Origin of the sequence: Psychrobacter sp. 28M-43, from assembly GCF_014770435.1 — a bacterium.
Classification (GTDB): Bacteria; Pseudomonadota; Gammaproteobacteria; order Pseudomonadales; family Moraxellaceae; genus Psychrobacter.
In genome coordinates, this window is sequence record NZ_CP061739.1 from 1,844,263 (window position 1) to 1,959,605 (window position 115,343).

Below are 115,343 nucleotides of genomic sequence, written 5' to 3' on the forward strand. Positions count from 1 at the left end.
TGTCTGCATCTTTTAGTGCCAACTCTAACCCCATATTGCTCATGAGCGTGCCAACAACACCTTCAGCTTTAGTTTTACCTTGGGTAGCAAGTACATATAAGATACCATCGCCGTCGACTAGCTTACCCGTCTCATCAACCATTACGATACGATCGCCATCACCATCTAGTGCAATACCGACATCTGCGTCATGCTCAAGCACAGCCTTTTGTAAGCTCTCAGGATGGGTAGAACCACATTCAGCATTGATATTGATACCGTCTGGCGTATTATTGATGGCAATCACGTTGGCCCCCAACTCGCGCATTACTCTAGGTGCTACGCTATAGCCTGCACCATTGGCACAATCAACTACTACCGTCAGATGACTAAGGTCGTATTGATAAGGGAAGCTGCCTTTGCAAAATTCAATATAGCGACCTTTAGCATCATCAATACGATTGTTCTTACCTAAATTTGCAGGATCAAGAATAGGCATCATAGCAACGTCACTACTAACGTCGTTCATAATTGCCGTCAATTTATCATTGATTGCAGTTTGCATCTCATCAGTAAGTTTTTTGCCGTCACCTGAGAAAAACTTGATGCCATTATCGTAGTAAGGGTTGTGCGAGGCTGAAATAACCACACCAGCATCTGCATTAAAACTACGGGTTAAATGCGCAATCGCTGGAGTCGGCAATGGACCAAGCATATAAACATCAACACCAGCCGCATTAAAACCTGCTTGTAATGCTCCCTCTATCACATAGCCTGACAGACGCGTATCTTTACCAATCACCACACTTGGCTTACGCGTAGGATTTTCATTTTTTTCTATGAGTACAAGCCCAGTGACATAGCCTAATTTTAAGATAAAGTCCGGTGTAATTGGTAATTCACCAAATTTTCCGCGAATTCCATCAGTGCCAAAATAGCTCATTATGTGTTCCTCAAGTCAAAAAAATAAAAGGCCAAACGTATACGCAGGCAATACTATTGTTGTAATAATCTGTTTCTGTATTTTACAAAAAAAACAGCCAACAATAACAGAGCATTGTTGGCTGTTTGTATCTTAAGCTCGCTGCAGCCTTACGTCTCAGCTAACATTAATACGATTTAAAACTATAAAAGAGAAGCATTTTACGGAACGATCTAGTTTACTCGGTAGTTCGGTGCTTCTTTAGTGATTTGCACATCATGCACATGCGACTCTTTCATACCCGCTGAGGTTACTTTGATAAACTGCGGATTGGTGCGCATATCTTCGATAGTGGCAGAACCAGTATAACCCATTGATGAACGTAAGCCACCAACCAACTGGTTAACGATACCCGCAACTGGTCCTTTATAAGGAACACGGCCTTCGATACCTTCTGGTACTAGCTTCTCTACGCCGTCTTTTGCATCTTGGAAGTAGCGATCTGAAGAACCATTTGATCCTGACATCGCACCCAAACTACCCATACCGCGATAAGCTTTATAGTAGCGACCTTGGAACAGCTCAACTTCACCTGGTGCTTCTTCGGTACCAGCCATGAGTGAACCAACCATGATGCATGATGCACCAGCAGCGATTGCTTTTGCCATGTCACCTGAGTAGCGAATACCACCGTCAGCAATCAATGGAATGCTGTCTTTTAGGGCGCTAGCAACGTTATCAATGGCTGAAATTTGTGGTACACCGATACCTGCAATAATACGTGTGGTACAGATAGAACCAGGGCCGATACCTACTTTTACTGCATCAGCACCTGCGTCACGTAAAGCGATTGCAGCTTCACCTGTTGCGATGTTGCCACCGATTACTTGTACATGCGGGTAGTTTTTCTTGATCCAAGATACTTTATCGATCACGCCTTTTGAGTGACCGTGCGCAGTATCAACGACGATAACGTCAACGTCAGCAGCGATTAATGCTTCAACGCGTGCTTGCGTGTCTGCGCCTGTACCAACAGCTGCGCCAACACGTAGGCGACCTTGTTCGTCTTTACACGCATTTGGATTGTTTTCAGCTTTGGCAAAGTCATTAACAGTAATCAAACCACGCAAGCGGAAGTTATCGTCAATAACGATGACTTTTTCGATGCGGTGCTCATGCAACAATCTTTTGATATTTTCGTTGCTTTCACCTTCATGTACAGTTACTAGCTGCTCTTTAGGCGTCATGATCTGGCTAACTGGCAACGATAAATTGGTCTCAAAACGCCAATCTCTATGAGTCACAATACCCACAACGTTATCCGTGCCTTTCTCGACCACAGGCACACCTGAGATATTGTTATCTTGAGTCAAACGCAGCAATTCACCGATCGTCATCTCTGGATGTACAGTGATAGGATCAACGACGGTACCCGCTTCAAATTTTTTGACACGGCGTACTTGGGTGGCCTGCTTTTCGATGTCCATGCTCTTATGCAAAATACCCATGCCACCAAGCTGTGCCATAGTGATGGCCATTTCAGACTCAGTCACAGTATCCATCGCCGCAGAGATTAGCGGAAGATTAAGTGTGATGTTTTTGGTCAAACGAGTAGACAGATCAGCAGTTTTTGGCAGAACTTCAGAATAGGCTGGTAATAATAAAACGTCATCAAAGGTTAAGGCTTCATCGACAATTCGCAACATACAGACCCCTAGTAGTGGTTATTTTGATGGGTAGGAGCTCAGGGTTAAGCGTATCAATCATTGCAGCTGCAAGCACAGTGCCGACTCATCGCCAACCACTCAGTTATCCTATAAAAATAACGCCACATTATAACAAATAAGCGCCTCGCTGACACACTATATTTGTCAGATTATTTTACACAAGTGCATCTTTATCGATGACAATCATGCTTCAAACCATTAATAACTTGCTTTTAAAGCTAATTGAACTCACAAAGCCCATTATTACTCCTGAATCCTATTCGCCTTTTGTTAACGTAAAACGCTCTGTAGGTAGATATTTGTTTTGCTGCGCATGCAAATAACCAAGCATTTGCTCCCGTATTTCACAGGCCAGCGTCCATGCTTCTATAGGCCCTACCGATGAAACAGCGCCGCGCAGCTGAATGGTATTTTCGGTCACATCAACCACATACATTTCGGGTTCCGTTTTATTATCCCAAAGCTTATTGTCCTTGACCATCGATATAAACGCCTCTCGGATAGCGTCGATATCTGCGCCATAATCGATATATAAAAACACAGGACAGGTCTGATGAACCTCTGTATGTGACCAGTTTTCTACCCGTTCAGTGATTAGCTCACGCATCGGCACGATCAAGCGACGCTCATCCCATGTTTTTAACACGGCATACGTGTAACGCAGGTCTTCGACTGTACTAAAATTGCCATCCATGATCACACTATCGCCAATCCGTACTGGCTGCGTCACTGCTACCTGTACACCAGCGATGATATTTCCCAATATTGGCTGGGCCGCAATACCGATAACCACACCTGCAATACCCGCTGAGGTCAATAAAGTCTTACCAAGGCCTTCCATATTGGCAAATTCACTAAGACCTATCCAGAAACTTCCCAAAATCATCGCGAAAATAAACACACGGCGAAATATCGATACATAAGTACGGCGGCGACGTTCTTTATCAAAATGCTCTGCAGCCAAATTTTCAATCTGCATGTCTTGATAGCGATTGGCAAAAAAGTTAATGATACGAATACCCAACCACATGGTACTAAATACCAGACCAATCCAAATGAGTGGACGAGTAGATGAAGCGACTGCATCTAAATAAGGAAAACCACCTGAAACCAAGGTAAAAACCAGTGAAAAACTGATGGTAAAGGTTAATGGTACTGTCAGCTTGCTAACCAAATCTGCGACGCCGTTGGTACTGCCAACATACATGCTGTATTTTTCTTCATCGATATAATGATTGATGATTTTTGCAGTACCTTTACTCAGTAGCCAACCCATACCCATGGTTAATAAAAAGAATAATATCAGCGCTGAGAATTCCCATAGCGCAATTCCAAAAAACTTTAACTTTAACCAAGTGGGCAAATAACGCTCGAACTCAGCTGGGTGATACTGCTCATAGAGATTATCAATATTGCCTACTGTCTGCGCCGAAAATACCCAAACAGGGGCTTCATCCCCTACTCGAACTCGCTGCAAATAGATAGGAACACGGCGCTCGCGATAATCAACATAGCCAAGCTGAATAGAACGTCTGGCAATACCCATGACACTGCTATTATTACCAAGTGGTGGTTCAATTAAGCCATCGGGGCGATCCGGCATATCGTCAAATACATAGAGCTCTTTTTCAGATAATAAGAAATCCAGTCGCTTTGTGAGATCAAGCGCACGGCTACGTTGACTTTTCTCATCAATCAAATTCATGTTTAGCGCGTAAGCGGCCAAATCATACTGCTGCTTCATTAATGCTGATTGAAAAAACTCTAAGGCTGCAAGCGGTGTTTCTAAATTAGGTGGCTCAGATAACGGCGGCAACCCAGCATTTAGTTTATCGAGTATATAGTAGCTCTCACTGTATTCTCCGGTCAGTGCCGTATCCCCTTGTAACCTGCCTGCCTGCTCCACTGCGTTACGCTCAGTAGGATCGAAGATCTCTTCAGTGATACCAGAAATACTGACACTCTCATCTTTAAGCGCATTGACTTGCTGAGCCGCATATTCAGAAAAACTATCAGGTTTACTAGGCGTTTGTTTTTCCGGCTCGCTCGCACTCTGTGCATTTTCACTATTTGCTGCGTAAACAGGTGTATAGATGACACTTATAGCAATGATAAAAAAGCCCAACAATACTTGCAGCACATGGCTTTTAAAACGATGTTTCTCTACATCTGCTTGATGATTATCATCTGAGCGCAAAACGGCACAATGATGGTCCATAGGATTGTCTTTAAGAGTATTCATGTTTTCAAAGCCATCAGTCTACAAAAGGAAAGTATAAAAAATATATCGCTGCTGCTTTAACCTAATTCAGTAAGCAAAAAAAAGCCAGCCTAAAGCTGACTTAATTTATTACGAGATTTGTAGCTATTTACCCTATAAACGGCAAGAGTTGTTTTAAGCGCGGCGCCATGTCGTGCCAGCACGGCTATCTTCGAGCTCAATACCAGCCTCTTTTAGTTGCTCACGTATCTCGTCAGCACGAGCAAAGTTTTTGTTGGCTTTAGACTCTGCACGTTCGATAATTAAACCATCAATAACCGCATCCGTTAGACTATCTTCTGCCTGATCACCGACCACTGCTTGCAAAAACTGCTGCACTGGCTGCTGTAAAATATTTAATACCTGAGCCAATGCTTTTAGTTGCTGGGCTAATTGCCATGCGGTATCGACGTCTTCCGCTTTAATGGCTTTATTGATATCGCGAGCCAATCCAAATAAGACGCTAATGGCCGTCGAGCTATTGAAGTCGTCATTCATCGCCTTTATGAAGTCTTGTCCAACCGCGCTATTGTAAGCTTCGGCCACTAAGTCTTCATTGATTACGATTGACTGTCCTTTTTGTTGCTCAGCCAATTTTAGTGCATTGTATAGTCTGCTTAGGCTATTATGCGCTTCATCTAAGGCACTATCAGAGAAGTTAACTTGGCTACGATAATGGCTCGATAATAAGAAAAAACGCACCGTTTCGGGCAAGTACTTTGCCATGACATCGCGAATGGTAAAAAAGTTGCCCAATGATTTAGACATTTTTTCGCCATCGACATTGATAAAACCAACATGCATCCAGTTACGTGCATACTCACAACCAGTCGCTGCCTCAGACTGCGCGATTTCGTTTTCATGATGCGGGAACTGTAAGTCATGACCACCGCCGTGAATATCAAAGGTGCTACCTAAGCACTTAGTCGACATCGCTGAGCATTCAATATGCCAACCTGGACGCCCTTGACCCCATGGCGATGCCCACTGCGGCTCTTCAGGCTTTGCAGATTTCCATAGTACAAAGTCAAATGGATTGCGTTTATCATTCTCAACTTCGACTCGCGAACCTGCCTGCATATCGTCCAGATTGCGCTTAGATAATTTGCCATAACCGTCAAAGCTATCAACAGCATAGTAGACATCACCGTTGTCGCCTGCATACGCGTAGTTACCAGTGACTAACGTCTCAATCATATTCTGCATATCATCGATATGATCGGTCGCACGTGGCTCAGCATTTGGCATCTCACAACCAAGGGCTGTCGCGTCTTCATGCATCGCTTCAATGAAATGCTGCGTCAATGTACCAATCTCTTCACCGTTTTCAGCAGCACGAGCAATGATTTTATCATCGATATCAGTGATATTGCGTACATAATTCACGTCGTAACCCAAATGTGCCAACCAACGAATGGCCATATCAAAACCGACCATCACTCGCGCATGACCAATATGACAATAGTCATAAACAGTCATGCCGCACACATACATACCAACCTGCCCTGCTTTGAGTGGTACAAACTGACGTTTGCTGCCAGTCAATGAATCGTAAATGGCAAGTTGGGACATCGCATCTGCAAGTGGTGTGGTCATAGTAAAAAAGCCTTGTAACGTAAATAAAATAGAGAAATGGGAAATCTCAGCCGCCGTGTATGAATAAGCCATACCAACGACTGTAACTATAAATCCAGAAAATAAAAAATTCAGACCAAAAACGTCGTGATATAAAACGTAACCCATTATCTTAGCGAAAACAGGCGTAAAATACTACAATGAGCGTGCAACTAACGCTATTCAATCATAAAAACCGTTAAGGATGTAAAGATGGGCAATCGCTTAAGCAAAATATACACACGTACTGGAGATGACGGCAGCACTGGTATGGCTGATGGCAGCCGCCTTAGTAAAGCGGACGATCTATTTAGCGTCATGGGTGACATCGACGAGCTCAACTCGCATATTGGCTTGGTACGTGCGCAACTAAAGCACAATAAAGGGCAATCTATAGAGAAAGAGTTCTCTGAAGCCTTGGTCATCATTCAGCACTTGTTATTCAATATAGGCGGCGAGCTTGCCATGCCAGAATATAAAGGGGTTAATGCCACTCATATTGAATGGTTAGAGCAACAAATAGATATGATGAATGCAACATTGCCGCCGCTGAAAGATTTTATTTTGCCGACGGGTTCTATATTGGTGAGTCAATTACACGTGGCGCGTAGTGTATGTCGCCGTGCTGAACGTCAAGCTGTAATATTGCAGCAGCAGCGTCCACAAGCGATTCGTCGTACTGCCGTCAGCTTTATCAATCGCTTATCTGATTGGTTATTTGTCGCTGCACGCTTTTGTACAGACCCAGAAAAAGTCTCTGAGGTGTTGTGGGACAGTCAAGCATTGAAGACGTTCACTGACAGTCAATAATACAAACTAAGTATTTGATAATAAATACTTAAACGCAAAAAACCCCGCCACATGATTGTTACGGGGTTTTTATTATTCAGCGATAACAATTCGCTCTACTGGAAATCACTATCTCTTATTACAATGACCAATTAATAAGTCGCGCTGTTATCTTCAATGATGATCATATCGATGGTTTCATCTTTAGGTACGGCTTTTGGCGTGGCGGGCTTGCTAGGCTCGGCAGCTGCTGCTTGAGTGTTTGCAGTCGAACTGCTCTGACTTTCAGCAGGCTTATTGATGGTTGGCGGCGGCGTAGGTTCAGTTGGACGAATTGGCTCAACTGGCGTTACGGTTCTTGGCTGACGGATTGGCGCTGTTTGAGTCGTATCGTTGTTCTGCGTTGCGCGGCGCTCAGCAGCACGTTGGGCGCGTTGCTCATCCATTGCAGTTTTAAATACAGAACCTGCCATTACATCTGCAACAACAGTAATCAAAGCAGGCTGACCTGCAATACGCGTACGCACTTGACCGCCTTGAGTACCGACGATGTAAGTGAAAGCGTCATCAACGAGCATATTGTTATTGATACGGATATTGTCTTGCGCTAAACGCGATTGTAGACTTGGCTGATTATTGGCCGCTTGTACCTGACTGGCTTGATACAAGTCTTCACTTGGTAGCGTCATGCTGACACTTGCTTGGCAGGTGGTCATGCCGTTCTCATTGGCTTGTTGCAAGATCGCAGCGTTTTGGACGTCAATGACAACACCATTGGTTTTTTCGCTAACCACACCATTTGCTAAACTGATTTCAGCATCATTTGCATAATTGGCAGCCAATGACTGTGCTTGTTGATTGAGCGTATTCTTTAGAGCTGACTTAAGGCGATCTTGCACCATAGGATCATCACAACTGATCGCAGGCGCAACACTATTTTCAACATCGACCGTCTCTTGTTCTGTTAGCTCTGCCTGCTCAGTAGTGTCTTCTTTATCTGAGCGATCACAGCCTGCAAGCGCCAAACCACATACCAATCCAATCCCAGCAACTTTATGCCACTTGCTCAAACTTATATTTGCTACGCTCATACTAACTCTACTCCCAATTTACAGGTTCGTACCGCCACTGACTGACAGTGTTCAACATTCAAATCGCAACGCTAGCTGCTACAGATATGAAAACCACATCATTATACGGTGTTTAAATCAAATGGTCATTAGTGTAGCCCATGGATATACAAATAGTGCCCCTCATTGTGGAAAAAACCTGCGTTTGGTTGCAAAAACATAACAAACATTCGCAGATTTGGACTTTAAAAAGTCATATTTAAAAAAGTACGGATTGCATCGCAGTTTTTGTTAGACGTCATTGATATGACGCTATATGATTGGGCATAAAAATCATCGATAATTGGTGCATATGATAAATTTTAGAGATACGTTATTATTAGGTCATCGAGGCGCACGCGGTGAAGCGTTAGAAAATACCTTTTCAGGCTTTCAATACTCTCAAAACCTCAAGTCAAGAGGCTTAGCAGGCGTAGAGTTTGATATACAACTAAACGCTGACGGTCACTTAATCGTATTCCATGATGACGATCTAGAGCGTATGTGCGGGCGACAATCACGCATTGATCAGTTAAAGCTCACAGAGATTCAATGCCAGTTGCAGTTTGGCCAACCTATTATGACATTGGCAAGCATAGCGCCTGCGCTCAGTGGGTTTAACGTTGTTGAACTTGAGATTAAGACGCATAGCCGTACCAACTATACAGTATTGATTGCAGCGCTTCGGCAGGCATTTATTAATACATCCCTTGCCAACTTACCAGTTGTATTGACGAGCTTCGATGTCGAGTTACACAACCGTTTGCAACGTCACAGACTATTATCTCATATGCCTCGCGGCTTGCTTATTCGTACGCCAGAAGCGTTGGCAAGCGCGACCAATACCGCATTGCAACTCGGCTGTATTCAACTGGGCATTCATTATCCGCTTTTGACCCAAGCTGTCATCAAGCATAGCCACCGTTATGGATTACCAGTAAGTGCTTGGACGGTTAATGATATTCCCACCATTGAGCAGCTCATCAAATGGCAGACCGATGTCATCATTACGGATTTTCCAAGTCATTTGCTGTTACCTTAACCAAGTTATCCGTACTTTTTTGATATTTAATCATTTTTTCAATAAACGTATTCTTTCCTACATATCTACCCTCCTTGTTACACTTCTCCTTCATGTCTGATAAGTCATTCGTATTTTTGACCAATACATTCTATAATCCATACAAGTTATTGTTATTTAGCAATATTTTTATAGTGTATAAGTGTTCACTTTACACGCTTTTTAAGGTACTATGGTGGCTTAAATTAATACCGTTAGGGATATTATATGATTGCAAAAAAAGCACTTGGCTTACCGCTTAAAGGCTTACGTTTCGCTATCAAATCTGGTGACACGCTTGTAAAGACCGCCAGCACTCAAGTAACGCGTTTTAAAACTCGTTTTGATGAGAAAAAAGCGCAAATGGCGCTTGATGAGCAGCCTGTTGCAAAACGCAATTATGCTAAAGCTTCTGAGCAAGCGGATCTTTCTGCGCAAGAGCAAAGCATTGATATGCGCGAGTTTGAATTTACCAAAGCACCGATCAACTGGATTCCGGCGACTATTTTGGTGGCGACGCCGATTGCTGCTGCTATCATTACGCCATGGTACTTGTTCACTCATCAAGTGAGCGCACCTGTTTGGGGTGTATTTGGTGCCTTTATGGTATGGACTGGTATCAGTATTACGGCAGGTTACCATCGTCTAATGGCGCATCGTGCTTATAAAGCGCATCCAATTGTCAGAAACTTTTTATTGCTTGGTTCTACCCTAGCGGTACAGGGTTCTGCGTTTGATTGGGTTTCTGGTCACCGTACTCACCATCGTCATGTAGATGATCGCTTGGATGATCCGTATTCAGCACAGCGTGGATTTTGGTTCAGTCATATTGGCTGGATGCTACGTAACTACCCTAGCGGCAAGTTCGACTACAAAAACATTCCTGATTTGACTAAAGATAGAGTCTTACAGATTCAGCATAAATATTACGGTCTATGGGTGGTTGCCATGAACGTCGGTATGGTTGCCGCTATCGGTTGGTTGCTTGGTGATGTTTGGGGTACGTTGGTTATCGCAGGCCTATTACGTTTGGTATTGACGCATCACTTTACGTTCTTTATCAACTCGTTCTGCCATATGTTTGGTACACGTCCTTATACAGATACCAACAGTGCTCGTGATAACTTCTTCTTGGCTATCTTTACGTGGGGTGAGGGTTATCATAACTACCATCACTTCTTCCAATACGACTATCGTAATGGCGTGAAATGGTGGCAATATGATCCAACCAAATGGTTAATTGCTGGTTTATCAAAACTTGGTTTAACCTCTGAGCTGCGTACTGTTGATGATACGACTATCAAACATGCAGAAGTACAAATGCAGTTTAAGAAAGCTCAGCAGCAAATCGATACAGCAGCAGTGAGCGGCATTGATCTTCCTCATGCGATGAAGAGTTTCCAAGACCGTATTAAGTTTGAATATGATGCCTTTACGCAGACTGTTGAAGAATGGCAAGCGCTAAAAGCAAAAACTATCGAGCTTAAGAAAACAGAGTTTGCTGATCGTTTGCATGAAGTTGATGATAAGTTAAAGCACGATTATGCCAAAATTGAACAAAAAATCCTTGAGCATAATAGCAATCTAAAAACCGCTTTCCGCTCTATTGGCGCGAACGAAAAAGCTGCTTAATTAATCTCTGATTAGTTTTATAATTTTGAAGCTTCTCCATCCCCCTATCCGTCCTAGATAGGGGGATTTTTTTGCTTATAATTTATCGCTTATGTCATTTTAGCTACTTCTAATGACCTTATTATCATAATAGATGGTCAAATACATCGGCTAAACCGTTGCGACCTCTAATCTAAAAACAATAACAATCACATTCATCACATTCAGTTAATTAAAGACCGAGGAATTTATTTTTTGGTCAGATATTACAAGAGACGGACAGAGTGCAACGATGCCATATGAGAGCTATGCTATAGTGACATTCTCACTTTTATATTTTAATGGAAACGGCCTGTATGCGTTATCAAAACACTTACGTCAACCTAGACACGCGCCTTTATCATGAGCAGCCACCGACGCCACTAGACAATCCTCGTGTCGGTCACTTCAACACTCAAGTTGCTCAGCAGTTAGGCTGGGCAAACGATGAGGAATTGATAACTAATTGGGTTGAGATATTGGGCGGTCAATACGTGCCAGCTGATTTCAAACCACTATCGATGGCATATGCTGGTCACCAGTTTGGACAATGGGCTGGGCAATTGGGCGACGGACGCGGTTTGCTCATGGCGCAGGTACTCGATAATGATGGACAGCCACAAGACTTGCATCTTAAAGGTGCTGGCTTGACGCCCTACTCACGCATGGGTGATGGACGAGCAGTCTTACGTAGTACTATTCGCGAATACCTGTGCGGTCATGCATTGACCCAGCTTGGCATCCCCTCATCTAACGCATTGGGGTTTGTAGTATCTGATACGAGAGTGCGCCGTGAGCGTATCGAAGCTGGGGCGGCGTTGATGCGTGTGGCGGACAGTCATATTCGTTTAGGTCATGTCGAATGGATTGCTAGCTTCGCCCCTGATGTACTGGGTGAGTTCACCGACTATATGATTGACACTTATTATCCAGAATGCCGCGATAGCGAAACGCCTGTCTTGGCTTTCTTGACCGCAGTGGTCGAGCGTACGGCGCGTATGATTGCTGATTGGCAATTGATTGGCTTTGCTCACGGTGTCATGAATACAGATAACTTATCTATAACAGGCAGTACTTTGGACTTCGGGCCGTTTGGCTTTATGGAGCGCTTCAATCCTGCATGGATTAATAATCACTCTGATCACACGGGTCGCTATGCTTATCAGAATCAGCCTGCTATCGGGCATTGGAACCTAAACGTTTGGCTGCCACACTTTATGCGCCTAGAAGGCGTCACTCGTGAGACCCTCTCTGAGTGTTTAACGCCTTACGAAGCAACCTTTATGCAGCACTATCAGCAAGGTCTGTGCCGTAAGCTTGGCCTACCGCATCAAAGAGAAAGCCTCAGCTTGGCCTTTGAATGGTTGACGCTATTAGAAGACAACTTGCTCGACTATACCAATAGCTTCCGCGCCCTACTCGGTTTGGTCGCACCAAAAGATCATCCTTATGAGCAAAAGCTACTGGCTACCATGACCACCGAATTAAGCAGTGATGCGCAGCAAGTATGGCAAGACTGGTCAGCACGTTATCTGGCACAGATCGAGCAGCTGCCACTTGAGCAGGTAGTTGATGACATGACAACCAACAATCCTGTCTATGTCCTTCGTAATAGCATGGCGCAGCGTGCGATTACTGCCGCAGAGCAAGGCCAGTTTGAAGAAGTTGATCGAGTGTTTCGCTTATTAGCCAATCCTTATAGCGTGCAAGATATAGCTAATGATCTAGATAGCAGTGCGCCTGCGCCGGATACACCGCAGATGCCTATTAGCTGCTCTTCTTAGTAGTTGCTTGTCCTAGTAGTTGCTTGTCTTAGCACCTTTTAATTCTGTAATATTTTGAAACATTATGAAATTAAGGTTGATATCTAGACGCATTTTTTGGCATTATCAATGAGATAAATAACGAATATCATTTTATTATATTATTCGCATAATTCATTGTTGTTGACTAGGCAGTGAATTGGCAATAATGCTAGAATGAATATTTCAGCTAGTTTGCTTTTTTGACCTGATCTTTGATCGTCGACCATGATTCTGATGGTCGTGAGTCGTTTAACGTTTTTATACCTTTCAATGATTATCATTCAATGATCTTTGGAGGGTTAGACGTTGTTTTTTATCACCATTTAATTTATTCCAATTTATTCCAACCATGGCAATTATTATGAATGACGATACCACTTCGAATACGGATAACCTCAGTACAGAAAAAGAGCAGTTTGAACAAGCTGCCTTACATTACCATGAGTTTCCACGCCCAGGTAAAATTTCGGTAACCCCTACTAAGCAGCTAGCCAACCAACGTGATTTAGCACTCGCCTACTCTCCAGGTGTTGCTGTACCTTGTCTTGAGATCCAAAGAGATCCAAAACTTGCGTCTAAATACACGGCACGTAATAACCTAGTTGGTGTTATCACTAACGGTACTGCTGTATTGGGTCTGGGTAATATTGGTCCATTGGCATCGAAGCCAGTTATGGAAGGTAAAGGCGTTCTATTTAAGAAGTTCGCAGGTATCGACGTTTTTGATATTGAAATTGCTCAAAATGATCCAGATAAGTTCATCGAAGCGGTTGCCTCACTTGAGCCTACCTTTGGTGGTATCAACTTAGAAGACATCAAAGCACCAGAATGTTTCAAAATTGAGCGCGTACTACGTGAGCGCATGAACATTCCTGTGTTCCATGATGACCAACATGGTACGTCAATCATCGTTGCCGCAGCCATGCTAAATGCTTTGTTGATTACTGGCAAAAAAATCGAAGAGATTAAAATTGTTTGTTCAGGTGCAGGCGCAGCAGCCATTTCTTGCCTAGATATCATTTGCGCACTTGGCGTTAATAAGAATAACATCATTGTTTCAGACTCACGCGGTATCATCAGTACTAGCCGTGAAAACCTTGATGAAACCAAACAGCGTTATGCTCGTGATATCACGGCTACTTCTATCGAAGAAGTCATGGACGATGTCGATATGTTCCTAGGCTTATCAATGCCAGGCACACTATCAGAAGATATGGTTCGCCGTATGGCAAAAGACCCTATCGTCTTTGCACTTGCCAACCCAACACCTGAAATCATGCCAGAATTGGCACATGCGGTACGTCCAGACGTCATCATGGCAACTGGTCGTTCAGACTATCCAAACCAAGTAAACAACGCGCTATGCTTCCCATATATCTTCCGCGGTGCATTAGATGTTGGTGCGACCACTGTTAACGAAGAGATGAAAGTTGCTTGCGTAAAAGCAATCGCTGCGATGGCACACGTTGAAGCCACTCCAACTACCAGCGCTAGAAACATTGAAAAGATGCAAAGTTTTGGCCGTGATTACTTAATCCCAGGCCCTCTAGAGCCAAATCTAATCATTGAGATCGCATCTGCTGTTGCTAAAGCAGCGATGGATTCAGGCGTTGCCACGCTACCGATCGATGACATGCAAGCCTATCGTCAGCGTCTGTCTGAGTTTGTTTATAACTCAGCGTTTGTCATGAAGCCAATCTTTGCTCGTGCTAAAGCCGATCCAAAACGTATCGTGTACTGTGAAGGTGAAGACAACAACATCTTGCTTGCTGTACAAGTGGTCGTTGATGAGAAATTAGCGCAACCTATCTTGGTTGGTCGTCCTTCAGTTATCGAAGCCAACATCAAAAAACTGGGCCTACGTCTAAAAGCTGGTGAGAATATTACCATCGTTAACGTTGATGACGATCCTCGCTACAAAGACTACTGGCAGGGCTACTATGAGAAGAACAAACGCCGCGGTGTAAGCATTGAGCTTGCTCGTCGTGATGTTCGCCGTAAGACGACTTTGATTGGTTCTTTGCTGGTCGAAAATGGTGCAGCAGATGGCATGGTATGTGGCACATTTGGCCATTACCAATTGCATCTAAAGTACGTTGAAAGCGTCATTGGCAAAAAACAAGGTATGAACGACTTCTATGCGATGAATGCAGTACTCATGCAAGATCGTAATATCTTTATCGCCGATACCTATGTTCATGAAGATCCAACAGCTGAGCAATTGGCTGAAATGACTGTCTTGGCAACGGATCAGCTACGTCGCTTTGGTATTACGCCACGCGTCGCGCTAGTGTCTCATTCTAACTTTGGTGCTTCAGATCGTGCCAGCGCTGTCAAAATGCGTAAGGTTCATGAGCTATTGACCAATATGAATGTCGACTTTGAGTTTGAAGGCGAAATGCAAGGTGATGCCGCGCTTAACGAAAATATTCGTCTAAACGATATGCCATCAAGCCCGTTAAAAGGTGCAGCGAACCTGCTTATCTTGCCAACCCTTGATGCCTCAAACATCGCTTTCAACTTGCTTAAAACAGCGACTGGCAGTGCTTCTATTGGCCCTATCCTATTAGGCACCAATAAGCCAGTCCACATATTGACGCCATCAGCGACAGCACGTGGTATCGTCAATATGACTGCATTGACCGTCACTGAAGCGCAAGACCTAGAAAACGAAAAATAGTCATATATCATACCCAGTATGAATGCACTATATCGGTTTAATATAATTTGGATATGAGGAAGCCGAGTGAAAGTACTACAAATAGTAGACTGATCGAGGCTGACACCGGACCCAATTTATAGAGGATTGACTATATTAAGAAGGGCTCTGTCATCCATTGACAGGGCCCTTCTGCTATACTAAAACCAGTCAATGCAACTTATAGAGCATTGGCTGTTTTTTTGATTTATAAAAATTGGGCTAGCAATATAAAGCTCGATAATAACAAGAGGCTTCTATGCAAATTTACCTCGTAGGCGGTGCTGTACGCGATCGACTGCTCGAGCGCCCTATCAAGGATAAGGACTTTGTCGTCGTTGGCGCTACTGTGGCAGAGATGATTGATGCAGGGTTTCAACAAGTGGGCGCTGACTTTCCTGTGTTTTTGCATCCGACCAGTCATGAAGAGTATGCGTTGGCACGTACAGAGCGCAAGCAAGGCTCAGGCTACAAAGGTTTTAGCGTACATGCCAGTCCTGATGTTAGTCTAGAGGATGATTTGCGCCGTCGTGATTTAACCATCAACGCGATGGCAATCGAAGTTACCAGCTTAACTGACGACACCCCTATTGACGGACAGGTCATCGACTACTATGGCGGACTACAAGACTTAAAAAACAAAACATTACGCCATGTGTCTAATGCTTTTAGTGAAGACCCATTACGTGTACTTCGAACAGTGCGCTTCTATAGCCGTTACTACGATTTGGGGTTCACCATCGCGGATGACACTTTAACGCTAATGCGTCAATTGGTTGATACAGGAGAGCTGGCTCACTTGAGCGCCGAGCGTGTCTGGCAAGAATCAAGCCGTGCGACTATGCAACTATCACCGCAAGTCTATTGGCAAAAACTGTTTGAAATTGGTGCACTCACAGAGTATTTCACGCCTTTGCATCACGCTTGGGACAAAGTCCAAATAAGAGAAACAGTGCAGACAGCGTTATACTTTGCAGGACAGATGCATTTAAATTTATCACAGCGTTGGGCGCTACTAATGACTAGCCTGTCTTCATCATTATTTAATAGCGAAAACTCTGAGTCTCCGTCTAACGTATCAACCGCTATAAAAAATATTAACGCTATCGGTAATAAAGCCAAAGTCCCAAAAGCACATACTCAGTTCGCGACTTTATTCGCTCAGCAAGCTGACAAACTAAGCACAATAAACAGCCTAAATGCGGCTGAAAAAATTGATCTAATCCAAGCCTGCGGTGCGCATAAGGAGCCTGATAAGCTCTCTCAACTGCTAGTGTGCAGTCATGTGTTACAGCTAGCAACACAGCACCGTCAGATGATGCTGGCATTGAATAGCTTTCATGTAATCGGTATGACAGATATTGCATCAGATCTTAAAGGCCCCGCTATTGGTACAGCCTTACGCCAAAGTAGGATTGAACACTTGCAAGCGCAACAATGATATAGACACGCGCACTAGAGAAAAAAGTAATATTGCTATGGACCAAGAACTTAATGCCTACCAAGCAGAAAATATAAATAACCAAGCGCCAGTGATGCTTGTCACAGGTAGTGCTAGGCGCATTGGGGCGGCTATTGTTAAAGCGGCTCATAGGCAAGGTTACCGCGTCATTATTCATTGTCACCGTAGTGAACGAGACGCTAATGATTTAGCTGACCATCTGAACGACATCCGTGCTAATAGTGCAAAAGTTATCGTTGCTGACTTGACAATAGTTAATGATAAAACAGCTTTAGACAGCTTTGTTGGAAGTATTATAGAGGCGTTTGGACAGCTTGATGTACTGGTGCATAATGCCTCACGGTTTTATCCTAGCCCACTCGGTAGTATCAATCATGCACAGTGGGATGAGTTGCTTTTGACCAATGCCAAGGCCCCTTTATTACTAAGCCAAGCCCTATTACCTTATCTAAAGCAACAACAAGGCTGTATTGTCAGTTTATTGGACATACACGCGCATGATAGACCGTTTAACAACTATACTGTCTATAACATGGCAAAGGCTGCGCATCGAATGATGGTACAGTCGCTAGCGTTAGAGATGGCGCCAGAAGTACGGGTCAACGGGGTGGCACCTGGGGTCAACATTTTACCTGACCCTACTAGCGACCAAGCTATTGATAATGAGCAACAACAACGTATCATCGATGCTATCCCTATGCAGCGAATAGGCCAACCTGATGAGATTGCTCATAGTGTGCTGTATCTTATGCAGGCAAATTATGTCACAGGAGAGATCATCACCGTGGATGGAGGTCGTAGTCTAACCATAGCTGGTGGTCACCTGTAATACGGAAATACGGCTCAATAAAAAATATCTTGATTACTGCCTATCTTTTACTTGAAAAATTAAAAAAATCAGGTATCATTGTGCGTCTAACGTTAGGGCCCATAGCTCAGTTGGTTAGAGCAGAGGACTCATAATCCTTTGGTCGTAGGTTCAAGTCCTACTGGGCCCACCACATTTAAGTTTTAATAAAAAAGACCTTCAAGAGATTGGAGGTCTTTTTTATTGTCTACTGTTTTTTTAGTAAATAACAACCATGTTTATAAGCATAGATATAGGCACTTTATTCAAGCCTCTTCGCTGACAACGGATAATTATTGATAGTTTTGTAGTGCTGTGTTTTTCAGACCTCTTGCGAGCCGCTATAGCGTAATGTGCTAGTTTTGGACCCAAAAAGCCTAACTATTAATATAGATAGGCTTTTCTTAGATAAACAAGTGCCTTGCCTCTACAAGTCAGTAATAAATTTATACACGTAATGACCATCTGTTCGTAGTAGACAGTTTTTATATCATCATTGAAGATGGCTTAATAAAATCCATGCACCGATGGCAATTAGCATCACACCACCAAATATTTCAGCTCTATGACCGATTAATGAACCTAACACCTTGCCTAACATCACCCCTAGCGTGACCATTACTGTAGTGGCCAAGCCAATAAGACCTGCCGCCAGTAAAATATTGACCTTTACAAATGCTAGGCTCACACCGACAGCCATGGCATCGATGCTGGTACCAAATGCAGTCAAAGCAAGTTTGAAAAAAGAATGTCTCGACGGTGCTTCTGCCGTTTCATCACTTGGCTTCAGTCCCTCATATAGCATGTGCAGACCTAGCGCAAAAAGTATGACAAACGCGACCCAATGATCCCACGCCTCAATAAAAGACGCATCTATAAAGGATGTGGCAGAGTGACCAATTAACCAACCAATAATAGGCGTGATCGCTTCAATGGTGCCAAAAATAACACCCATTCTGAAAGCTTCGGTAAAACGAGGGTTTTTAAGACTTGCGCCTTTACTGACTGCCACAGAAAAGGCATCAGTAGACATAGAAAGCGCAAGTAATAGAAGTGCGATAGGATTCATGTGATTTTCTCTGGTCGAGTATAGAGTCCACGACATAGCCACACCCCCGACCTGCAGTGTAGATATATCGATGGTCTCGCCAACCGAGAGGTGTTCGCACCATGGCATGTGGCCAAGTATGTTGATACGAACGCTTTCGCAGTACGAAAGCAGGCTACTCCCCAAAGAGAGATTAGATTAGCATTGATACGCTATAAGTCAATCATAAAATGCCAAAAAATAATTTTTGCACCTGATAAAGCGTAAAGTTAGAAACGCTAGCAAATACTCTTGGAGCAGATGAATTTTTTAGAGAGTTATGAACATAAAAAAACCCTTCACGCTAAATTTTCATAGCCTGAAGGGTTTTTTATGTGTGGCGCCTTTTAGTAATCGACGGTATAGCTTAAGCCATAAGTCGTGCCTGATGCAGGTAAGCGGTTTAAATCACCAAATGTGGTTTGATGATAGACCGTTAGATAGTCTTTATTAAGCAAGTTATAAACGCCATAGTCTACTCGGCCGACTGGCATATTTACTTGGCCCAATATATCAAGGGTCATATAACCAGTGACAGGTAAGGCACTAGAGTCAGGGTCTTTTTGTTGGTCTTTAAAAGCCTTGTCATCACCGCCGATTGCCAATGCTTGCAGACGAATATTGCTGCCTTCATCGAAGTTATACTGAGCAAATGCCGTACCTTTTAGCGGTGTTAGACGTACTGCATCAAGCTCTAGCCAATCACCGTCTTTGTCATATTGACCACGGGTATAGGCCACACTACCGCCTACTTGCCATTGGTCACTGATATCATGACTAAGCGACCCTTCTACCCCATAGACACGCTCATCGGTATCGACGACTTCTACGGTATAGCTGTCAGTAAAGCGCACAACTTTATCTGATTCGTTGTAAAAACCACTCAAGCGTGCTGCTGTATCGCCATGTTTGCCTTGCCAACCAAACTCGTAGTTGTTGATCGCGATCGGTTGTACGTTGTCTGAGTTGACCACAAACCCTGCACGTACATCACGCAGCGCACGCTGGATATCCGCTGTGGTGAACCCTTGTGAAAAATTAGCAAAGATTTGGTCATTTGGTGTTATCTGATAGCTAGTACCGAGATTAAACAAGGTTTTGTCGTGGTCTGTACTGCCTTTTTCTACGTCGCCTGCTTGATAGTCAATGCCATAAGCTGCGCTTGTTCCACTGATAGCAGGGCTATTAAAATACTCTTCAAGCAGTTGCTCATAGATGGGCGTAAAGGTATCAGTCTCAGATTTTAGCTTTTGGTAACGCACACCAGCGCTAGTATGCCACTTGTCGGTTATATCTACGTCTGCATTGACAAAAGCACCCCATTTATCGATGGTGGTATCTGGTCCACCATTGTAGGTAAGCCCATTGGTTTGGGCGGTCAAGCCATTGCTAGCAAGGAACGTATTTAGGTCTTGACCATAGTAAGTTTGCTCACTGTTTTCGCGCTCGAAATCAGCGCCGTAGCTAAACAGCGTCTTTTTACCTACGATTTCAGTTTCGGTTTGCATGGCTGCTCGCAAGCCCATTACTTCAATGTCAGCTTCTGACTGGGTTACAAATACTGCGGCACTGGTAAGCTTATTCACGGTTTTTTCATCATTCAAACCATTGGCCTGCCATACTTCAGCCGCTTGGGTTGCTGCGCTCTTAGCAGAAGGATAAAAACGGCCTTTTTCATCTCTATAATAGCCCGTTACACTTAGGCTTGACCCTGCAATATCGTCATTATTGTAGTTCAAGTTCATTGAGGTCTTAGTGGTATAAGGCTCGTTCTCTACGTTGGCACCATCGATAGCTTTTAAGGAAGGTTTTGCGCCAAATAACACTGCCAAACCATCACCATAATCTGGGCCGTAGTCGGTGTCTTGTTCATCTTTGTAGTAAGTCACTGCAAGATCAAGACGTTGGCTGTCAGTGAGCTCTACACCCAAGCTACCATTTACACTTAGCGATTCGGTATCTTGCTGGTCAGTTTGGTTGACATCTGGGCTGATTCGATTGCCTTTGCTATCAAACTTGCCGCCTTTATTATCATAATCAACATCTAAGCGACCATACACTCGCTCGCCGCCATATCCTAAGGTTTGCCCCACATGATAGCCCAATGAGTCTGACTCAAAACCGCGACTGCTACTGACACCGACTCTAGTCTGTCTGATAGGGCCATAACCTACCAAAGATTTGGTCACAAGGTTAATCAGGCCACCTGCTGCACCAGCACCGTAGATACTGGTAGCACCTGAGAGTACCTCTACTCGCTCAAGCTGCGCAGGATCGATACTATTGAGCTCGCGTGAAAGACTACGTGAACTGCTTAAAGGCACACCATTCAATAAGAACTGTACAGGGCGACCGTGCATGGTCGTACCATAGTTACTGGTAGAACCACTACTAGCACCCAGACTCGGTATCAATTGTGCCAAGATATCACCAGTGGTACGGTCACCCGTTGCCTGCATCTGAATCTCGTTTTCAGTAATTACTTGGGTGACTGCCGGCATTTCACTAATTTTCTGTGCCAATGCCGTGCCCGTTCTGGCTTTGGCCGTGACATTGATAGTGTCTAAAGTCACATTAGGCGTCTCGTTAGACACTGTACTTGAAGCCAGTTCCGCTGAATCCTGCGCATTTAATGAAACGTCTACTGCATTGTCGGTTTGTGCATATAATTGCTGACTAATACAAAGGGTAAGAACAGATAGAGCAACTTGATGATGGCTTTTCATAATTTTTTCACTTAGGTTATTTCACTTAGTTGAATAAATAAACAGTGATATGAGTAATATTTAGCTAATAATACTGTGTGTACTAACTTTGTGAATAGTATTGTAAATGATAATCGTTTTTATTTCTATATGTATTTACATCTTGTTAGTAAACGCTTATTTGTACTGTTTTCAGATATCGTTGACTATTTAACCTCTGATATTTTTATTAGTTATTGAACAGTTTATCTAGCTCATTGTTACGATAGACCTCAAAAAATCGCTGAAATTTCATCTCATCTTCTTCATGCTTCTTTTGACAGCCTGATAATAGCTGCTGTGCTACATCAACAGATAATATAAATACGCCGTCATTATCCATAATGGCAATGTCGCCTGAACGAATCGTCGTTGCCTGCTCACCGAAGCGATAGGCAATATCGGACGCCAGCGTGCCTTGTGCTTGAGTGCTCTTGAATGTGGTCACAGCGCTGATACCCTGCGCAAACACAGGGAAACCTAACTGCTGAATCTGTAGCGAATCAGTCGCTTGCCCAATGATAATGACCGCCGATAGCTTCTCGTAGACAGCAGCACAAGTACGCAATGCTCCCCAACAGGCTTTGACACCCAATACCTGAGAATCAATACATAACACATCATTAGGCGCTGCTTGAATCAATGCTTGGTTGATCACATCCGTGTTGTCAGAGGTTAGTTGCACCGTCAACACTCGGCCGACTATAGTATTTGCGCAAGGATTAAGCGGTTTTATATCTGGTAAATACCCTTTCCCAGTCAGATGACCAATGGTAGAGGTACCTATCTCTTTATAACTGTCTATAAGGTCGCGAATATCAATATCATTCATTATGTTCTCATTATGGTATTTCATAATTTTACCCACTGTTCTTGACACGCTTGAATGGGTTGATCGTTTTACTTTCTCCAGCGGGCATACTGCCATGAGGGTCAGAGCCACGTGCAATCACAGGCAATAGCAATGTTTTATGCGGGTAATGTGAACTTTTTAATAACTCGTCACGAATAATCTGACGTTGATCGTCATCAAAATCGATAGTCACCAAGGATTCCTCGATACTTATCATTGCCTCGTGCCACAGCGCATCTTCATTAATATGATAGTGCTCAACCAATGACTCGATAATCGCTCGGATATTAACTAATAACCCTAGCGACTGTAGATAGAATATCAGTGCTTGCGGCGTCTCGCGATATAGACGGTTTTTAAAATCTGGTGGGCTTAAATACTCAGGATCTGCTATTTGATGACGTGCCAGCCATGGTAGATGGATACGTACGGAGTCATGGTCACGCAATAATAGACTGGTAAAACGATTATCCTTTAATACGATAACAATATTTTGCCCGTGCATCTCAGGCGCAAACCCTAGGCGTAGACAGCGCAGCATCGTCCCCAAAAATACATCACAAAAATTCTTAAAGCACGCTATGACAGCAAGTTTTTTATTCTGTAGCGCGCCTTCGATGCTATCTCGAGCACTGTTTTGGCTACTATTCTGGGTAGTACTATGAATACCCTCCTGAACAATGTCGTCAAAAACATGATGGCGGACACCTTGCTTGTAGACCAACATGCCTAAGCTTGCCATTGGTAACAGTCGAATCGAATCGTCACACATATCTGCTGGTAGTTGGCGTAGCATCGCGCCTAGATGCGTGGGTTTTTCTTGATAAAAATAGGGATTGATAGCGCTTTTATCATGCAAATGAGACGGAGACATATAACCCCACCATAGGCGCTCATCCCATAACCGTAGCTGCGAGGATAGATCGGAGTCTAACGTTCTTGCCTGCATCAATATGGTTTGATTTTTTTCACCATTGATCAGCTTGAGGGCTGGTAAGTAACGCTTTGAGTTCAGTGCATATACACCTATAGGCAGCTTAATGCTATTTGGCGTATCCGTATCAATCAGCATACTGCGCATAGATGAGCTGGCATAAGTGATGAGTGCATTAAACTTTAGGGCGACAACTGTGCCATTGGCAAGATCGTCGGCATATATGTCATCAACCACATGAGTCATTTGCCAGGGATGTACGGGCATCGCAATGTGCGTGTCTGCAATACCTTTATCGTCTAGCTCTCGCATCAACTTCTGCTGCTGCGTTGTGTCCAAAAGATAAGTCGCTGGATTTTGCGTTGCTGTGTTTTTAACATGCTCTGCCACCATGATATGGCTATTGGCAATGGCGACCCATACCAGATTGATAGGCTGATTAAACTCTGCCATATAACGTTTGTATTCTGTTGCTGTGAATCCTAACTTGCCCTTTGCCAGTGGATGAAATGGACGATCCATGAGCGATGCCCACTGCTCCGCTGCAATCAATGTTTGATGCCAATGCGGATACTGACAAACTGTAGTCGTGATGTTTGCCGTTGCCGACTGTTGCTGAGCTATAAAAGAAGCCTCTAAGCTTTCTTTTAGCTTTAAGACACCGATATCAGACAACGCTGTACTATCCATCATTGATAAAAATATATCTAACAATTGCTGTGCTGAACTTACTGGCTCTAGCAAAGCGCTATCTACATGATGGCTATTATTAAGGATGCTATTAAGATTGCTGTTAAGACTGATATTAACGTTATATATGACAGGCAGACAGAATTTAGATAGTCGCCACGGTGACGCGTAAGCAGGCTCGACCAATAGTAATAACTGTCTCTCTTGGTCAATCTTCATTACCATTAATTGGTTATCTTGGTCAAAGAAGTCTTGATACTGCTGTGGTAGCGACGCTAAAAATTGATGCGCATCTTGCGCTTGAGTCCTCTGATGATTCGCTAAATACTCAGCGGTGGTTGTCACTTGAATAAGGTGCTCATCCACCCACTGCTCTAATAGAAAGCACTCTACTAAATGGCTAATCAACGACCATTGGATGGCCTCGATATCTGGTTCAGGATTTACATCAAGGTGGTTTTTTTTCACAGAATTTTGTACAGGAAATAAGGTATGCATCGTCTTACCCCTGACTTTTAAACAATGGGTTGTTAATATATTTAATCGGGAATGCTTTATCTCCGAATAATCGACGCTTAGCTAATGACTCAATGCGCGTTTGTTCAGCGAATATATCAAACAAGTCAAACCGTATTTGATGCTCTGGATGGGAGGTTTGATAGTCTGTCACGCAGTCAGCAACCTGTTGCCAAAATGCCATTTCAGAATAGTTATAATGCGTCTGCATAAAAATTGCGATATCTGACAACGCCACAAAAAACAAGCAAGCAACCGTCATATCCCGAATGCCATCGGTATCTTCGGTCTCGATGAATGAGCCTCTATTCAAGGCAGCATGAGCAGGTGGCAAACTATAAAAGTCTGGACGCAAGTGTTGTTGGGTTAAATGCGCGGGTGAATAACGAACCCCATCATGCAAGTCTTTTAATAATATCTTGATGGGATAGCCATCTTCATGTACCAAGACGATGTTTTGCGCATGGCACTCTAATGCCACACCATAACCAAATAGGATATGTAATAAAGGGGTGACAGTGACATTAATTAACTGCGCAATCCATGTCTCTACACCATATTTGTCAAGCCAAGGGGCTATAAGATGCGAGCCATCAGCATTGACATAACTGACACCATTGAGCGGAAATGCTGTTTGATCTTTAGATAGATACTGGTTAACGTTTTCTCGCCAAATCGCAGCTAGCCCGCCATACATATTTGGATGCTGATAGCCACGTGTGCGTAACGCCTCATGATCTAAACTAACGCCAACGGTCTCACCTAAAAATGCAATGGGTAATGCTTTGGCAGTCTTGTCATCTGCAATCAGTTGATTCAACCAAGTGGCAACAACAGCCGCATTCATCACGGTATGCTTTGCCAGTATTCGCGTGCTAGAGGTATTAATCAGATGCATACTCAGCTTTAGGTAGGCTTTATCATTAATAGTGTCATTATTACCATCGTCATCGCTATTACCAAGCATCGTCAATGAGCGAATAGACTGCTGAGCGCGGTACTGATGACCTGCACTACCTAAGTAGATAACTTCTTGCGTGGCAAGCAATGGTTGTAATGCTTGAATTAAGGTATTTTGCCATTGCCAAGGATGCGCAGGTATTAGGTAATAATTATTAGCCGTACCTTCGTCTTGCTTATTTGCGATTGCAAGTACTTCTATGAATTTAGCATTAAGTGCATAAAATTCATCAGCACCCACATAATTTTTCACCCATTCATTGATATCGATACCAGTAGTGGTATTGCTCACCAGTAGCTGTTTTTTGACCGCCAACCACACTACGTCGATGTTTTGATCAAACTCTGGGCCATAGTTATAGTTGTCTTGTAAATCAAAACCAATACGAGACTTAAAACACGGATGATAAGGATGCCCTGCCGTCAAATAGCCTTCGAGTTGCTCATAAGTGAGCATATCAATAGGCACGGGTATATTAGAAGCTAGTATCTGAGATTGTGTTTCATTCACTAAGGTATGACGCAGCTCTTTGATAAAGCTGCCTTTGAGTTCTGCACCTTCAATATTGAGCAAGATATCACTAATCACATGCTCAAGAATGGCGTCTTGGGCAACACCGTTAACCACTCGCTGTACATTCAGCTCATTCAAACGAATGATGTCAAAACTATAATGAATATGGCCTTGCGCGGTATAATGGACATCATTACCTGCTTTACCTACTTTTATAACAAAATTCAGCAGCGTCTCATTATCAGTACTGTCATGAGCGTTGTTCGCACTTTCAAATTCAAAATCAATAATATTTTCATATAGTAATGCTTGTAGCAATTGCTTAATCACTCGTTGCTCAGCGCGTGCGATAATTGGAGAATTAACAGGTGCTTGCCACGGTTTAGTTGCATAAGTGACATTTGCACTATTATTATTTTTGGTATAGTTTGCTAGATGATTGGACATAGATATAAGCTTCCTGTCTGAAAATTGAATCAAATAAAAGTATGAATTTAGATGCATATAAAGCGAATGATAATTACTTACGTTAATAAGTTAAAGTAAACCCCGATATGGGGTATTTGTTTATGGGGATCGTGGTAATTTGCACGCTGAAGGGATTGTGAATAATAAAATCACCGCGATGACCACCAGTATTTCTTGGATCGCGCTTGCCATGCCGTCACTACTACCTGCTGCTAATAACTGCGCACTTCGACTGCCTATATAAAGGGTCGACAGCGTGATAAATATAGTAGAGATGATGCGGCGACTGATGTTATTAAGGGCAGCTCCCTCAGTGACAGAGTCTTTGGGTAAGCTGCTAAACCCTACCGTTGTGGTTGGTAGATACGCCAAACCTACCCCAATACCTCGTACACTCATAATTAGCATTAATAGCCAAAGCGTGGGCTGATACAAGCACCATGCCAACATCAGGGTAGATAGCGCACTAATCGCAATTCCTACGATGCCAATCCCTCTGGCACCTTGCTTATCTACCATCTTGCCAGCGTAATGCGTGGTGATACTGGCCACGAGCGTCGCGACCATCAGGACAACACCTGTCCATAAAGCACTCTCGCCCATCACGTCTTGTATCAATACGGGCAATAGTAAGAGACACAGCATCAAACCAACTGTTTGGCTAATACTAATGATATTACTGTGCAAATAGGTTTTATTACGGAACAAGCGCACGTTTAATAATGGATATTTCTGACGCCGCTCATAGGCCCACCAAACCATTGCGGACAGTAAAAATCCGACAGACAATAAACCCAACGTGGCTATCTTTAATAAGCCGTCACTACTTAGTAGCCCGCCAGTGAAGTCTACCTTCAGCGTGCTCAGCCAAACCATCATCGCAAGCAGCCAAGTGAGTAAGCTGATAAACCCGATGGTATCGAAAGGGCTTTTTTCATCATGTGAGCGCATGTCCGGTATTAACCACAACACCATCGCCATGACCGCCACACTGAGTGGCAGGGTAATGGCAAACAATGTCCACCACGCAAATTGCTCAACCAAATAAGCACCGACCAAAGGGCCAAACGCCAACGACATCATAATAACAATGCCCCATAGCGCCATTACTCTACCGTGCTGCTTCTGCGGATAAATCTGATATAGCATACCAATAGACAGCGGGATAATCAGACCGCCACTCAGTCCTTGTATGGCTCTGGCAATGATGACAAAGCTCATGCTAGACGCCAGCATGCCAATGACTGAGCCCAGCATAAATCCAAAAATTGCCGCCAAATAAACATGCTTAAACGGAAACTTTTTGTTTAAGTAGCCACTCAGCATCAGCCCTACACTCATGGCCAAGACATAAGCATTTAACACCCAGCCACCCATCACGATATCGACATCAAACACCGACATAAAGACAGGAATCGCTGGATTGAGCGCGCTATTGCTAAAGCTGACCACCGTACCGCCAAGCAGTAGTGTCAGGAATACCTGCTGTACTTGTTTATCGGTAAAGCCATTACTACTACTATTCGAGGCTTCGTTTATAGGAGACTCATTTGTAGATGCCTTATTTATAGGAGCTTTATTTATAGGGGCGTTGCTCATTAAGCAGTGGCACCATAGAAATTGAGATAACCTCTAGATTCTAAAAACTCATCGCGATTGCAAAAATATAATGAGGCGGTTTTTTCTGGCATCTCAATCAGACGTTGTACTCTATAAGCGAAGCTATCAGCAATCCATTGATACACCTCAACCTTACTATCCGGCTCGACTACGATTTTTTTGGCCTCAGTATGCTCAAATATAAACTTGCTGATCATCATACCTGTTGGCTTTAGATAGCCTTTGCCAACCACCGCTGGATCACCAAGCAAAATATGCCAGCCCATGTCCGTCTCTTTGGCTTTGTAATAATGAGATAACCGGTCACGAGCCGTCTCATAAATCTCTGTATAACCAATCGGCTTATCATCACAAATTATAAGGTAGAGACGCTGATGGTCATCGGCCAGCATTTTTTCAAAATGGGTTTTTAGCTGCGGCATCGGGAGATGTAGCTGCCACTGATCGACCACATGCTCAGCATGCATCCATTTATACAGCAATGGCATATCATCTGGGTATTTGACAGGTCTCAACGCAAACGTCTTTTGATAAGCTTCAATGCTAAACGTATCGGGTAGGTTTTGGGTGATAGTCGGCATGACTTGCTCCTAATTATTATTTTGTTAGATGATTAATATTCTCTAATATCGTTTCTGTTAAATATGAGTCTTATAAAACACTACGCGCCAAAATTTTGAAAAACTTTTAAGGCCTCGGTATCGTAAGTCTGCTCACCTGTTAACTGATTGACGATACACCCTGCTCGATAAGCACCCAGCCCCAAGTCTGGTGCGCCAACGCCATGAGTATGGACCTCTTGGTTTTGTACAAAAATATTGCCATCAGTCGCGATGTCTTTTTGATCCGTCAGCACATATTTCAGCACATAGTCTCTATCAATGACTGGCTGATCAAACTCATCGTGCGCGATGCTAGGCAGTATCGTGTTTAAACACTCAGGCAGACCGTAACGATAGCCTGTACCAGCAATCACACAATCATACTCAGCAGTAAAATCTTGATTCTGTTCACGCTGTCTACCTACCAGTTTTATGGTGTCTGTCGGCTCTGGCACTTCTAGCATTGTTGTCAGCGTTGCCTCAACCACTTCACAGTTAGACAGCAACGTCGAATACAAATCTTGATTGGTAATACTGCGCTCATAGAGACGATGATAAATATCGCGTATGGTCTCAAAGCCCATGCCTTTATAGAGCAGGTCTTGCTTGGCAGTGACTTGGGGTTTGGTTGCTGAGTCTAACTCATAAAAGTAGTCTGTATAAGCCGGACTAAAATGCTCCAAACCTAATGGGGAATACTCCATGGGGAAAAATCCTGCCGAGCGCGTCATCCAATCTAACTGAAACTTAGGGTTGTCATTAGTACTATCATCGCCATCAAACTGCTGATCAAACAGCGTTCGATACACCTCTGCTGAGGACTGCCCAGACCCCAGTACCAATATTTTGGTCAGCTTGCCCTCAGTCTTGGTGCTAGTCAGATCAAGGCTACTAGCATTGAGGCTGTCCAAGTCAAAATTGTCTGCAAAATGGGCAGTGTGCATACAGCGGTTAGGCGCTTGTTTGGCAATATCTTGCAGCGATGGTGGTAGCGTGGCCTGTGTGCCTGTTCCTATAACTAAATTTTTAGCATGATAGGTGTTTTGTGTACCTTGTTCAGAGACTGTCACTAAAAACCCATCATTATTGTCATCAAATGCCACGTCGATCACTGCCGCATCAAAATTCAGACTATCCAGTTGCTCTGCTACCCATTGGCAATAGTGATTGTATTCTTTACGATAAATTTTAAACTCTTCTAAAAAGTAAAACTTAAGCAATCGCTGCTGGGTATGCAAATAATTCAAAAAAGAATAAGGACTGGTTGGGTCTATCAGTGTCACCAAGTCTGCCATAAAAGGCACTTGCAGTGTGGTGCTCGGCAAGATCATGCCTTTATGCCAATTAAACTCAGCCTTTTGCTCAAAAAACTTGGCGGTTACGTCGGTCTTTGTCAGTAATGCCGCCAAACTTAAGTTAAACGGCCCTACGCCAATCCCAATAATATCTAACACGGTCGCCCCTTAGTGATTTGATAGTTACGTTAATTCTGCTGCTAGTTCTTGTTGAACCCTAACTTCTATCGTGTGCTTATCTTTGCCGTCTCAATATGACTTGCTATGTCATCATAGGGTTTGGGATATCGACATAAATAGACTGGGTCTCAACAGGTGCGGTCAGCTCATCGAGCGCATAGAGTCTGGTGAGTAGATTGCCCTTAAATGGCAATGTAGGGCTACGCAATAACAAGTCAAATAATGAACGATGCGGATATTGTTGCTCTAACGCGATTAGACATGCTTTAAACGTCGTGATTAATGTCTCCTCACTCACAAGCTGAGTACGAGCAATAGCAGTAATAAGACCAAATATACTGTTGCCAACTAGATAATAGGCAAATCTTGAGTCGGCAAAGTCTTCTGGAATGACGCACTCTCCTTCGCTAATAAGCTCGGGATAAGCGTCAATGAGCGGCGTGGCATACTCCGCAATATAGCCAAACCCTTGATTGTCTCTGGCCCAAAATTTAGTAGGATAGCCGTCTATTAGCTCAATCAGACTGTTCTGCTGATGTACCTCAAACCCAATACCATGCTGATAATACATATGAATAAGCGGTATAAAACCAACTTGCAAATAAGTATCAAACCACTGGATAGCCACCTGTTCTAAAGGCTCATCTGTCCGTTTATGAATAGACTTAAACAGTGTCTCTAAGCGATTGGTAAGACGGGTTGGATGGTCTTGGCTTAAGCTGGCAAGATTGGTGACTTGCGCATCCGCTGTAAAAGGGTTGTCACGTAAGATACAAATGGTTTCATCAATGATTTTTCCATCGATACGTAAGGCAATCCAAGCAGGGTCATTCAATACCGCAATCGTAGGGTACTCGGTTTTGAGCTGAGTACCATAGTCGCTACGCCAGATTCGGCAGGCATGCATGCCGCGTTTGCATTCTTTGGGCAGGTTAATCCGCACGGAATTGGTGATTGCTACAGATAACGACAACTTGAACATCCAAGGCGCATCAAAGGCAGCCAGTGTGCGTACCGATGTAGTCGGATGCAGATACCAACCAAGCTCACCCAAATCAAACAATTGGCCTTTTTCTAGCAGCTTGTGATACCACGGCTGCTGCTGCAAAAACCTTGCTTGCCAAGGGTGCAATGGCAACAGCTTATAGTCAGGATGCTCATCGACAAGTTGCTGTTGATAGCCACTCATATCAGCTTGTAGCTTTGATTTGAGCGCTGTGGTAATACTCTCGCCATCTACGAATTCTTCTGTAATACAGCTGGGGTGCACTAGCCAATAATGCAGCTGGGTTTTGCTACTGGTCTCGGGTGCATACTTCGCCCACTCATCACCATAAAAGCCGGCACGGCCTTTGGGTGTAGGATGCATGGCATGCCCGTAAATAAGGTTTTGTTCGGTCTGAACGAAATCTTGCTGATAGTCAATGATGTCATCAATCTCATCATTGCGATGCTCTAAAATAATCTGTAGCCCCTCATAACTCTCAATCCAGCGCTTTAATACACCATTGGCATCTAGCGTCGCTTTGTCTTTATAACGATGTACAATGTCTTCAATAATCAAAGACGCCAGGCTCATAGCAGAGGACTTTATCCATCGGCTGTTTTGTAAAGGGTCGTCCAGTTGCGTGTCCAGTTTCGAGTCTGATCGTATGCTTACCTGCTTATTCAATATAAGCGGCGTGCCCGCCAAACGATGTTGTCCCAATTGACTCACTCTATCAACAGGTACGACCATTACCGTGTTCGAAGGCAATAGCATTAGCACTAATAAAGGCTTATTTTGTGAGGCCTGCTTCTGTATATCATCTTGCTGCTCTACGGCAATAATATCGCCGCGCCCAGTTTCAAAACAGTAAGCATTGATTAGATTTTGTAGTGTGAGACGATCAAGCGTTTTATGCTGCATCATGTTATTTCTTCCCATCAACGTTCAGGTTGTCAGAATTAAGTTGGTTAAAACCAGCAATAGCCATCTGCTCAATGATGTCTGCAATATCATTGATTTGGGTACTGGGATTTAGAATGGTGAATTTAAGGCAAAGGCGCTGCTCAAACTGGGTGGTAGCCACATTGGCGATATTGTTGACCAATAATGCTTGTGCAATGTGGCGATTGAGCTGTGCGAGTTGCTCATCAGATAGCGTGGTATCTTTGGGTGTAAAGTAAAACAAAACACTGCTAATAATAGGCTCATGTACCAGTACAAAATTTTCATTTGCATCAATCAGCTGTGCCGCCTGCTTGGCAGTATCCAGACAGTTATCAATCAAGGTTGCATAATCATCCGTCCCTAGCAAGTCCAGCGCCATCCACAGTTTTAATGCATCGAATCGGCGTGTGGTCTGTAAAGAATAGGTCACCAAGTTTGGAATGTTTTCCTGTTCGTCATCAGCCGAGTTTAAATACTCACTATGATGGCGAATGCTCTCGAAATTTCGATTGTCTCGTAAGAGAAAAGCACCACAGCTAATCGGCAAGAAGAAATGTTTGTGAAAGTCCAAGGTGATAGAGTCAGCCTGATTCAGCCCCTCAATCAAGTGTCGGTAGCGCTTTGACAATAGCAATGCCCCGCCCCATGCTGCATCGACATGTAGCCATATCTGTGCATCACGGCAAATTTTTCCGATAGACATTAGAGGATCAATAGCACCCAAGTCGGTGGTGCCAGCAGTTGCGATGATGGCCATCACATTGTCAGCACCCAGCTTATCTATCTGATGTTGTAAGTCAGACATCAGCATGGCACCTGATGTATCAGTCGCTACTTTAATGACAGATTTTTGACCTAGACCTAGTAGCGCCGCATTTTTTTCAATAGAAAAGTGCGCTTGGTCTGAGCATAGAATACTGCCGCTAGACTGACCCACCAGGCCGTCCTTTTGCACATCAACGCCCTTAGCCTTATAGAATTGATTGCGTGCCAGCAGTAGACCCATCAGATTACTTTGCGTACCACCACTGGTAAAGACGCCACCAGCGTTATGGCCTGTCTGTTCATCAAAGAGAGCACCAGAGATGTCATCGAACCCACAACGTTCACATAACCAATGAATGAGATTTTTTTCGATATAGGTCGCGGCTGGGCTTTGGTTCCATGAGTCCATACTTTGGTTAGTAGCCGCGATAATCATCTCAGCAATCTGACCAATAACCAGTGTGGGTGGATGCAAGTGCGCTAAGCAATTCGCATTGGCCGTCGACACACAACTGGGTAAAAACTTGTTTTGCATATCAGCGAGTATCGTGTCGATGTCTCGGCCTTGCTCACGGATGCTGAAGGTATTGGTCGCTTGCACTTGTTGCGGCGTGCCGCCCAAATAGACGTTATTGTCGTCTAGCCACTGTTTGATGACAGCGCTGGTTTTTTGCATATGCTTGACATATTGCTCACTGGTTTTCTGGTTTAATAAATGCAAAATGTCCTCACTTGTTTATTCTACGATGGTATAAATCGCAAATAAGTGAATTGTTATCAGAGTCGTTATTAGAGTTTTTTATAAATGTGTCAATCATGCTAAAACGCTGGCAAGATTATTGATTGTCCTCTAGCGCCATATCAAGCCTCTGCAAGACTTGCTGCAACTCATCTTTGGTTATATTGAGTGGCGGTAATAATCGCAGTACTGTGCCACCGCGTCCGCCTTTTTCAATCACCAATCCATGCTTAAAACACGCTTGCTGGATTTTGGCAGCCACATCGCTGTCTGCTGGATAGCTACCGTCATTTTGTTTGGGTAAGCTGGGATTGACGATTTCTATACCAATCATGAGACCACGTCCTCTGACTTGGCCAATTTGTGGATAGCGCTGTTGGCGTAGCTTTAACTGCGCCATGAACCACGTGCCTATTTCTAAAACATAGTCAGCAACGTTGTTATCTTTTAAGTAATTAAGAGTGGCAAGGCCAGTCGCCATCGCCAATTGATTGCCTCTAAACGTGCCAGAATGATTGCCCGCTTGCCATACATCGTATTGTTTTTTGATACCCAATACCGCAAGTGGCAGACCACCACCGATTGCCTTTGACATCACAATCATATCGGGATCGATGTCAGCGTATTGATAGGCGAACCAACGTCCTGTACGGCAAAACCCTGTTTGTACTTCATCGATGATAAGCATGATACCAAGCTCTTTTGTCACTCGGCGCACATGCTTTAGCCACTCTATGGGCGCAGGGTTGACACCACCTTCCCCTTGTATAACTTCTAAAATGACTGCAGCTGGTTTCACCACGCCACTCTCTACATCTTTTAGGAAGTTTTCAAAGTAGCTCATATGGGCATGAATACTCTGCTCAAAAGGCAAGCCAAACACGCAGCGATACATATTGGGATAAGGCAAGAACTGTACCGAGCCCATCAGGCCTTCGATACCTTGTTTAGGTGCCAAGTTCCCTGTGACCGCCAGCGCACCATGTGTCATGCCATGATAGCCACCGCTGAAGCTAACCACACCTGAACGACCAGTGACTTGTTTGGCCAGTTTGATAGCGGCTTCTACCGCATCAGCACCCGTCGGGCCACAGAACTGCAAGCAATACTCATCGCTATTGGTGGCAAGTAGCTTGTACATGAACTCACTGAATTTGTCTTTTAACGGTGTGGTGATATCCAATGTATGCATCGGTAGGTTGCTGTCTAACAGCGCTTTGATGCTTTCTATGACCACAGGATGATTGTGCCCAAGTGCCAGCGTGCCAGCACCAGATAGGCAATCGATATACTTATTACCTTCCACATCGGTAATCCAAGCGCCTTTTGCAGACTGAATCGCAAAGGGCAGCTTACGTGGATAACTACGAACCTTCGATTCAAATTGTTCTTGACGATTTAAGTAGCATTCGTTATCGCGTGATTCGTCTAATAAGATCGTGTCCATAGCTTCAGCCTTGTTATTGTCAGTAGTCTTGGATAAACATTCGAAAGTAAGGTTTGACGCTTACTTCTTAAAATAACGCTCATTATATTGAATGATAATGTAAATGATAATCATTATTATTAATGAGGCGTAGTATCTACTACCAATAACTGACTGTCAACCCAGTTTGCGAATTTTCTATTGATAAAAATGACAAAGATAGCAGCTAGCGTGAATCTAAGAACGACGAATCAAGAGCGATTAATTAGGAGCGATGCAGGCTACTACAAACTATCGACTAATCAATGACACACAGCTACCAAGCACAGATAGTTCTAGACTATCTGTGTTCACTTTTATCGTTAGTTAAGAACTATCTAAAAACAGCGGCTATCTATTTGCTGAGGCTGGTACCTTACGAATGAGCCATAAGAAATACCCACCACCGATAATGGCAGCAATCGTACCAGCTGGCAGCTCATAAGGGAAAATAACATAACGGCCAATCCAATCCGCTATCACCATTACCCCTGCCCCTAAAAGCGCAGCTAGTGGCAATTGCCGTTCAAGCTTCACAGCTCCCAGTGAAGTCGCCAAATGTGGCACCATCAAACCAATAAAGCTCAACGGGCCAACGGCAAGCGTGCTGGCCGTACTAAGTGCTGCCACTAATACCAATAATGACAAAGTCACTGGCGTAACTGCCACACCTAGATTACGCGCCACACCTGTACCTAGTCCAAGAACGCGCAAAGGCTTAATCAGCAATAGGCTGAGCACAAATAAGATAGCAGCGATGCCAATGAGGTACCATACCGTACTGGGCTGCGCGCTATAAGTTGTTCCTGACAGCCAGCTGAGCATCGCTTCTAGACGCGGATCTCCTGAGAGCTTGACCATATGCATCACCCCATCCATCATGGCGGCAATGCCTATACCCACTAACAATAAATAACCTGAGCTGACTCTACGTGCTAGCCAAATAATCAATAGCAGCACGGCCATCGCACCTGACAGTCCTGAAACCAGCAACGTTCCTGCTCCCGCAGATAGCCCTAAACTTGGTAATAATAAAAACCCTAAAATAACCCCCAATGCAGCACCTGAACTGACCCCTAACACCTCAGGACTGGCCATGGGGTTACGCGTTAAAGTTTGCAGTAGCACACCGGCGACCGCCAACATCAAGCCTGTGGCCGCAGCACTCAAACTGCGAGGCAAGCGGTACTGCTGCGTGAGCGCCCAGTCTGTACTAAGCCCCCAACCATTGATATCTTGCACAAACAGACAAGCCAGCATGATGATAGCGAGCACACCAACGCCCCATCGCCAAAAGGCAATGGAGGTATGCTTACCTGTAAGCATCGGCGTCACTGTCTCTATCCGCGCGCGGCGCTGACGTAAAATTAGCCAAATAATTAACGGTGCACCCAAGATACCTGTCATGGCACCAGCTGGAATCTGCATATCCAGTATCGGCTCAAGCAGTAACGCGACATTGCTAGTCAATAGTAAAAGCAGCGCCCCTAACCCAAAAGCAGTAGCCAAACGCTTACCAATAGCAGAGATGCCCAGCGCATTAACCAAACTTGCTGCACCAAGACCAATAAAACCAATTAAACCAACTTCACTAATCACCAAGGCGGTCACAACTGCGACCACCAATACAACAAGTGCGCGAATCCCATTAATAGGTACACCCAGACGTTTTGCTTGGGTGTCATCTAGACTCATCAGCGTTAATGGTTTTAGTAATGGCAGACATACGATCGCCATCAAAATAGCAGTGATGACTAGCGCGATACTGGTATGCCAGCTATTTTGTGCCAAAAACCCAGCCGCCCACGACAGCATGCCATTGCTACGCTCAGCAAAAAACAGTACTAGAACATTGGCTACGGCCGCCAGCAAAATATTGACAACCAAACCAGCCAATATCAAAATCAATGGATTAAATCGACTGGGTGCTGACAAAGCAAATACCAGACCCATACTAATGATAGCCCCCACAAAGGCCACATAAATTCCGCCATAAATAGCCAAGCTTGGCAAAAACAACGTGACGATAAGCATGGCCAACTGTGCACCCACGCCCACACCTAGCGTTGTATCTGATGCTAATGGGTTTTTTACCAATTGCTGTAGTAAAATACTGACCACGCCTAATAGCCCGCCAGCCAACAACGCCACCACGCTGGTCGCCACGATATGTAGCTGTATCGCCATACTGGCAATATCTAATTGCGAGCTTGGTATAAGCAAGTCACTCAGTGGGCGCGTCCATTGCTGATCTAGCAACGCCCAGCTACTCCATAACGATAAAGCCGCTAGTCCGATGAGCATGGCCCATAGTCGCCAAGACAAATTGGCAAATAAGGAAGTTTGAGAATTGGGTTGGTTCGGTGGCTGATTCAGTGGTGATGATGAATCTGAAACCGTTGCTGCTTGAGAAGCCAATGTCATCGTATGAGCACTGTCGGTATGGTTATTGATAGGGTTATTGTTAGTATCTGCATTGGCGCTCATAGTACTTCCCCGCCTTTTAATGAAACTTCTGACAAGTTATCTGCTAAGCTAACCAATGATGACATCCCGCCATAAATCCATACTGGTGGTAGCTCTCCCACACAGCGGGTATTACCATAACCTAGACGCTGCCAAATCAAGCTGTCATCAATTTCAGCTCTAGTGATTGGGCTCAGCGGGTCGATAATTAATAGACAAGTCTCATCATCTAATTGCGCCAAATCTCCCATTCTTATCGGCACAAACCCCCACTGGTTGCCCTTGCCCAATACCACAAGCTTTCTATTCATCTGCTCTAACGCAGGCTGAAATAAACTATTTGCTACATACATACGCATGTTATTGGCATCTGCAAACTGTACCACTGCGAATTTCTTGGCTTTTGGATAGCGCTGCTGGAATTGCTGACTGGCCAGCTGTATGTCTTTCTGACTTTGTGCAATATAGTCTTCAGCCATCTTCGGGTTGTCAATGAGTGCACCTAGCTCTCGCGTCGGTTCGGTATAGTCAGCCCACGTTGCTGTCTCTCCTTTTGCCGCAGACATCACAGATTCTGCAGGCACATCACCGTATAAATTACGCGCATGCTCATAAAAGTAATTGTCTATAACCATATCAACAGGTAGTTGGGCGATTAGCTCAGCATTGGGCTGATAGCGTATGCCTAAGTCTGTTATCGACGCTGGCAGTTTGGGGCTTCCCACCCATCTGTCCCAAACCCTGACATCACCTGTCGCAATTGGTGCATGCCCCATCGCTGTCAAAGTCGCTGCATTACCCCAGTCGGGAGACACAATATTCATCCTATCGCTATGACTGTTTTCTGCTTCTGAGGTAGTGGTTTTTTGCGTGGATGTCTGACTATTACAGGCGGTCAATACCAAGCACAATGCGAGGGCGAACCATTTCAGTGCTGTCATTACTGATACTGACGTAACTAGTAAATGTTTCGATAATTTATCTGTATAAAAAACGGAAGGCATAGAAGCGTATCTTTGTAGGCGAATTAAAAAGAAGGAGCAGAAACCAGACGTTAAGCGACTGCGACAGGCTGCCCAGTAATAGGATGACTGAGTAGCTGCATATCGACATTAAAGATATCGTGTAGCACGGTAGGTTGCATAGTACTGGCGATATCGCCGTTGTGACATATTTGGCCGTTTTTCAGCGCGATGACTCGATCGGCATATTGCGCGGCCAGATTAATATCATGGATAATAATTACCACGCTTAATCCTTGCTCATCCACCAAACGACGAATGAGCTGAATGACCTCGATTTGATAATGCATATCAAGCGCAGCAAGTGGTTCATCGAGCAATAAGTAACGGGTATCCTGTGCCAGACACATCGCGAGCCACGCACGAGCGCGCTCACCACCTGATAGTGTGGCAGTAATTCGATCAGCAAACGCTTCGGTTTGCGTCACTTTTAATGCTTGCGCGACTTTGTCTTTATCTATTTGAGTTGGCTTTTGCAGCCATTTTTGATGGGGATAGCGCCCTAGCATGACCAGCTCGCGCACCGTAAATCCAGCAGCTTCTGGCAATTGCTGCGGCAGATATGCCATTTGCCGCGCTAACTCCTTACTGCCGTAGTCATTGATACTGTGCTCATCTAAAGTGACATTGCCGCTACTACTTGCCATCTCACCCGCTAGCGCTTTGATCAGGGTCGACTTGCCAGACCCATTATGCCCAACCAGAGCCACCAGCTGATTGGTGTCAATCTCACAAGTCACGTTGTCTAATAGAGTATTTCCTTGACGGCTGATAGTCAGCTGGTTTGCACGTAGCATATAAGCACTCATTGTTGATAAAAATAATATGTCATAAAAATTAGGGTTTATCGGCCATCGGTTATAGACCAATTTTTGATGATCAAACCACAATAAAAATTGATTTTACTCGTAAATGATAACAAAAACAATTATCATTAACTATAAACTCATTCACTTTAATTTCAACGCTCTGTTGATTGCGAGTATTTATATGACCAACCTTCTTTTAGCTTCTACAGAAAACACCGATAACCAAAACAGCCAATACACTCCTCTAAACGATCCTGAAATAGCAAGTGTAGTCGCTCATATTAATGAAGAGCACCTCGACGAACTACTTGGATTCTTGAGTGTATTTACCTCATTATCTATCGCCGAATTGGATCTAGTCGATGCGCAAATAACTGATATCTATGCTGAAGGTATTGCCATACAGACTCGTCCAAAAGGCTCAGAGAATCAACTGGTTGGGGCTCAAAACAGCTCACTCTATAACCAGACTTTCTTTATCGCTTTTGCTGCACCTATCTCCCAGCTCGATGATTTGCAAGGCCAATATATCTTGCTAAAACAAAGAGCAGATAAAAAGCTAGGCAAAAAAACAATCAAACTGACCAAGCAAGTATTTGAGGTGCAAGACAGTTATAGAGTTAGCAAAAATATGCTGCGTCTTGAATTGAGCATGCCGTCATTAAATAGTGATACGCAATTAGATAATACCGCTCAATTAAGCGATGTTAAAGGCGCAACAAGCTCGACGTCAGTACCTACCAACGAAGCGGGTTACGCGTACTTGTTTGATTTAGAGCACAATGCAATGACCAACGCATTGATTACTGACAGCACTGATGGCAATAAAGCTAGTGACTATAAAACTAATGGTAGCGAGAAGGAGAACTTACGCCCTGCTCGTCCTCACTGCTATTACACTTTGAGAAAAGCATGGCAAGCTGATGATGGAATACGAGCATGGGTTGATGTTTTTTTGCATGGGGATACGCCGGGCGGCAACTGGGCAGCAGCACTACAAGCAGGCGAAACCGTTGTCACAAAACGAGAGTTTCCAGAAAAGGTAGAGCACTTACGAGACGGTCAGGCAGTACTGATTGTCGACGAGACCTCGATGCCAACGGCAGCACGACTGCTGGAGCTATGGAACAATCCTACGCCACCATTGGTCATTTGTGTGACGCAAGATGCAGACGATCAAAGCTATTTTGATACTGTAAAAATGCGCAGTGGCATTGATAACATTGGTAATGACAACAGCAATACTGACAGTGACACTAATAATGATTGCGATACTGAAAGCCGCAAGGATGATCATTTTACCGTATTGCCTATAGTGACCAATCAACCAAACTCAGGAGCAGAGTTAGCCACGCTAATTGACAGTAAATTGGGCAATTATTTGACTGACAACCCTCTACAGATTGATAAAGTTTGGGGAGCACTAGAAGCAAATACTGCTAAAGCATTGCGCCCATTGTTGAAAGACCGACTTGAGCTAAGTCGTACCGATGTCGTGGTAAAAGTCTACTGGCGTCACGATTAGTTTAGCCTTATAAAATGAAACTCAAAATCTATCCTATATCAAAACTTATCCTATATATAGTGGATGCTACTGGCGCATCCACTATTAATGTTTGCAGCAACGAATGCATGTAGGGTATAGTTTTCATTTTGAACGTTTAATCAAAATAAACTATAGGCAGATAGCCTTATCACTAAAATTACAAGTGATAGTCGAGTAGCACCCAGAGATCCACCTTTAATAGATTGTCTAACACCAGTGCCAGAATGCACTGTTATTTTTCTAACCCAAGGATGATATATGAAAAAACTTAGGACGCCTGATTCGTATTTTGCTAACTTGCAAGATTACGATTTTGAACCGAACTATTTGATGGTCGATGATACAGAAGGTGGTGAGCTGCGAGTACACTACCTTGATGAAGGCCCAAGCGATGCCGACCCTATCTTGTTATTACATGGTGAGCCTTCTTGGTCTTATCTGTATCGTAAAGTCATTCCCATACTAACAGCAGCAGGACACCGCGTTATCGCACCAGACCTTCCTGGGTTTGGACGTTCAGACAAACCTGCATCTCGTACTGACTACACTTATCAGCGCCATGTCGATTGGATGCAATCGGTACTTGATCAATTAGATTTAAAAAATATCACACTGTTTTGTCAAGATTGGGGCGGTTTAATCGGCCTACGCTTAGTAGCAGCACATCCTGATAAATTCGATTGCGTTGCAGCGGGCAACACAATGCTACCGACTGGAGATCATGATCCGGGCGAAGGTTTTCGCAAGTGGCAGAAGTTCTCTCAGGAGACGCCGCAATTTAATGTAGCAGGCACCATCAAAAGCGGTACCACAACGACATTATCTCAAGCCGTACTGGATGCTTACGATGCACCCTTCCCTGATGAGTCTTATAAAGAAGGCGCCAGGCAGTTTCCTATCCTAGTGCCCACGACACCAAATGATCCTGCTTCAGAAGACAATCGTGCAGCTTGGGTCGTGCTAAGCAAATGGAGCAAGCCATTTATCACATTGTTTAGTGATTCTGACCCCGTAACTGGTGGCGGCGATCGCATCATGCAAAAGCTAATTCCGGGTACCACAGGCCAAAATCATACGACTATTGTTAATGGCGGTCATTTTCTGCAAGAAGACCAAGGTGAAACGTTGGCTGAGCTTCTACTGAAGTTCATCGATGACAATCCGAAAGCACAGTAATAAATAACAGAAAACCCTGATTGCTAATGTACTAGCAATCAGGGTTTTTAGTAATACTATAACGATTGGTCAACGAAAAAAGGCGCGAGCTGTCATAACTAAAAAATCTGCTTTTTATCCAGCCCTGCTATACGATATTTTTAAAAATATCATCGATATACTTCTCTACTGCATCATTGTCATTAGTGACTTGCGCATAAGTCCTGAGACCTATAATTTGAATTTGGAAATAACGCGCCAGCTCAACTGGGTCTTTTTCTGCGCTAATCTCACCGCTATCAATGGCTTGTCCAAAGAGCACAGCAAACGACGCCTCTATACCTTCCAATATATTTGTTGCATGTGCGAGCAAATCTGGACTATCGTTTTGAGTAAGCTCAGCGACTGTCTTGACGATCATGCACATACCACTAGGCGCAGTGGCGCTATTACAGACAATCACCGTATGGATAAAATGTTTTAAGCCATCCAGCACTGTGTCTTTTTGCTCAATACAGTCGGCCAATCTCTTAGCACCATCTGCGGCATAGCGATTCAGTGACTCTGTAAATAGTTTATCTTTACTACCAAAAGCTGCATAAATACTCCCTGGGTGCATATTCACCACATCTTGCAAGTTTCGCATTGATGTCGCGTGATAGCCTTTTTCCCAATAGAGATTTTTTGCTTTTTCGATCACATCCTCACGATTGAACTTTATCGGAGCACTCATAATTTTCACCTTAATATCTTTGCCTTAAAATCTATTTTAAGGCAAAGTTTGTAGAATCAACCTTAGTTACTGGTTTTAATCACTTTTTATATTATAAGACTTATTAGGTCTCTTTGCTTCGATTAACTATTTTTATCAAAGTTTTGCGGATAAAGCGCGCGTGCAGCAACGTCATCAAACTCAGTTTTGAAATCAATACCTTTAGGAATGTCACGGGCTTTCTGTATCGCTGGACGAGCATCAATGCTATCAAACCAGCGCTTTAGATTTGGATAATTATCCAAGCCGCCTTCGCCTAGCACAACTGTCGCCTTATCAATCCAGCCCCAAGTAGAAATATCAGCGATTGAGTAGCTATCACCAACCATATATTCACGGCCTTCTAGGTGCGTATCTAGCACTTCATAGTGACGCTCAGCTTCACGAAGGTAACGATTAATTGCATATGGGATTTTTTCTGGTGCTTTATGTCTAAAGTGAACAGACTGACCAGAAAAAGGGCCCAATCCAGATGCCACAAACATTAGCCACGACAGCATCTCGCTACGATCTTCTGGTTGTCCTGCCAGCTTTCCTGTTTTTTCAGAAAGATACATCAAGATAGCTGTAGAATCAAACACGCGTTTGCCATCATCTTCTAGCGCAGGCGTTTTGCCGTTTGGGTTAATAGCGCGGTACTCAGGTGTATGCTGCTCACCTTTTAACGTATCTACTGCCACAAGTTCATAAGGCAGCCCAGTTTCTTCAAGAAACAATGCTACTTTCATTGGGTTTGGCGTTTGATGAAAATAAAATTTAAGCATAACTTTATCCTATTAGAAGACAGTCGTCTAATGACTATCAAATCTGGTGACTATAGTCATTCCACTATAAAAATATTACTGCGTTAACCTCGCTTGAAGTATTAAATATACATCTACGTTCGGTTACCTTGTACTACTTTTAAATTGAATCGACTATATACTAATGACTATAAAAGCTGTAATGAGATAACAAAAATAGACGTCGAAATTTGAAGCACATTTTTATTGTCTGATATACACTATAACCACAAATGAACGGTCGTTCAAGTAATGTTATATATTGATATAATAAACACAGTGTCGATATAACTCTGTTCGCATATAGACTCTTTTACCAACAGTCATCCTCAAAACCCATCTAACCATCACACCAATTTAAAGGATTAGAAATGACTACATTAACCGTCATCGCCCATATAAAAGCAAAAGTCGATAGCATCGCTCTCGTAAAAGCTGAGCTCGAAAAACTCATACCAGCTACTCGCAGCGAAGAAGGCTGTGTTCGTTATGATTTGTTCCAAGACAATGAGAAACCCACTCACTTTATGTTTCATGAAAGCTGGGCCACCCGCGAGCTATGGCAAATCCATATGGAAAACCAACATCTAAAAGACTTTTCCGCCGCAACAGAAGGCGCGGTTGAATCATTCGTTCTACATGAGATGACTGAAGTTCATTAATCTCGATTCACTCAATCATTTTAATAAGCTTTGTCCGTAATACTAGAGAAAATAATGTTATTAACGCTAACAATCGCTTTTTTACCGTTATTTTCTCTTATTACTTACACAGTGTTACCTTCTTAAGCTACTGATATTAATAGAATAATATAAATTAAGCAGAGGAATGTAATTGATCCATTACAATTTACTTGAACGATTACTCAAATAATTATTGAGCGATTGCTCAATATCATTTATAGTAGTCTCTATTGACTCGCTTACTAAGCAAAGTTGCTAATTTTGAGTAACTACTCAAGCCAATAATTAAATGTAAATCAGTGACTGCTTTGAAGCGAGCATGAAAACTCTAAAACACACTAAACCTCAAACCTATTATTAGGAATTATGTTATGACCGAATTTACTCTACACGATAAAGACACAGCCCCAGCAGAAAGCAAAGACTTACTTGATTCTTCAATCAAAGCATTTGGCATGGTACCTAACCTACATGCTGTAATGGCTGAAGCGCCTGGCTTGCTAGAGGGCTATCAAAAGCTACATCAACTGTTTTTAGACAGCAGTTTTGATGATGAAGAAACCACTGTGGTATGGCAAACTATCAACGTTGAGCATGCTTGCCATTACTGTGTACCTGCGCATACTGGTATTGCTAAGAGCATGAAAGTAGATGACGCTATTACTGATGCATTACGTGATGAAACGCCACTACCAACTGAAAAATTGGAAGCATTGCGTACCTTCACACTATCTGTAGTCCGTAATCGTGGTAACGTTGATGACAGCGCGGTTCAAGCATTTTTAGATGCTGGCTACACTAAGCGTCAGATTCTTGAAGTTATTCTTGGTGCTGCTCAAAAAGTCATGAGCAACTACACGAACCACCTAGCTAATACCCCAGTCGACAAGCCATTTCAGAAATTTGAATGGCATAAAGCTGACTAATACGTTTCTCGGCTAACGCTGACACAGTCCATTTGATGTTTTCATACTGTTGTTCGAAACATCTTCGGGCAGCAGTTTTTCATTTTAATTTATCGCTAATGAGAGATCCTATGGAACAGGCAAAAAAACCCTTACAAATAGACATCGTGTCAGACGTTGTATGCCCTTGGTGCGCTATCGGTTATAGCCAATTGGCCGAGGCACTAAAACAAACCAACACGCCGCACGAGATTCACTGGCACCCATTTGAGTTAAATCCTAATACGCCGCACGAAGGACGAAACTATCGTGAGCATATTATGGAAAAGTACGGTACAACTGCTGAGGACGTTAAAGAGAACCGAGCTAGAATGACAGCAGCAGGTGCAGAAGCTGGATTTAATTTTCAGTTTACCGATGATTTTCGTACCTACAATACTTTTAATGCGCATCAGTTACTGCATTGGGCTGATCAGAAAGGACGTATGCACGACCTAAAACAAGCATTGTTCGTTGCGCATTTCGTTGATAATAAAAACGTGGCTGATAGTACCGTACTGGCAGACGTCGCAGCAGATATTGGGCTCGATCGTGTTGAGGCGCTTGCCGTTATCGCAGATCAACGCTTTGCCAATGTGGTACGTGAAGCCGTACAGAATTCAAAGCAGCAAGGTGTTCAAAGCGTACCATCGGTTATCTTTAATGGTCGTCATCTGGTGAGCGGCGCACAAGGTGTAGAAAATTACAAAAGCATCTTAAAGCAACTAGCAGACATGCCAGAATAAAAACAATAAACTGGATCTGATTTACCAATTACCCCCTACTGAGCACAGTATATAAAAAGGTATCATCATTATGTCAAACTCTAATCATTATGAGCCACCCAGCGTCTGGACATGGGATGCAGAAAGCGGCGGCAAGTGGGCAAGCGTCAACCGCCCTATCGCTGGCCCAACGCATGAAGCAGAACTACCTCGCGGCAAACATCCGTTGCAGATTTACTCAATGGGCACCCCTAACGGCCAAAAAGTCACCATTATGGTCGAAGAATTATTGGCGTTAGGTGTGACAGAAGCTGAGTACGACGCGCACCTGATTCAAATTGGTGAAGGTGGACAATTCTCGTCAGGTTTCGTTGAGCTAAATCCAAACTCAAAAATTCCTGTACTTTTGGATACAGAGACTGGTAGCCGTGTGTTTGAGAGTGGCGCTATTTTGTTTTATCTGGCTGAAAAATTCGGAAAACTACTGCCTAAAGATGCAGCAGCACGTACTGAAGTCATGAATTGGCTCTTCTGGTTACAAGGCTCTGCCCCTTACTTGGGCGGCGGTTTTGGACATTTTTACTTCTATGCGCCAGAAAAATTTGAGTACCCTATCAATCGATTCACGATGGAAGTAAAACGTCAATTAGATGTACTAGAACGAGAGCTTGCAGAAAATCGCTATCTAGGTGGCGATGAGTATACGATTGCAGATATCGCCACTTGGCCTTGGTATGGCAATCTAATACTAGGTGAAGCATACAATGCAGGAGAGTTCCTACAAGTTGAGAGCTATCCAAATGTACGTCGCTGGGCAACTGAGATTTTAGAGCGTCCTGCTGTGCAACGTGGTCGCAAGGTAAACCGTACTTGGGGTGAACCTGCTGAGCAATTACACGAGCGTCATGACGCCTCAGATTTTGAGCTAAAAACTCAAGATAAATTAGACGCTCAGACAACTGAAGAAGCAAAAAAATAGACGCTTTGTCTATGACTTACTAGGGCGTGTCCTCAATTCAATCGATAGTCATCTAAATGGGTTAAAAATGGCTAAATCTTGCCAAACGGCGTCAAATAGCTGACTAATATCTCGATATTATCTGCGCTATTTTTCTTGTTTGATTGCAATTTATCTCATTTTTATCACCATTTTTAAAATGAGGACACGCCCTAGCTTACCTAAGTAGTCTTATTAATCGATTTTAAAGGTAATGTTAACTTTTCCTGTTACTACTTGGGACTACTGTAAACATTCAATACTTTTGTACTTAAGACTGCTACTGTAAGGCTGTTAAATACTAACTAACCATAAAAATACTATTAAAAAGGATAAGAACTATGTCAACAAATTATGCTCAAAAAATTCAAGCCGGTACTACGTTTCCTGAAATGGAAGTACAAGTATTAAACGGTGAAATGACTTCATTAGGCAAACCCGAAAACGGTCATGACTGGAAACTGGTCGTTGTATACCGCGGTAAGCATTGCCCAATTTGCACAAAATACTTAAATACCTTAGAGACAGTAAAACAATCTTTCTATGACGTCGGTGTCGATATCATCGCAGTATCTGCAGACAGCAAAGAGCAGTTAGAAGGTCATCTAGATCAAATAGATGTTAGCTTCCCTATGGCTTATGGTCTGACTATCGAGCAGATGAACACGCTAGGTCTATATATCTCTGACCCACGTTCAGAAAAAGAAACTGACCATCCTTTCGCTGAGCCTGCTGTGTTCGTTATCAATGCTGAAGGAAAAGTACATATCGTTGATATTTCAAATGCACCGTTCTCTAGACCAGATCTTGAAGCCTTGGCAAACGGTTTGGCTTTTGTTAGAAATCCAGAAAACAACTACCCTATCCGTGGTATGCACGGCTAATTGATATAGTAAATATAGAGTGTTGATCCACTCGATTATTTAGCTGATCAATATCTAACGGGTTAAATTATAGAGGGCGTATTGAGATAATTCTTGATACGCCCTTTTTTTGTTTATTGATAACTTAACTGCTATCAAACGCAGTCGCTTCATAGTTAACTTCATTATTATTTGCTCAGTACTCATGTGTGAGTAGCACTGTGAATCTATAAAAAGAGGTTCTAGACGAAACTCATAGACTAGCCAGCATATAAGGGCTATATTTGAGCTCGAAATATCATCATAAACACTTTCCCTTTTGAGTAATCTATATTCCTTTTTCATCGGTTTATTTTTATAAATAAAACAGACTGCTTTTATAGTCTGGATGATATTTTACCTTGGGTAAATCTTGATACGATTGTACGTTCTGTTTTATCAATGCTGTTTATTATTTGTTGTTAACACTCGTACACTGAGATTGATTTCTGCTAAAATCATGCAGCAACATTATCAATATCTCATCATAGGTATGAGTAAAAGGATTCGATATGCGATTGAAATCAATCGTTCAAAAATTACATGAACGCGCTCCAAAACTGGGCAAAGCTGCCTCACTGACGACAGCAACCAGCGTTATCACTTTTAATAGTATGTTAGCTGGGCTACCTGTCTGGGTAATGGGTGCTACCAAGGCTATCACCGGTGCTGCCATCGCTGACAAAGCCGTTATCGATGTGACGAATTATTGGATCAATAGCAACAATGCATTGATCGATAACGTATTACCGCGCAAAGACTGGCGTATTAACTTACCTGATGATGTGCATACTAACGGTAAGTATCTACTGGTGAGCAATCATCAGTCATGGGTTGATACCAGTATCGTGCAATATATCAGCGAAAAACGTTTGCCATTGACGCGTTTTTTTACCAAGTTTGAGCTCATATACATCCCTGTCATTGGTCAGGCTTTCTACTTTCTCGACTTTCCTATGATGCGTCGACATTCAAAAGAAGCCATCGCTAAAAACCCTGCTCTAAAGGGTAAGGATATCGAAGAAGCGAAACGAGCGTGTGCATTGCTTAAGGACAAGCCTTTTACACTATTGAACTACCTAGAAGGGACTCGCTTTACCTCTAGCAAACACGATAAACAAGAATCCCCTTATACGCATTTACTTAAGCCACGCGCTGGCGGGTTATCACTGGCTATGAGTGCCTTAGGGGAAGAGATCGATGGGATTTTGGACATGACGATTGTCTACCCTGACGGTGTACCCACTTATAGTGATCTATGGAAAGGTAATATCAAACGTCTAGGCGTCGATGTGCGACATATTGAGATACCTGAAGATCTGTTCACTGCGATTAAAAACGGCGGCTATGAAACAGATGAGGCTATAAAAGCACAGATGTTTGAATGGGTAGAGCAAATATGGCATCAAAAGGATCAACTTATCACAGAGATGCTAGCTGACTTTGAAAGCAGTGACTTTGAAACCAATGATTTTGAGAACAACGACTCTGGAAATAAAGAATCTGAAATTAAAGATAATATTGAACAGGCTTAGCCCATTCTCTCTACCAACAATCCCAATTATTTGATAACCTCAAGGTGTGTCGCACGTGTACTAATATGATAAAGGTAAAGCCATATAATGATGAAGTTCCGCGAAAAATGGTTTTGGGCGTTGTGTCTTGCAATATTAGTACATGTTGGGGTTTTCTTTATTTTCTATCTGAACACTCATCAGACGGATTCAGTAGAAGTAGCTGATAGCCAAACAAACACGACTGAACCTGCTGCTATCAACAATGTAGATCTACCTGAAAAGGTCTATACCACTACTGTTACCAGCACTAAGACATCTAATGACACTAACGACAATGTAGAAGACACGGTCAATAAAAAATCTGAGATTGGTAATGAGCCTGAAGCATCTCAGCTAACAAGTAGTGATGAGCAAACAGCCAACGTGGAAAGCAGAAAAGCGCCTCATTCTTCAGCTGCCAATAACGTCGATGATAAACCCAAAAAACCAGCTTCTACATCGAAAGAAACATCTCAAGCAAACAAAACTCCTCCACAAGAGGAAAAAGCGCTAAATGCTCAAACAGATAGCAATACTCAGTCTATAGTTGCGAGTACTGATGATAAATTAGAAGAAATTAAGAACAATGCAAGCTTGCTGGATATAGACGTCCCTGCTAAAAAAAGTAACGTCAAAATAGATAAAGACTATCTTTCAGCAAAATCTGAAGTGGAAGCGATAAACGATCAATTGAGTGCAGCTATCAACGAAGTCAAAAAGCGTAACCAGCAGAAAATTGATGAGCAACAACAGTTAAGAAAAGAGACGACTAGCCAAAGGCTTCCTGAAAATTCTAATTGATATTAGAAGCCTTATGGTTGGTGATCCAATTAGACTAAATACCTCTACATAAAAAAAACCCCAGCTATTAACTGGGGTTTTTCAATCTCATTGATAAATACTCAATATTAAGCTGTTAGCGTTCACCCAAACCTTCTGATAAGGTTTTGGTAATTGGCTTAGTTAGATAAGACAATACCGTACGTTCCATCGCTTTGATATCGACAGAAGCTGTCATACCAGGTTTAATGACAATCTCATCACCGCGCCCTTTAAATTCAGCACCATTAATCACAATTAATACACGGTAGTAAGGCTCTTCGCCTTTAGGTGTTTGCTCCATTAGCGTGTCTGGACTGATATAGTTGACTGTACCTTTCATGGCTCCAAAGATAGAGTAATCATAAGCATCGAGCTTAACCGTCGCTTCTTGACCTTCTTTGACATAAGCAATATCAGCGGGACTGACCTTGGCATCTATAACCAAGTCACTACTGGTCGGTAGAATCTGCATGATAACCTCGCCGGGCTTAACAACACCGCCAATAGTGGTCACATTGATATTTTTAATTTTACCTTCTGTGGGCGCCATCAAACGTTTCTCTTCAAGCACTTGTGCCCGATCTCGTAATTGCTCAAGCTCTGTATCTAACTCTTCTTGAGCCTTTGTCATTTCAGCCTGCGCTTCTTCAAAGTACTTATTGCGCTTGTTATTAATCTGCGCTTCGATATCAGCAACTTGACGACTGAGCTTGATGACATCAGCTTGGCTCACATCGCCATATTTTAATAAAGGCTCATTCATGCGCAATTCTTGACGTGCCAGCACTAGCATTTTTTCAAGGGAAGAGACTTCTTCATTGATAGCTTGACGACGTCTATTGTATAGTGCCCTTTGGTTTTGTACGTACTCAGGATAGTCCTGTACCCCTTTAGGAAATACCAACGGTTTTTCAAAAATTTCAGCATTTAGTCTTGCTAGCTTAGCAGTTAGCGCAGCTGTTTTAGAAGCGGAATTATCAACAGCCGCTTTAGCACGCTCTTCTTCCAACACTACCAATAACTGACCTGCCTTAACTTCTTCACCTTCTGTGACAGCCAGCTGAGTCAATACGCCGCCTTCTGACGCTTGGATTTCTTGCGTTCGAGCACTGGCGATTACCGTTGCTTGCGCACGGGTCACTTGGTCAATCTTGGCAAATGAGGCCCAGACAATTAGAGTGACAATCCCGATTAATGCTATCCAAACACTCAACCTTGAACGATTAACTTGGGGCTTGGTGGGTGTGTACTTATACTCTGACATGCCTACTTCCCTTGATCGTCTGTTGAATGTTTAGCACTGATGGGTTTTACGCTGATGTTTCTTACTCTAGAGGTAGCAGGCTTATTTTCGTCGGCACCTTCTTTTGACTTTTGGTTGGCTTTGTCAGCGATTCTATCTTTTTGCTGCACGGTGGTTTTATTTTTTGCTTGATCGTTTTTTCTGAGCTCATCAAGTACAGCTTGTTTTGGACCATCGATAATAATACGTTGGTTATCCATAATGATCAGACGATCTACCAAGTCTAGCAATGCTGTCTTGTGGGTCGAAACAATAAACGTTTGCCCTTTCGTTAACTCCTGACGTAACACTTGTAGGCAGCGCTGCTCTTGTCGATTATCCATGGAAGCCGTTGGCTCATCTAGCAAGAACACATCAGGTTTGGTCAATAATAAACGGGTAAATGCCACCAGTTGCTTTTGTCCCCCCGATAGGCCTTTACCGCCTTCACTGATCGGTAGGTCAAGACCACTTGAGTGACTGGATACTAAGTTGATTAGCCCTGTCCTATTTAAATTCTCTTGAAGGACATCATCATTGGGCGCTGCCATACCGATTAATAGGTTCTCACGCAGGGTTCCTTGAAACAGTCGATGATCTTGCTGCAAATAACCCAAGCGTTCACTAAGTGTCTCACGACTGATTTGATGTATATCAAGTCCGTCTAACAAAACGCGTCCTTCCGTGGGTGCATACAGTCCTGCTAGCACCTTAAGCAAGGTAGATTTACCTGAACCAATAGGCCCAAGTATCGCTATGCGCTCTCCTGGTTTAATCGATAGTTGCGGAACCGTAATGGCTGGTCGATCGTTGCCTTGGTAATTGAACGACAATCCATCGCACTGATATGCGCCTTTTATATGTGTAGGCGATAATGGATATGCAATGCCTTGGTTGTCTTGCTCTAGTGCAAACAGACTCTCAATATTCATTTTGGCGGCTTTGGCATGAGCGTACTGCACTAGTAGGTTGGGTATTGCCATAACAGGCGCCAATACTCTACCACCAAGTATCGAGCAGGCAATCAGTCCGCCCATTGTCATGTCACCTTGCATGACGACAAACGACCCGACTATCACGATACCAACGTAGCTTACTTGCTGTAGCATCTGCGTAAAATACGTTAAGTTGTCATTAGCATGCTTCATATCTAAATCGTTTTTGATGGTGACATCCATCACATCTAGCCAACGCGAGAGAAACTTCCAGCTGCCTGCTCCGGCTTTTATTGTCTCGACGCCTTCCACAGCTTCTACTAACAGACCTGTCTTATAATAAGAAGCAGTCGCGCCCTCTGATGCAATAGCATCGATGCGTTTGCGTGCAATCAGTCCCATCGTAATTGCGATGACCGCCGCTATTACTGGTACAACAGCGACTAATGGCGAGCCAATAAAAGCTATTAAGCTGATAAAAATAATGGTCATGGGCAAATCGACTAAACCAAAAAGCGTGCTCGCCGTAAAAAAGCTACGTACTTGCTCATAACCACGTAGCTGTGCTGCCATAGAGCCAACTGACCCCGGCATTTGGTCGATACGTACTTTGAGTAGACGTTGGAATACTTCTCGAGATAGGTACTGGTCTAGACCGACAACGACCTTATCCATGATTCTTGAGCGAGAAAACTTCATAAACGCTTCAAACATGATCACTAAGAAGACGCCACTGGCTAAAATGATCAGCGTGTATTCACTACGCGTTGGTATGACACGGTCATAAACCTGCATAGAAAACAGAGAAACGGCTAATGCCAACATATTAATTAGAAAAGTAGCAATTACGGCTTCAGCTAAAATGCCTTTATAATTACCCAAATCAGACTTTAACAGATCAGAAAATGAGGCCTTTCGCTGCTTAATATGATCTTCTTTTAGACGAATACGCATGACCAAAGTCAATTCTTCGGCACGCGTATGTACCTGCTGGTTCGCTTGTCTAAAGTTCCAGCTTTTTTGCGGCGTTTGGCTGTCAATCACGCCCCAACCTAAATCCGTTCGATACGCTAGTAAGGGCAAAAAAGCGGCATCAGGCTGCTCTAATATTTCTGGTGTATCTGTTATTCCAATGCCTTGTAATACTGCAATGACACCGCCTAATTCATGAATGCTTTGACCTTGCCTATCCGACTGCTCACTATGACGTTTGACGACATCATGGAGCCGTATATTATCTACTGGATAGCCTTGCTGTCCGAGTAAATGCTTAATCGCATCAGTCAACGTTTCGGTCAGATCGACCTGCTCTGAGTATTGCAGCTCATGATGGTCAATAGACTGAGGCGGTGTCTTTTGTAATTGTGCACTCATATTAATCGCTTATTTAATATTTTAGATGGTTGCGTATGTAGGATAATTTACGCCTGTTTATATGACTTTTTGATTTAATTATTTGTCATATTCTCTTGATCAGTTATCGGCGTAATACTGTAATCATCATTTAACATGAGATACTCACCATTGTTCAAGCTTTGCTCTGCCGTCGCGGGCAACTTAATATCGATATATTCTTCTGCTGAATTGTTTCCATAACCGAAATGACTACTAGCGTTGTTTTTGTCTTGCTTATTGAGCCATTGCTTGACAGAGTTGGCTGGGCTAAATAAAGTCACTGGGTCACGATTATGAGAAAACTGCTGCCACTGCATAATGCCAAAATCTACTTGTAGTCTATAAAATGCACCCAACATTTCTGCACGAGTTTGTACCAGTTGGACTTGATAATCGTTATGCTCACGGACAGCATTTAGGACTTCAAGCCATGACTTGCGTCCTGCGATGAATTGCCGACGGTAAGAGCTGACTACAATCTGTGCCCCTGCTACAGCCGCAACCAACGAGGTTTCTCTGTCTTTGGCACTGACAAACTGCTGATACTGTACTTGAATATTTTCGATGACATTACGGCGTGCGGCTTCTTGGTTTTGTACTAGGCTATTGACCTCTGCCTGTGAGGCTCGTGCTAGCGCAAAATTGGAAAATCCAGCACCTGGTGCATAGCTCAATCCCACTGAGAACTTACCATCGTTTTCGTTATCCTCATGATAGTAAGCATGCTCATATTGGGCATAGATGATTGGATAACGAGCCGCTTGCTGTGCTTCGACACCTTGCTTAGCGGACTCAATCTGGAAGTGTTCTTTGACGACGGTAGGATTGTAAAAGCCAGCTCTATCAAATGCCATTCTTTCAAAGTCAACGGATTGCTGTTTGGCTTGATTTACCAATACCTTAAGATTCGGTATGCTCGTGACACTCATCTGAGACAGTGGCTGACCAATGATTTGTTCTAGCCTAGCAGCGGCGATACGTTGCTGCTCAACTGCCGCTTGATAAGATGTTTGCTCCTGTAGGATACGGTTAGTCACCAGATCAAGCTCAATACGAGCTGACACACCTTGGCCAACGCGACGCTGCATCATAGCTTCAAAATCATTCAGCTCTTTTAAATTCTCTACATGGACGCTTTGCGTAGCGACGGCTTGGATATAGCTCTGCCAAGCATCAATCGTTGTCTTGGCTACTAGGTTTTGCTGCTCATAGATATACTCTACAGCAGCCTTGTCATCAAATATGGCTTGATTGACATCTGCGGTGAGCTTACCCCCTGTCCATAGAGGCTGGCGAATAATCACCTCTGAGACAAAGTCATTGTCTCTATCGTAACCTGAGCTTACACTTGGCGTTGGTAAAAGGTTTAATTTGGCCGCATTAATTCCCTCGGTTGTTGCTTGTTGACTCGCTCGAGCCGACCCTACTAAAGGATGCGTTTGAATTGCCTGCGCCACTAGGCTATTGATTTGGAAGTCTGCTACTGCTGCGTGTGAAGTCACTGTAAAACATATACCAGTCGCCAAAGCGGTCATAAAATGGCGCACTGAAATACTACGAAGTAACTGCTTACGATTTGACGAATTTTTCATATTGTTTTAGTAATCGTCCTTGTTGATGCGCTCTCAAATATGTATTCAATACTTCTGTGTTAAACCTTACTAAACCTAAGTTGGTAAGGCAACAACTCATATATTATATAAGCATGAACTAGCGCTCACTACTGTTCTATATACAAAAGTTAAAGCATTCTATTTTTGTACTTAGCTCAATTTATATTTTTAAAAAAAGCGCCTCCATTGATGGAAGCGCTTTTATATAAATGTGATTAGAGACTACTAGATAATGTTTACGTTGTTATCGATAAAAATCTGTGTCGATACATCGTCCGCTGATTGCCAGACATTATATACTTCACCACCTGAGGCAGTCTGCTCAACATTGGACCAACTATCGCCTTTTAGATCGACCGTATCATCGCTATCACCTCTGATATAGATAGCAGACTCAACATCGCTAACTGCCACATTTAAAGTATTAGCCCCGATGCCATCAATATCAATGATATCAGGCTGCATCATGTCAGCTAAACTAATGACTTGATCTGCGCCCTCAAAGCTTAAGATATCGAGCCCTTCGGTTGAGGTGATTAACGAGGTGTCAGGAATCTCAATAGCGTCATCAATGGCAAGTGTGAAGCTTTCATCTAATGATATGCTACGTGCAGCAAACGTCCCACTATTAGTATTATAATCGAGCGTAATATCGAGACTTGCAGTAGAAGACTCACCATTGTCTGCTGTGATCGTATACTCAAAGCGATCAACATCGCCATAAGCACCTGTGAATGACTCGTTAGCAACATAATTATAGCTACCGTCTGGATTAATAGTTAGTGTGCCATATATACCATTAATATCCCTGCCATCAACCTCGATAGACAAGCCATTCACTGATGAGACAACGGTACCAGAGGTAATAACATCTGTACCATCAGCACCTATGTCGGTAATAACGTTGCCAGCTGTCGATGCAATCACTGTTGCAGGTGGGTTATAACTGGTGATCTCATCTAAAGTGGTACGAATAGTAAGACTACTTAACAACGAAACATCTAAAAGGCCACCATTGTTACCAAGAGTAACGTAATAAATATCACCACCTTCAAACTCTGATAATGCTAAATCGTTTGCACTCCATGTAGGTCTTTGAGGAATCGGTAACAACTCGCCTGGCTGGTAAACCAACCAATTTTCTACCGTTTGGACTTCTGTAGCAAAACCATCTCCATTGTCTTTATACACTATAAGGTCAAAATTTGGATCTCCAATGACACTTAGATTTGCAAGAGCATCTCCACTACCGTCAACTGTCACCTGCTGAGTAGTGTTTTCAGCTACGTTGAAAGACAGTACATTACTACCGCTCAGTAAGCCCACGTTAATTGTATCTGCGAGCAAACCAAGGTTAAGAAGCCCTCCTACACTAGCACTCTTTAACGGTACATTAGTGGTAGATGATTCAAAACCTATATCCAATGTCACTTCATTATCAAATGCTATCGGTGCAGTCGTATCAACAGTGATAGTAGCAGTCGCGGCGACGCTCGTATTTCCGGCAGGATCTGTTGCAGTAGCGCTCAATTGCTCAGCTCCTTCGCCCATTGCCGTTACTTCTGCCTCATCGACGTTGATACTCCAATCACCAGCTGCATTGACAATAGCCGTACCTAAAACATTGTTTGAACCATCAGTCAATGTAATTGTGTCACCTGAAACCCCTGTACCTGTCACAGCAAAACTTGCCGCTGCTTCGGTACCATTAACGATATTATCGCCAGCAATAGGCTCATTAATCGTTGGGGCATCTGGTGGCGTCGTATCAACAACCGCGTCAAGATTGATTACCAGCTCTGCTGTATCACTAATCACCCCATCAGAAACTGTATAGATGAATGTCTCTGATTGACCTGATGACGCAAAATCACCATTCGCTGTATACGTGTAATCACCATTTTCATTAATAACTAAAATACCATACTGACCTTGTATCGTGAACACCGTTATACCGTTGACGACGTCAGAGGTAGGTTGTGACTGAGTATTATTGCTATCAATATCAGTCAGTACTGTATCCACCGTTACCGTATCTTCACCTGACTCACCTGAGCTCGATGCATCAGGATCGATCACATTACCAGTAATGACAGTATCATCAGCATAATCAAACTCAGTCACTGTCGCTGTAATATCTGTGGTTTCGAATAAGGTTAGGGTATTGCTAAGAAGCACAGCAGTAATGTCATTAAATAATGGATCTAAAACACCTAATCCTAATACATTATCTTCCAGTATATCCACTACAGCATCGAGACCTAAACCTTCATCCCCAGCCGTAGTTAATGCAATATTGAGAAGACCATTAACAGTGCCCCCTAAAACTGGACCTAATGCATTATTAATTGTGGTAAAAACAACTTCTTGATTATCAGGACCCAGTACAACTCCTGCTTCACCTAACTCGGCCAAGGTAAGACCATTGACTAAGGCTCCTAAGGCACTTTCATCATTTCGCACCACAATAGTATAGTTATCTGGTTCTAAACCAGAAACTGTCGCAGTCAATGTATCATTGCCAGTTAATCCCAATAACTCGATTCCGATAACATTACCTACCAATGGTTCACTACCAGTAGTGCCAACGTAAACAAGCTCATTGTTACTATTATAAACCTCTACATTAATTGCGTCTGCTACTGTCACTAATGCCGTCTGACTAACTTCGATACTGACTGTACCATTTGTACCTGCACTCACGGTAAAGCCAAGACTGCTATCGGCGCCACCGGTACCTTCAGCAACCCCCAGAACATCTAAGTCAGATTCACTGATCGGATCATAGTACGTAACTTGCAACGCTCCCAGATCAAGGTCATCTAAGTCATCGCGAGCGATAAAGGTTGGGTTTAGATGAAAGTCCACCGCCGCACTTGGGGCGCTAACATTACCTGCTTCATCCGTTACCGTGGCGGTCACACTGTAATTGCCCTCTGCCGTGATGCCGTTATCCGCATCATTTGCAATGGTGACGTCAGCGCTACCAGTAGTAACGTCAAGTTCGGTCACTGCATACTCAACAGCGATGGCCGTGCCACCCTCTGGAGTGACGGTTAAGGTAATCATGTCACCAGCAACCGTGCCCGTTGGCAACGTGACTTGGGTTTGAACGCCATCTGCAAACTCTTCTGCGTTGACGCCATCATCCGCTTCGTCGTCAATGACCACAACTGGCGCTACGATAGCGGCACCTTCTTCACCACCAGGCACCATGGTATCTACGATGATTTCTGCAGTCGTCGGTGTACTGACATTGTTTGAAAGATCCGTGGCCGTTGCAGTGATGGTTTCAGGCCCTTCACCCATGGCAGCGATAGCCGCTTCATTAACGGCCACACTCCAAGTGCCGTCAGAATTTACAATGCTGGTACCAATAACATTACTGCTGCCATTCGTTAAGGTAATGGTGGCGCCAGGCTCACCAGTACCTGTGATAGCAAACCCTGCTTCCGCTTCATCACCATTAACTGCGTTATCTCCAGCAATTGGGGTGTCAATCATTGGTGCAGCAGGTGCCGTTTCATCACCAGGCGCAGCGGTTAAGCTAGGTTCACTTGTGTTACCAGCAGGATCGGTCACTGTAGCAGTCACCGTTTCGCCATTAATGAGTGGGTCGCCACTTGTATCGACAGTGTAGTCACCATTTTCATCTACGGTCGCGGTGTACTCAGGAATACCGTCACCATTAGTATCAATCTCAACAGTGGCACCAGGTTCACCAGTACCCGTGATCTCCGTACCGTCTGCATTCACGGTAACAGTTGGTGCAGCAGGCACCATGGTATCCACGGTGATGTCTGCAGTCGTCGGTGTACTGACATTGTTTGAAAGATCCGTGGCCGTTGCAGTGATGGTTTCAGGCCCTTCACCCATGGCAGCGATAGCCGCTTCATTAACGGCCACACTCCAAGTGCCGTCAGAATTTACAATGCTGGTACCAATAACATTACTGCTGCCATTCGTTAAGGTAATGGTGGCGCCAGGCTCACCAGTACCTGTGATAGCAAACCCTGCTTCCGCTTCATCACCATTAACTGCGTTATCTCCAGCAATTGGGGTGTCAATCGTTGGTGCAGCAGGTGCCGTATCGTCACCAGGCGCAGCGGTTAAGCTAGGTTCACTTGTGTTACCAGCAGGATCGGTCACTGTAGCAGTCACCGTTTCGCCATTAATGAGTGGGTCGCCACTTGTATCGACAGTGTAGTCACCATTTTCATCTACGGTCGCGGTGTACTCAGGAATACCGTCACCATTAGTATCAATCTCAACAGTGGCACCAGGTTCACCAGTACCCGTGATCTCCGTACCGTCTGCATTCACGGTAACAGTTGGTGCAGCAGGCACCATGGTATCCACGGTGATGTCTGCAGTCGTCGGTGTACTGACATTGTTTGAAAGATCCGTGGCCGTTGCAGTGATGGTTTCAGGCCCTTCACCCATGGCAGCGATAGCCGCTTCATTAACGGCCACACTCCAAGTGCCGTCAGAATTTACAATGCTGGTACCAATAACATTACTGCTGCCATTCGTTAAGGTAATGGTGGCGCCAGGCTCACCAGTACCTGTGATAGCAAACCCTGCTTCCGCTTCATCACCATTAACTGCGTTATCTCCAGCAATTGGGGTGTCAATCGTTGGTGCAGCAGGTGCCGTATCGTCACCAGGCGCAGCGGTTGAGCTAGGTTCACTTGTGTTACCAGCAGGATCGGTCGCTGTAGCAGTCACCGTTTCGCCATCAATGAGTGGGTCACCACTTGTATCGACAGTGTAGTCACCATTTTCATCTACGGTCGCGGTGTACTCAGGAATACCGTCACCATTAGTATCAATCTCAACAGTGGCACCAGGTTCACCAGTACCCGTGATCTCCGTACCGTCTGCATTCACGGTAACAGTTGGTGCAGCAGGCACCATGGTATCCACGGTGATGTCTGCAGTCGTCGGTGTACTGACATTGTTTGAAAGATCCGTGGCCGTTGCAGTGATGGTTTCAGGCCCTTCACCCATGGCAGCGATAGCCGCTTCATTAACGGCCACACTCCAAGTGCCGTCAGAATTTACAATGCTGGTACCAATAACATTACTGCTGCCATTCGTTAAGGTAATGGTGGCGCCAGGCTCACCAGTACCTGTGATAGCAAACCCTGCTTCCGCTTCATCACCATTAACTGCGTTATCTCCAGCAATTGGGGTGTCAATCGTTGGTGCAGCAGGTGCCGTATTATCCGAACTGCTACTATTATCGCTGTCACCACCGCCAGACAATGCTGCGCCTGCAATACCAACACCTGCTAAACCCAGCAACCATGGTAACGCTGCAAAACCTTCAGCTTCTGTGGCCCCAACCCACCAAGGACTTATTTGTGAATCTCCACCTAATAATTGACTTTGTGCTTCACCTATTCGTAATTCAGTGACATAGTCTGTCACTTCGCCTGTATCAGGAAGATAGTAGTAATAGTTACCGTCTTCAGCAATACCTATTAATGCACTATCCGCACTATCATAAAATCCCTCAATAATAAGGTCTGGGCCCTGTCCATCATTTTCAAAAGAAATATGAAGGTTGTTGTCTACTCTTTTAGTAACAACATTATTTGGTGCACGATTAACGGTAGTATCAAGCAGCTCGTAATTAGTTCTATTAACAGCTTTAATCACTGTAGGCGTTTCATTTTTTAAGACCACTGTATGCTCAGCGATTGTCTCAACTTTATTATTAACTTTCACAATTATAGTATTCATAAAACCATCCTTGATTGACTAATTTGGACCAAATATAAACACAGCTGTTCGATAAAATACGAACAGCTTTATAGATCGACATTAAAAAATTTCTCTTAATCGATTTTTCTCTAAAAAATTTAGATAAATACATTTATAATAGTTTATTTAACTGCAATATAACTCTTTCCCTGTTATTTCTTATAATTCATTTACAAAGCTAACTATATAGTCAGCTTTCAAAAAACTATGCATAATTTAAATTATCACTAAATTGGCCATCTTAAAAACTATTACTAAAATTCAGTTACGAACAAGCAATTACGGTCAATTAATAAATCTAGTATCAATTATTTACCCTATCTATTAGATACTTACAATAAGTATATTTTCTTGACCTAACGTTAATACTAACTTTATAAAACAATAAATCAATGGATTTATCTTTATACAAATGTAAATGTACTCATATTTTTAAATATAAATGATTATTATGAAAACAAGATGCTGATTATATAGGGAATAAAGCCTTTTCCTATATTCTGTTTATATTATTAATGAAAAATCCACATTAATTATATAATTAATATTTAATTAACAATACCGTCTAACTTATTAGCTAAATGAAACAATATAGTTGATAACTACTTCCTTCCAAGGTTTATAACCGACTTCGTTTACATTCAACAATTTTATAAAAACGTTTTCTATTTATAACCTTATCGTTAGTTAAGTTTTTGATAGATAATATGTAAACATTAATATATTTATTTTCAATATCAAGCCAATAGATATGTATTAAAGCCTATTTTAACGTTACTTCTTTTAAGGAATTATTAATATTTTAAGATAGAAACAAGGAATAAATAAGTAATATAAATAATATTCATTCTCATTTATTATGAAAATAAATAGAATTTTTGATGGTAAAAAGACAATATTAGCCAAAAGCGCTGTTTAAAAGCATTCTATTTAATTGCTTAGGCTAATTTTTTAAAAAAAGCTATTTAGAAAGTCAGAATTTTTCGAAGATAAATAAGAAAAGATGATATTTGATATCTTTTTTTGATGAAGTTCACACAAAAACGAGCATTGCTTATGATATATTAATTTTATGAAAAGATAGTTTGGTACGTCATGACTAAGAACTAGAAGTACCAAATTATTTTTATATTTTGTCTATACAATTAACAAGTACTATTCACGCATCTTCAATGTTTAAACCGATGACATGGTTGAGGTGGCCAGTTTTTAAGTATATGGTCGCACCCTCCACCCCTGCTTTTATTTGTACATTTGCATCTATCTGCATGCGTATCCAACTATCCTGCTGATATACCTGTTTACCCTCTATTAGCTCGCCTGCTACAACTAATATTTCTGCACCGCCATGGATTGTCTCAGTGAATAGCAACTCGCCTGCATCGATACGCTGTAGACTAACGTGCTCTACCCCATCGAAAAAAAGCGGGCAGATAGTACGGTTGCCTTGTTGCTGCCAATTATCATCATTATAAGTGTCGATAGCCACGTGCTGCGTTTCGTCAGACGACATTTGCCGTAACTTGACAAAAATGACAGCACCTTCATCACTATAAGGCCGATGACCTGAAGACGGTGGGTTACGTAGATACCAACCTGCTGGATAATGAGTGTCATCTGCAGAAAAAGTGCCTGACAATACCAAAATCTCTTCGCCACCTGGATGTAAATGATGCGGAAAGTAAGAGTTTGGCGCGTAACGCACAAGACTGGTAGCACGAGCCTTCTCCGCGCCCACACGATCAAGCATGACACGCTCTACACCGTTTTGTGGTGATTTAATCCATTGATGTGCTTCAGGAGTCAGTGAAGCACGTTGTGAAAAATCTGCATTGATAAGCATAAAGTATTCCAAAGATATTAAATGATTAGGGCGTACCCACAATATAAAACTGAGGACACGCCCTAGACGATAAACATAAATATATGACGTTATTACCGCACTAGAATGACCGGCGATAACGTGCTAGCGATAATTTCTGTCGTTGTACTTCCGAGAAACAGTTGCTGCCATTTCGAATGTCCGTACGCACCCACCACCATAATGTCGACATTGTTCTCTACCTGAAATTTTAACAATCCGTCCACCGCATCAGAAGCAGATAAGTGATGTGCTTCAACGACAAACCCAGCATCTTCTAACTGTGCGGCGGCGGCGCTCATACTTTGCTTGGCGGCGTCGTTATGATTGCCTACCATCACGATATGGCCTTTTAGACCTTTTAATAGTGGACTTTTTGACACCATTCGTGCTGCTTTAATAGAGGTTTTACTACCATCAAAGGCAATCATATACGAGCTTGGCTCTTCAAATTTCTCTGAGCAAATCAATATAGGAATATCTGACCCACGAGCGACTGTCTCGATTTGACTACCAATATTAATCCGACTGTTCTTATGATCTTCTCCACGGCGTCCCATCACAATCGCACGATTTTCTTCTTTGAAATGCTCAATGCTAGGAAGCAGTTTGCCGTGGCGTTGATAAACGCGAACATTGACATCAGCGAAACTGCTTTGAATGTGGCTTTTTGCATCTTGTACCAATGCATTACTATAGCTGTTGACGACTTTTGCTCTTTGCTCATCTAACTGGGACAACTCTTCTAATAAAAACTGACGGCTATTTATGCCTATAGCACCTGATAAATCCCGCCTGGTCGATGCTGGTATGTCACTGACATGCAATAACCCAACAGGTAGGTTTAGTTTACTGGCATACCATGCTGCATAGTCACAAACCGATTCAGTCACTGCCGAGCCGTCAATACAGGCTAAAATGTGCTGTGATGTTGTCATAATCTGTCCTTAAATTAATCATTTATTCCTATACAGCTTGTTAGATCTGACCAAGCTATGCTCTTTGGTTTATGTTCTCTGTTTTATACTCTTTAGTTTATGCTGTTTGGCTTATGTACTCTGACTGGGGTATATTTCATTTACCTGATGATAGTTAACTTTCAAAAATTATCTTATCAAGTAAATTTACCCCTTCACTTGATAATAACCAATTTACACGGCTTCATCCAGCGATGTGTGCGACCCTTTTGCAATAATTGCAATTTGTTACTGACAGCATCGTGCATGGCTCACCGCAGACTGATACCTAGCTATATATAAAGTCTTACCGTCGTCTAACCACATGCGCTAGCAAAGTTTGCTACAATGTATTTTTTAGCATTTATGATTTCGGTATCGTTATTTAGGTGATTGGATTATGGCAAAAAACGCCCTACAGGCTCAATTATTAAAGGCTGGATTGGTTGATAGCAAAAAGGCCAAGAAGATCAGCAAGCAAACGCAACATGCCAAGCGTACTGGTGATTCAGAGAGCGTCGAAGCAAAAAAAGCATTAGCAGAGGCGCAAGCTCAAAAGCTAGAAAAGGATCAAAAGCTTAATCAAGAAAAACAGCGCGTATTGGAAGAGAAAGCATTAAAGGCCAATATCGTCCAAATGATTAAACAGCATCAGATTACTGAGACAGAAGGTGAGGTTAGCTATCAGTTTGTCGATGAGTCCAAAGTAAAGAAAATCACTATTACTCAGAAACTGTACGACCAAATCGTGGCCGGTCATGTGGTTATCGCACGTTTGGAAGAGAGCTACGCACTATTGCCTCGTCCATTGGCTGATCGAATTGATTCAAAAATGGAAGGCTTTATGGTTGTGTCAAACGACACTGCTGAAGAAGCATTGGCAGAAGACGATCCGTATGCCGCTTATGTGATTCCAGATGACTTGATGTGGTAGGTAAACACTTAGTCCAGTTAATATCCATCAAAAATACATTAAATTTTGGACTGTTTTAGCTTACAATATATTAAAAATATTTTCTCATCGTCTATTTTTAACTCTGGTATAAGTGCAAACAGTCTAAATAATTATTACTTATTAAGTCCAAATAACCCTTATAGATAAGCCTAAAATAGATAGTGTTAAGTATAATTTTTGCTAGAATTTAACTTTAACCTTGATTGTCGTTAACAACATCAGATTTTCATTATCAGTAAGTCTTTACGACGAGATAGACTTATTTAGAAAGAATATTCTAGTATATAAAGACCGTATTATTAACAATAATTTCTATCAAATAATTCGACACAATATTAGGTAATAATTAGGCTACTCTACCTCAAAGTACTGTGTTACATGCGTTAGATTTATTTGCAAAGATATGTATAATATTAAAATTAACCATCCTTTCTGTTTAATTTCTATAAAAAATATATTTAATGTCCCTTTTGATAGATAAGAACTATGTAAATATTTAACATACACTAAGCTACTAAATAGATAGCTTAGTGTGCTAGACTGCTGACTTTTAATTTTAAAAATTCAAATGTTCGTTGCATCACTATTTAATCAAGGTAAAAATTGTCATGATTCTTTCGAAAACTCGGCAATCACTGTCTATTACTGTTGCCTTAACGTTTATCATCGGGTTAACTACAGGTTGCACGAGCATAAATACTGGTCTGCAAGCTGGCGACTTACCTCCTAGTGGTGTCTTCCAAGCGGATAATGGTATTCAGTTTGATATTCAGCCACTCAGTTTAGCAAACTTACCTTCTAAACAGATTATAAGTCGCCCTGATAATAATATATCACAACTAATTAGAAGCTCTAGCCGATTAGACTATCGTATAGCTCAAGCAGATGTCTTGAGTATTACCTTGGTCGGATATCCTGATATTACTGCTGCAGGGTCTACAGGCTATCCGGTTGATCAGCAAGGATTCATTCAGTTTCCATTAATAGGGCGTATTAAAGCCAGTGGCATGAGTGTGCCACAATTTACTGCGAATCTAAGTAGCCAATTACAGCGTTATCTCAAATATCCAGACCCGCAAGTAAAAGTTACTGATTATCGTGGCAACAAGTTTTTTATTGACGGTGAAGTAAGTAAGCCTGGTCAATTTAGCATTGCAGATACACCAGTTTCTTTATATAGCGCTATTTCTATGGCGGGCGGAGCAACGCCAACTGGTGACTCTAACAGTATAGTATTAAATCGTAACGGCGTTAGCTACAACATCGGTTTACAAACATTACGAGAAATGGGGTCATCAGCCAATCAAATATACATAAAAGACGGTGATTCAATTCATGTAAATAGTCAGAGCCGTAATAAGATATATGTCTTAGGTGAGTTTGGCAAAGTAGAACCTGTCTCTATACAGGAGCAAGGCCTAAGTTTAGCGCAAGTATTAGGTGAGTCCAATGGTCTGAACTCTAACACTGCTGATGCAGCTAAAGTATATGTTGTTCGTGACAATACTGATTATCCGATGACTAATATCTACTATGTCGATATGCGATCAATTACGAGCTTCTCTTTAGCTAATCGTTTTGAAATGCTTCCTAATGATATTGTCTACGTTGATCCTACTGGCTTAACTCGCTGGAATCGTGTTATCAGCTCTTTACTGCCTTCCTCATCGGCAATTAGATCTGTTTCAGGCTTATAAAAGGCGTTAGCATTATGGAATTTAATAATATTTTAGTACTTTGTGTGGGAAATATATGCCGTAGCCCAATAGCTGCGGCTCTTTTGATAGATAAATATCCAAATAAACATATTGATTCAGCAGGTTTATCAGCTGTTGTGGGGCATGGGGCTGACTCAAACGCCCTGAATACGATGTCCGCATTTAGTCCCGTAATTAATTCAAGCATGAACAAACATATTGCCAAGCAAATTAATGAAGAGTTAACAGTGAAAGCAGATTTGATTTTGACTATGTCAACCAGTCAAAGCAAATGGGTTGAGGATAAGTGGCCACACTGTCGTGGAAAAACATTCAGAATTGGCTACTGGATTGATAAAGATATTGCTGACCCCTATGGACATGATAAGTTAGCATTTGAGGCTGCCAAACAAGATATTATTGACAGTTTGAGTCCATGGTTTAATAAAATTAGTTAAATAGTGAATACTTATGAATACAGATTCAAACAACTTATCAAAGTCTACTGCCGAAAAAGATAGCAATGATATCGACTTACTAGCTTTAGTTTTCGTTGTGCTACGAGGCTGGAAAACCTTGCTTTTTTTTGCAGTATTAGGGTTAATCATAGGAGTACTATATAGCAGATATGAAAACCCTACTTATAAATCAGACGCTCTCGTTCAGATCGATACTACATCACAAGGTGTTTCGGCACTCGGTACAAATATCTCTGACCTCGTTTCAACTGAAGTAAGCCCAGCTGAAACAGAGGCGTTATTAATTAAGTCGCGTATGATATTGAAGCCAGTAGTCGACTTGCTTCATTTGAGCATCCGCTTGAGTGATCCTTCAATAAACTCTTTAGATAGAATAAGAAGCAATCAAACTCATACTCAAGTGAATACGGTAGAAGGTGTAGAGCTAAAAACTGCTGACGGGCAGGTACAGATTAGTCAGTTCGATGTCTCACAGGCTTACTTAGATAAGTCTTTTACCTTATCCAAATCTGATACTGATAATAGCTTTACGCTTAGTAATGGTTTTGATGACTTTAAAGGTCAATTAAATAAGGTAAATTATTTCAGAGGTACAGATGGTATTATTCAAATCACTGTTAATGATTTACCTGATGATAACCACCCTATAACTATCGCTAAGCAGTCCCTTCAGAATACAACAGATGCTATAAGTGGTGCTCTGACAGTCGCCGAGCTCGGTAGTAAAACTGGTATCATTCAACTATCTATGATTGGCTCAAACCAAGAACAAATCACCTTGATACTTAAGAAAGTAATTGATTCTTATATTGCTAAAAATAAATCTCGTGGATCTGAAGAGACGACTAAGACACTTAGTTTTATGGAAACACAAATACCATTGCTTAAGCAAAAGCTAGAAGCGTCTGAGGCTATATTCAATGACTTCCGCGAAAGGTCTGGTAGTATTGATATTAGTCAAGAGTCTGGACTGCTAGTGGCAGAAAGCTCACAAATTGACTCACAAATTAATGAATTAAAATTAAAGAAAGCAGATTTAACCACGTACTATACTGAAGAGCATCCATTAGTTCTTCAAATAAATGACCAACTTAAGGTTCTAAATAATAGAAAGCAAGAAATTAAAAATGATATTGAAAAACTCCCTAGAACTCAAAGAGAGTTTTTGAAATTATCCGCAGATACAGAGATAAATAGAGAAATTTATCTCACTATGCTCAAAAACTATGAGCAGTTAAAAATCGTAAAAGCAGGCCAGATAGGTTTTGCACGTGTTGTTGACATGCCTATTAGTACTTATCGCACTATTGCACCGAAGAAGCAGCTAATTATAATGCTCTCAATACTGTCGGGTATTTTACTAGGGGTCATGGTAGTATTCCTTAGAAGCTTGCTTAGGAATACGGTTAAGGATCCAGATCGTTTGGAGTCTAAAACTGGTGTGCCTGTGATTGCCACTATTCCACGTTCTCCTTTATTGACAAGACTAGCTAAAAACAGAAAAGCACCTAATCGTTTACTGGCTTATGCTGATCGTAACAGCTTGAGTTATGAGGCTATAAAAAGCTTACGAACTCATCTCATGTTTGGTATGCCTGAACAAGGGAAAACGGGCAAACGAGCTAAAGTTATACTCATTTCAGGCGAAAGCCCTGGTATTGGGAAATCCTTTATCTCTGCCAATTTATCAGAAGTATTTGCACAACTTAATAAAAAGGTTTTGATTATAGATGCTGACATGCGTATGGGTGAGCTGCACAGAACCTTTAATATAGAAGGGGACTTCGGTTTAGCTGATTATTTGTCAAATAAAGATAATACAGAGCAAACAAGTGATAGAATTGCTAAATTCGTGCAGCCTACTGGTATGGACAATATTGATTTTATACCTAGAGGTCAACCTCCAACACAGCCAACCACTCTCCTCGCTAGTAAAAAGTTGAGTGAGCTGATGTCAAATCTAAATCAGCATTACGATTATATTATAATCGACTCTCCACCGATACTAGCGGCATCAGATGCTATTATCTTGTCAGAGTATGCTGATAAACTACTAATGGTGACTAGATATGAGCATTCAGTAGAGAGACAGCTAGTCTATGCAATAGGCCAGTTGACTAAAGATCATGTGCGTGTTGATGGAATTATCATGAATGATGTACAACAAGGTGTGATGAATAAATACAGTTATCACTATAGCTACGCTTATGGTAATAATAAATAGCTACCACACTGATTATAAGTTTTAACCAGTAGCCTTCTATTTAAAGAGGCATTATGTAAAAACATGCTGATTAGAAGACTGTCACTCAAAACAACATGGTTTAAAAAGGCACTATGATAAACATTAATGATATTAAAATAGCCATTATTGGTCTTGGCTATGTTGGATTACCACTTGCAGTCGAGTTTGGTAGAAAAGTTACTACAATAGGTTTTGATATTAATAGTAATCGTATTGCTGATCTAATATCAGGTGTAGATCATACGTTAGAAGTTAGCAAGGAAGAGTTGGCTCAAGCCGCGCATTTGAGCTTTAGCTCAGACATCACTGAGCTGCAAGACTGTAACTTTTATATTGTAACAGTACCAACCCCTATCGATGCGTATAAGCAACCAGACCTTACCCCATTAATAAAAGCATCTACAGCTATAGGTGGCTTGCTTAACAAAGATGATATCGTAGTCTACGAGTCTACGGTATACCCTGGTGCGACTGAGGAAGTGTGTATTCCAGTATTAGAAAATATCTCTGGACTTACTTTCAATCAGGACTTTTTTGCAGGTTACAGCCCTGAGCGTATCAATCCAGGTGACAAAAAGCATCGAGTGACTAATATATTGAAGGTCACCGCAGGCTCTACGCCAGAGGTAGCCGACTTTGTCGATGAGGTATACAACTTAATCATTACCGCAGGTACGCACAAAGCCCCGAGTATCAAAGTAGCAGAAGCGGCAAAGGTCATTGAAAATACGCAAAGAGATGTCAATATTGCCTTGATTAACGAGTTGGCCGTTATCTTCAATAAGATGAATATCGATACCGAAGCAGTGTTGACCGCTGCCGGTACTAAGTGGAACTTTTTACCCTTTCGCCCTGGCCTAGTCGGTGGTCACTGTATCGGTGTTGATCCTTACTACCTAACCCATAAAGCTCAAGCCATAGGCTACAACCCTGAGATCATCTTGGCTGGTCGTCGCTTAAATGACAGTATGGGTGAGTATGTAGTAACGCAACTGGTCAAAACGATGATCAAAAAGCGCATTCAAGTTGAAGGCGCAAAAGTGCTCATATTAGGACTTAGCTTTAAAGAAAACTGCCCGGATGTTCGAAATACTAAGGTCATTGATATCGTTCATGAGCTACAAGAGTATAATATCGACGTCGATGTCTACGACCCTTGGGTAGACAACAACGAAGCCCAGCGTGAATACAATATTACGCCAGTTAGTGAGCCTATCGCCAATCAGTATGATGGTATTATCTTAGCCGTTGCCCATCATCAGTTTATCCAAATGGGTATAGACAGTATTCGCGCCTTAGGTAAAGACGATCATGTGCTCTACGATCTTAAATATGTATTTGCTACAGATGAGACTGATATCCGTCTATAACTTGGTTAACAATAAATGAGAGCCATCACTATTAAGAGCAGCCCTATGAATTTAAAAGCAGAGAGTTCAGTACCAACACAGACGACGTATGAGAAAGTGAAGCAAGAACTGGTAAACGCACCAAAGACATGGTTAGTGACTGGCGTAGCCGGTTTTATAGGATCCAACTTACTCGAAACCTTGCTACTACTTAATCAAAAGGTCGTAGGCTTGGATAACTTTGCAACTGGCTTTCAGCATAACTTAGATGAGGTGCAATCACTGGTAACGGCTGAGCAATGGCAAAACTTTAGCTTTATAGAAGGTGATATTCGTAAGCTAGACGACTGCTATACCGCCTGTATAGACGTAGACTACATCCTTCATCAAGCCGCACTGGGATCAGTACCACGCTCTATCGCTGACCCTATCGCGACTAATGATACCAATATTTCTGGTTTCTTGAATATGTTGGTAGCTGCACGTGATGCAGAGGTTGCGAGCTTCACTTATGCTGCCAGTAGCTCAACGTATGGCGATCATCCTGCCCTGCCTAAAATAGAAGGCAATATTGGTAATCCTCTATCCCCTTATGCAGTGACTAAATACGTCAATGAGCTGTATGCCGATGTGTTTGCCCGTACTTATGGCTTTAATACGATCGGTCTGCGTTACTTCAATATCTTTGGTAAGCGTCAAACGCCTGATGGTGCCTATGCAGCCGTGATTCCTAAGTGGACGGCAGCTATGATCACGGGCGAGGAAGTATTCATCAATGGTGATGGTGACACCAGCCGCGACTTTAACTTCATCGAAAACGCGGTACAGGCTAATATCTTAGCAGCGACTGCTACTGACGACGCGAAAAATGAGGTATATAACGTGGCGGTCGGTGGCCGTACGACATTGAACACATTATTCACAGCGCTACAAGAAAATTTAGCCATCAATGGTGTCAGTTATACTCAGGATGCAGTATATAGAGACTTCCGTGCAGGTGATGTACGTCATAGTCAGGCAGATATCAGCAAGATACAAAACGCACTAGGCTATGCACCTCAGTTCGATATTGTTCAGGGTATTGAAAAAGCGATGCCTTGGTATGTGAATACGAAGTTAATTACAAAGTAGAATTTATATGAAAATATTAATTACAGGTGGTGCCGGTTTTATCGGTTCTGCTGTTATACGCCATATTATAGATAAAACTGATGATCAAGTACTAAACGTCGACAAACTAACTTATGCAGGCAATCTAGAGTCTCTCAAAATGATTGATGGTAGCCCACGATACGAGTTTCGACAGATCGATATCTGTGACGCAGAGTCACTGAAACAAGCCTTTACTAGCTTTAAGCCTAACCTGGTTATGCATTTGGCTGCAGAGTCTCATGTAGATAGATCTATTGACGGACCTGCTGAATTTATCAATACTAATATCGTCGGTACTTACAATTTACTAGAAGCTGCACGTCATTATTGGCAAAATCTTGGTGAGGCAGAAAAATCTCAGTTTAAATTTCATCATATTTCTACTGATGAGGTTTATGGTGATCTAGAAGGTACGACTGATTTATTCACTGAGTCTACACCTTACGCACCAAGCTCACCTTATTCTGCAAGTAAAGCAAGCTCAGACCATTTAGTGCGTGCATGGCAGCGTACTTATGGACTACCAACTCTTATAACTAATTGCTCCAACAATTATGGCCCATACCATTTCCCTGAAAAGCTTATTCCTTTAGTTATACTCAATGCTTTAGACGGTAAGCCATTACCTATTTACGGTAAAGGTGATCAAATCCGCGACTGGTTGTTTGTAGACGACCATGCCCGCGCTCTATATAAAGTAGTCACTAAGGGTAAAGTGGGTGAAACTTATAATATTGGTGGTCATAACGAAAAGCAAAACATCGAAGTGGTTAAGACCATTTGTCAGATATTAGATGAGTTACAACCAAAAGTTGACGCACAAGCATATGAGTCACTGATTACTTTCGTCAAAGACCGTCCAGGCCATGATTTACGTTATGCTATCGATGCTAGTAAGATTGCCAATGATTTAGGCTGGATACCAGAAGAAAGTTTTGAAACAGGTATACGTAAAACGATTGAATGGTACTTAGAAAATTTAGAATGGTGCCGCCGCGTGCAAGATGGTAGTTATCAACGTGAAAGACTAGGCACTACAGAATGAAAATACTACTATTTGGTAAAAGTGGTCAGCTAGGTTGGGAGCTTCAACGTACTCTTTCACTACTAGGTACATTGATTGCACTTGATCGCTCAGGATCCGAAGATTTATGCGGAAATTTATCTGATTTAGAAGGTCTACGTAATACTATCAATGCTGTGAAACCGGATATTATTGTCAACGCAGCAGCTTATACAGCAGTGGATAAAGCTGAAAATGAACCTGAGCTTGTACAGCTAATTAATGCACAAGCACCAGAGCTATTAGCTCAAGAGGCCAAAAGAATAAACGCTTTACTAGTCCATTACTCTACCGACTATGTGTTTAGTGGTAAAGGTAAAGCTCCTTGGAATGAAAATGACGATCCAGAACCTCTTAACCAGTATGGTCAAAGTAAGCTTGTTGGAGAGCAGTCTATACAAGCTAGTGGTTGCAAATATCTCATATTCCGCACCAGTTGGGTATATGGCAACAAAGGTAATAATTTTGCTAAAACGATGCTGCGATTATCGAGCGAGCGTCAATCATTATCGATAATTAATGATCAAATGGGTGCTCCAACTAGTGCAGCATTGTTAGCGGATTGTACGGCTCATTCTATATATCAAGCGGTTTATAATCCCCAACTTTTAGGTTTATATCATTTATCTGCCAGCGGAAAAACTACTTGGTATGAGTATGCTAATTTGGTCATTGAATACGCTCGAACTATGGGCAAAGAACTGTTGGTAAACGAGATAAAACCAATAACTACTTTAGAGTATCCTACTCCTGCAAAACGTCCGCTCAATTCAAGACTTGATACTACAAAATTTTGTAATAATTTTAATCTGGCGTTGCCGCAGTGGCAAGATGGCGTGATCAGAATGCTTAATGAAACTAACAACTATTGAGAATGTAATATGACAAAGCGTAAAGGTATTATTTTAGCTGGTGGTTCTGGTACTCGTTTGCATCCTATCACGATGGGAGTATCTAAGCAGTTACTCCCTATATATGATAAACCAATGATTTATTATCCATTGTCGGTATTAATGTTAGCCGGCATTCAAGACATTCTACTTATCTCTACTCCTGAAGACCTGCCTAACTTTGAAAAAATGCTAGGTAATGGTAGTCAGTTTGGGATTAACATAGAATATGCTGAGCAACCTAGCCCTGATGGATTGGCTCAAGCATTCGTTATTGGTGAAGATTTCATTGGTGACGGTAGTGTATGTTTAGTGTTAGGAGATAATATCTTCTATGGCCAGAATTTTTCCTCTAAGCTTAAAGCTGCTGCTGCACAAGATCAGGGTGCGACCGTATTCGGTTATCATGTTGCTGATCCAGAACGCTTCGGTGTGGTCGATTTTGATAAAAACGGTTTCGCTCTAAGTATTGAGGAAAAACCTGTTCAGCCTAAATCTAACTATGCCGTTACTGGATTATATTTCTACGATAATCGTATCATTGAGATTGCTAAGTCCCTATCACCTTCGCACCGCGGTGAACTCGAGATTACTGATATCAATCAACGCTACTTAGATGATGAGCAGCTACAAGTTGAGCTATTGGGTCGTGGTTTTGCTTGGTTAGATACAGGTACACATGAATCGTTATTGGAAGCAGGTCATTTTGTGCATACTATCGAGCAGCGTCAAGGTTTAAAAGTTGCGTGTTTAGAAGAAATCGCATGGAACAATGGCTGGATCTCTAACGATACCCTTCGTGACCAAGCTGAGAAGTTTAAAAAAACAGGCTATGGCCAGTATCTCTTTAATCTTCTGAACGAGAAATAAAGTGAAATTAATTCAAACTGACATTCCTGATGTCGTCTTGATTGAACCAACGGTCTTCACTGATGAGCGTGGCTGGTTCATGGAAAGCTTTAATGAGCAACGCTTCCACCAAGAGCTTATCAAATTAGGTTTACCAGTCCCTCGTCCTTTTGTACAGGATAATCACTCTTGCTCAAGTAAAGGCGTCTTGCGTGGATTGCACTATCAGGCAGCGCCACATGCACAAGGTAAGCTTGTACGCGTTACTCAAGGTGCCGCTTTCGATGTCGCAGTAGATATTCGCAAAGACTCACCAACCTTTGGTAAGTGGGTCAGTGCTGAACTTACTAGTGAAAATAATCACATGTTATGGATACCTGAAGGGTTTGCCCATGGTTTTATAGCGTTAAAGGAAAATACGCATTTTCTTTATAAAACTACAGATTATTATAATAAAGAATCTGAACGAGCTATCATGTGGAATGATTCTGACTTATCGATTGATTGGCCCTCTCATACATCTATTAGAATTAGCCAAAAAGATAAAGAATCGTCTTCTTTTTCTTATACAGTTCAGGAGTGGGTATGAGTCTATTGAATTTCGTTAGCTTCCCTCCATTAGGCGATGAACGTGGCTCTTTAGTAGCTTTGGAATCTGAGAAGACAGTACCTTTTGCAATTAAACGTGTTTACTATATTTTTGCCACTCAAAAAAGTGTTGCACGTGGTTTTCACGCTCATAAGAATCTTAAACAAGTCGCTATATGTGTTACTGGTAAATGTCGCATGATTCTTGACAATGGCGAAAATCGTGAAGAGGTATGGTTGGATTCTCCAACTAAAGGTTTGTTGATTAACGATCTAGTTTGGCGAGAGATGCATGACTTTAGTGAGGATTGCGTATTACTAGTACTTGCTAGTGAGCACTATGATGAAAATGATTATATCCGAGATTATGGTAGTTTTTTAAAGCAGGTTAGATTATGAGTTTCATACATCATTTAGCAGATGTTGCATCTTGCCAAATAGGTAAAGGCACCAGAGTTTGGCAATATTCTGTCATTCTTGAAAACGCTAAAATTGGTGACGATTGTAATATCTGCGCACATACACTCATCGAAGGTGATGTAACTATTGGCAATAATGTAACAATAAAGTCTGGTGTATATATTTGGGATGGTACACGCATTGAAGATAATGTGTTCCTTGGTCCAAACGCAACTTTAACCAATGATTTGATGCCACGTTCTAAACAGTACCCTGATAGCTTTTCAGGTATTATATTGAAAAAAAATTCAAGTATTGGCGCGAATGCAACGTTACTCCCAGGAGTTACTATAGGCGAAGGCGCTATGGTTGGTGCTGGTGCAGTAGTCACTAAAAATGTTCCAGATTATGCAGTTGTCGTTGGTAATCCAGCAAAAGTTATTAGGTATATAAAATGACTCCCTTCTTAGATCTTAAAACTACTAATGCTCAATACCGTGACGAGTTAGTTGCTGCTGCTACCCGTGTTATTGATTCTGGCTGGTACGTGCAAGGTACAGAGGTAAAAGCTTTTGAACAGGAATTTTCTGCTTATTGTGCCACTAAGCACACTATTGGTGTCGCCAATGGTCTTGACGCTTTAACGCTAACGCTGCGGGCATGGAAAGAGATGGGTAAGCTTCAAGAAGGTGATGAAGTTATTGTCCCTGCTAATACTTATATTGCCAGTATCCTTGCTATTACTGAAAACCGTTTAGTGCCAGTATTGGTTGAACCAGATTTAGTAACCTACAACTTATGTCCAAAAAATGTAGAAGCAGCAATTACTGAAAAAACCCGTGTTATTTTACCTGTGCATCTATACGGTCAGTTAGCGGATATGCCAGCTATTATGGCTATAGCTAAACGTCATAGTTTGCTAGTGCTCGAAGACTCAGCGCAAGCACATGGTGCTAGCATCAACGGTAAAAAAGCAGGTAGTTGGGGTGATGCAAGCGGTTTTAGCTTTTACCCAGGCAAAAACTTGGGCGCTTTAGGTGATGCGGGTGCTGTTACTACGAGTGATGATGAATTAGCCCAAGTAATACGTGCTTTAGGAAATTATGGCAGTCACAAAAAGTATGAAAACCTGTATCAGGGAGTTAATAGTCGACTCGATGAAATTCAAGCTGCTATGCTACGCGTTAAGCTTCGTCATATAGATAAGGATATTGCAGCTCGTCGCGCTGTTGCAAAAGCTTATATAGAGGGTATAAATCATCCGAGTATTACTTTACCTGATTGGCAAAACGAACAGTCGCACGTATTTCATCTTTTTGTTATTCGTACTAACCAACGTAATGAATTGCAGCAGTACTTATTAGATCACGATGTCCAATCGTTAATTCATTATCCGTTACCACCACATAAGCAGCACGCTTATAGCCAGTGGGAGACCCTTAACTATCCGATAACTGAGATAATCCATGACCAAGTGTTGAGTTTGCCAATAAGCCCGGTTATAACCACAAAGCAGACCCTAGATATTGTTACCAAAATCAATCTATTTAAAGGTAATTAGCATGTTTTCTAATATTGTTAGGGAAATCAATTATTTTCTTATTGATACTTTACCGTATATAAACCGTATGCGTTTTGAATTAAATCGTTGGCGTTTTTATGAATCAGGTACTAAAGGTAGCTTAGCTAGAAATGTTCGTCTTAGAGGCCGTACTGAAATTTTATTAGGTAATAAAGTTACTTTTCGTTCAGGTGTGTTAATTAGTGGCAACGGAAAATTAATTATCGGCGATAATACTACTTTAAATGAATACACTATTATTGCTTGTACACAGTCTGTAAAAATAGGTGCTAATTGTATGTTTGCACCTTACTGTTATATCTTGGATGTAGATCATGAATTCGCAGACACATCAATTGCTATTAAAGATCAGGGCTATCGTCAAGAACCCGTTGTTATTGGCAATGATGTTTGGTTGGGAACAGGTGTTGTTGTGACAAAAGGTGTAACTATTGGCGACGGCTGTATTATTGCAGCTAATAGTGTTGTAAATAAAGATATACCTGCATACAGTATTGCAGGTGGAGTCCCCGCTAAAATACTGAGAAGTCGGTTATGAATTTGTCTCTAGGCAAGGGTTTTGCCTATTTAACCAGTGCTAGCTTTATCGGTACCTTTACGCAAGTAATTAAAGGCAAGTTAATGGCTGTGTTTTTAGGTGCTGCAGGTGTTGGTATTTACTCACAGTTAACATATCTGTTCAATTTAATGTTCACTATTGCTAGCTTAGGTTTTCGCAATGGTATTATTAAAAAAGTAAGTCAGAGTATCGATGATAATGATACTGAAGCCGTTATACAACATTATGCCAGTATCTTTATTTTTCTTTCACTTTTTTCAATTATTATTACGATAATTGTATGTTTATTTGCAAATACAGTTTCTAACTATTTATTTGCGGATTTAGGTAAAAAATCTACACTTGTAATTTTAGTATTATTAGCTATCCCCTTTGCGGTATTAGCAAATACTTACCAAGCAATGCTCAGCGCATCTATGTCAATTAAACTTATTGTTAAAGCTCAGGTTATTGTTGATATTTTTAGCTTACTACCATTCTCTATATTGTTATATTTTGGAGAAATTAAAGGCGCTGTAGCTGCTTTTGTTTTTTATCAGGTATTAAAATTATTAGGTAATACTTACTATTTTTATAAAAAATATGAAATAAACTTATTTCCAAAGTTTTCAGTATTTTCTTGGCAAGACATTGTAATAAATTTTAGGTTTGGTATAAGTGGGTTACTATTAGTTTCATTAAATATGCTGTTAATGATTTTTATATCAAGATATATCATAGCTGAGTTAGGCGAACAGTCTAATGGTTTCTTTGCCGTTGCTTTCAAAGTGGCAACCTTATACTTAGGGGCAGTTTATGCTAATGCTTCAAGCTATTATTTCCCGTTACTATCCAAAAGTCGTAACACTAAGAATTTACGCGATAATGTAAACCATACCTGTCGGTTTTATTTCTATTTATTACCACCATTAATTGTTGGTATTATGGCTGGTAGCGAGTGGGTAATCAGTTTACTTTTTAGCAAAGAATTTTTACCTGCAGCACTGCTTTTGCTGTTTTTTCTTCCAGCAGATCTACTGCGTATTACTGCTGAAACATTTGGTCTTCCATTATTAGTAAAAGAAGAGTTTCTAGCTTATAACAGTTGCTACATAGCTTGGGCTATTTGTTATGGTTTAACGGCAATTATCTTTATAAATAAGTTTGGCCTTGTTGGTATTGGTATAGCCTACTTATTTTCACAGATTATTAATTGCTTACTGGTTTTATCCGTTGTAGCTTGGAAATTGCAGGTTTGGCCAAGTTATAGTTTTTTATGGAGCTTTTTTTTAGCAATCTCTCTAGTAGCAACTGCAGCATTTGGTAATTTCTTGTTTAGTGGCTTTGTCACCAAAATTATTATTAGTGTTTTGGCTTTATTGACTTGGTTTTTTATATCTTATAGGCAACATGAATTTCGGAATTATTTACAGCCATTATTACAAAAGATTTTAAGGTAAAACGATGAAAAAAAATCCTTTAGTTACTTATATCATTCCATCGTACAATCATGCACTGTATATTGAGCAAGCTATAGAAAGTGTTTTGAAACAAACATATGAACCTATAGAGTTGATTATTATTGATGACGGTTCCAAAGATAACACTAAAGAAGTTTTAATGAAGTACTCAAATCATCAAAATATCCAAATTATTTTTAATGAAATCAACCTTCGCCAAAGTGCGACAGTAAACAAAGCCCTGAAATTAGCAAAAGGTGAATTTATTGGTTTATTACCATCAGATGATTGGCTGCTGCCCAATAAGGTGCAGTTACAAATAGAAAAATTTAGTCAAGTTCATAAGAATGTTGGAGTAGTATATGGTAAAGGAGCACGGTTTTTTGAAAACAATGATGGATCTTCAGAGTTGGTTGAAACCGCTTATCATATGTATAAAGGTAAAATTACAGAGCCTCTAATATCGAATGGTAATTTCATTTACCCAATCACTCCATTATTTAGACGCAATTGCTTTCAAAAATATCCATTCGATGAATCTTATACCGCAGAAGGCGAAGCAATCTATTTGAAACTCTCTTTAAGCTTTGATTTTGATTATGTTGATGAGGTAGTGGGTGTAATGCGTGATCATATTGGCAACACAGGAAAGATCACCGACTTAATGTATGAAGAGAATTTACGCTATTTAACTGAATTTTTTGAGCGAGATGACTTACCTCAGAACATAAAATTATTGAGAAAACCACGTATAGCGATGCTTAAAAAAATTAAGGCTATGGAAATGATGATAAATAAACGGGAATATAGAAAAGGAAGGAAACTGGCGATTCAGGCTATAAGATTACAACCTAAGTACATAGCTAACTTTAAGTTTATGACTTCTACCTTGATGACATTTTTACCTGATGTTTTAACAGATACTTTATTAGAAAACTTCTATAAGAAAAAGCGTTCTTACTAACATGAAATTACTTAGGAAAATAGGTTCTCTATCCAAGAAAATTAATGCTAAATTTCTTGCTCACAAAATGTTTATATCCTGTATGTTTTTCAAAGAGGGGATATCTTTTGAAGGAAGCTTCTCTATGTCAGGCCCTGTTAATCTCGCCTGTACTGATGATGGTATTATTAAAATAGGTAAAAATGTGAGCTTTGGATATAATGTGAGAATTGTTGCTCAATTTGGAGAAATATATATTGGTGATGATACCCATATTGGAGATGGAACCTTAATCGTGGCTAAGGATAATATATATATTGGTAATAATGTACTAATTGCTGAATATGTGGTTATTCGTGATCAAGATCATAACATAGATAGTGATCCTATTAATTCTTCTGGTTTTAAGACAGCGCCAATTCATATAGAAAATAATGTTTGGCTTGCAGCTAAGTCTACAGTTTTGAGAGGCGTGCATGTAGGTGAAGGTGCAGTAGTGGCAGCGCATGCTTTAGTAAATAAATCAGTTTTATCAAGATCGATAGTTGCAGGTGTCCCTGCAAAACAGGTGGCTATGAGATGAAAAAAATTGCAATATTCCTTCCAAATCTAAAAGGGGGTGGTGCTGAAAGAGTATTCGTTAATCTCTCTAATGCTTTTGTAAAGAGAGGATTTGAAGTTGATATTATTTTGATCCAAGAGTGTGGTGAGTTATTAGATAGTCTTGATAAAGAAGTCCATATTATAGATTTGGATAAGAAAAGAATACGTCAGTCATTTATTCCTTTAATTTCTTATTTAAAAAAAAATAAACCAGACGCGTTCATAACAGTAATGTGGCCATTGACTGTTATTGGTATACTTGCGTTCCGTTTATCTAGTTGTAATGGATCGGTAATAGTTAGCGACCACAATACTTTATCCCTGTCAACAGCTGGGTTTAATAGGCTAAAAAAAGCTATTCTAGCTAAAAGTATAAAATATTTCTATCCATTAGCAGATATTCGTTTAGCAGTCTCCAAGGGTGTATCAGAAGATATCAAACATTTTTCAGGTCTGAAAAATTGTAAAATAGACGTGATTTACAATCCTGTTTTAATACATTCAGAAAACGAGTTTCTCACTAAGCCCAAAACTGAACGTCTAAGAGTTATTAATGTTGGTTCATTCAAAACTCAAAAAAATCAAAGTTTGTTAATAAAGGCATTTGCAAAAATTGCGCATATTATTGATGTAGAATTAGTCATCCTGGGTGACGGTCCTTTGAGAACAGACTTAGAAGCGTTAGTTCAAGAATTAAATTTAAGTAACTATGTCATATTTCTTGGTTTCAAAAAAGATGTTACAGCTGAATATATAAAATCGGATCTATTTGTATTATCTTCTGACTATGAAGGTTTCGGTAACGTATTAGTCGAAGCCATGAGCGTTGGAACTCCTGTAGTCTCCACTGATTGTAAATCTGGTCCTAGAGAGATCTTATGTGATGGCAAATATGGCAAACTAGTACCTGTAAATGATGTTGATGCTTTAGCACAAGCAATGCTGCAATCTTTGCAAGAGGAACACGACGTTGAGGGCTTAAAAAGGCGGGCTGCTGATTTTTCAGTTGATAAAATTGCCTCCCAATATTTAGATATAATGTTTCCTGAGAGACTAGTAAAAAATGACTAAGAAAAAAATACTATACTTATCTTACACTGGTCTGATGGAGCCACTAGGTCGTTCACAGATTTTAGCCTATCTATTGCGGTTATCAGATGAATATCAATTTACCATTATAAGTTTTGAAAAACCTGAAGACCTCAATAATATTGATGACGTAAAGGCTTTAAAACAAGAATGTGAGAGTTATGGTATCAACTGGCAGCCTAAAGCGTATCACCATAAGCCAAGATTATTAGCTACCCTATGGGACTTATCTGCACTGATTTATTACACTTGGTCATACTCATACTCTAACAGAGCTCAGTTGATACATTGCCGTAGTTACATACCAGCGATAGCAGCATGGCTCGTAGGTAAAACAACTAAAGTGCCTTTCGTTTTCGACATGCGTGCTTTGTGGCCAGAAGAGATGATCGATGCTGGACGCTTAGGCCGAGGTAGTATGATTCATCGAATACTAATCTGGTTAGAGTCCAAGCTACTAAAAGATGCGGCACATGTGGTTAGTCTTACCCAAGCTGCAGTTGATTACTTACAGGTGCAACAGCCACACTTAAAAAACCAGAATTTTTCTGTGATAACGACTTGCGTAGATTTAAACAAATTCAAACTTAATACTCCTATAAATAAGCATGAGAAGCTCGGCACGATGGGTACAGTGATTAGTGGATGGTATCATTTAGACTGGTTATTCTTATCATTAAAAACTCAATTACAAAGAGACAGTAGCGCAACCTTTAAAATTGTCACACGTGATTCAGAAAAAATACTGCGTGAAATGGCTAATAAATACGGTCTTCAGCAATCAAAATTAGAAATTATGAGCTCAAACCCTAATGACATAGCCAGTAATATTACTGACTTAAAGACAGGGTTACTTTATTTTACAGCCGGTATTAGCAAATTAGGTTCTGCACCAACTCGTATGGGAGAGTTTTTAGCTTGTGGTATTCCTGTGATCGGCAACCGTGGTGTTGGTGATATGGCTAGCTTAATAGAGAAATACCAAGTAGGTGTGGTTATTGAAGATGGCAGTCAAAAATCTATAGAACAAGCATTAGACAACCTTGACGAGCTCTATCAAGATAAAGAATTGAGCAGACGTTGTCGATACGCTGCAGAAGAATACTTCTCTGCAGACAAAGGTGCCGAGAAGTATCGTAAAGTTTATAAAGCAATAACTTTACTCTATAAAAAGTGACTGCTCGTTTTTTTCATGAATATTGTAAAAAGGTTTTAAAATGAAAGTGCTGGTTTTAACCAAATATCCTCGTATGGGTGCAAGTTCTCGATTAAGAACGCTACAGTTTTTACCTTTACTTGAGACTAGTGGCTTTGAGTTTACCGTTCAAAGCCTATTTGACAATACCTATCTTGAAAACCTGTATAACAACGGTAATCGATTTAAGTTGGCAAGCGCACGCTATTACTTCAAACGTTTTCTAACGCTATTAACGGTAAAGCAATATGATCTTATCTGGATTGAAAAAGAGTTATTTCCTTATTTTCCTGCTTTTTTCGAGAAAATGCTGGCCACAATAGGTGTGAGATATATAGTAGATTACGATGATGCTATATTTCACAATTATGATTTTTCAAAAAACAAACTAGTACAATTATTTCTTAAAAAGAAAATTGATAAAGTCATGAAGTATTCTAGCTGTGTTATGGCTGGTAATAACTATCTTGCAGCAAGAGCCAAAAGCTCAGGAGCTAAGAACATAAAGTTAAGACCTACTGTAGTCGACCATTTGAAATATAAAACCAAAGAAAACGTAAGTAAAGATCTTTTAACCATAGGTTGGATTGGTTCACCCACTACTCAAAAGTATATTACTGAAATTGCACCCATGCTATATGAAGTTAATAGACAGTGTTCGTTTCGCTTACTTTTAGTTGGTGCTACGAATGCTATTAAAAAAGATCTCCAGGGATTAGAGGTAGACATTTATCCTTGGGATGAAAATACAGAAGCTGACCTAATTCGTTTAATGGATATAGGTATCATGCCCCTGCATGATGGGCCTTGGGAAAAAGGAAAGTGCGGATATAAGCTCATTCAGTACATGGCGAGTGGCGTTCCAGTCATTGCCAGTGATGTCGGAGTGAACCGCGAAATAATAGAAAATTCAAAATCTGGTTTACTTGTCAAAGAGCAATCCGATTGGAGCAGTACTATAGTCAAGTTGATAAACTCACCAAATTTACGTGCACAGTTTGGTGAGGCAGGTAGAGATGCTGTAGAGCAAAACTACTCTATACAAAGCCAATTACCTAAGATTAATAAGATTTTAAATAGTTTTTTGGTCTAAAAATAGACTTTATAAAAGTAGAGGTAGGAATAAGTGTTAGACCTGAATTTGATTAATAATTATAGTTTTATAGCACTTAGACTATATGATTTACCTGCTCTTCTTATATGCCTACTACTAATAATAATATTGGGATACAAGTTTAAGGTTCCAACAAATTATCAGTTGCTCTTAGTGTTACATTGTTTCTTACCATTTGTATTGAATGACGTATTGTTTAGCGTTCACTATATGGGTGATCAACTTAGGTATTGGCAAGGCGTAAATGCTATAAGAAATGGTGAACTAGGCTTTGTAGAGGCTCTATTTAGCGGACAAAATGTTCTACAGGCGAGTGCTTTTCTAGCCGCAATACCTTTTCCAGCACCCTTTTCCTATATAAGTTTAGGTTTCTATAACACAGCGCTTTATATCATTCTCTTCTTCATACTTTATTTCAAAAATATATTCACAAAATTTACTGTATGGTTTTATTTGCTTTTTCCGAGTGCTGCGCTTTATACAGCTTTAAGCTTAAGGGAGACACTAATTTTCTTTTTTATGATTCTGACAATTGTTTTTGCTCGAGAGTCCAAGATATTCAGAAGTATTCTTTGTATTATCCCCATATATGTTATTAAATTTCAGAACTTTTTTATTCTAGGCCCTATCGTTTTAATGTATTTTATTTTTAGTGTTGCACAGAAAGGCATGGGGCTAACTAAAGCACTAATCATCAGTATTATTAGTTTAACTGGACTTATTTTATCGGCTCCTATTGCTATTCCTTTGGTCAATAAATATAGAGCAGCTATGTATCTTGAGGACGGAGGAGATATTGCAGACATTACATTGATATCTGGAATAGGTGATTTTGTCATTCAAGGTCTTACTTCAGGACTATACTTCCTCTCTAAACCGTTTATATGGGAAGCACGTGGCCTACTGCCTTTCATTCAATCATTCGAGAATTTATTTGTACTAAGCACTTTGTTTCTAATTACTCGCAATGCTTGGATAAAGAGTCCAGACAAGCTCGCTTTCTGGCTTTTATTTATGATATTGTCCATGTCTGTCTATGGCTTGGTAGTATTTAATTACGGTACTGCAGTTCGTTATCGCTATCCATTTGTCATGATTTACGTATTATTTGTTTGTGCAGACTGTAATATCCAGCAACTTTTGCCTAATAGACGTTTCCTTTTTAAATGATAACGTCTTATATCTTCATATTTGTAATGAATCCCAATATCAAGTCAAATCAGTTAGGTGAAATACTGTGAAATTTTTAATATATGCAAACTACTTACCTCATGTGTTGAACTTTCGAGGTAAGCTATTAGAAGCAATAGCCAATCTAGGCTACGAGGTACACGTCTTAGCACCGGATATAGATTCACATACCAAAGATTATAATACATTACTTGCCTTAGGTTATATCGTACATGCTGTACCTATGCAGCGTACGGGAACAAACCCTATTGCTGATATGAAGACACTGATAGTTACCTATCGATTACTGCGTGATATACAGCCTGATTATATGCTTTCTTACACTATCAAACCTATCATATATGGCACTCTAGCAGCATGGCTTGCCAAAGTACCTAAGCGTTTTGTTCTGTTATCAGGCCTTGGTTATACTTTTCAAGAAGTTGAAGAATCTGGAAAACGCAGTGGATTCCAAAAGTTAGTACATGGTCTATATCAGCAGGCATTGTCTAGATCGACTAAAGTATTTTTTCAAAATCCTGACGACTTAAACCTATTTAAAAAACTTCAGATACTAAAATCTAGTATACCTGCTGTGATAGTCAATGGCTCAGGAGTAGATGTGGCCGACTTTAATGTACTGCCCTTCCCTACAAATGAATCTGGAAATATCATACCTTCTTTTTTACTTATCGCCCGCCTTCTCAAAGATAAAGGTATCGTTGAGTATACTGAGGCTGCCAAAATTATAAAAGAGCAATATCCTTCAGCCCAGTTTCATTTAGTGGGATGGATAGATGAAAACCCAGCAGCAATTGATCAAGTGCAGCTAGATGAATGGATAGCAAGCGGCATCATCAACTACTGGGGCAAACTCGACGACGTTAGACCTGCTATTGCTGCCAGTTCTGTATACGTACTGCCCTCATATAGAGAAGGTACATCGCGATCTGTATTAGAAGCGATGGCTATGGGTCGGCCTATTATTACTACGGATGCGCCAGGCTGTCGTGAGACAGTGACTGAAGGCTTAAATGGTTACTTAGTACCTATTAAAACCGTGAATGAATTATCGTCCGCTATGGAGAAGTTTGTGGTAAATCTTGAGCTGATTACTACTATGGGTAAAGAGTCTCGTAAATTAACGGAAGATATCTACGATGTTCATAAAGTGAACGCTTTCATGACGGAAGAAATGGGTTTGGTAGATTTAAACCATTCAAGTTAGACTTACTCTAATTTTCCTTAAAATTACTCCTCAGCATCTGATTTAAGTTACTGAATAATTACAGTTTCTTTATTTCTATAATAAGTTATACTTGTCGAGTTTTTCACTGTTTTTAGCACTCTATGAATAAGAATTCATTTATGTTCAATAAAAGAATATTAGCGTCTTTGAAGTTTTTACCTGTTCAGCTACTCATCGGACTATTACTATGCACTTGGATCCCATACTTGTTCTTGGATTGGAGCTATTTAGACCAAGGGTTCAATACGACAAGCACGTTTAATATTCTCATAAGTGGTATGCTTACTTCGTTAACTTTATTTACTTTGAACTTGATACGTCAGTTTCCAGGTATTAATTCGAGTTCATATATACTGCCTGTATTTATTTTTTGGTTTGCTTTAGTTTTTGTGCCTGCTGAATTGACTAAGTATTCTTTTTCTTTGATTTATTACTGCATCAGTGGCATATGCTTACTGAGTTATCTTTTCATTATTAATATAATTAACCGTCGTTATACCATTCAAACTCTTGCTTATATTCCAGTGGGTAGAGCGATAAATATGCCAGAACAAGTGCCCTCTGCAGATTGGTTAAAGCTAGATACAACCAACTTAGGTCAGCATGTAAATGGCATAGTAACGGATCTTCATAGTTACGATTTGACTGATGATTGGCAAGAGTTCATCGCTCATCAGACTTTGCAAGGCATTCCGGTATACCATCATCGTCATATTCGTGAATCACTCACTGGTAGAGTTAAAATCAACCATATGTATGAAAACGAGCTTGGCTCATTGCTACCTTGTGAAAACTATATGATGGTCAAATATTGTTTTGACTTTCTGATTATCTTAGCGCTATTACCGATGACTCTCATCATTTTTCTATTCACTGCGATAGCAATAAAACTCGAAGACAATGGCAAGGTTTTTTATACCCAGTTACGCGTTGGTCATCGAGGTAAGAGTATCAAAGTCTATAAATTTCGTAGTATGCGTGAGAAAGCTAAAGAAGTCCTGACCGTTGATAACGATGACCGTATTACCAAAGTTGGTTATTTTCTCCGTAGAACGAGAATTGATGAGCTTCCTCAGTTTATTAATGTCCTCAAAGGTGAGATGAGCTTGATTGGTCCTAGGGCTGAGTTTATTGATTTTGCCCTCAAACTTGAACAGCAAGTTCCCTTCTTTAATTATCGTCATATTGTAAAACCTGGCATATCTGGTTGGGCTCAAGTCAATCAAGGATATGCGACTGGTGCCGAAGAAACTAAATTAAAAATCGAATATGACTTTTATTATATAAAGCACATATCATTTACATTGGATTTGCTAATTTTCTTTAGAACCATTCATACCACGCTTACAGGTTTCGGTTCACGGTAAGGCCATGAAATTAATTAATCATCTGTTTCGCTAACACTATAGATTATGAGTAAACTACTATGACAAAACAACTGCCCTACCACCGCTTACATAATTTAAAAGTAATAAGCATTTTATTGAGTTTTGGCATAGTAAGTACATACGCTACTGCTCAAAACATATACGTCAACGATATGAGCCTAAAATCAGAACTGAACTGGTTGAACTCACAAGGTGTCATTCAAATAAGTACTAGTACATGGCCATTAACTGCAAATGAAATTAAGCGCGTACTTAGTCTAGCTAAAGTAAAAACTTCAGAACAACAGCAGATAATACAGTCAATACAGCTTACATTAGGGCAAAAACCCAAATCGCTTGTTAACGCACAAGTTGGTCTATACGCTCAAACTGATAGACAGCATTTACCACAAACTTTTGCTGATAATAAAATGTCTACAGTACAAGCTAGTTTACAAGCTGGTGTTAGTGAAGAAGATTGGGAGCTCAATCTACAGGCCAACCTTAAAGATGATGACCTAATAAATGATGACGATGTGAGTTTTGAAGGCTCTTATATAGCAGGCAAATTTGCTAATCAATGGCTAATAGCTGGACAAATTCCAACTTGGTGGGGCCCTGGACATGATGGTAGCCTAATTCGGGGAGATGCAAGTCTTCCTATCGTAGGTTTGACCCTGCAGCGTGATGAGCAAAGTGTACCAACCTCTCCCTATTTATCTTGGGTAGGTCCTTGGCAGTATCAATTATTTGCAGGACAGTTGGACGATTATGAAGCGGTACCAGATGCTAAACTTTTTGGTGCGCGTCTTACTGCTAGTCCATGGCCTTGGTTAGAAGTTGGAGCTTCTCGTACTTTTATGTGGGGAGGAGAAGGACGACCTGAGAGCTTTAGCTCATTTAGTGATGCTCTGTTAGGAACAAGAGATAATGATACTACTTCTGGTAATACTGACCAAGATCCTGCCAACCAACTAGGAGGGTTTGATGCTCGCGTTAACTTAATGCCATTAGTAGGTGTACCGACTGGTATTTATGCACAGTATATCGGTGAAGATGAAGCTGGTGGCTTACCTGCCAAAAACATGTATTTAGCGGGTATAGACTATGCTTCAAGTATAAATGCTCTGCCTTATCAATTATATGCTGAATATACCGATACTCGTTCTAGCGGTGAAGCACGCGGCATATCTTATGATCACTTTCTCTATACAGATGGTTATTATCAGCATGGCTATCCGCTAGGATATGGATTGGGTGGTGACGCCGAAAGTGTAGCGCTTGGTGGTAAGCTTTGGGTAGATAACCAAAACTTTATCTCTACTAAGCTACAATACGCTAAGGTTAATCAATCGAATGAGAGTGACAACCAAGCTTTTCCTGAGCCAGAAACTTTGAAAGTAGCTGATATAGCTTGGGAGCATCAAATGAATCCAAAAACGCTCATTTCTAGTCGAGTCTGGGCGCTAGATTCGAACAAACAGTCAACTGATGTAGGTGCTGGTGTTGGTCTTGAATTTACTAATTTCTAGTGTGAAAATTATAGTTTAATAAAAAGACGCCAGTTAGAAGCCCTTTATAGAATTTACGTTCTATAAAGGGCTTTTTGCATTTATACAGGTTAGGCAAATCTCTATAGCGCAAAATAAACGTTAAATGTGTCGACAGACTCAATCAAACGTACGCAAATCGGCCTTCTTTAACCTAACATTGCTGGTTTAGTTAAAGAAAGTAACCTAGCGCTATAATTGCTAGAATATGGATATAATCAACTTGAACAGTTATTCAATAACTACTACAATGCGTTTTTAGTACATTTTGTGGTAATACTTTGTTTATTTTTGAGTAATCACTCAACATTGTTCATATTTTACCTGTGTTTGTTACCTGATAGTTCGGTGCCATCGTGCCCGTTTTATTTGCTTAATTTGTTCCAATTCACTTTACTTTTTCTCAAAAAGAGATAATCCATGCCAAAACATTTACCACTCTCACTATTGTTTCTTCGCCTTGGTGTTTTCATCGTATTCTTCTTCTGGACACTCGATAAATTCGTAAATCCTGAGCATGCCGCCAATGTATTTGCTAAATTCTACGCTTTAGAAAACTTGGGCATCACTATTGTTTACCTGATTGGTAGCTTACAAATCATTCTTATCTTCTCGTTTGTCATGGGTTTATTCAAAAAATGGACCTACGGCATCATTTTATTACTACATGCCGCTTCTACATTTGCCTCCTTTGGTCTTTATCTAACGCCTTTTGATAACTTGTTGTTCTTTGCTGCATGGCCAATGCTGGCAGCCTGTTTGGCGCTATTCCTAATGAGAGACTATGACACCCTAACATTGGATAAAAATACGTCTCCAGCATAAATGTCGGTGGCAGTGCTTATTGCTTAAATAGTATAAATGTCAGACAACAAGACATAATTTATATACTATTAAGACTGCCGACTTAAATTTTTTATCGTAGTTAGGCGATTCAGACGATTCGATTTGACCACCACCATTACTCAAACAGGGTTACTCAGGGATAAGTGTTCTACTGTTTGAGCAATAACTACGGTTTTAGCCTTCGCTCCCTTATTTGGCCGGACTTTTCATGATTAAAAGAATATTTTTAATACTATTAATATTGATATTAGCGGCAAGCTTTTTTTATTTTGACCTAAATCAATTATTGACGCTTGATGGCTTAAAAGGGTCGATGGCGCAATTTAATGAATACAAAGCGCAGTCACCGCTATTGATTATCGGTGGGTTTTTCTTACTATATGTCGTTGTTACTGCCCTCTCCTTACCAGGCGCTGCGATTTTGACGCTAGCCGCTGGTGCGCTATTTGGTTTGGTTCAGGGCTTACTCGTTGCCTCATTTGCATCGAGTATTGGTGCTACCATTGCCTTCTTGGCATCGCGGTATTTACTGCGTGACACCATCAAACAGCGCTTTCCTGAGCGGTTGGCAGCTATTGATGCAGGCGTCGAAAAAGAAGGTGGGTTTTATTTATTTACCTTACGTCTGGTACCCATATTTCCATTCTTTTTAATCAACCTATTGATGGGTGTAACGTCTATTAAAACATGGACTTATTACTGGGTCAGTCAAATCGGCATGCTGGCTGGGACGTTTGTCTTTGTCAATGCAGGGACACAGCTGGCACAGATAGATAGCTTATCGGGTATTTTATCTTTCAACTTAATTGTCTCGTTTGCATTATTAGGTTTCTTTCCATTAATAGCAAAAGGAGTGTTGAACATGTTTAAAAAACGCCGTGTCTATAAAGGCCACACCAAACCTAAAAAGTTCGATCGCAATATGATTGTGATTGGCGCAGGCGCTGGTGGATTGGTCACAAGCTACATTGCCGCCGCAGTAAAGGCAAAAGTCACACTGATTGAAGCAGGTGAGATGGGCGGCGATTGTCTTAATTATGGTTGTGTACCTAGTAAAGCCATCATTAAGAGCGCAAAAATCGCTGATCAGATTCGCCATGGGGAAAACTACGGTCTAGAGAACACTGTACCGCAGTTTTCATTCAAAAAAGTGATGGCACGCGTACAGCAAGTAGTGGCTGATATCGCACCGCACGATAGTGTTGAACGTTATACCAATCTGGGCGTCGATGTGGTCAAAGGCTATGCCAAATTAGTTGATCCTTGGACAGTAGAGATTCAACTGAATGACGGCGGCATGCAGACCCTAACAGCGCGCACCATCGTCATTGCCACTGGCGCTCGCCCATTTGTACCACCTCTGCCAGGTATAGAAGAAACTGGCTACGTAACCAGTGACACGCTATGGACCAAGTTTGCTGAGCTAGAAGAAGCTCCGAAAAAGCTAGTAGTACTGGGCGGTGGTCCAATCGGTAGCGAGCTTGCTCAAAGCTTTGCTCGATTGGGTTCTAATGTGACGCAAATTGAGATGAGCGATCGCATTATGGGTAAAGAAGACCTTGAAGTGTCTACCTTTGCTCACAAATCGCTTGCTGATAGTGGTGTTAATATTTTGACCTCGCATCAAGCGATGCGCTGCGAGATGCGTGATGGCAAAAGATACATTATCGTCAAACACAATGAAACAGAAATCGATATCGAGTATGATGAGCTACTTTGTGCCGTTGGCCGTAGCGCACGCCTTGAAGGTTATGGTTTAGAGGCACTAGGTATCGAAACCAATCGTACGATCGTGACCAACGAATATCTCGAGACGTTATATCCTAATATTTTTGCTGCAGGCGATATCGTTGGCCCATACCAGTTTACTCATGTCGCTGCCCATCAGGGCTGGTACGCCGCAGTGAATGGTTTATTTGGTAATCTGAAGAAGTTTAAAGTAGATTATCGCGTGATTCCTTGGGTTACGTTTATCGACCCAGAAGTCGCTCGTGTCGGTATCAACGAGCAAGAAGCCATTGATAAAGGCATCGATTACGAGATTACTCGTTTTGAGTTTGAAGAGCTGGATCGTGCCATTACAGATAGCGCGGCTAAAGGCTTTATCAAAGTCATCACGCCAAAAGGTAAAGACAAAATATTGGGCGTTACGGTGGTGTCTGAACATGCAGGCGACCTAATCGCTGAGTTTGTACTGGCCATGAAACATGGTCTGGGTCTCAATAAGATTTTGGGCACCATTCATAGCTACCCTACTTGGGCAGAAGGTAACAAATACGCCGCTGGTGAGTGGAAACGTGCTCACGCCCCTGAGACCGTATTAAGTTGGTTAGAAAAATACCATACTTGGCGTCGCGGTTAATTAATGGCTGTTAGTTAATGGCAGTTTGCTGATCAACGTCATTAAATGACGCGATTGGTAGCAAAGTTCTAAAAGACTCCAATAAAGCTGGTTTAGATTTTGTGATATCTGTTTGGTTTGATATGACAGACTATGAAATCTTTATCAGCTTTACTAACATTTAAATCATAACGGAAACTTGAATGCGCGTTATTGCCACTTTACCAATGCTCAAACGTCTTACGCGATATAGCACCTACGCTATGGTGATGAGCATTTGTATTGGTATATCAGCAAGCACAGCATCGCCAACTACTGCCAATGTTAACCAAGACTTGTCACCTTGGCAGCAGATAGAAGCCCAAGGTAGCAATCAAGATGTTTATTTCTATGCATGGGGCGGTGATCCACAGATTAACGCTTATCTACAATGGGTCGCCGATCAAGTCGATGATAAATATAATATCAACTTAGTCCATGTCAAATTGAGTGACACCAGTGAAGCAGTCAGTCGGGTACTCGCAGAAAAATCCGCCCACAATGACGATCAAGGCAGTGTTGATTTGGTCTGGATTAATGGTGCTAACTTTGCCACCATGAGTGAAAACTCGTTATTACTTAAACAATGGGCAAACAAACTGCCCAATTTTGCGTTGACTGATCCGGACAATAATCCAATCGTAAACTTTGACTTTGGTGTGCCGACCAACGGTATGGAAGCACCTTGGGGACAAGCCTCTCTGACGTTTTATTATGACAGCTTATCGACCAGTAAACCGCCAACAACGCTAAATGAACTGGCTACTTGGACAGCACAAAACCCTGGCCGTTTTAGCTACCCAAAACCACCTGATTTTTTGGGTATGAGTTTCTTAAAATACGTCTTAGTTATGCTGCATGAACGACAAGACGCTCAAACGGGTAAAGACATTAGCGCACAGCTTAACTTGCCTGCCACTGAAGAAAACACCGCACTCGTATTAGACCCGCTATGGGAATTTTTGGATAATTTTCATCCAACCTTATGGCGTAATGGCGAGCAGTTCGTACAGACAGGTGCGCAGATGCGGCGCTTGGTCGATGATACGGAGCTGAGTCTCGCGTTTACCTTTTCGGCACCAGAGGTTCCTGCGGCCGTACAGCGCTATGACTTACCCCAGAGCATTCGCAGCTATGCCATGAGCGACGGCAGCTTAAGCAATACTCATTTTGTCGCCATTCCTTATAACGCTAGCCATCCTCAGGCGGCACAATTAGTAGCCAACTTTTTGATGAGTCCAGAAGCCCAAGCAAAAAAACAAACCCCCTCGGTATGGGGTGACAAAAGCGTACTGGTTCAATCTACACTTAGCCCTGCACACCAAGCATTATTCAAAACCAAGCAGCCCCATCCAAGCGCCCTGCCCTTTGATAGTGTCAAACGCACGGTAAGCGAGCCGCATCCAAGTTGGGTAGAGGCCATCCAGCAAGGCTGGCAAGCACGTTATGGGGTGAGTCCATGAGCCAAGGTTTTGATAAAATAACGAAAAAAGGTGATAGCCCTAGACCTATTATGCTTGAGAAAAAAGATCTGTTTACGCGTATCGTGTCTTTTAGTCCCAAACTCTTAATTCTCATACTAATACTACCGGTACTCTGTGGCCTCATCTGTGTACTGTTGCCTGCCCTGAGCTGGCTTCCTGCCCTAGAAAAAACGACCTTGAATCTGCAAGGGTTTATAGACCTGTGGCAAACGCCTGGCATCACGCAGATGGCTGCATTAAGCCTGGCTACAGGACTTATCAGCACCCTACTTGCTTTTGTCATTGCCCTGATGATATTAGCCGCGTTCTTTAACAGTGTTTGGTTGCAGCGTATTGAGCATTTATTAAGCCCCATCTTAGTCATTCCTCATGCAGCTGCAGCCATTGCCGTTGGGTTTTTGATTGCGCCGTCAGGTATGTTTGCACGGCTCATCTCCCCGTGGCTAACTGGTTGGGAGATGGCACCCGATGGTATGTTTCCACATGATCCATACGGTATCAGCATCATCTTGGGTTTAACCTTAAAGGAGCTGCCGTTTTTATTATTAATGGCACTGGGCGCGCTTGCTCAGCCTGAGCTTGGTAAAAAACTGCGTCAACAGTATACCGTTGCGCTCAATTTAGGTTATTACCCAATTACTGCTTTTTTTAAGGCGGTCTTGCCTCTGTTATATCCTTTTCTACGTTTACCAATTTTAGCAGTGCTTGCCTATGCCAGTGCGAGCGTTGAGATGCCGTTGATATTGGGCCCTAATACACCGCCAACGCTTGCCGTCTCTATCATACAATGGTTCAACGATGTCGATCTTACATTGCGTATCAAGGCATCAGCAGGCGCATTATTACAACTCGTATTGACAGCAGGTTTAGTCGCCTTTTGGCTGGGCGGCGAAAAAGCTATCAAAACAATATTTAGTGTTTCGTCAGTTAATGGCAAACGTCATTATGCAGACGCTATCTGGCAAAAAGTCACCGCTATGCTTACCGTAGGCGTGATTGGTTTTATGTTACTGTCACTCTCTGGCCTCGTTTTATGGGCATTTGCAGGATTTTGGCGGTTTCCAGCGATGCTACCAGAGCAATTCGTGCTATTACACTTTCAAAGTGCCTTTACCCAAATGAGCACACCATTGGTCAATACGCTTAGCATTGGGGCCGTCAGTACTGCCTTTGCTGTTTTTCTGACTTTGCTATGCTTGGAAGCTGAGCAATTGAGTGCTAAACCACTGTCACACTTCACCAGTTTTATTATTTACTTACCGCTACTGGTACCAAGTATCGCGTTTTTATTTGGCTTGGTATGGTTACAGCAGTTAGCCAATTATCAATCAGAATTTTTTAACGTGGCATTTGCCCATCTTTTATTCGTGCTACCGTACGTGTTTTTATCATTGGCCAGTAGTTATCGGCGCTTAGATCCTCGTTTTGCTCATGTGGCCGCTAGCCTTGGTGCTGCACCCATCAAGGTCTTTTTCCAGATAAAACTGCCGCAGTTATTTGCCCCTATTTTGATTGCCATTGCTCTCGGTCTAGCGATTAGCTTTGGTCAGTATTTACCAACTCTATTGGCGGGTGGCGGACGTATTGCTACTATCACGACAGAAGCGGTGACACTGGCGAATGGAGCCAGTAGACGTACCAGTGCTGTCTACGCAATTATGCAAATGGCGCTACCGCTCATCGGTTTTATAGTGGCTTGGATGCTACCCAAATACTTCTTTAGAAGTGGCGCACGGTAGCAGGTTGACCCTGAATAAGTATAGTTGTGAAAAGCATCAGCTATCGAAAACAGCCGTTATGAAAAAACTAGCCACTGAAAATACTAAAATCATTAGTCGTAAAAAACGCAAACAAAGGGTTCCTGATGCCATCATCTTTACAGATAAAAGACTTACAACTGTTTCGTCAAAATGAGCAGTTATTGAGTATTAATGAGCACATCGCTGGTGGTGATATCCTAACCGTGATGGGCCCTTCTGGTAGTGGTAAGTCCAGCTTACTGAACTGGCTAACAGGCACTTTGGCGAGCGATTTTACCGCGACGGGTACTGTCTGTTTAAACGATAAAAATGTGACTCACCTGCCTGCGCATTTGCGACGTATTGGTGTGCTGTATCAAGACGCACTGCTGTTTTCACACCTATCTGTCGCGGGTAATATTGCTTTTGCCATGCCAAAAGGAAACAAAAAACAGCGTGTTGAAAAAATAGCGCAATCTTTAGCGCAAGTGGGCTTAGAAGGGATGGGAGATCGTCATCCTGATAACCTATCAGGTGGTCAACAAGCACGTGTCGCCTTATTACGCACGCTACTGAGTGAGCCCAAAGCGATACTACTTGATGAGCCATTTAGCAAACTTGATACTCAGTTGAGAATGGATACGCGGCAATTGGTATTCGATCAGATTCGTACTCATAAGTTGCCTGCTATTATGGTCACGCACGACCAAAGTGACGCTGAAGCAGCCAATGGCAAAGTTATTCATGTAGGACAATAGTCTTGTAGATTAAAGTCAAAAATCCAGCTAAAGCAACAAGAAAGCAAAACATAAAAGGCAGCTCGCATGTTAGACAAGTTTATTACGCCCTTTATCAAGCCGCTGCTAACCCCAATAGTAGCGACATTACATAAGCTCGGTATTACGGCTGATCAGCTTACGGTAGCTGGATTCTTGGTCGGTATGTTGGCATTACCACTACTTGCGTTTGAGCTATGGTATGGCGCACTGGCAGCGATAACATTGAATCGTATTTTTGATGGGCTAGATGGTGCGATGGCACGCTATGCACAGCAAAGCTCAAGTGCAGGCGGTTATCTCGATATTACCCTCGACTTTCTGTTTTATGCAGCTGTACCACTCGGGTTTATCTTGGCCAACCCTGCACAAAACGCTATTGCAGGCGCGTTGTTGTTAGCAGCATTTATTGGGACAGGTTCGAGCTTTTTGGCCTTTGCGATTTCTGCAGAAAAATTTCAATTAGACAAGCCGCAGTTTAAATATAAAAGCTTTTATTATCTTAATGGTCTTACTGAAGGCACCGAGACCATTGCTCTTTTTATTGCTCTTTGCATTTGGCCTCAGCATTTTGTGCTACTGGCTGGTATCTTTGCTACTGCCTGCGCTGTTACTATTTTCACTCGTATACATGGTGGGTATCATACCCTCAAGCAGCTCGAATCTACCAAGTAAGCGTCTAGAGATATACGCCGTATCAAAACCCAGTCATCATACCGCTAAGCATTTACCGAATCATCGAGTCGCAGTGCTTCTATAGATAAAGCCATATCTTCAGCAAGGGCGTGTACCGTCGAGCTCTCTATGTCACGCTGTGCAAAGGCACGCAGTCCCATGACTTCTGCCTGTAAGCGGCGACCAAGTCTAACCGGATCAAGCTCACTATCCATCTCACCGACATTCTGCGCTTCTCTAAAGCATTCTATAAATCGCGTCTCCATACCTGCCAGCAGCATTTCCACCTTGGTTAACGCTGTCTGCTCACGCGCGCCCAGCTCCAGTAAGCTTTTGACCAACATACAGGCTCGGCTCGGTAATGCTTTGTCACGAATCCCGCCAAGCTGACGTATATAAGCGGCCAGTCCTAATAAAGGCGTCTTATGATGGCTCAATACTCGCTCAAGCTCGGTCAACCCTAAACGCGCATAGTATTCTAGCGCTTCTTGAAACAAGCCTTCTTTATTACCAAAAGCGGCATAGATACTGCCTGGGCGCATATCGAGTGCTTGCTCGATGTCTTTTAGAGACGTGGCATGAAAGCCCTTTTGCCAAAAAAGCTGTAGCGCACGCTCCAAGGCGTCATGACGGTTGTAAAGTGCGGTGCGTGACATAATGTGCCCCATTTAAAAAGCCGTGACCTCATATAAAAATGGGCACGGCTATAAAACTTGAATGATTGCTCAATTTTATCCTGAATGGGTGCGACAGTAAAGTTAATATAAGAAACGGTCTGGTAAGCAAACGTAATGCTAGGGCGCGACTTAGCTATCAACCATCACTCTACAATAATTCAACAATCATGCTGATAGCTAGTAAATGGTCTCTACAGTGGCTAGTGATAATCTAGTCAAAAATCCAATTAATCAGTCAGTAATACGTGTTTGCTCTTCTGATAAGCGGACAAACCATCACCGCCCAACTCACGGCCGATACCGCTGTGTTTGAACCCGCCCCACCCTGCTTCTGGCAGTACGATTTGTTGCTCGTTAATCCAGATATGCCCGGCTTTGATTTGTAGCGCCATCTCGAGTGCGGCAGTCTCATCGGGGCTCACAATGGTTGCTGCTAGAGCAAACTTACTATCATTAGCTAGACGGATAGCCTCTGCGCCGTCAGTAAAGGTTGCACAGACTAATACAGGCCCAAACACTTCCTCCATCCATAATTGACTGGTCGCTGGCACATTTGTATAGATAGTTGGCTTTACAAAATAGCCAGATGCTTCTAATAACTCACCACCAGTTAAGCAATTTAGATTTTCAGCTGTCGCAATATTAAAGAATTTCTTAACTTGATTCAGCTGCTGCTCGCTCACCAATGGACCCATTTGTGTATCTGTCGCGAAACCATCACCAATTTGCAGACTTTCCGTTTTTACTTTTAACGTCTCAAACAGCTGTGTAGCGATATCTTGATGGACAACCAAACGCGACGTGGCCGAGCATATCTGACCTGCATTGGTAAATATGCCGCCAATGATTAAATCACAAGCATAATCAATATCAGCATCTGCGCAGACCACAATAGCAGACTTACCGCCAAGCTCTAGGCTAATGTCTTTGATGCCTTTTGCTGCTTGAACCATCACCTTTTCACCGACTATATTACTACCAGTAAACGATACTTTGTCAATCAGTGGATGACTGGTCATAGCAGTACCCACTTCCGCAGCGCCCGGTAAAATATTAACCACCCCTTTTGGCAAGCCAATCTCAGATAAGATATTACCTAGCATAAGCTCTGGTAATAATGTCACTTCAGACGGTTTCAATAGCACGGTACAACCTGCCGCTAGCGCAGGTGCCAGCTTCCAAGAGGTCGTTACCATTGGGAAATTCCAAGGGGTAATCAGCGCACAAATACCCACTGGCGAGTATGTCTTTAACAAACGAATACCCGACTCAAGCGTTGAGACCTTAGACCACGTTGCCTGATCTGTGATGAAGTTGGCATAGTAGCGATAGCAAGCAATGGCGTCCCCTACGTCTATCTTTGCTTCTTCAATTGGCTTACCGTTGTTTAATACAGACAGCCCAACCAACTTATCGAATTGCTGCTCCATAGACTCTGCAATCGCATTTAGATAGCGGGCGCGCTCACTTACACTAGTCTGTGACCATCCAGCAAAGGCTTCATCAGCTGCTTTAACTGCCTGCTCTACATGGGAACTGGTGCATAAGCGCGTCGTTGCAATCACCTCGCCTGAATTTGGATCATACAACACATGGTTATTTGTATTATCAAAGCTTGCATCACCAGAATCGGTCGCGAGCGCTTCAATCGTAACCCAGTCACCATTGATATAAGCGGCATTGAGTACAACTTCGTTTTGAGCCGTTTGTATGGCAGTTTCTCTGGTTAAATCTGTAGAGTTCAGCATTTCCATAATGGTCAATCGCCTTATATTTTTGATCTAATTTTCTTTATGTTCGTAACGTCCGTAACGTGATTGGCTAAATGGTCGGTCTAACTGACTACAGAAAAACCGACCATTTGTATATTATCGTTAGGCTAGATGCCTTGTGAATACTAGATACGCCACTAATACAGTAGATGCGCCACTGACGTGATGACTACCAAGCTGATAAGCGTGCGAAGGATGAAGATTAAAAATAGCTCTAATACATTCAGCTTAATATTTGACTTCAAAATCAGCGCACCTACTTCAGACATGTAGATAATCTGAGTAATTGAGGCAGCACCAACGATAAATCGTGTCATCTCACTTTCGATACTTTTTCCGACCAAAGCTGGCAAGTACATATCCGCAAAGCCCATAATCATGGCTGGGCCAGCTTTGGCCGCTTCTGGAATCTGCAACCATTCAAGTACTGGCACTAACGGTGTCGCTATCCAGTTAAAGACAGGCGTGTACTCTGCTAAACCAAGACCAATCGTACCGATAGCGAAGGTTACTGGAATTAGTCCCAAGTAGATATCAAATAGATTATGGACACTGCGCTTGAACACTTTACCTAAGCTAGGCATAGAGTGCGCACGAGTGACGGCACGATTGACCGCCCATTGGTACGTTGTATATTCAGCAGGGATGCCTTCATCTAGCATGCTTTTGCCAGAATGATACGTATCAGGCTTGAGAGACAATGGCGGTATACGTGGCATGATAATCGCAGCGATGAAACCGGTTAGCGCAATGGTCAGATAAAAGAAGACGAAGTTATTGTCTACGCCGATGGTTTTGGCAACCACATAGGTAAAGGCGATAGAAGTGACTGAAAATGTGGTCGCGATAATGGCGGCTTCGCGTTGGCTGTAAAAGCTTTTATCATACTCTTGCATAGTGACTAGCAAGCCGATAGACGCGGCACCAAACCAAGAAGACATCGCATCGACAGCAGAACGACCAGGCAATTTGAAAAGTTTGATAAATACTTTACTGGCTAAAGTACCCAAAAACTCCATCAAGCCAAAATCAGTCAAAAATGGCAGGGATAGAATGGCAAAGAAGAACAACGGAATCAAAACAGGAATCAAATCTTCAAAAATGACACCGCCCGTATTACGGTTGATAATAAACTCAGGACCGACCTGTAGAAAAATCATCCAGACAAATGCCATACCTAAAAACCGAATAGCAAGCCAAAACCACTCAATATCAAAGAGTTTTTTGGCAAGCGAACCTTCACTCAGATTGGGCTTCAATACTTTGACTGCTAGCGCACCGATAAAGGATATCGTCACGAGCGCCATCGTGATATAGGTCACCAAACCACCTAAGGCGGTTTGTAGCGTATCCGTCAACACACCCAATAAAATCGTGACTTTACCATCCCACTCAAACGGTATGATAAATAACGCAATACCCAATGCTGAAAACAACAAAAATTTCCACATTGCTGCACGCCACTGTCCTGCTTTTGGCGTCTCTGGATCGACCGTATTATTCCCTAAAATCGGCTGCTGCGACTTATCCATATAACTCGTCATTTAACTTCTCCTTGATGGGCGATGATTGCCAGTTTTTCCATTTCTCTGTCTGACCAATACCTGGGTTGAGCGAATTGGTTGGATCCAGTTTTTTATAAAAATAATTTAGCTCAGTTTTAGCAGGATACACATGCCCCACATTGTGTTCGGCAGGATACTCAATATGACGCTTATCATAAAATGCCAGCAGCTCATCCTTGAATTGCTTGGCATTGGTCATCGGTTTCAATAAATAGTCTTGGTGCATGACATGGCAAAAAAAATGCCCCAAATAAAAGGTTTTACTGACTTGTTCTTTTAAGTATGCAGGTAGAATCTCGTCCCAATCTGTCGCGTTTCTTGGTAAGGCAATATCAGTCGCTAACAGCTCGCCAAACTTGTCTTGATTTAAATTATGATAACGGAACATAGCAGCGGTCGCGGCACTGCGAAATACCAACAGTGATTGCGATTCAAGCTCTGTACACACATGCAGCGCACCTTGATATTGCTGTAGATGATTTTGCAAAAAATCCTGCGCAGCAGCGATATTGTTGCCATCAGTTTTATTAAAATCTTTATTAATGCCTTTATCAAAGCTGTTATTAATGCCATTATCAAAGTCGTTATCAAAACCATTTGCGACTTTTATAATCAAATGGTATTTATATGAGCGTGCCTGCGTACTCAAAACTGCAGGTAACGATGGCGGCATAAATGCAGATGATAGTTGCAGTATCCGATCTGGCAGCGTCTTTGGGAGGTGCCATTTATTCAGATAGTAGCCAATTTTTGCTTGCAGTCGATACAGCGACCCTATCTTGCTGGCGGGTAATGAGCGCATACTCAGACAAGTATCTCGGCCATAGTGCATCGTAATGTCGTTATAGTCTTTGTGCATATACTCTGCCAACACGGGCAGATTTAACTCACTTTTTAGCCATTGTTGCCTGAGTGTGGTTAAGGTATCAGCGTCGTTGGTCGAAACATAAAACGTTTTCTCTTGCTTGGGCTTGGCAAAGGTCGCTACCCTCACCGCAAATACAATGATCTTGCCAGCTGAGCCAGACGCTTCATACAGACCATTGGGATCATTGTTAAATCTCGCAGGTGTATCCGCTTCGCAATCACGTACTTTGTGCTGATAATGATGGTTGGTACAGGCTTTACTGTCACTCGTGCTATTTGAGACCTTATTAAACGTGCCAGCTTGCAGGTTCTCTAGCATTTCCTCTGGCTGAGTACCTAAATCCAGTCCCAGATGATTGATTAACTCAAACTGACCTAAGCTGTTACGTCTGGCAAATAACGCCATCTCAGTATAAGCAGGTCCACGCTGCACCAACATCCCGCCCGAACTGTTGCAGATGCCACCTATCACTGATGCACCTACGCAACTAGAGCCCAGCACTGAATGCGGCTCACGCCCTAATGGCGCAAGGATAGACTCTAATTGCTGAAGGGTGGCAGCTGGCAAAGCGATGAGTTCTGTCGCGTCATTGAGCAGATAAATACCACTCAATAACTGCATCGAGATGATAACCAGCGGTCGGTCATACTCACCATTCGGAGTTGAGCCACCCGTCAGACCAGTATTGGCCGCTTGAGCAATAATAATCACATCAAAAGCGGCACAGATATTAATGACGCGCCATAGTGCCACAAGAGAGTGCGGTATCACAACTGCAATGGTAGCGTCTGTGATAGCCTCAATTGCACCTTGCACATAAGACTGCTGTTGGCTAGGTTTTGTCAATACATTGGTCGTACCAACGACAGCAGCAAGCGCCGTCAACAAACGCGGTATTTGCTCATGTCTACTTTCTGACATTTCTCTAGCATTGGGCGTCATGAACGTGCTTCCTTGCGTAACCAGCGTTTGTCATTTTTTTGTCTTTTTTAGACCTGTGACTATCGGTCTCGTGATTATTCGTGGCGTTTGAGCCAGTATTACTTTAACTAAAATAAGTCACTGTCTTAGCCATTTCTTTTAGAAAGTCGTCCGCTTCATCAATCTCATAAATGATTGGCTGTTTACCCTTTGTGTCTGTCTTTAATGCGTCTAGCAATTGCTGCTTATCAGTGATTCTACGATAGCCAGCGCCAAACCCTGCGGCTAGTGACTCAAAGTTTGGCGTTTTGATGTTAACGCCAATCAGTGGTAAACCGCCCTCTTCCATGTAACGACGAATCTCACCGTAGCCTTGGTTGTTCCATAGCAAAACGATCAATGGTAGCTCAAGCTCGGCTGCGCAGATGAGCTCGGCAATCGTAAATTGAATACCGCCATCACCCATTAGACTGACCACAGGCAGGTTTGAGCCAACCATGGCCCCGATAGCGGCAGGCAAACCATAACCTAATGTGCCAAAACCTGTCGACGAGTTAAACCATTTACGCGTCGCCAAGGCTTCAAGACCAAGGTTACCGCTATAAACAGGCTGCGTTGAATCACCAACGAAAATGACGTCTTCTACCTCATCTCTAATCAGCTTCAGTAAAGCATTTTGACCCGCAAAGTCTGTCGTTACATCCTTCAAGATGGCCTGCTTTGCTTCGTTTACTCGTGACAGTGCTTGATGATCGAATGTCTGACCTTCTAAGCGGCTGCATAAACCACTAATCGCCATCTGCGCATCGGACAGTACCGCGATATCTGCTCTAAATGGACGCTGCAATTGTTGGGCATCACAGTCGATACGTACTAGCGTGCCGTTGATTTTGAACTCACCATTAAAGAACACATCATAGTCAGTCTCGCCAAGCTCAGTACCAATCGCTAACACCCAATCCGCCTCGGTAATCACGGCTCGGCCTGCTTCTAATGACTGGTTGCTACCTAAACTTAATGGATGACCAGGTGGCAGCAAGCCTTTTGCATTAATCGTCAAAAACGTTGGCGCATCTATCAGCTCTGCCAATCGCTGTGCATCGTGATCGACATCGACACAGCCGCCTCCATAAAGTATTACAGGATTTTTTGCGGTTTTTAATGACTGTACGATTAGGTCTAACTGCGTAGGATTCGGCAATGGTCTTGTGACCTGCGGTAGGCTCACACTATTTGTACCAGCTTCGCTATTTGCTACAGCATTTAACTTAGGCGGCTTGGCAACATGACGGGCATCAGCAGTGATGACATCGATAGGCAGCTGAATATGCACAGGGCCAGGACGCGCACCATTAAATAAGGCAAAAGCTTCTGCAATGACTTTCGGTAGCGATTCAGGTTGCCAAATAGTCTTACTCGTCAATGCTACTTTGCTAATCATACCTTGCTGATCATGCAATTCATGCAAATGCCCTTCGCCACTACCCGTGTCTTTGACTTTATTGACACTAGATATCACTAGCATCGGTATCGAATCAGCCAGTGCTTGCGCCATCGCCGTCATAATATTGGTCATACCAGGGCCAGTGATAATAAAGCATACGCCAATCTTGCCAGAGGCACGGTAGTAACCATCTGCCATAAACCCAGCGCCTTGCTCGTGACGCGGCGTCACGTGACGAATATTGGTATTTGGCAGGCCGCGATACAGCTCTACCGTATGTACACCAGGAATACCAAAAACGGTCTCTACACCATAATATTCTAGCCACTGCACCAATAGCTCACCACAGGTCAATGATGATGTGTCAGACAAAGAAGAAGGCGTTTGCGTCAATTGGGTCATGGGTCAGTCATCCTGAAAAATATAATTAGTATTAAGTTAAAATTTTTATATTGGCTGATGGTTTATTTTTAATCGTTATTGAGTGCTATTCATTACAAGTCATGGTGCCGTAACCAATCATCAATCATGATGTTTAAACGTTTACCTGAAAAGCTAGGGAAATGCCCACCATGAACGACTCGCACTGGCAATGCGTTTAAGCGGCGCATGCTCTTGGCGTAGTCAGCCATGTTGCTATGCCACGTATCTTCAATTAATGGGCCATCATAGATAAGGTCACCAGAAATCAGCGTTTCGCTAGCAGCTTCCCACAAGGCAATACCACCTGGAGAATGACCTGGCGTATGAATCACTTCAAACTGACGATTGCCCAAATCAATCACGTCACCATCTTCAAGCTGCATAATTTTCGCTGGTGCAGCAATTTTATAACCGCAATGGGCATAAGGTTCAGGCGGTAGCGCGTCAAACATCTCATCGTTAACAAACATATCTGCCAAAGTACGAGCATTGTCTGGTTCAGCTAAGATGTGTGCTTCAGCAGAATGGACATGACAGCAGTCAAACTCATTTGCTGCGCCAATGTGGTCAAAATGGGTGTGACTGGCAACACCAACGATATCGCGATCAGCGAGCAAAGCGACATGGCGGCGCAATGGTACAGCACCTAACCCAAAATCTACTAATAAATCGCGTTCGCTACCCCGTACGTGCCACAGATTGCAGCGGAAAAACGGCTTAATCCATGGCTCATCGATAAGTGTGACTCCGTCACTGAGGGTGGTGGTTCGATACCAGTTTTCTGGATTGATTCGAGGTAATAGCTGTTCACTCATAAGTCAGCTCCATTAACGACATGAGTATCTTTAAGAACACGCAGGTCCTTAAGATAATTTTGATGCATACGACTCTCATCAATACGGGCGATATCGATATCTACTATCATCGTGCCAGCGGTCAAACCAAGCCTTCCGATTACCTCGCCATCGGGACCAGCGACGATGCTATTGCCACAGTAATGAAGAGTGTCTTCTACGCCTGAGCGGTTGATACAAGCAACAAAGCATTGATTGTCAATGGCACGAGCGCGAATTTGCAGTACTTGACGCTCTGCATTTGGCAGCATATTTGCTGTCGGTGACAGGATGACCTCTGCGCCTGCTTGTGCCAACTCTCGTGCCACCTCTGGGAACTCATTATCGTAGCAAATCATTAAACCTAACTTGCCAAATCTAGTATCAACCACGCAGGACTTTTTACCTGCTGTAAAGAACTCGTTTTCACGATCCCATAAATGACGCTTATTATAAGTCGCAAGGTGTTTTCCATTGTCATCTAGCAGTATGGCAGAGTTGCTTAACTCACCATTAGACTGGCGCTCAGCGAAACCAAACAATAGATGCAAGTTATATCTATCAGCAAGCCTAGCTGCTTCAGTGACAATTGGACCATCGATAGTCTGCGCTAGCGTATCAAGACGCTCAAAGATGTTGTAGCCTGTAAATGCAAGCTCTGGCAACGCGAGCAGATCTACTTTTTCCTCTACTGCTAGGCGACAAAGCGACTCTAAAGCTTCTAGATTGGCCGTCGCTTCAGCCAGTAAAGGATTGGTTTGAGCAATCATCAATTTCATAATGATGGCTCCTTTTGAGCTGAAGTGATAGCGCTATTAGGACGAGTAAACAAAGTCGCACCTAACCAGTAAAGACCACCAGTAATAATAAAGACAGGTAATGAAGCACCGAAAGATGGAGGCGCTATCAAAGTCCAGTATGCGGCGAGCGCTGCACCGATTAGATAGGCTGCGATAGCAATCTTTGCAGTAGGACGACCTAACTGTTTGGTAGAGTCAAGCAGCTTTGCGGTATAGCCTTCTTGACCAACAAGATAATAATCGACAATCATGACTGAAAATGCTGGGATAAATAGTGCACCTACGATTAATAAGAAGTTTTGAAACTGGTCTAAAATACCTGGTATCAGCGCCCCAAAGATAGTGACCAAACCAATGATAAGTGCAGGTTTCCAAAAGCTCATGTTAGGAGCGATGTTCATGCAGGATAGCGTTGCGCTATAGACTGCCATTACATTGGTTGTCATGACTGAAAAGAAGATAACTAGAGCAGCTGGCAGGCCAAAACCAAAGTCAGCAAGTAGACGAGTTGGGTCGTAAGTCTGTTCCATACCGTTTAAGATAGAAAGCCCTGATATCGTCGCACCCAAACCCATGGCAACGATAGCCGCCATAATGTAGCCAAAGTAAGTACCCCATACGGCAATCTTTGAAGTCTTACAGTTACGGTTGTAATCAGCTGCCGAGGACATCCAAGAGAATGCAGTAGCAATGACAATATCAAACGCAATACCTAGCGTAATACCATTGCGTGATTCAACTGGCATCTCAAACAGGGTCGATACATCATAATGTTGGTTAAGTTGATAAAGCACGACGACCGTAAGACCTGCCATGGCTAGTGCCGCCCAGCGCTCGACCAGCTCAATACCGAGGTGACCACGTAACACAATTAGCACCACGACGGTCTCACACAAGATCACAAATAGTGGCAGGTTACTATAACCTGTGGTCGCCTCAATCGCGTAGTTCAGACTCATACCAGCGAGCAGCGCCTGAATACAGCTCCACGCAATAAGTACGCCCATGTTTACCAGTGAGATCAACTGGCTACCAAGTGGTCCATAAGCTCTACGTGTTAGCGCCATCGATGGCAAACCGGTACGCTGGCCCATCAAACCAACCAAAAGCAGTGGAATTGCACCGATTAAAGAACCAATGAGTACGGTCGTAATAGCAGTGGTAAATCGTAGATCTGGTACCAACAACATCCCAGTTAAGATGGTTGTGACTACGATATTGGCACCAAACCACAGCGCAAACGTACCAATTGAACCCAAACTGTGTCCAGCTTCATTTGGAGAGAGGGTATCTTGACCAAAAAATGAAGAAGGTTTACTCATTAGTGTCTTCCTTAACTGAGTTATATTAATACCAGTCATTGCACTGGTGCCGATAAAGCTACTCTATGCTCTACATCTCACCCATAAGAGACTGTCAATAACCCATTCCTTTTACGGTTATCATGTTGAGATATAACGACTAGTAAACCGCCTTAACCTTGTCGTCATAGCGTACGCCCGGCAGGATGCATAGCATCTCGAACAATAAGTTCGCCGCCAATACCGAGGTGTTACCAAATGGATCATACGGTGGTGATACTTCGACTAAATCCCCGCCGACCACGTCTAGGCCACGCATACCGCGAATGATTTCGATACCTTGAGTAGAGGTCAAACCGCCGATTTCAGCAGTGCCTGTACCTGGGGCAAATGCAGGATCAATACCGTCGATATCGAAGCTCAAGTAGACAGGACCATCGCCTAGCTTTTCGCGTACTTCAGCCATGAGCGGTGTTAGCGACTTATACCAACACTCTTCAGCAGGTACCACACGGAATCCTTGCTCAGTTGACCAGTCAAACTCTTCAGCGCTATAGCCTGTACCACGTAGGCCAATCTGTACCACACGATTGCCATCGATGAGGTTTTCTTCAACAGCACGGCGGAATGGCGTACCATGAGCGATTTTTTCGCCAAACATATCATCATTGATATCAGCATGAGCATCGATATGTACCATACCGACAGGGCCATGTTTTTTGGCAAGTGCACGCAGAATAGGCAACGCGATAGTATGATCGCCACCTAGTGTTAGAGGAATCGCGCCGTGTTTGACGATTTTATCGGTATAGAATTTTTCGATGATATCAACGCTTTTTAGCAGATTGAACGTATTGATAGGCACATCGCCGATGTCAGCGACTTGTAATGACTCAAAAGGCGCAGCGCGAGTGGCCACATTATAGGGACGAATCATTCTTGACTCATCACGAATCTGTCTAGGACCCAATCTTGCACCGCTACGGTTGGATGCACCAATATCCAAAGGTACGCCAACGAACGCCACATCTAACCCTTCAGCATCGGCTTGAGTTGGCAGACGCATCATAGAAGCGAAACCGCCAAATCTTGGCATATCATTGCCGCTTAATGGTTGATTGAATGTCATAAGTTACTTCCTTGTTCTATTTGGTTTAAGTACACAATTTGCTACATGCCATTGACAATACATAAATATAAGAGAAGGAACCATGGTAAAATTTAGAAGTAAACTTCTATTTTTTCGTAGTAAAGTGCGCTTATAGGTCACTATCAGAAGTTTATGAAAAGCAGTATCGATTAAAAAAAGATGATATTGATTTAGTAAATAAGGAGCCGCTTTTGATATTGGATGAACTGATAAAGATAGACATCAAAACACTACGTAGCTTTATGGCTATCGTAGAGTGTCAAGGCGTGACGGCCGCTCAGTCACGTTTGAATGTCACTACTTCTGTGATCAGTGGACACTTAACCCACTTAGAAGATCGCTTAGGCATGACGCTGTGTCATCGTGGTCGAGCAGGATTTAAACTCACAGAGGACGGTGCCGCTGTTTACGAGGCATGTTTGGGCTTTACCGAATCAGTCGCCAGCTTTCAACATCAGCTGCATTACATTAAACAATTAGACTCAGTTCACGGCGGGCACATCAGGCTTTGCTTGATTGATCAGATGCCCAAATTTTTTTATGATGCACTTAGACAACGTCTAGCCAACAGCTACCGCAATAACCCACTAATACACTTCTCTATCGACGTACAAAGCCCTGAGAGCATGTTAGAAAAGCTCTTAAGTAACGAGAGTGACATTGGTGTGGGTTATTTTGGCAGCTTTCCACCTTTACTGACTTTTAAGCCAGCATTTGTTGAAAAACAAGTGGTCTGCTGTGGACGCGAGCATGGGCTGTTTTATAACTCGGAAGGATTAACTTTTGAAGACCTAGAACAGAACTATCCGTGGATAAAAAGAGGCTATGTGGTAGAGCATCATATCAATCATATTCGCCCCAAGACGTTAAGCGCGACTACTTATCATATGGAGGCGACAGCGCAGCTTATCCTTGCGGGTCACCATGTTGGCTACTTGCCGCGTGATTTAGCAAAGCGTTATGAGGGTATGGGACTGATGAAAATACTACTGCCTGATGAGGCAAGCTATGATGTTGAGCACCATTGGGCATATCGAGAAAATCAGCCTAAACAAGCAGCTGACTTTTTGAATAAGATGATGAACTTGTTATAAGATACCACTAGATTTATTACACTACTACAGACGGTTGTTGGTACTTTAGACCAATGGTTCTTAGCTTCCCTTTGTCATCGACTTCCTTAATAACCAATGACCACTCGTCACTCACCACAACGGTATCGCCCGACACTGGCGCGGTACCTAAGTGTGATTTCACGTACTCGGCCACCGTTTGCTCCCACATGTTTTTTGCGCTGTCTTCATCAGACGTTTTGAGTGTTTTTACCAATGTCTCAGATGCCATAATTCCTGTAAAAAACGGCAAATCACCAAGCTTAACACTCGGTGATAGCAACCAATCGCCATAGAAGTCATCGATAGCTTTGCGATCTAATGTTGTGTCATTGAAAATCTTGGCGATTTTGCTCGCGTGATTACCTCTCATCGCATACCAGACACTGTCACCGAATTTTAGCTTTGTGTTGTCATCGACTACTACGATTTGCTGATTACGGACTAGCGCAAAGACACTGATTTCATCTGGGTTAATACCTTTGGAGATACCCATAGGATGACGCCCAATGGCAAATGCGCCCGACTTTGCCTCAAACTCATACAGCGTGATACTGGCCTTATCGGATACCCAGACTTCATGCTCCTCTTTTGGGTCTTTATTGGTTGGAATACGTACCTTAAACAGATTGGCCATCGTCGGGATGGTTGTGCCTTGCAAAATCAACGACAGAACCACGACGCCAAAGGCAATATCAAACAGCATAAAGGCGTTATCTATCCCAGCCATGACGGGTAAAATTGCCAAGGTAATAGGCACTGCACCGCGCAAGCCAACCCAAGAGATAAACCCAATCTCTCTGTCTTTAAATTTGAAAGGTTTTACGCTGGTATAGACGGCAATAGGACGCGCGACAAAGATCATAAAGAGCGCGATTGCAACCGAATAATGCCAGACATTGAGGACGTTTGACGGAGTGACCAATAGTCCTAATACTACGAAAAGCACGGCCTGCGACAGCCAAGCAAAGCTGTCCATCACTCGCATGACATGCTCTGTCGAGCGCACCTTATGGTTGCCGATTAACACACCAGTGAGGTATACCGCCAAAAATCCACTGCCACCAATGAGATTGGTCGCGGCGAACACAGCCAAGCCAGCAGAGAGGATTAAAATGGCGTACATGCCTTCTGCTAAATGTACCTTGGGCAATAATCGGGATAGAAAATAACCGAACAATAAGCCCATGCCGAGACCAAAGCTCAGCTGCTGTAGCAATAAAACTAAAAAGCCAAATACTGTCTGACCAGCAGGATCTACATTTAGGGCAATCAAACCAGTAACTAATAAAATAGCCAAGGGATCGTTGGCACCAGACTCAAGTTCAAGCGTTGCTTGTACACGGTCGTTAAGCTTGACGCCGCCATTACGTAATAGAGAAAATACCGCTGCTGCATCGGTCGAGCCGACAATCGCTGCCATCAGTAAACCAAAGCGCCAATCGACATCGAGCAGCCAAGTGACAAAGACCCCTAGCACCATGACCGTGACCAACACGCCCCATGTGGCCAGCGTAATCGCAGGTTTTAGCCCTACTCGAAACGATTTAAAGGACGTACGTAAACCACCATCTAGCAAGATACAGGCTAAGGCTGCCTGCCCAACGAAATTGGCTAGCGCATATTGAGAGAACTCAATACCCAAGATACCCTGCTCGCCTGCCAACATACCCACTATCAAAAACAGCAACAACAATGGTACGCCTAAGCGCGCCGATAATGTACTCGCCATGATACTGGCGAAAATTAGTACTGCGCCTACGAGATACAGGATATTTAAGGTATCCATTTTTTTGAGCCCTATTTTTTATTATTAAGAATAGTAATTGATTGCGATGGGGTTTTCGTTATCTTGCTGTTAGTAGATATTACACCAGTGAGCCTATTATAAGCGGCCATTATTCAAAATATGAATGACAATTATTTATGATGATATTAGCATCACCATCAGAACTAACAGCCAATACTAGGGCGTGTCTTCATTTCAAAAATGGTGATAAAAATGAGATAAATTGCCGTCAAACAAGAAAAATAGCGCAGATAATATCGGGATATTAAGCAGCTATTTGACGCTGTTTGGCAAGATTTAGCCATTTTTAGCCCATTTAGATGACTATCGGGTGAATTGAAGACACGCCCTAGATCAACAAAAATACCTCAAGAGAAAACGCTCAAATATTACAGTGAAGCCCACAAAATTCCATTGCTATGCTAAAAGAGTTTACGTCTTAATATCACTTAACCCTGAATGTATTGCCATGTCAGTACCAGAATCGCAGCCGCAACCGTCCAAGCGACCACACCTAATAGCAGTGCCTTGTATAAACTCATATAACTGATGCTAAAAAACACCACAAAGGTATAAATCAAATGCGGTATGACGCCAAGCATACTGAATATCAACGCGACCTTTAAATCTGCGGGACTGCGCTCAGTACCAACGATAAAGTGACTGATTAACGTAAAGGTGGGGAATAGTGGCGCAAGTGCCGCCAAATAGAAAAATCGGGTTTGGGCGAACATTTGAATCGCCAGTACCATCAATGCGCCGATAAGCATTTTTAACCAAATCACGACGGGTCTATCTCCTGTTGACTATCAAGGCTGAACGTAGCCCAATCCGCCATGATACTAAAGTCTGTAAACTTACATAAGAGCAATCGCTAATTAATTAATCCATATGATAAAAAATACAAAAAACCCCATCTAGCTACTTTGCTAAATGGGGCTGTTACTTTTATTCAGTAAGCTTCTACGAGTTATTTAATCCTTTTTTGGCTTTAGTGCCGCGCTGATGTCTGCTAGCAATGGCGGTATATCATGCTTGTCTGCGATTACCTCAATCATTATAAGCTTATCGGTAGTCGCAGCAGCTTTTTCGAAAGCAGATTTTAGCTCGCCTGCTGTCTCTGCTTTGAGTAGTACACTATTTTCTTCTGTCGCGCCAAACGCTCGCGGCATGATTTGCCAATCGCATTTAGGGATATCGTTATAGTATTGGTTTTCGCCATGAATTGCGCGCTCTACCGTATAGCCGTCGTTATTGATTAAGACGATCACAGGATTGATGCGCTCTTGAATCATGACCGCCAACTCTTGGATCGTTAGCAATGCTGAACCGTCCCCAATTAATAACACACTACGCTTATCTGGCGATGCGATTGCCGCGCCCAAGCTGGCAGGCAACGTATAGCCAATTGAGCCCCACATCGGCTGTCCATATGACGTCACCCCTTCTGGCAGGCGCACATCACTGATACCAAAATAGGCTGTCCCTTGTTCAGAAAACACCAAATTATTGTGGTCTAAGCGGTCAGCGATAATGTGCCATAGGTCATCTTGGCGGATAGCCTCACTGTCTTTGCCTTTTTGTTCGTGCGGCTTAACTTCTTCACAGAAAGGTTTTGGCACGATATTAATGCCGGAGGTCATCACTTCATGTAGGGCTTGCAGCGCGTCTTTTAGCGCAATCGGTGCAAAGTTCTTACCACTGATAGAAGCACGCTCATAATGCAAGTCTACGACCACATCTTCATTGATATCTTGGCTAAACCCTGCGGTAGTAGTGTCAGTATATTGCACCCCTACTTTGATGAGACATTCGCAGTTTTCTACCGCATCTTTGACAATTGGACGCGAAGCAACACCCGCATAAGTACCTGCCCAACGATCACTATTTTCATCAAGCAGTGTCTTGCCCCAAGATAGCGTGGTATAAGGAATATCTGTCTCAGCGATCAATGCTTTGAGCTGTGACTGCAATCCCAAACGATGCACCATCAAATCTGCCATCAGTGTGGTAGTCTTGTTTGGCAAAAACTCGGTTAGGGCTTGCTTAAAATCTGATAATGCTGCTTGGCTAGTAATGTCTTCTTGACTATCGATCAGCTTGGTCGTTGGTGGATAGATAGGCTGACGCGCGACGTCTGGTGATAATAGTAAGTAACCTGGACGATGCTTTTTGAGAATCAAGCGAATCACTCTATCAATTTCTGAGGCAGCATTTTCAGGAGTAAGCTGCGCACGGGCTACCGTCACTGGCTCGACCATCTTAATAAAATGGTTGAATACACCATCACCAAGCGAATGATGAATACGGCGCTTTGAGTCTTGTAGCGCTGTGCTTGGTGCACCGACAATATGCAATACCGGCGCATACTCAGCAAAAGAACCTGCGGTTGCGTTAATCGCTGACAGCTCGCCTACGCCAAAGGTCGTCACCATGGCGGCAAATCCACGCTCGCGTGCATAGCCATCGGCAGCATAACCAGCATTTAGCTCATTGGTATTACCCACCCAGCGTAGCTTGTCAGAGGCTAGAACGTTATCCAAAAAAGTTAAATTGAAATCACCAGGTACGCCAAATATCTCAGATGCACCCGCTTCTGCGACACGATCAAACAAATAATCAGCGATGGTATATTGTTGACTCATTTTTTATCCTTATGACTTATCTTTGTAAGTATTGATAATTGTGAATGTGATTACGATTAAATTATAAAGTGCGTCCCAGCTTATTTATGTACTACAAAGCTTTTGGAATACATATTATAATAAACCGTTATAACATATATCCATGGCCAGAAGACATGCCTATTTTAATAACTTTAATTTTTTTCGTCATAGGTGTTGACACCTAAAAAAAACTGCGTATAATACGCCTTCATCAGCTGACGATAGTTAATTGATAATTAGCGGGAATAGCTCAGTGGTAGAGCATAACCTTGCCAAGGTTGGGGTCGAGAGTTCGAATCTCTTTTCCCGCTCCAAAT

General features: G+C 42.3%; 84 protein-coding genes, 2 tRNA genes, 2 pseudogenes and 1 riboswitch (1 of these 89 running past the window's edge). Of the genes and pseudogenes, 49 read left to right on the forward strand and 39 right to left on the reverse strand.

Features of this window, described 5'->3' with window-relative positions; translation table 11 throughout:
- The 4 genes from glmM to cysS form a co-directional block, all read right to left on the reverse strand.
- Positions 1-922 carry the 5' portion of a phosphoglucosamine mutase gene (gene glmM / locus IEE84_RS07690; RefSeq protein ID WP_191113735.1) on the reverse strand. The gene continues 446 nt to the left of window position 1, outside the view, so 922 of the gene's 1,368 nt are visible here — the first part of the coding sequence; it begins with the start codon at positions 920-922; the stop codon falls past the left edge of the window.
- A 212-nt stretch (positions 923-1,134) separates the two neighbouring features.
- Positions 1,135-2,607: an IMP dehydrogenase gene (gene guaB, locus IEE84_RS07695; protein ID WP_057760534.1), complete on the reverse strand. Its 1,473-nt coding sequence runs from the start codon at positions 2,605-2,607 to the stop codon at positions 1,135-1,137.
- Positions 2,608-2,884: 277 nt separating this feature from the next.
- Positions 2,885-4,870, reverse strand: coding sequence for a mechanosensitive ion channel family protein (locus IEE84_RS07700; RefSeq protein WP_224737686.1), 1,986 nt, complete (start codon positions 4,868-4,870; stop codon positions 2,885-2,887).
- Positions 4,871-5,023: 153 nt separating this feature from the next.
- Positions 5,024-6,484 (reverse strand): cysteine--tRNA ligase, encoded by a 1,461-nt coding sequence (cysS, locus tag IEE84_RS07705; protein ID WP_191113736.1) that lies wholly within the window; start codon positions 6,482-6,484, stop codon positions 5,024-5,026.
- Positions 6,485-6,715: 231 nt separating this feature from the next.
- Here cysS and IEE84_RS07710 point away from each other — a divergent pair, with 231 nt between their 5' ends.
- A complete protein-coding gene (locus IEE84_RS07710; RefSeq protein ID WP_191113737.1) occupies positions 6,716-7,312 on the forward strand; it encodes a cob(I)yrinic acid a,c-diamide adenosyltransferase in 597 nt (198 codons plus the stop codon).
- 131 nt (positions 7,313-7,443) lie between these two features.
- Here IEE84_RS07710 and IEE84_RS07715 read toward each other — a convergent pair whose 3' ends face one another.
- Positions 7,444-8,382 carry a hypothetical protein gene (locus IEE84_RS07715; RefSeq protein WP_191113738.1) on the reverse strand — a complete coding sequence of 313 codons (939 nt, stop codon included), beginning with the start codon at positions 8,380-8,382 and terminating at the stop codon, positions 7,444-7,446.
- A 331-nt stretch (positions 8,383-8,713) separates the two neighbouring features.
- Here IEE84_RS07715 and IEE84_RS07720 point away from each other — a divergent pair, with 331 nt between their 5' ends.
- The 7 genes from IEE84_RS07720 to IEE84_RS07750 all read left to right on the forward strand — a co-directional run bounded on the left by IEE84_RS07720 (position 8,714) and on the right by IEE84_RS07750 (position 18,076).
- Complete coding sequence (locus IEE84_RS07720) at positions 8,714-9,442, forward strand: glycerophosphodiester phosphodiesterase (protein WP_191113739.1); 729 nt, start codon at positions 8,714-8,716, stop codon at positions 9,440-9,442.
- Positions 9,443-9,913: 471 nt separating this feature from the next.
- Positions 9,914-11,092, forward strand: a complete 1,179-nt coding sequence (locus IEE84_RS07725) for an acyl-CoA desaturase (protein WP_191115423.1) — start codon at positions 9,914-9,916, stop codon at positions 11,090-11,092.
- Positions 11,093-11,427: 335 nt separating this feature from the next.
- Positions 11,428-12,894 carry a protein adenylyltransferase SelO gene (locus IEE84_RS07730; protein WP_191113740.1) on the forward strand — a complete coding sequence of 489 codons (1,467 nt, stop codon included), beginning with the start codon at positions 11,428-11,430 and terminating at the stop codon, positions 12,892-12,894.
- Positions 12,895-13,276: 382 nt separating this feature from the next.
- Complete coding sequence (locus IEE84_RS07735) at positions 13,277-15,595, forward strand: NADP-dependent malic enzyme (RefSeq protein WP_160021186.1); 2,319 nt, start codon at positions 13,277-13,279, stop codon at positions 15,593-15,595.
- Between the two features lie 277 nt (positions 15,596-15,872).
- The gene (locus IEE84_RS07740; RefSeq protein ID WP_191113741.1) at positions 15,873-17,054 is read left to right on the forward strand and encodes a tRNA nucleotidyltransferase/poly(A) polymerase-related protein; all 1,182 of its coding nucleotides are present in this window, start codon (positions 15,873-15,875) and stop codon (positions 17,052-17,054) included.
- Between the two features lie 37 nt (positions 17,055-17,091).
- Entirely contained in the window at positions 17,092-17,904 is an 813-nt protein-coding gene (locus tag IEE84_RS07745; RefSeq protein ID WP_191113742.1) for a pteridine reductase, read from the forward strand.
- 95 nt (positions 17,905-17,999) lie between these two features.
- Positions 18,000-18,076: transfer RNA gene (locus IEE84_RS07750), tRNA-Ile, on the forward strand.
- Positions 18,077-18,415: 339 nt separating this feature from the next.
- Here the strand turns inward: IEE84_RS07750 and IEE84_RS07755 are convergent.
- The 14 genes from IEE84_RS07755 to IEE84_RS07820 all read right to left on the reverse strand — a co-directional run bounded on the left by IEE84_RS07755 (position 18,416) and on the right by IEE84_RS07820 (position 39,572).
- Positions 18,416-19,027, reverse strand: a complete 612-nt coding sequence (locus tag IEE84_RS07755) for a manganese efflux pump MntP (RefSeq protein WP_228724805.1) — start codon at positions 19,025-19,027, stop codon at positions 18,416-18,418.
- Positions 18,999-19,166: riboswitch (yybP-ykoY riboswitch) on the reverse strand. (Overlaps the previous gene by 29 nt.)
- A 190-nt stretch (positions 19,167-19,356) precedes the next feature.
- On the reverse strand, positions 19,357-21,735 hold the full coding sequence (locus IEE84_RS07760) for a TonB-dependent receptor (RefSeq protein ID WP_191113744.1): 2,379 nt from the start codon (positions 21,733-21,735) through the stop codon (positions 19,357-19,359).
- Positions 21,736-21,943: 208 nt separating this feature from the next.
- Positions 21,944-22,585 (reverse strand): RraA family protein, encoded by a 642-nt coding sequence (locus IEE84_RS07765; protein ID WP_191113745.1) that lies wholly within the window; start codon positions 22,583-22,585, stop codon positions 21,944-21,946.
- A 28-nt stretch (positions 22,586-22,613) separates the two neighbouring features.
- Positions 22,614-24,728: an IucA/IucC family protein gene (locus tag IEE84_RS07770; protein WP_191113746.1), complete on the reverse strand. Its 2,115-nt coding sequence runs from the start codon at positions 24,726-24,728 to the stop codon at positions 22,614-22,616.
- A gap of 4 nt (positions 24,729-24,732) precedes the next feature.
- The gene (locus tag IEE84_RS07775; protein ID WP_191113747.1) at positions 24,733-26,667 is read right to left on the reverse strand and encodes an IucA/IucC family protein; all 1,935 of its coding nucleotides are present in this window, start codon (positions 26,665-26,667) and stop codon (positions 24,733-24,735) included.
- A gap of 120 nt (positions 26,668-26,787) precedes the next feature.
- Complete coding sequence (locus IEE84_RS07780; protein ID WP_191113748.1) at positions 26,788-28,287, reverse strand: MFS transporter; 1,500 nt, start codon at positions 28,285-28,287, stop codon at positions 26,788-26,790.
- A complete protein-coding gene (locus IEE84_RS07785) occupies positions 28,287-28,889 on the reverse strand; it encodes a GNAT family N-acetyltransferase (protein ID WP_191113749.1) in 603 nt (200 codons plus the stop codon). Before IEE84_RS07785 ends, IEE84_RS07780 begins: the two co-directional genes overlap by 1 nt.
- Before the next feature lie 80 nt (positions 28,890-28,969).
- The gene (locus IEE84_RS07790; RefSeq protein ID WP_191113750.1) at positions 28,970-30,364 is read right to left on the reverse strand and encodes a lysine N(6)-hydroxylase/L-ornithine N(5)-oxygenase family protein; all 1,395 of its coding nucleotides are present in this window, start codon (positions 30,362-30,364) and stop codon (positions 28,970-28,972) included.
- A 103-nt stretch (positions 30,365-30,467) separates the two neighbouring features.
- Positions 30,468-32,297 (reverse strand): IucA/IucC family protein, encoded by a 1,830-nt coding sequence (locus tag IEE84_RS07795; RefSeq protein WP_191113751.1) that lies wholly within the window; start codon positions 32,295-32,297, stop codon positions 30,468-30,470.
- A 1-nt stretch (position 32,298) separates the two neighbouring features.
- Positions 32,299-33,804 (reverse strand): pyridoxal phosphate-dependent decarboxylase family protein, encoded by a 1,506-nt coding sequence (locus tag IEE84_RS07800; protein WP_191113752.1) that lies wholly within the window; start codon positions 33,802-33,804, stop codon positions 32,299-32,301.
- A gap of 115 nt (positions 33,805-33,919) precedes the next feature.
- A complete protein-coding gene (locus tag IEE84_RS07805) occupies positions 33,920-35,269 on the reverse strand; it encodes a diaminobutyrate--2-oxoglutarate transaminase family protein (RefSeq protein WP_191113753.1) in 1,350 nt (449 codons plus the stop codon).
- A 369-nt stretch (positions 35,270-35,638) separates the two neighbouring features.
- Complete coding sequence (gene fhuB, locus IEE84_RS07810) at positions 35,639-37,774, reverse strand: Fe(3+)-hydroxamate ABC transporter permease FhuB (protein WP_191113754.1); 2,136 nt, start codon at positions 37,772-37,774, stop codon at positions 35,639-35,641.
- Complete coding sequence (locus IEE84_RS07815; protein ID WP_224737687.1) at positions 37,771-38,694, reverse strand: ABC transporter substrate-binding protein; 924 nt, start codon at positions 38,692-38,694, stop codon at positions 37,771-37,773. Before IEE84_RS07815 ends, fhuB begins: the two co-directional genes overlap by 4 nt.
- Before the next feature lie 113 nt (positions 38,695-38,807).
- On the reverse strand, positions 38,808-39,572 hold the full coding sequence (locus tag IEE84_RS07820; protein WP_101205244.1) for an ABC transporter ATP-binding protein: 765 nt from the start codon (positions 39,570-39,572) through the stop codon (positions 38,808-38,810).
- A gap of 193 nt (positions 39,573-39,765) precedes the next feature.
- Between IEE84_RS07820 and IEE84_RS07825 the strand changes: the two genes are divergently transcribed.
- Together IEE84_RS07825 and IEE84_RS07830 are read left to right on the forward strand one after the other, a co-directional pair.
- The gene (locus IEE84_RS07825) at positions 39,766-41,109 is read left to right on the forward strand and encodes an SIP domain-containing protein (RefSeq protein ID WP_191113756.1); all 1,344 of its coding nucleotides are present in this window, start codon (positions 39,766-39,768) and stop codon (positions 41,107-41,109) included.
- Between the two features lie 279 nt (positions 41,110-41,388).
- Positions 41,389-42,306: a haloalkane dehalogenase gene (locus IEE84_RS07830; RefSeq protein WP_191113757.1), complete on the forward strand. Its 918-nt coding sequence runs from the start codon at positions 41,389-41,391 to the stop codon at positions 42,304-42,306.
- A 127-nt stretch (positions 42,307-42,433) separates the two neighbouring features.
- On the opposite strand, the gene IEE84_RS07835 is transcribed toward IEE84_RS07830, so the two are convergent.
- Both IEE84_RS07835 and IEE84_RS07840 read right to left on the reverse strand, forming a co-directional pair.
- Positions 42,434-43,018: a TetR/AcrR family transcriptional regulator gene (locus IEE84_RS07835; RefSeq protein WP_101205246.1), complete on the reverse strand. Its 585-nt coding sequence runs from the start codon at positions 43,016-43,018 to the stop codon at positions 42,434-42,436.
- Positions 43,019-43,140: 122 nt separating this feature from the next.
- Positions 43,141-43,821: a glutathione S-transferase family protein gene (locus IEE84_RS07840; RefSeq protein ID WP_191113758.1), complete on the reverse strand. Its 681-nt coding sequence runs from the start codon at positions 43,819-43,821 to the stop codon at positions 43,141-43,143.
- A gap of 389 nt (positions 43,822-44,210) precedes the next feature.
- Here IEE84_RS07840 and IEE84_RS07845 point away from each other — a divergent pair, with 389 nt between their 5' ends.
- The 7 genes from IEE84_RS07845 (at position 44,211) to IEE84_RS07875 (ending at position 50,447) form a co-directional block, all read left to right on the forward strand.
- Positions 44,211-44,501: a putative quinol monooxygenase gene (locus tag IEE84_RS07845; protein WP_191113759.1), complete on the forward strand. Its 291-nt coding sequence runs from the start codon at positions 44,211-44,213 to the stop codon at positions 44,499-44,501.
- 392 nt (positions 44,502-44,893) lie between these two features.
- Positions 44,894-45,448: a carboxymuconolactone decarboxylase family protein gene (locus IEE84_RS07850; RefSeq protein ID WP_191113760.1), complete on the forward strand. Its 555-nt coding sequence runs from the start codon at positions 44,894-44,896 to the stop codon at positions 45,446-45,448.
- A 110-nt stretch (positions 45,449-45,558) separates the two neighbouring features.
- Entirely contained in the window at positions 45,559-46,212 is a 654-nt protein-coding gene (locus tag IEE84_RS07855) for a DsbA family oxidoreductase (protein ID WP_191113761.1), read from the forward strand.
- A gap of 70 nt (positions 46,213-46,282) precedes the next feature.
- The gene (gene yghU / locus IEE84_RS07860) at positions 46,283-47,170 is read left to right on the forward strand and encodes a glutathione-dependent disulfide-bond oxidoreductase (RefSeq protein WP_191113762.1); all 888 of its coding nucleotides are present in this window, start codon (positions 46,283-46,285) and stop codon (positions 47,168-47,170) included.
- 359 nt (positions 47,171-47,529) lie between these two features.
- A complete protein-coding gene (locus tag IEE84_RS07865) occupies positions 47,530-48,072 on the forward strand; it encodes a peroxiredoxin-like family protein (RefSeq protein WP_191113763.1) in 543 nt (180 codons plus the stop codon).
- Between the two features lie 530 nt (positions 48,073-48,602).
- The gene (locus IEE84_RS07870) at positions 48,603-49,625 is read left to right on the forward strand and encodes an acyltransferase (protein ID WP_191113764.1); all 1,023 of its coding nucleotides are present in this window, start codon (positions 48,603-48,605) and stop codon (positions 49,623-49,625) included.
- Between the two features lie 87 nt (positions 49,626-49,712).
- Entirely contained in the window at positions 49,713-50,447 is a 735-nt protein-coding gene (locus IEE84_RS07875; protein WP_191113765.1) for a hypothetical protein, read from the forward strand.
- 115 nt (positions 50,448-50,562) lie between these two features.
- Here IEE84_RS07875 and IEE84_RS07880 read toward each other — a convergent pair whose 3' ends face one another.
- The 6 genes from IEE84_RS07880 to IEE84_RS07905 all read right to left on the reverse strand — a co-directional run bounded on the left by IEE84_RS07880 (position 50,563) and on the right by IEE84_RS07905 (position 64,261).
- A complete protein-coding gene (locus IEE84_RS07880) occupies positions 50,563-51,732 on the reverse strand; it encodes a beta-barrel domain-containing protein (protein WP_191113766.1) in 1,170 nt (389 codons plus the stop codon).
- Between the two features lie 2 nt (positions 51,733-51,734).
- Positions 51,735-54,059, reverse strand: a complete 2,325-nt coding sequence (locus IEE84_RS07885) for a type I secretion system permease/ATPase (RefSeq protein ID WP_191113767.1) — start codon at positions 54,057-54,059, stop codon at positions 51,735-51,737.
- Positions 54,060-54,133: 74 nt separating this feature from the next.
- Positions 54,134-55,672, reverse strand: coding sequence for a TolC family protein (locus IEE84_RS07890; RefSeq protein ID WP_224737688.1), 1,539 nt, complete (start codon positions 55,670-55,672; stop codon positions 54,134-54,136).
- Positions 55,673-55,918: 246 nt separating this feature from the next.
- Positions 55,919-61,441, reverse strand: a complete 5,523-nt coding sequence (locus tag IEE84_RS07895) for an Ig-like domain-containing protein (protein WP_191113768.1) — start codon at positions 61,439-61,441, stop codon at positions 55,919-55,921.
- A 1,180-nt stretch (positions 61,442-62,621) separates the two neighbouring features.
- On the reverse strand, positions 62,622-63,305 hold the full coding sequence (locus IEE84_RS07900) for a cupin domain-containing protein (RefSeq protein WP_191113769.1): 684 nt from the start codon (positions 63,303-63,305) through the stop codon (positions 62,622-62,624).
- A 92-nt stretch (positions 63,306-63,397) separates the two neighbouring features.
- Complete coding sequence (locus IEE84_RS07905) at positions 63,398-64,261, reverse strand: universal stress protein (protein WP_191113770.1); 864 nt, start codon at positions 64,259-64,261, stop codon at positions 63,398-63,400.
- A 418-nt stretch (positions 64,262-64,679) separates the two neighbouring features.
- Here IEE84_RS07905 and IEE84_RS07910 point away from each other — a divergent pair, with 418 nt between their 5' ends.
- The 30 genes and pseudogenes from IEE84_RS07910 to IEE84_RS08055 all read left to right on the forward strand — a co-directional run bounded on the left by IEE84_RS07910 (position 64,680) and on the right by IEE84_RS08055 (position 97,705).
- Positions 64,680-65,213, forward strand: a complete 534-nt coding sequence (locus IEE84_RS07910; RefSeq protein WP_191113771.1) for a DUF2058 domain-containing protein — start codon at positions 64,680-64,682, stop codon at positions 65,211-65,213.
- A 629-nt stretch (positions 65,214-65,842) separates the two neighbouring features.
- On the forward strand, positions 65,843-66,931 hold the full coding sequence (locus IEE84_RS07915) for a polysaccharide biosynthesis/export family protein (protein ID WP_191113772.1): 1,089 nt from the start codon (positions 65,843-65,845) through the stop codon (positions 66,929-66,931).
- A gap of 14 nt (positions 66,932-66,945) precedes the next feature.
- The gene (locus IEE84_RS07920) at positions 66,946-67,389 is read left to right on the forward strand and encodes an arsenate reductase/protein-tyrosine-phosphatase family protein (RefSeq protein WP_191113773.1); all 444 of its coding nucleotides are present in this window, start codon (positions 66,946-66,948) and stop codon (positions 67,387-67,389) included.
- Positions 67,390-67,402: 13 nt separating this feature from the next.
- Positions 67,403-69,634 carry a polysaccharide biosynthesis tyrosine autokinase gene (locus IEE84_RS07925; RefSeq protein ID WP_191113774.1) on the forward strand — a complete coding sequence of 744 codons (2,232 nt, stop codon included), beginning with the start codon at positions 67,403-67,405 and terminating at the stop codon, positions 69,632-69,634.
- Between the two features lie 113 nt (positions 69,635-69,747).
- Positions 69,748-71,025, forward strand: coding sequence for a Vi polysaccharide biosynthesis UDP-N-acetylglucosamine C-6 dehydrogenase TviB (gene tviB, locus IEE84_RS07930; protein WP_191113775.1), 1,278 nt, complete (start codon positions 69,748-69,750; stop codon positions 71,023-71,025).
- A 45-nt stretch (positions 71,026-71,070) separates the two neighbouring features.
- Positions 71,071-72,135 (forward strand): NAD-dependent epimerase/dehydratase family protein, encoded by a 1,065-nt coding sequence (locus tag IEE84_RS07935; RefSeq protein ID WP_191113776.1) that lies wholly within the window; start codon positions 71,071-71,073, stop codon positions 72,133-72,135.
- 7 nt (positions 72,136-72,142) lie between these two features.
- Positions 72,143-73,201, forward strand: coding sequence for a dTDP-glucose 4,6-dehydratase (gene rfbB, locus IEE84_RS07940; RefSeq protein ID WP_191113777.1), 1,059 nt, complete (start codon positions 72,143-72,145; stop codon positions 73,199-73,201).
- On the forward strand, positions 73,198-74,091 hold the full coding sequence (gene rfbD, locus IEE84_RS07945) for a dTDP-4-dehydrorhamnose reductase (protein ID WP_191113778.1): 894 nt from the start codon (positions 73,198-73,200) through the stop codon (positions 74,089-74,091). The genes rfbB and rfbD overlap by 4 nt, the downstream gene beginning before the upstream one ends.
- A gap of 9 nt (positions 74,092-74,100) precedes the next feature.
- Entirely contained in the window at positions 74,101-74,979 is an 879-nt protein-coding gene (rfbA, locus tag IEE84_RS07950; protein WP_191113779.1) for a glucose-1-phosphate thymidylyltransferase RfbA, read from the forward strand.
- 1 nt (position 74,980) lies between these two features.
- Positions 74,981-75,547 carry a dTDP-4-dehydrorhamnose 3,5-epimerase gene (rfbC, locus tag IEE84_RS07955; protein ID WP_191113780.1) on the forward strand — a complete coding sequence of 189 codons (567 nt, stop codon included), beginning with the start codon at positions 74,981-74,983 and terminating at the stop codon, positions 75,545-75,547.
- Positions 75,544-75,945, forward strand: coding sequence for a sugar 3,4-ketoisomerase (locus IEE84_RS13220; protein WP_191113781.1), 402 nt, complete (start codon positions 75,544-75,546; stop codon positions 75,943-75,945). The genes rfbC and IEE84_RS13220 overlap by 4 nt, the downstream gene beginning before the upstream one ends.
- Positions 75,942-76,394 (forward strand): annotated as a pseudogene (locus IEE84_RS13225) (acyltransferase); the annotation flags it as partial. The gene IEE84_RS13220 and the pseudogene IEE84_RS13225, both read left to right, overlap by 4 nt.
- 5 nt (positions 76,395-76,399) lie before the next feature.
- Positions 76,400-77,506, forward strand: coding sequence for a DegT/DnrJ/EryC1/StrS family aminotransferase (locus IEE84_RS07970; protein WP_191113783.1), 1,107 nt, complete (start codon positions 76,400-76,402; stop codon positions 77,504-77,506).
- 394 nt (positions 77,507-77,900) lie between these two features.
- Positions 77,901-78,059, forward strand: a pseudogene (locus IEE84_RS13270) (DapH/DapD/GlmU-related protein); the annotation flags it as partial.
- A 2-nt stretch (positions 78,060-78,061) separates the two neighbouring features.
- Positions 78,062-79,525 (forward strand): oligosaccharide flippase family protein, encoded by a 1,464-nt coding sequence (locus tag IEE84_RS07980; protein ID WP_191113785.1) that lies wholly within the window; start codon positions 78,062-78,064, stop codon positions 79,523-79,525.
- 4 nt (positions 79,526-79,529) lie between these two features.
- Complete coding sequence (locus IEE84_RS07985; RefSeq protein WP_191113786.1) at positions 79,530-80,489, forward strand: glycosyltransferase family 2 protein; 960 nt, start codon at positions 79,530-79,532, stop codon at positions 80,487-80,489.
- A gap of 124 nt (positions 80,490-80,613) precedes the next feature.
- Complete coding sequence (locus tag IEE84_RS07990; RefSeq protein WP_191113787.1) at positions 80,614-81,051, forward strand: acyltransferase; 438 nt, start codon at positions 80,614-80,616, stop codon at positions 81,049-81,051.
- Positions 81,048-82,142 (forward strand): glycosyltransferase, encoded by a 1,095-nt coding sequence (locus tag IEE84_RS07995; protein WP_191113788.1) that lies wholly within the window; start codon positions 81,048-81,050, stop codon positions 82,140-82,142. Before IEE84_RS07990 ends, IEE84_RS07995 begins: the two co-directional genes overlap by 4 nt.
- On the forward strand, positions 82,135-83,337 hold the full coding sequence (locus IEE84_RS08000) for a glycosyltransferase (protein ID WP_191113789.1): 1,203 nt from the start codon (positions 82,135-82,137) through the stop codon (positions 83,335-83,337). Before IEE84_RS07995 ends, IEE84_RS08000 begins: the two co-directional genes overlap by 8 nt.
- Before the next feature lie 40 nt (positions 83,338-83,377).
- Positions 83,378-84,448 (forward strand): glycosyltransferase family 4 protein, encoded by a 1,071-nt coding sequence (locus tag IEE84_RS08005; protein ID WP_191113790.1) that lies wholly within the window; start codon positions 83,378-83,380, stop codon positions 84,446-84,448.
- Positions 84,449-84,679: 231 nt separating this feature from the next.
- Positions 84,680-85,639 carry a hypothetical protein gene (locus IEE84_RS08010; protein WP_224737690.1) on the forward strand — a complete coding sequence of 320 codons (960 nt, stop codon included), beginning with the start codon at positions 84,680-84,682 and terminating at the stop codon, positions 85,637-85,639.
- Positions 85,640-85,706: 67 nt separating this feature from the next.
- Positions 85,707-86,867: a glycosyltransferase family 4 protein gene (locus IEE84_RS08015; RefSeq protein WP_191113792.1), complete on the forward strand. Its 1,161-nt coding sequence runs from the start codon at positions 85,707-85,709 to the stop codon at positions 86,865-86,867.
- Between the two features lie 122 nt (positions 86,868-86,989).
- Positions 86,990-88,255 carry a sugar transferase gene (locus tag IEE84_RS08020; protein WP_224737691.1) on the forward strand — a complete coding sequence of 422 codons (1,266 nt, stop codon included), beginning with the start codon at positions 86,990-86,992 and terminating at the stop codon, positions 88,253-88,255.
- Between the two features lie 59 nt (positions 88,256-88,314).
- Positions 88,315-89,787: a capsule assembly Wzi family protein gene (locus IEE84_RS08025; RefSeq protein ID WP_191113793.1), complete on the forward strand. Its 1,473-nt coding sequence runs from the start codon at positions 88,315-88,317 to the stop codon at positions 89,785-89,787.
- Positions 89,788-90,225: 438 nt separating this feature from the next.
- Positions 90,226-90,630, forward strand: coding sequence for a hypothetical protein (locus IEE84_RS08030; RefSeq protein ID WP_191113794.1), 405 nt, complete (start codon positions 90,226-90,228; stop codon positions 90,628-90,630).
- A gap of 334 nt (positions 90,631-90,964) precedes the next feature.
- Positions 90,965-93,013 carry an FAD-dependent oxidoreductase gene (locus tag IEE84_RS08035; protein ID WP_224737705.1) on the forward strand — a complete coding sequence of 683 codons (2,049 nt, stop codon included), beginning with the start codon at positions 90,965-90,967 and terminating at the stop codon, positions 93,011-93,013.
- Positions 93,014-93,195: 182 nt separating this feature from the next.
- A complete protein-coding gene (locus tag IEE84_RS08040) occupies positions 93,196-94,494 on the forward strand; it encodes an ABC transporter substrate-binding protein (RefSeq protein WP_191113796.1) in 1,299 nt (432 codons plus the stop codon).
- Positions 94,491-96,254 (forward strand): ABC transporter permease, encoded by a 1,764-nt coding sequence (locus IEE84_RS08045; protein WP_224737706.1) that lies wholly within the window; start codon positions 94,491-94,493, stop codon positions 96,252-96,254. Before IEE84_RS08040 ends, IEE84_RS08045 begins: the two co-directional genes overlap by 4 nt.
- Positions 96,255-96,379: 125 nt before the next feature.
- Positions 96,380-97,012, forward strand: a complete 633-nt coding sequence (locus tag IEE84_RS08050) for an ATP-binding cassette domain-containing protein (RefSeq protein WP_191113797.1) — start codon at positions 96,380-96,382, stop codon at positions 97,010-97,012.
- A gap of 66 nt (positions 97,013-97,078) precedes the next feature.
- Complete coding sequence (locus IEE84_RS08055; protein ID WP_191113798.1) at positions 97,079-97,705, forward strand: CDP-alcohol phosphatidyltransferase family protein; 627 nt, start codon at positions 97,079-97,081, stop codon at positions 97,703-97,705.
- 44 nt (positions 97,706-97,749) lie between these two features.
- Here the strand turns inward: IEE84_RS08055 and IEE84_RS08060 are convergent, their stop codons facing one another.
- The 9 genes from IEE84_RS08060 to speB all read right to left on the reverse strand — a co-directional run bounded on the left by IEE84_RS08060 (position 97,750) and on the right by speB (position 109,438).
- The gene (locus tag IEE84_RS08060; RefSeq protein WP_191113799.1) at positions 97,750-98,361 is read right to left on the reverse strand and encodes a TetR/AcrR family transcriptional regulator; all 612 of its coding nucleotides are present in this window, start codon (positions 98,359-98,361) and stop codon (positions 97,750-97,752) included.
- Positions 98,362-98,609: 248 nt separating this feature from the next.
- Entirely contained in the window at positions 98,610-100,136 is a 1,527-nt protein-coding gene (locus IEE84_RS08065; protein WP_224737707.1) for an aldehyde dehydrogenase family protein, read from the reverse strand.
- 155 nt (positions 100,137-100,291) lie between these two features.
- Positions 100,292-101,698 (reverse strand): YjiH family protein, encoded by a 1,407-nt coding sequence (locus tag IEE84_RS08070; RefSeq protein ID WP_191113800.1) that lies wholly within the window; start codon positions 101,696-101,698, stop codon positions 100,292-100,294.
- A complete protein-coding gene (dld, locus tag IEE84_RS08075) occupies positions 101,679-103,529 on the reverse strand; it encodes a D-lactate dehydrogenase (RefSeq protein WP_191113801.1) in 1,851 nt (616 codons plus the stop codon). The genes IEE84_RS08070 and dld overlap by 20 nt, the downstream gene beginning before the upstream one ends.
- 103 nt (positions 103,530-103,632) lie before the next feature.
- Positions 103,633-105,354, reverse strand: a complete 1,722-nt coding sequence (locus IEE84_RS08080; RefSeq protein WP_191113802.1) for a 5-guanidino-2-oxopentanoate decarboxylase — start codon at positions 105,352-105,354, stop codon at positions 103,633-103,635.
- A gap of 92 nt (positions 105,355-105,446) precedes the next feature.
- Positions 105,447-106,190 (reverse strand): MBL fold metallo-hydrolase, encoded by a 744-nt coding sequence (locus IEE84_RS08085; protein WP_191113803.1) that lies wholly within the window; start codon positions 106,188-106,190, stop codon positions 105,447-105,449.
- Complete coding sequence (locus tag IEE84_RS08090; protein WP_191113804.1) at positions 106,187-106,987, reverse strand: carbon-nitrogen hydrolase family protein; 801 nt, start codon at positions 106,985-106,987, stop codon at positions 106,187-106,189. Before IEE84_RS08090 ends, IEE84_RS08085 begins: the two co-directional genes overlap by 4 nt.
- Complete coding sequence (locus tag IEE84_RS08095) at positions 106,984-108,330, reverse strand: purine-cytosine permease family protein (RefSeq protein WP_191113805.1); 1,347 nt, start codon at positions 108,328-108,330, stop codon at positions 106,984-106,986. The genes IEE84_RS08090 and IEE84_RS08095 overlap by 4 nt, the downstream gene beginning before the upstream one ends.
- A gap of 139 nt (positions 108,331-108,469) precedes the next feature.
- Entirely contained in the window at positions 108,470-109,438 is a 969-nt protein-coding gene (gene speB, locus IEE84_RS08100) for an agmatinase (RefSeq protein WP_057760617.1), read from the reverse strand.
- Between the two features lie 212 nt (positions 109,439-109,650).
- Here speB and IEE84_RS08105 point away from each other — a divergent pair, with 212 nt between their 5' ends.
- Positions 109,651-110,553, forward strand: coding sequence for a LysR family transcriptional regulator (locus tag IEE84_RS08105; RefSeq protein WP_224737709.1), 903 nt, complete (start codon positions 109,651-109,653; stop codon positions 110,551-110,553).
- A gap of 16 nt (positions 110,554-110,569) precedes the next feature.
- Here the strand turns inward: IEE84_RS08105 and IEE84_RS08110 are convergent, their stop codons facing one another.
- The 3 genes from IEE84_RS08110 to IEE84_RS08120 form a co-directional block, all read right to left on the reverse strand.
- On the reverse strand, positions 110,570-112,360 hold the full coding sequence (locus IEE84_RS08110) for a potassium/proton antiporter (RefSeq protein ID WP_191113806.1): 1,791 nt from the start codon (positions 112,358-112,360) through the stop codon (positions 110,570-110,572).
- A gap of 449 nt (positions 112,361-112,809) precedes the next feature.
- Positions 112,810-113,145, reverse strand: coding sequence for a GlpM family protein (locus tag IEE84_RS08115; protein WP_224737711.1), 336 nt, complete (start codon positions 113,143-113,145; stop codon positions 112,810-112,812).
- 189 nt (positions 113,146-113,334) lie between these two features.
- Entirely contained in the window at positions 113,335-115,005 is a 1,671-nt protein-coding gene (locus IEE84_RS08120) for an alpha-keto acid decarboxylase family protein (protein ID WP_191113807.1), read from the reverse strand.
- A 260-nt stretch (positions 115,006-115,265) separates the two neighbouring features.
- Here IEE84_RS08120 and IEE84_RS08125 point away from each other — a divergent pair.
- Positions 115,266-115,340: transfer RNA gene (locus IEE84_RS08125), tRNA-Gly, on the forward strand.
- Positions 115,341-115,343 lie beyond the last annotated feature (3 nt).

Coding starts and splice junctions, on each gene's coding strand:
- IEE84_RS07785 (WP_191113749.1), bottom strand. CDS start 28,889: ATGCCGACTATCACCCAAAACCTACCCGATACGTTTAGCATTGAAGCT.
- IEE84_RS07925 (WP_191113774.1), top strand. CDS start 67,403: ATGAATACAGATTCAAACAACTTATCAAAGTCTACTGCCGAAAAAGAT.
- IEE84_RS07770 (WP_191113746.1), bottom strand. CDS start 24,728: ATGCATACCTTATTTCCTGTACAAAATTCTGTGAAAAAAAACCACCTT.
- IEE84_RS08090 (WP_191113804.1), bottom strand. CDS start 106,987: ATGAAATTGATGATTGCTCAAACCAATCCTTTACTGGCTGAAGCGACG.
- IEE84_RS07730 (WP_191113740.1), top strand. CDS start 11,428: ATGCGTTATCAAAACACTTACGTCAACCTAGACACGCGCCTTTATCAT.
- IEE84_RS07995 (WP_191113788.1), top strand. CDS start 81,048: ATGAAAAAAATTGCAATATTCCTTCCAAATCTAAAAGGGGGTGGTGCT.
- cysS (WP_191113736.1), bottom strand. CDS start 6,484: ATGACCACACCACTTGCAGATGCGATGTCCCAACTTGCCATTTACGAT.
- IEE84_RS08050 (WP_191113797.1), top strand. CDS start 96,380: ATGCCATCATCTTTACAGATAAAAGACTTACAACTGTTTCGTCAAAAT.
- IEE84_RS07915 (WP_191113772.1), top strand. CDS start 65,843: ATGATTCTTTCGAAAACTCGGCAATCACTGTCTATTACTGTTGCCTTA.
- IEE84_RS08035 (WP_224737705.1), top strand. CDS start 90,965: ATGGCGCAATTTAATGAATACAAAGCGCAGTCACCGCTATTGATTATC.
- IEE84_RS07980 (WP_191113785.1), top strand. CDS start 78,062: ATGAATTTGTCTCTAGGCAAGGGTTTTGCCTATTTAACCAGTGCTAGC.
- IEE84_RS08020 (WP_224737691.1), top strand. CDS start 86,990: ATGAATAAGAATTCATTTATGTTCAATAAAAGAATATTAGCGTCTTTG.
- IEE84_RS08025 (WP_191113793.1), top strand. CDS start 88,315: ATGACAAAACAACTGCCCTACCACCGCTTACATAATTTAAAAGTAATA.
- IEE84_RS07775 (WP_191113747.1), bottom strand. CDS start 26,667: ATGTCCAATCATCTAGCAAACTATACCAAAAATAATAATAGTGCAAAT.
- rfbB (WP_191113777.1), top strand. CDS start 72,143: ATGAAAATATTAATTACAGGTGGTGCCGGTTTTATCGGTTCTGCTGTT.
- IEE84_RS07850 (WP_191113760.1), top strand. CDS start 44,894: ATGACCGAATTTACTCTACACGATAAAGACACAGCCCCAGCAGAAAGC.
- IEE84_RS07875 (WP_191113765.1), top strand. CDS start 49,713: ATGATGAAGTTCCGCGAAAAATGGTTTTGGGCGTTGTGTCTTGCAATA.
- IEE84_RS07760 (WP_191113744.1), bottom strand. CDS start 21,735: ATGAAAAGCCATCATCAAGTTGCTCTATCTGTTCTTACCCTTTGTATT.
- IEE84_RS08080 (WP_191113802.1), bottom strand. CDS start 105,354: ATGACCCAATTGACGCAAACGCCTTCTTCTTTGTCTGACACATCATCA.
- IEE84_RS07935 (WP_191113776.1), top strand. CDS start 71,071: ATGAATTTAAAAGCAGAGAGTTCAGTACCAACACAGACGACGTATGAG.
- IEE84_RS07755 (WP_228724805.1), bottom strand. CDS start 19,027: ATGTCGTGGACTCTATACTCGACCAGAGAAAATCACATGAATCCTATC.
- tviB (WP_191113775.1), top strand. CDS start 69,748: ATGATAAACATTAATGATATTAAAATAGCCATTATTGGTCTTGGCTAT.
- IEE84_RS08000 (WP_191113789.1), top strand. CDS start 82,135: ATGACTAAGAAAAAAATACTATACTTATCTTACACTGGTCTGATGGAG.
- IEE84_RS07985 (WP_191113786.1), top strand. CDS start 79,530: ATGAAAAAAAATCCTTTAGTTACTTATATCATTCCATCGTACAATCAT.
- IEE84_RS08120 (WP_191113807.1), bottom strand. CDS start 115,005: ATGAGTCAACAATATACCATCGCTGATTATTTGTTTGATCGTGTCGCA.
- IEE84_RS07700 (WP_224737686.1), bottom strand. CDS start 4,870: ATGAATACTCTTAAAGACAATCCTATGGACCATCATTGTGCCGTTTTG.
- IEE84_RS07820 (WP_101205244.1), bottom strand. CDS start 39,572: ATGCTACGTGCAAACCAGCTGACTATCAGCCGTCAAGGAAATACTCTA.
- IEE84_RS07845 (WP_191113759.1), top strand. CDS start 44,211: ATGACTACATTAACCGTCATCGCCCATATAAAAGCAAAAGTCGATAGC.
- IEE84_RS07840 (WP_191113758.1), bottom strand. CDS start 43,821: ATGCTTAAATTTTATTTTCATCAAACGCCAAACCCAATGAAAGTAGCA.
- IEE84_RS07910 (WP_191113771.1), top strand. CDS start 64,680: ATGGCAAAAAACGCCCTACAGGCTCAATTATTAAAGGCTGGATTGGTT.
- IEE84_RS08095 (WP_191113805.1), bottom strand. CDS start 108,330: ATGAGTAAACCTTCTTCATTTTTTGGTCAAGATACCCTCTCTCCAAAT.
- guaB (WP_057760534.1), bottom strand. CDS start 2,607: ATGTTGCGAATTGTCGATGAAGCCTTAACCTTTGATGACGTTTTATTA.
- IEE84_RS08065 (WP_224737707.1), bottom strand. CDS start 100,136: ATGGAAATGCTGAACTCTACAGATTTAACCAGAGAAACTGCCATACAA.
- IEE84_RS07830 (WP_191113757.1), top strand. CDS start 41,389: ATGAAAAAACTTAGGACGCCTGATTCGTATTTTGCTAACTTGCAAGAT.
- IEE84_RS07870 (WP_191113764.1), top strand. CDS start 48,603: ATGCGATTGAAATCAATCGTTCAAAAATTACATGAACGCGCTCCAAAA.
- IEE84_RS08070 (WP_191113800.1), bottom strand. CDS start 101,698: ATGACGAGTTATATGGATAAGTCGCAGCAGCCGATTTTAGGGAATAAT.
- IEE84_RS07835 (WP_101205246.1), bottom strand. CDS start 43,018: ATGAGTGCTCCGATAAAGTTCAATCGTGAGGATGTGATCGAAAAAGCA.
- speB (WP_057760617.1), bottom strand. CDS start 109,438: ATGACATTCAATCAACCATTAAGCGGCAATGATATGCCAAGATTTGGC.
- IEE84_RS07880 (WP_191113766.1), bottom strand. CDS start 51,732: ATGTCAGAGTATAAGTACACACCCACCAAGCCCCAAGTTAATCGTTCA.
- dld (WP_191113801.1), bottom strand. CDS start 103,529: ATGACGCCCAATGCTAGAGAAATGTCAGAAAGTAGACATGAGCAAATA.
- IEE84_RS07725 (WP_191115423.1), top strand. CDS start 9,914: ATGCGCGAGTTTGAATTTACCAAAGCACCGATCAACTGGATTCCGGCG.
- IEE84_RS07815 (WP_224737687.1), bottom strand. CDS start 38,694: ATGACAGCACTGAAATGGTTCGCCCTCGCATTGTGCTTGGTATTGACC.
- IEE84_RS07895 (WP_191113768.1), bottom strand. CDS start 61,441: ATGAATACTATAATTGTGAAAGTTAATAATAAAGTTGAGACAATCGCT.
- IEE84_RS07740 (WP_191113741.1), top strand. CDS start 15,873: ATGCAAATTTACCTCGTAGGCGGTGCTGTACGCGATCGACTGCTCGAG.
- IEE84_RS07720 (WP_191113739.1), top strand. CDS start 8,714: ATGATAAATTTTAGAGATACGTTATTATTAGGTCATCGAGGCGCACGC.
- IEE84_RS08055 (WP_191113798.1), top strand. CDS start 97,079: ATGTTAGACAAGTTTATTACGCCCTTTATCAAGCCGCTGCTAACCCCA.
- IEE84_RS07855 (WP_191113761.1), top strand. CDS start 45,559: ATGGAACAGGCAAAAAAACCCTTACAAATAGACATCGTGTCAGACGTT.
- IEE84_RS07735 (WP_160021186.1), top strand. CDS start 13,277: ATGAATGACGATACCACTTCGAATACGGATAACCTCAGTACAGAAAAA.
- IEE84_RS07970 (WP_191113783.1), top strand. CDS start 76,400: ATGACTCCCTTCTTAGATCTTAAAACTACTAATGCTCAATACCGTGAC.
- IEE84_RS07825 (WP_191113756.1), top strand. CDS start 39,766: ATGACCAACCTTCTTTTAGCTTCTACAGAAAACACCGATAACCAAAAC.
- IEE84_RS07900 (WP_191113769.1), bottom strand. CDS start 63,305: ATGCTTATCAATGCAGATTTTTCACAACGTGCTTCACTGACTCCTGAA.
- IEE84_RS08045 (WP_224737706.1), top strand. CDS start 94,491: ATGAGCCAAGGTTTTGATAAAATAACGAAAAAAGGTGATAGCCCTAGA.
- IEE84_RS07745 (WP_191113742.1), top strand. CDS start 17,092: ATGGACCAAGAACTTAATGCCTACCAAGCAGAAAATATAAATAACCAA.
- IEE84_RS07765 (WP_191113745.1), bottom strand. CDS start 22,585: ATGAATGATATTGATATTCGCGACCTTATAGACAGTTATAAAGAGATA.
- IEE84_RS13220 (WP_191113781.1), top strand. CDS start 75,544: ATGAGTCTATTGAATTTCGTTAGCTTCCCTCCATTAGGCGATGAACGT.
- IEE84_RS07805 (WP_191113753.1), bottom strand. CDS start 35,269: ATGGACACGATCTTATTAGACGAATCACGCGATAACGAATGCTACTTA.
- yghU (WP_191113762.1), top strand. CDS start 46,283: ATGTCAAACTCTAATCATTATGAGCCACCCAGCGTCTGGACATGGGAT.
- IEE84_RS07710 (WP_191113737.1), top strand. CDS start 6,716: ATGGGCAATCGCTTAAGCAAAATATACACACGTACTGGAGATGACGGC.
- rfbA (WP_191113779.1), top strand. CDS start 74,101: ATGACAAAGCGTAAAGGTATTATTTTAGCTGGTGGTTCTGGTACTCGT.
- IEE84_RS08010 (WP_224737690.1), top strand. CDS start 84,680: ATGGGTGATCAACTTAGGTATTGGCAAGGCGTAAATGCTATAAGAAAT.
- IEE84_RS08085 (WP_191113803.1), bottom strand. CDS start 106,190: ATGAGTGAACAGCTATTACCTCGAATCAATCCAGAAAACTGGTATCGA.
- IEE84_RS07990 (WP_191113787.1), top strand. CDS start 80,614: ATGTCAGGCCCTGTTAATCTCGCCTGTACTGATGATGGTATTATTAAA.
- IEE84_RS08060 (WP_191113799.1), bottom strand. CDS start 98,361: ATGTCACGCACCGCACTTTACAACCGTCATGACGCCTTGGAGCGTGCG.
- IEE84_RS08040 (WP_191113796.1), top strand. CDS start 93,196: ATGCGCGTTATTGCCACTTTACCAATGCTCAAACGTCTTACGCGATAT.
- rfbD (WP_191113778.1), top strand. CDS start 73,198: ATGAAAATACTACTATTTGGTAAAAGTGGTCAGCTAGGTTGGGAGCTT.
- IEE84_RS08005 (WP_191113790.1), top strand. CDS start 83,378: ATGAAAGTGCTGGTTTTAACCAAATATCCTCGTATGGGTGCAAGTTCT.
- IEE84_RS08110 (WP_191113806.1), bottom strand. CDS start 112,360: ATGGATACCTTAAATATCCTGTATCTCGTAGGCGCAGTACTAATTTTC.
- IEE84_RS07920 (WP_191113773.1), top strand. CDS start 66,946: ATGGAATTTAATAATATTTTAGTACTTTGTGTGGGAAATATATGCCGT.
- fhuB (WP_191113754.1), bottom strand. CDS start 37,774: ATGAGCGCCAATGCAGATACTAACAATAACCCTATCAATAACCATACC.
- IEE84_RS07885 (WP_191113767.1), bottom strand. CDS start 54,059: ATGAGTGCACAATTACAAAAGACACCGCCTCAGTCTATTGACCATCAT.
- IEE84_RS07780 (WP_191113748.1), bottom strand. CDS start 28,287: ATGAGCAACGCCCCTATAAATAAAGCTCCTATAAATAAGGCATCTACA.
- IEE84_RS07905 (WP_191113770.1), bottom strand. CDS start 64,261: ATGACAACATCACAGCACATTTTAGCCTGTATTGACGGCTCGGCAGTG.
- IEE84_RS07715 (WP_191113738.1), bottom strand. CDS start 8,382: ATGAGCGTAGCAAATATAAGTTTGAGCAAGTGGCATAAAGTTGCTGGG.
- IEE84_RS08030 (WP_191113794.1), top strand. CDS start 90,226: ATGCCAAAACATTTACCACTCTCACTATTGTTTCTTCGCCTTGGTGTT.
- IEE84_RS07865 (WP_191113763.1), top strand. CDS start 47,530: ATGTCAACAAATTATGCTCAAAAAATTCAAGCCGGTACTACGTTTCCT.
- IEE84_RS07795 (WP_191113751.1), bottom strand. CDS start 32,297: ATGATGCAGCATAAAACGCTTGATCGTCTCACACTACAAAATCTAATC.
- IEE84_RS07890 (WP_224737688.1), bottom strand. CDS start 55,672: ATGAAAAATTCGTCAAATCGTAAGCAGTTACTTCGTAGTATTTCAGTG.